Raw genomic sequence first — 115,343 nt, 5'->3', positions numbered from 1 at the left:
AAAGCAGCAAGTGCCTGATAAGCAAACAAAGGGAATAGAATCCAATTTTACTTCAGGAACAGTAATTATTACTGGTAAAGTATTAGACGATAAGTCTGAACCTATACCAGGCGCTACCGTTATGATAAAAGGAACAAGTAAAGGTACAAAGACAAACAGTGATGGGTCCTTTACATTATCAAATGTTGAAACTGGCGTTACTTTGATAATTACCTCAATAGGTTATGAGCGGAAAGAAGTAAATGTTGGGGATAAGAATAAGATATTAATTAGCCTTGCTACCGCAACCGGATTTTTAAATGAAAAGGTCATTATAGCTTATGGAACTTCTGCAAAAAAGAATTTGATTGGCAATATAACAACAGTAACTGCAAAAGAAATTGAAAATTCACCAGTAAGTAACCCATTATTGGCATTGCAGGGTAGGGTACCTGGTTTATACATAAATCAAACTACTGGTTTTGCTGGGGGCGGTGTTTCGACTATGATTCAAGGCCAAAATAGCTTAAGATATGGAAATGACCCTTTTTACGTTGTAGATGGAGTACCTTTTATATCTCAAATGATGCCAAACCAAGGAACTATATTAGGTAATTCAGGAGCTAATTTAGCTACGCCTGGTAATCCATTAAGTTTGATTAACCCATCTGATATTGAGAGTGTTACTGTATTGAAGGATGCGGATGCGACTGCTATTTACGGATCACGCGCAGCAAATGGTGCTATATTAATTACCACTAAAAAGGGAAAGGTGGGACCAATGAGAGTAGACGTAAATTATCAACAGGGATGGCAAAAATTGTCCAATAATTATAAATTACTTAATACATCTCAATACTTAGAAATGAGAAGGGAGGCTAAGATGAATGACGGTCTTGCTATTTCTGCAACTGATTATGATATAAATGGATTTTGGGATACAACACGTAGTACTAATTGGATGAAAGAACTTCTAGGTGGAACTGCTCATTATACAAATGCAAATGCTTCTATTTCAGGTGGGACTACGAATATTCAATATAATATTGGAGGGACGTATCATAAAGAGACTTCTATTTTTCCTTTAAGTTTTCCTGATGAAAAAGCAGGCGCTCATTTTAGCTTGTATAGTACCTCTCAAAATCAAAAGTTTAGAGCTCAATTCTCTTCAAGTTATTTTTTAGATAATAACAGGTTACCAGGGGTAGATTTAACATCTTATGCTACTAATCTTCCCCCAACAGCCCCCGCCCTTTTTAATAAGGATGGAAGTTTAAACTGGATGCCTAATAGTGCTGGTAATACAACTTTTTTTAATCCACTATCTTATATTTATAATACTTATAGTAATAAAAGTAATAATCTAATTTCAAATTTAAATTTAGAGTACACGATTCTGCCGGGACTAAATTTTAGGAGCAATTTTGGCTATAATTATTTAACTACGAATGAAATTACTGCAGTACCTTTAAAGTCTCGCCGTCCTGAACAAATACCTACCTCAACCAGATTGGCGATTTATGGTAATTCTAGATTAAGTTCGTGGATAATTGAGCCGCAATTAAATTATCAGTTAAAGATTAAAGAGGGGCAATTAGATGTACTATTAGGTACTTCTATTCAGCAAACACAAAGTAGAGGTTCCTCCGTTTCAGGCGAGGGTTATAATAGTGATGAAGTTCTTACCAATTTAATGTCAGCTGCCAGATTGTATCCAAACTCATCTTTTTCTAGCCAATATAAATATAATGCGGTTTTTGGGAGAATTAATTATGTTTTGAATAATAGGTATCTATTTAATGCTTCAGCTAGAAGAGATGGTAGCAGTAGATTTGGTGAAGAAAATAGATTCCATAATTTTGGTTCCATTGGAGCTGGGTGGATTTTTACTGAAGAAAGCATTTTTACAAAAAATATGCCTTTTATAAGTTATGGAAAATTAAGGGCTAATTATGGGGTTACAGGAAGCGATCAAATAAGCGATTATTTATTTTTAAGCTTATATGATCCAATAAATGGTGGAGTGACATATCGTGGTGCTACTGGTTTAGGACCAACTCGTATAACAAACCCATATTTACAGTGGGAGGAAACGAAGAAATTAAGTGTGGGCGTTGACTTAGGGTTGTTAAAAAATAGAATTATGATTGGCTTAACTCACAATAGGAATCGGTCATCAAATCAACTATTAAGCAAATCATTACCGTATACCACGGGGGTTAGAAATATTACAGTAAATCTTCCTGCAACAGTTGAAAATGCTGGTTGGGAGATTTTAATTGAAAGTAAAAATTTTACAGAAAAAAGATTTAGCTGGACTACAAGTTTGAATTTGACTGTTCCAAGAAATAGACTTGTCTCTTACCCTAATTTGGAAACTTCAGGTGATGCCGGCAGTTATTTTATTGGTAAATCTGTTACAACAAGGGCTTTGTTCCACTTTGCGGATGTAAATACAGAAACAGGCGTATATGAATTCTATGATAGTAAGGGCAATTTGACTTCGTCTCCTGATTATTCCACTGATAAAAATTTTTTGATAAATTTTGATCCAAAATATTATGGAGGATTGCAAAATACTTTTGTTATAGGGACTTTTGAAATAGGAGCCTTATTCCAATTTGTAAAGAAAACAGCTTATAACTATATTATAGGAAGTTATCCTGGAGTTTACAATATTAATCAACCACTAGCCGTCTTAGACAGGTGGAAAAAGAAGGGCGATATTGCATCACATCAGCGATTCAATTCAAATTATTCTATTTCTGGGGCTTTTGGTAGGGCTAGTTCTAGTAATTTAACCTACGCCGATGCATCCTTTATCAGATTGAAAAATGTTTATTTGTCTTGGCAAATTCCGGAAAAATGGAAGAATAAAATTGGAGTTAAAAACTTTAAACTTAGCATACAAGCCCAAAACCTTTTTACAATAACTAAGTATGTTGGTGTCGATCCAGAGACAGCCTCAACTGCCCTACCACCATTGAAAACATGGGTCTTTGGTGCACAAATCGGATTTTAGTAATTAAGCGAAGTAGATATATTTTGAAATATCAATATATAATGAATTGTTATATGACAAATCGTGGCATAATTAATCTATTTTTTGGAAGTAGTATGAAGTTTAAGAGATACTTGGGTATAATTGGAATTTTTATCATATTATTTGGATGTAATAAACTAGTTGATATAACTGGTCCAGATACATCAGCAAATACAGATAATGTATATAACAGTGATGAAACTGCTGTTGCTGTTTTAAATGGGGTATACCTCAGTCTGAGCGCAGGTACCCTATTGGACGGTAATACTATTAATAGTTTTATGTCCTTTTATCCAGGTCTTTCATCTGATGAACTAACATTATATTCAAACGATAGAGCAGATTATATAGCATATTATACCAATAATTTGACTGATGCCATTAGTCCTAATATTTGGCTAAATACATACCCCGTAATTTATACTTTAAATTCGGCTTTAGAAGGACTTAATAAATCTGAAAAACTTACTCCTGCAATTAAAAAACAATTACTTGGAGAAACACGTTTTATGAGGGCATTTTGTTATTTTTATCTAGTTAATTTGTACGGGGATGTACCTTTAATTTTAACTACAGATTATAAGGTGAATGCGTCGATTGCGAGGTCAGATAAGAATGTTGTAATGAATCAAATAATTGACGATTTGAAAGAGGCAGAATCTCTTATGACTGATAATTATTATGATATTAATGTTAAATCTATAACAACCGAGCGAACCGCACCAATTAAATGGGCAGCAACGGCATTATTAGCAAGAGCATATTTATATATGAAGGACTATGCTAACGCTGACTTGAAGGCTACTTCAATCATCAATCATTCAGAACTTTATTCATTGGAACCTTTGAAGGATGTATTTTTAGCAAATAGTTCAGAGGCCATTTTTCAATTACAGCCAGTGAACTATGGATGGAATACAGAAGATGCACGTGTTTTTATTTTACCTGCTGAAGGTCCTAGCAGTTCATATCCGGTTTATTTAAGCAATCAATTGTTATTAGCATTTGAGCCAGGGGATATGAGAAGATCTGTTTGGGTTGATAGTGTGACAGTCATGGGGACTACTTATTTTTATCCATACAAATATAAGAGTGCCAAATTGGATGATCCTGTTACTGAATATGAGATGGTCCTACGATTGGGAGAGCAGTACTTAATAAGGGCAGAAGCTAAAGCTCAGCTTGGTGATTTGTCTGCCGCAGTTGACAATATTAATGTAATGCGAAATCGTGCGGGATTGGAAAATTATAATGGCCCTCAGAGTTTAGAAGATTTGTCAAAAGCGATATTGCACGAAAGGCAAATAGAATTGTTTAGTGAATGGGGTAATAGGTGGCTGGATTTAAAGAGAACTAATTCTGTTGATTCTGTAATGAGTAAGGTGACAATCGAAAAGGGTGGTATATGGAAATCTTCATCTAACTTATATGCTATTCCACAATATGACTTGTTGTATAATTCCAACTTAGTTCAAAATGAGGGATATTAATTATTGAGACTGTAAATTTCCTGTGTTAATGGCCTATGGTGTTGAATTATCTCAATAGGCCCTAAAACCGGGGAAGGCGCTGCTGCCGCGCCATTCCCCCTTCCCCATCCCGGCAGGGTTTCAAACAATGGAGAAGGAGTTTACACAAAATATTTTACAGTCCCTAATTATAAATTTTAGAGAAGGTTATTTGAAGGAATAACCTTCTCTAAAATTTTCTTTATCTCATAAATAAAATTCTTTATTGATAAATAACTTAGATGTTATCCATCTTATTGGATGATCTATTTTTGATAGGTTAACCCATTTAACTCCCTATTTTAAAACAATTAATAATGAAATCGATACTTTTCTCTTTTGTATTAATTTTTTATTCCACCCTTTGTTTAAGTCAAAAGCCTCCTTTAGATACAAACGCAATTAAGAATTGGCCAAGTGTTAGAGGTGGAATTATAAACGCTGACGGTAAATTTGCTTCTTATATTAAGATATTCAAGAATAAAAATCAGATAACTAAACAGGTTGTTGTAATTCAGAGTATTAATAATGAATGGCGTAAAGAATTTCCAGACGGAAGTAATCTTCAGTTTGCAATGGATAATAAACATGCTATTTTAGATTTGCCAGGTGGGAATTTAGTACTGATTACTTTAGGTCAGGATTCAATGCATTATTTTCCGAATACTAATTACTGGCGTTTAATAGAAGGTGACCTTGTATATATTGACAAAAAAGATGTACTGAACTTTTATAATTTAAAAACGAATAAGATAAAACACATTTACAATGTTAAAGATTTTATATACAACGAGAAAAGTAGCATTTTAGTTATTACTAAAACATTTGATTCAGACAAACATTCCTTAGTTTGGTATAAATATAAAAATAACAAGTCTCAAATAATTTGGGAAGGAAAGGTCGGTGAAGAAATCCGGGATGTAACTTTTGACATATCAGGCCAACAAATTTGTTTCATTGAGGGGAATATGGATGATTATGTATTGTATCATTTTACAGAAAAGAATGCTAAAACGGATGTATTATTCAGAAATTCTTCGAATTCTATTGATACAACATTGATAATTTCCAATATTCAGTCATTTAGTCAGGATGGAAAGTATTTGTTTTTTACAATGAAAAAAGCAAAAAGCAAATTAATTGAATCGCATCTAGAAAAAGAAAGTGTTGTTGATGTTTGGCATTACAAAGATCAATATATCTCCTCTCAAAGAGGTTATTTTGCGGATAACGAAAAAACTTATTTGACTGTGGTTAAAATTAAAGGTAAGCAAACAATACAAATAGAACATCAAGATGATGAAATTAGGTTTAGAAATAAAGAAGTTGGACTTTTGGTGCAAAAAAATAAAGTTGATCATCGTAATAAATTGGATTCTGGGAATTTGTTATTATACACAAACTATATTATTAGCTTAAAAGATGGTATTAAAACCATGCTCGATAATAATATGGGTGAGACTATACTGTCTAATACTGGAAAATTTCTACTTTATTTCGATTCTTCATTAAATGATTATTTTACGTATGAAGTTTCTACTGGCATTTACCGGAATATAACTTCGCAAATTACAAAGGCATCAAATTGGCGCAACTTCATGACAGATTTAGATTCTAATAAAGTAAGCGAAGCTTCAACAATTATGGATAGCAGGTGGCTTAATGATGATAATTTGTTACTAATACATGATCAGAATGATATCTGGCAGGTAGACCCAAGAGCGATTTTGCCTCCCATTAACTTAACTAATAATTATGGTAAAAAGAATGGTATTAGATTTGATTTAATTTTTCCTTCCTCCGAAAAACGATTTAAAACAGGGGATAAGATAATTATTCCCGCATTTAATAGGAATAATAAGGATAATGGATTTTATAAGATAACCATTGGAAAGTCAATAGATCCAGAGGAGCTGATAATGGGGCCATATCTTTTTAATAGTTCTCTGGAACATATTTCAAATGTAGGAGAATACCCAATAAAATCTGAAAAAGCGAATGTCTGGCTGGTTTATAGAATGAAAGAAACCAATTCCCCTAATTATTATGTTACGAAGGATTTCAAAAGTTTCAATCAGTTAAGTAATGTTAATCCACAAGAGGGGTATAATTGGCTAACCTCTGAATTGTATTCTTGGAAGGACTCAATGAATAATACTATTCAAGGAGTTTTATATAAACCAGAAGATTTTGATTCGACAAAAAAATATCCTGTTATATTTCATTATTATGAAAAATGGTCAAATAATTTACACATTTTTCTTTCACCTGGATTATCAAATGGTCCTATAAATATACCATGGTTTGTAAGCCATGGCTATTTGGTATACGTTCCTGATATTCATTACCAAATCGGTCATACTGGCGAATCTGCATTAAGTGCTATTAGCTCAGCAGCTAATTATGTGTCTAAGTTGCATTTTGTTAACTCAAAAAAAATGGGGATACAAGGACACAGCTTTGGCGGATTTGAAACTAATTATATAGTCACGCATAGCAATTTATTTGCAGCGGCTTGTAGTTCATCAGGAATTTCAGATTGCATAAGTTTGTATGGTAGTATGGATGTTCGAGGTAATAGCCTTCAATATATGTTTGAAGATGGGCAATTTAGATTAGGCACGGATTTATGGAGTAAACCTAATATATACATTAATAATTCCGCTATTTTTTCGTTGAACAATGTAACTACTCCACTATTGATTATGCATACAAAACAAGATGTTCGGATATTACTATCTCAAGCCATTGAACTGTTTACTGGATTACGACACCTAAATAAAAAAGCTTGGCTGCTTATTTATAATAATGAGAATCATACGCTTTGGAATAATTCGGCGATTAAGGACTATTCAACTCGCCTGGATCAGTTTTTTGGGTATTATTTGATGGATAGACCTGCTCCTATATGGATGTTTTATGGTTCTTCAACAGATATAGAAATAAGGGATGGAGATATACTAAATAACAATCCCTAGGAATGTAAATTTTCTAAATTGTGGATTTAGATCGCCCTTTTGACTGTTGCTGTAGATTATGTTGATGCTGGTTCTTCGTATCCCTCCGGGAAGTTTAAAAATATATTGATCTAGCCGTGCTAACTTTGCATTAAGCCATTGTGTTTATCGAGTATTTTTTGGTTTGGCCAAATGTATCCACCCGAGATAGGGCCGTCTAGTTATTGTGACAATAAATTTGTAAGCAGTATAATTATATGGTCTGTGATTTCCAGTTATGCGGAAGAAGTTCGCTAATTTTGATATTTCCCTTTTTCATATTGATAATATTTGAGCAGGAAATTAGAAAACATATATCACCTCATTTTTCAGCCTCCCGGAGGGATACATCACAATCATCGTTTTTGCAAAAGAATTTTTTACACAGCAAATTATAATTATCTCATTGCCAAAGGCTGGGAGATCTTTTATTTTTCTCTTATAAAAGCTATGGACAGAGGAGCTTTTTCGTGAACATTTTGGACATTTTGATGTCTTTAGTCTGGGCTCAACATCTAGATTCACTGAATTATTTACAATACTTATGACTTTTATGATAAATCGACTATGATTTTCAAAAGAAAGAAAATTTAAATTCATTTGGGGCGTACGTTTCTCTAAATCAAAGGTATTATGATATTATTTATCACTAAAATTGACGAAGAACCGTGGAATCCTGCAAACTGAACGGGATTGATCCGTTCGAATACCAGCATGATGTGTATGACAAACTCCACGATTGTACTGCGGCTGAACTGGTACAACTATTACCTTCTAACTGGAAACCAGGCAAAGTAAAGAACGCTTGAGCTCTAACCTGCTCCGGAATAATCAAAGAACTCGATGATAAAAGAATCATCAGGGCAAATGTAGTATCTATTTAAATTATAAGAAAGACGCCCCGGATCGAATGCTTACCGTGGTGATACTACATGTTGCATTATAACTAATTTAAAACGAACGGCTTGAGTCCAATTAATTTCTGGACTCAAGCCGTTTAATTTTATTTATTCATATCTCAGTTTTCAAGAGTCGTCACTAGAATTGATCCGATCTCTTTCAAACTTATTGAAGTTTCAACAATCCATTGGATTAAGCTCCATGTTCAATTCTTGAACCAACAATAGCTTTTGCACCTTTTTCAAGTGTAAAATACCTATAGGCCGCGGTAGTTGTTGTAGTCACATTACCGTTAGTAAATGTTGCATTTGCAACAGTATTGTAGACAGTAGTAGTATAGTAAGGTAATGCTGAATAATGTTTTGCAGCTTTAAAGGCGAAGATGCTACCTACAACTCCTAACAGTGCGATAGATGATAATGCGATTTTTGCTTTTTTCATAATGATTTTGCTTTTTAGAATATCAAAAAGCTAAATTTTAACTGGTTATAATTGCCGACACTTATAGGAGGTCGGTTTCATCCTTAACTTTGCATACTTCTGCAAATGGATCCAACTTTGCAAGTAAACATGCAAAAAGAATTATCATATAATTGGTGGAGATAAAGCTTCTAATTGTTAGTAGCAAATTGAGCTTCTAGGTTAACATCGAATATCTAAATGGAGAAATGAGCATAGAACATTTAAATTATTATAGTTAATGCGTTTTTTAACGGGTTATATGTGTAAAGTTATAATAGCAAAAGGTTAAATTCTGTACTTGATAGGGTATTTATTTTGGAGTAAGAGAATTATTAAGTACTAATTGCTTCATTGAACTTGACCTAGAAAAACTGACATGTAGTTAAGCTGCGTTTGTTAAAGATACATTTGCGTTTTTATATTCAAAATCAACTGGCGATAAATAATGTAAAAACGAGTGCTTTCTACTTCTGTTATACCATGTTTCTATGTATTTGAAAATCCTGCTACGAGCTTGTTCCCTGGTATCGAATATTGTTGCAGGATAAATCATTTCCCGTTTAAGCGTTGAGAAGAAGCTTTCAGCGACACTATTGTCCCAGCAGTTACCTTTTCTGCTCAGACTACAGATCATGCCTGATTTAGCCAATCGCTCCTGATACAGGCCACTCGCATATTGAACACCACGATCTGGATGATGTATCAAACCTGCATTAGGTCTCCTGGAGTTGATTGCCATTTTTAAGGCTTTTAAAGGCAAATCAGTTTTCATGTTGGAGTTCATTGACCATCCAACTACTTTTCGCGAGAAAAGGTCTATTACAACTGCCCCAGGTACAACCATCCTTCCTTTGTTCTGATATAGCTGATATCTGATACCCACTTTTTATTGGGGCTATCTGCTGTAAAATCCCTGTTTAGTATGTTTTCCGCTACAGGAAGATCATGCCCAGAATCAATTGTTACTTTGAATTTCCTCTTTTGCACTGCCCATAATTGTTGCTGTTGCATAATCTTAACGATATGGGTACGACTACAGGGAACTGCCAATTCTTTTATCTCCTTATAAATCCTGGGACTTCCATAAGTCCTGTCCGAGCCATGATATGTTGTCCTGACCAGGGTTGTCAGACGTCGTCTATGCAATTCACGTTTCCTGTTCTTTCCTTTCTGCCAGCCATAATACGCACTGGTACTGCATTTCAGAATCTTGCATAGTATAGTGATCTTATGTTGTTTGCTCAACTGCTTAATCACTGAGTATCTTTTCCTGAGCGATTGAGAAAGATACCCGCTGCTTTTTTTAGGATTTCGACCTCTTCCTTTAAACGGGCATTGTCTTTTCTAAGTTGGGCGAGTTCTGGATCCGTAGGGTTGCCTCGCCCTGGGAGAGCTTTATCTGCCCCCTTGTCTAGCTGCTTCTTCCAAACATATAGCATATTGGGATGGATACCCAAATCCTGAGATACCTGTGTAACTCCCGATGTTTCTGCTAAACGTAGAGCTTCTGCCTTAAACTCTTTACTGTAAGTCTTTCTCTGTGCCATTTTACTAAATTAAGATTTTTACACCTTAACTTACTGTCCGCAGAAATAGGGCAGATTCATCATATTGAGTTTATAAAACCACTATGTAAAAATGAGAGAATTATTTAGTAATAAGTGAATTTTTATTAGGTTCTAATATTGCTTCATTTATTAAATAATCCATAAATATGAAAGCAAAAGATGTCATTACTAAAATTGGAAACAATTGAAATCTTAACGCAATTGGTGATGCAAATACGCTAAATGCAAAATTAAATAGCCAGAGACTTGCAACTAATAATAACGCTTTTGATAAAGATTTTTTCTTCTTCGAACCATCTAGTAATATGAAGCTAATCAAACCCAAGAAAAAAATAACATTCATCGTTCCAACTAGTATAGGATAGAAATTGAGAATATTCACTTTGAAATCTTTAAATATTGTAATTATTTTCAATGAATTGTATTCAAACCATACTTTCGCGATTGGAGAAACAATGTCTTTACCTGTACTATATTCCCCTAAAAATTCGACTGGCGGAGCATAATATTTTATTGCATTAGGAAATAAATAGTACATAGCAAAAGGTATAGGATATGCTTTGATTAGGTATGTGCCATATTCTTTAAAAAAGGGAGCTATTGTAGCCCATTGTTTATATTCAGTATATTCATCAACAATAGTCTCGTTTTTGAACATCTTCTTCATGTATTGTCTTAGCGGCGCCGTTGGTGTCCACATATATATAGTACTTACCATCATGGCTTCTTCAGGATGTTTTTTATAATCCCTTGTAGTGTCAAAATAAGTTCTTACCATATTATCAAGATCCTGAAATTTCTTCGGTGTTTTTTTGTATTCATTTTTAGGAACAAATTTGTACGCATACATTGCATTGTTCGCTATTTGCCAACCAGTAAATGGTGTAAATTGCTTCTTACCACATAAATCATAATACTTACTATTGTTGAAATTTATAAACCCGTAAATAAGAATTAAGCTTACAAATAACCCCAATATTTTAAGGGCTATTTTTTTTCTATATAATATGAAGGCAACTGCAGCTACTAAGGGATAAAATAAGGCATTGTATCGGATAGTAAATGCTAAAAATAATATTATTGAGCTTGTAAATATTACCTTGGGTGTGGGATGATAAATACTCCAAATCAAAAGGTTAAACCATATCAAGCTTAAGGATAGAAAAAGAGTGTCACTTGATATATAGTTTGCCAGGTAAAGAAATACTGGGTTAAAAAGCATAAATCCAAAAAGAGATATTTTGGTTACTTTACTTGGATTAAAAAAGTAAAATATAGAAAATACAAGACTCAGAATACTTGCTTGTAATAGTATATATTGAAATATTACTAGAATTGTATCTGAATGCGTAAATACACTAAATAGTCTGATGAATTTCGGATACCCGATTGGATAGGTGTCTATATCATTGTTATCATAAGCAGAATATAAATATGCATAGGAGTCTCCATTTATAAAACTTGCAAATGGATACCAATATTTGAAAAATATGAGTTGTATTATTATGCCTAATAATGCTGTTTGTACATAAGGCTTATTGGCCGGCTCTTTAAAAATATAATTTCTTAGAGACTGAGGCTTCTGCTCTTTTTTTTTTACTTCTGTCGGCGTTGAATTGTCATCCTTTTTTTCCTCATGATATTCTTGTTCTGTATTGATTGACCAAATATTGTCTTTAGTCGTAATTTCTGCTTCGATATTATCAACTGCTACCATAGCAGTGAGCATGGAATGGTCTGCATTATTATATTTATGCATACCATTTCTTCCTACAAGGAAAAGATTTTCGAATTGATCAGTATACGCTCTGATCTGATCAAAACTCTCATATGTGCCAAAATAGGCGGGATATGTTTTTTCAACCCGTAACACAGTGCTATCTAATACATTTTGAGAGTTGGCGAGTCCTATTTTCTCCAGTTCATGTATAGCCAAAGCGGATATTTTTTCATCTGGTAGTTGCCAAAACTCATCAGTTTCGTTACAAAAGAATTCCATTCCTACCCACACATTATTAGGATCAGCGACCATGAAAGGGCTCCAGTTATTGAATAATTGCAATCTTCCAACGGTGACTTCTCTTTCCTGGATGTATATCCAGGTGTCTTCCAATTGTAGTTGTTCCCATCTCCCATTTTTGGAATTTAGTGAGGAAAGTTCTTTTAAGAGTATTCCTACGGTTATAAAATCACGATACTGAAGTCCAGCAGCGATATCTTGAACTTTTGGTGGAATTGATCCTTGTATACCTGCAATTAACTCTTTAACGGGCATAGTACTGAAGAAATAATCACCTTCCAATACTATTTCTTCACCTGTCAATTTATTTACAGCTGTGATAGCAGCCACTTCATTGCCATGGGTATGGATTTTTTTTACTTCGTTGTGCATATAAATGATACCGCCCATTTCTTCTACCTGCCTGGCTACTTCTTCCCATAATTGACCAGGTCCTAATTTGGGATAAAGGAACTGCTCTATTAAACTGGTTTCGGTATCTTTTTGAGCAATATCATCGACGTTTTTCTTTTTTTTCTTTGTTAGTTCCTGCGCAGCGTGTTGTATTGCTTTAGTAATACTTACACCTTTAATTCTTTGTGCTCCCCATTCGGCAGATATCTTATTACAAGGTACTCCCCACACCTTTTCTGTGTAATCTCTAAAAAAAAGTTCATATAGGGTCTTTCCAAACCTATTTATCATGAAATCTTCCAGGCTATTTTCAGGTCTGCGTGGAAAAATTTGAGCTTGTATATAGGATAATAATATCGCTATTGTTCTGCCTATTCCCAGTTTTTTCAATGTTTCAATTGATAAGGTAATAGGGTAATTAAAGAACTTTCTTAAGAAGTAAATCCTGGATAGCCTTTTTCTTACCAGCATTATTTTATCATCATTATCAGATTGTGATAATTGAGAATGATGATTTAATTCCCGAGATTTGTTTTGATATTTTATTGTTAGAGAATCTGGCGTATTGGATTGTAAGGGTAATATTTTTAACCACCAATTCATTACTCTATCTGATTTAGAGAAAAAGCGATGTCCTCCAATGTCCATACGATTCCCCTTATAATTGATCGTTTTGGATATACCTCCAATATCTCCGCTTTTTTCCAGTATAATTGGTAAGACATCAGTCCTTTTTAATAACTCATAGGCCGCTGTTAATCCAGCAGGACCAGCACCAATGATAATTGCTTTTTTTTTATTTGTTTCCATTTTAGGGGCTCTAATCTGTTAGTTAATAGTATTTTGAATAATTCAAAAGGGGGTGATTTATGCTCAATAGATTACTTCATTTGAGCAAATAGTTGTAGCAACTAATAGTTCGAATTGGGTAATCATTGAGGGTATATATTTGAATTAACGAAAGGATTAACAATGCGGCCATTTATGCCGTATTTTCAAAGATAGTTTCCCATGTTTCGAAAAAAATTAGGAGATGATAATCCTACTTAGGAGATACAATAGAAAGGATATTGGAGTTCAAAAAGGATGTTCAATATTTCCTTTTCTCCTAAGTTTTTTAGTTAGGTTATTGGTTATTTTTACTGTTATAATCTTATTGAAATTAACCCGTTAACCCATGAGTGATCAAAATCCCAACGTTGCTCCAATAATTAATAATTCCTGCAAAATAGATGACTATGAAGTATTGTTAAAAGAGCATAATGTTGCGTATAATAAAGATAGTCTTTACCTGCAAGTAGGAGAGGTGGCTGAAATGCAAGGATGGATATTTTATGTTCCAGTGAGTTTAAAAGATTTTCCGGAATTGTTTATTAGGTTATTACCTTATCTGTTATCCAGGAATATTGCTTTTAAAATTCCAATTAATAGGGCTATCCATAATAGTATTAAGGAAGGAAATCTAGGTTTTGAATTTTATGGTAAGGTTATTTGCATCTACATAAATGATCAATCCTCCGTGTTGGATGTTGCAATTGACTTAATTTCTCTAACACAGGGAATTAAAGGAACTATAATGCCTGGTGCAAAACTTGGTGGAATAGTGTATACACGATATGGAAGTTTTAACGTGATTTCTACACCTAATGGAGAGTTTCTTTTTAATGAAAAAGGAGAATTGGAAATAGATGAATATGCTTTCCCTTATATAGTACCTAAATGGGTTACTTGGCCTTTTGAGCTCATTTCCTCACAATTTCCCGCCCCAGATAAAAAAGCCCTAAAAAACAAATACTACATTATAAAGTGCCTAAGAAATACCCCAAAGGGTAGAGTTATGCACGCTATTTCGAAAAAAAATATTTTCAATTTTAAGCAATGTTTAATAAAAGAAGGGAGACCAGGAATATTTACTGACGAGCATGATAGAGATATTGTAGATAGACTACTCTGGCAGAAAGAATTGCATATTCAGTTATGGGGGAAAATAGCCATTCCAAATTATATTGATTTTTTCCAGGAGGATGGGAATAGTTATTTAGTGATAGATTTTATCGATGGTATGAGGTTTGAAAATTATATTGATTCAATATTTCTTTTTAATTCATGGATAGACCTGGCAACTGATAAAAAAAAGCTGATTATAAATCACCTTATTGATATTGTAGATAATATTGATAAACTTCATCAACTTGGATATGTGCATCGGGATATTTCGGTGACCAACTTCCTTGTAAATAAAAAGGGTAAAATTTATTTGATTGATCTTGAATTGACTTACGATCTTTCAAAGCAAACCCCCAACCCACCTTTCCAGGTAGGCACACCTGGTTATATGTCTCCGGAGCAAAAAAGTGGAGAATGGGAGCCTGCTTTTAACCAGGATATATATAGCTTGGGAGCGTTAATGTTATCTGTCATTTCCCATTTTTCTCCAAGAAAATTTAGTATTCATGATAAAGATATTTTGTTTAGAAATGTTAAGTTTCTTACAGGAAGTGACCTGTTGACTAAATTAATTTGTGGTTGTTTAAGTGAAGATTTTAATAGGAGGCCTAAGATCTCAGAAATCAGAAGTGTGCTTAATGAATATCTAAAAAGCGACCTTTCTCAACAAATAATTACGCCACAGTTATCTAAGGAAGAAATTCAATTATTGATCCAAAGGTCATTGGATAGCTTTGATACTCCATTAATGGTTAATGAGGATGGTTATTGGGTATCTTTAGTTAGCAAGTTTACTGATGTCAGAAATGTTTTTATTGGGCTGGGTAAGGGAATAAGTGGAGTGATCTTTTTGTTAGCTAAAGCAAGAATTGCAGGGTTTGATGTTGATAAGCTTTTAACTGCATTTGAAAGGAATTGGATGTTTTTAAAGGACCGTTTTTTATTTGCTGGAACTAATGTGCCACCAGGTCTTTATAATGGAAGCTCTGGAGTTGCAGTAGCTATAGCAGCGGCTATAGAAAGTGGTTTGTTGGAGGAGACAGAGGAGAATAAAGAATATGTCGAAAATTGCCTTTATAATATTCCAGAAGGACTAAATATTGTAAATGGCATTGCGGGGTATGGATTTGCTATAATTTATGCAGCAAAGTATTTGAAACAAGATTTCGTAAATGAAAGGATTTCACTTGTTTTGAATCAAATATTGAATACACAGCAAAGAAATGGAAATTGGTTATTGGAATTAGATAAGGGGAAAAAGGATTTTTACCCACTTGGTTTTGAAGATGGAATAGCTGGGATTTTGTACTTTTTGTTGCAATGTTGTGAAATTATTAAAGATGATTCGATTAAAATCAAGACGGGATTGGCGATGCGGTATTTATTTCAACAATCCAGGAAAAAGTTCAATAAGTATCCTGTAGATTTTCGAGGGAGAGCCGGGTTTGCCTTTATATTTTTAAAGGGATATAGTGTTTTAGGGGATTTATCTTATTTGAATTTTGCTAAGGAGATTATGCTTTCTATTCCTAAAAGGGCAGTCTTAGATGATTTAAGTTTTTTCGAGGGAATCGTGGGAATTGGATTTTTAGGATTGGAAAGTCAGCGGATTATTCATGATGATAAATTTTTGGAAGCAATTTTATGGACTATTAATATATTTAAGCATACTTCAATTAATTCAATTGATGGTAACTATTGGGTTCAAGATCATCCGTATTTGCCTTGTGGTGATTTAATGGAGGGGAATGGTGGGATAATTCATTATCTAATTAGTTACCTGTATTTTGCAAAGTAGATAGATTGGTGAGTTGCCATAAAATTGTCTAGTATGACGATAAAGATTTTGGACTAAAAAATTTCCTATAAGCGTAATTGAAGAAGATCTGGCTCGCTAAAATTCAAATTGTCGCCATTCTAGAATAACTAGAGGTTGCAATTTAAACGTTAACCCTGGATTGATAATAATAAAAACATGAATAGCTGGAGGATAATAAAATGGCAGATGTTTGGCTGTGCGGTTAAACATATGGAACTTCTGAAAGAAGAATAGACCATTTGAAATTAAGCCCCCAAATGAAGATTATATAATTATAAGGTTCTTGGATAAGTTAAAATGCCTAGTAACCAATGAGAAGTATGTAATTGTAATCCCCGTTAGAGGTTGAGTATATGTCGGCACTCGGAATATTTAATTTATCCCGATGTGTGCATTCAACAAGGACTAAACAAGATTAAAAAAAATTATTTATATCTAATCCCGGAAAGCTGAATGAAAAGCTCCAGAATTAATTCCTGGAACTCTTCTCATCATCTAAATGTAGGAGTATTCTAGATCTAGTTGTAATTATTTACTGTGATAAAATTTGATGTTAAGGGAAAATAAATTGTTAACCTATGGCTATTGAAAATTCTCCAAATTTGCTTGATAATTCCAGTCGTACTAATTCTTCAGTGACAGAATACGAAGCATTATTAGAAAGCTTTGGAGTTAAAGAAGTCGTCAAAAAGGATTGGTATCTTCAAGTTGGACAACCCGCTATCATGCAGGGTTGGATGATTCATATATCAATTTGGGATATTCATTTTTATTCATTAGCAAGTTTACTATTCCCTTATTTACTTGATAACAGTATTACATTCCTTATTCCTTTAGACAGTCAAATTCATCAGATGTTACAGGCGGGTGCATTTGGATATAAAAATCTAGGTAAGATTATCATTATCTACCCTAGAAATAATTATGAATTGAATACCTACGTAAAAAAAATAATTGAGTTGACACGGGAATTTAAAGGACCTGCTATTCCTACTGATTTTCATTTGGGTAACCTGGTTTATACTAGGTATGGAAGTTTTTTAGTAGATACCACAAATAGTACATCTATAATTAAAGATCCCACCGGAAAGCCCTTAATTGATGAAGAAACCATTCCTCCTCAAATTTATAAATGGATATCATGGCCTTTTAATGAGATAATGCCACCAAAGCACCAAAAAACAAGCGATATTTTAAATGGAAAATATTTAATTAGAGAGGTTTTAAAGCCAGATGCAAAGGGGAGTGTAATTAAAGCGATGTACCAAAAGAAGTTTTGGGCATATCGTAATTGTATAATAAAAGAGGGGAAAAAGGGAATGGGGGTTGACAAAAATGGAAGAGATATTAAAGATAGGTTAGTATGGCAACAGTCAATTTATAATAAATTACGCAAGCTCAATATTACTCCAGCTATTATTGATTTTTTTGAAGAAAATGAGAATACTTATTTAGTATTTGAATATATAAATGGTCAGTCTTTAAATGATATTCTGGTCGATTTGTATTCTGGCAAATTATGGGACGATTTAGAAAAGGTTGACAAACTTAAGATCCTAGACATCTTAATTCAATTTGTAGGTGTTGTTTTTGAACTACATAAGCTTGGTTATGTTCATAGAGATTTGAATGCTGGGAATATCTACATAGATAAGAACAATAAGGTTTGGTTATTAGATCTAGAATTGACATATGATCTAAATCTTCAATTACCGGATCCTCCATATGAAAAAGGTACAGAAGGGTATATGTCCCCGGAGCAAAAATCAAACTTTGCTCCTACAATTGAACAAGATATTTATAGTTTAGGTGCTGTAATGCTTTTTGCAACAGTACATATTAGCCCTCATTATTTTAATACTAGCGATAACCTTTCCTTAAAAGATAATCTGTCATTCTTTAATTCGGATAAGGAAATTGTTGATTTAATTTGCGGATGCCTCGATCATGATAAGAGCAAAAGACCTGCGCTGCAAGATATTCAGAATAGTCTACGGAAATATAGAGAAGAAATTCAATTTGATCTTGCTCCATTTAATCCTAATCAACCTAATTTGAATTCGTTAGATTCCGTATTATATCAGTCTATTTGTTCATTATCCAACAAAGGAATGGTAAGCATTGAGGGATATTGGTCATCAACGGTGTCGATGGAAGAGAGTTTTATTGGAAATAGTAGGCTTGATCGTACGATTTATATCGGGTTTAGAAAAGGAATAAGCGGTGTTTTGTATCTGATAGGTAAGGCTGCTTTAATGGGAGTTGATATTGAATGTTGTAGTTCTACATGGAGAAAAAATTATAAATTATTAATTGAAAATTTAACACCGGATAATATAAAATTGCAACCAGGGTTATTTACGGGGACATTTGGAGTGGCAATGGGAATTCAATCGCTATTAGAGGCAGGGATTTTAGAAAGGGATGAAAATAATCTTGAGTTATTATTCAATTGTTTGGAAGAATTTCCGCAGTCGTTAGATTTAGCTAATGGTATTTCGGGATATGGGATATCTTTATTGAAGTGCAGGGATTTTTTGCCTGAAGAATTTGTAAAAGATCAATTGCATAGATGTGTAGAATTCTTATCTAAAAATCAATTGGATAATGGTTCGTGGAATTTTAATTCAAATAGGAAATTTAAATTGATAATTTATGGTTTCCATAACGGGATTGCAGGTATAATATGGTTCCTTTTGTCATTATCAGACCAATTGCCATTTCCGCTGGCACAAAAAGTTGGATTAAAAGGATTAGAATTTTTGCAAAAAAATGCAATACGACATAAGAGTGGCTATCTATGGCACGTTGCCAACACATCAAAAGAGATTTTTAATTTTAATAACGGAGGATATCATTTAGTTCTGCCTTTTATTAAAGCTTACAAAATCACTCAAAAAAATCTTTATCGTCAAATAGCTGAGTCTACGTTGAAATTATACCCTATTCATGTAGTTTCTGACTTCTCTTCAATAGAAAGGGGACTTGCTGGTTTGGGAGAGGTTTATTTAGAAGCATGGCTAACATTTAATAATAAAGAATGGCTTGAAAGAGCTGATTGGATTGCAGGGCATCTATTAAACACTATTTATAGAAATCAGAGTTATGCTTATTGGATTCAATTTGACCCATATAATCCACATGCCGATTTATTAACTGGGAACAGTGGAATAATTCATTTCTTATTACGAGTTAAATCGAAGAATAAAATGTCTTATTTTTTCTAAAAAAAATCAACGATAATTGAAGAAAAACCTATGGTATGATTAAGTTACTAGTGTTTTTTATTTTTATATTGTTTATATCATGTAATTCCAAAGATACCACAAAATCGGAAATGAGGGAGTTACCGTCTATTAACCTACTTCTATCAGATAGTATTAATGTATTTAATACGATAGATATTCCCAAAGGGAAACCGATCATCTTATTCTACTTTGGAGCTTATTGTGATCATTCGAGAATATTGATGAAGAGATTTTTGAAAGATATGGATTTTTATAAAAATGTAAATTTCTATTTAATCACTGATGATTCTTTTTATGATATGAGAGCCTTTTATAGAAACTTTTCTCTTGATCAATATTATAATATAAAAGTTGGGATCGATAACACAAGTGCTTTTCGAAAACATTTTAAAGCAAATGGATATCCTTATTTGGTACTGTATGATAAGAATGGTAGATTAATTGAGACTTTTTATGGTGAAGTTTATAGTCGTCAAATAAAAAAATCGTTAAATATTAATTAACTAAGAATTTCACATTAAATCCAGCCATATACCACACCTCAACCAGCCAAACATTCCTGGTGAACCCCAGCCAATTATTCCTAAGATAATTAATATCGCATTCATATTCCATTTCTAATTCAGCCAAAGGTTATGCATTCTATTTCCTGTGGAGTAATATGATAACGGAACCTTGCTGTTTTTAATAGTGTCTCCATTCGGTCATTGCCACGATGTAGTTTTTCTGCCTGTAGAAGATGTGTGATCAGTGATCAGCTCATGGCCTTCTAGTTGCTGATCCAGAGGTAATTCTAATTGAGAACGATAGCTGTTAGCCATTCCTGTCTACGACGGAGGTCAATGGGCCAGTTAAAACGGAACATGCTGGGCCAATAGAAACGGACTATTCCGGGCCAATTTGAAAACAGTTATCTCTCCGGAGGTAAGCATTCGATCTGGAGCATCTTCCTAATCTATTTATTAGATGCTACATTTGCATCGATAAATCTTACATGATTAAGTTCTTTGATTATTCTGGATTAAACTAACTAGCGGTCTTTCTTGGTTTTGTTGGCTTCCAGTTTGAAGGTAGTAAGTGTATCAGTTCACTGGCAGTACAGTCATGGAGTCGATCATATACATCAGCCAAGTATTCGAATGGATCAATCCCATTCAGCTTGCAACTTTCTACGAGTGAATAAAACAGAGCAGCCCTTTCTCCGCCATGTTCATTACTGGCAAAAAGAGAGTTCTTTCTAAATAATTTATGTAAAGCTTTACATAATTTATTTTATGTATAGCTGAAGATTATGTAAAGTATGTAACAGGTTATTTGCTTATGTGTCCAATGTAGCCACGATTCTCTGTCACATAACTTTACATAATAAACAAGGCTAAAAGTGCTTAAGCCAATCCAGAAGATTATCATTTAACAGCCAAACAGGTGCTTTTTCCGGTACCACCGATATGTAAGCCTTTTCAATAGCTTCCCGTTTCGCACGTGAATCAGCCTTGGCGTAAATCTCTGTTGTCTGGATGGACACATGGCCGAGAATATCCCTTATATATACAAGATTAACACCGGCCTGCAACAAATGCATCGCTTTTGAATGCCGCAGCACATGGCTGCTGATTTTGTCTGGCAAATGAACATCACTGATTTTTCTGGTCATATCTGCGTATTTCAGCAGGATATAGTTTACACCAGCACGGGTAAGCTTATCGCCACGGCTGTTAAAGAACAACGGATGTTCATTGTTACAGGTCTGTACAAGTTCATGCTCATTGAGGTAATGCTTTAATAGTTTTACCTGTTCGTCAAGCATTGGGACGATTCGGGTCTTATTGCCTTTACCGGTGATTCGGATAGTACTCAGTTTATCGATCCTTAGATTAGATGGCTTAAGGTCAATGATCTCCTGTACCCTTGCACCTGTGTCGTACATCAGTGAAAGCAATGCCAGGTCGCGTCTACCATTGACAGTGCGGATATCTGGTTGTTGTAAAAGCAGCTTTATCGCATCGAGCGAAAGATAGTTCATTACAACGTTAGCCTTTCGTTTCATCGGTATGTTCAGTATCTTTTGGCATTCATACAAGTACTCTGGATGCTGATATTGGATATAGCTAAAGAAAGCATGAATAGCAGCTAGCCTTGCATTTCGTGTTGCATTGCTGTTCTTGCGTTCTGCCTGGAGCCAATCGAGGAAGCCAATAACATTCACCTGGGTGATCGCTTGCAATGTAAGTCGTGACACCGTTATGCTTTGCGTTTCCATGTAAGCGATGAAAAGGACGAAAGTGTCCCGGTAAGCACAGATTGTATTTTTGCTCGCGCCGCGTTCGTGCGCCAAATACCCGATCAGAAACCCTGACAGATATTTTGAAAAATCAGTAGGTTTCATAGCCTATCGTTTGGGGAAAGACGTTAATGCATATTTTGTCTACATCTTTAAGCAAGCCAGGATATATCGCAGCAACTAGCCTGACATAGTGGTTTGTCGATTCAATAGCCTTATGTCCAAGGTAGGTGGATAATACTGGTAACGAACAATAAATGTCCATTCCCCGCTCTGCCATCATTGCCAGAGAATGCACACTAAATGAATGCCGTAAAGCGTGCGGTGTTACACCCCGTCCTCTTGGGATACCTGCGGTAGATAACAAACGACCGAACCAGCGGCTGAAGCAATCGTGTTTGACCTCCCTACCATCAGGTGCGATGAAAAAGTGATTACTTTTTATCAAACTCCCAGGTAACTGATCTCTATAGAATAGATATTGTCTTAATACAACTGCGAGAGAATCTGAGAAGGGAATAATACGCTGTTGACCATTCTTACTATCACGAACGATGATGAATTGATCATCCAGATTCACATCACTGATGGTTAGTGCTAAAGCTTCACCACCTCTAAGACCTGTAGCATACAGCAACCTTAGAAGTGCAGGCATGGTAAACATGATCTGGCGCACCCCCTTTTTTACCCGAAAGTTGTCTGCCGCATTAAAAAGTCGACGAAGCTCATCCTGCGAATAAATGTATGGTGTAAAGTCCATTTTGCTTAATGGTAAACGCATTACATAAGAAGGAATGTCCAGCTCATTGAGGAACGTTGCCAACTGGTTGAGGAGTAAAGCCCGATGGAAGTTATACGATTGTGACAGATTAACTGCAGCTTGCATCCATGCTTTTGAAAGGTCAGGAGTGATACCTAAATGGCTTTCCCCTCGTTCAATCGTAAAACGGTCAAAGATGGCAAACATAGTTTCTTCTGTTCTCTGTTTGAAACCTAACTGCCTTTTATAAAGGAGATATTGTTCAATATATGGGGCATAAATACCCGTGAAATGTCTACGCATAAAAGTACCCTCCTTTCTGACTGTAAAAGTCGTTGGGAACAGCTGGCACCTCAAGCATGCATTGCTTCATAGAGGTCAGGTCTATCCGCAAGTAATACTTTGTTGAATCGTAATCCTTCCACTAACCCCATGCTATCGTTAGTATTTCCGATGTCAGAAGTGTAATATTTTTGGATATACTAAAATATATAGAAATGGCATCCAGCAATACTACAAAAAATGTAAGGAAGCAACGTTCAGCAACTCAAATCCGGCAATTATTGCGTGATTTTGATAACAGTGAGGGATTGTCTGTCCGTGATTACTGTGAAAGAATAGGAGTGAGTGATGGAACTTTTTACTACTGGCGCAAAAAGTATGGAGAATTTGACAATTCCCCCTCACATTTTATCCCACTGGAAATAACCGGTCTGCCACCACGGGATGCATCAGTGCAAATAGAGGTGAAAATAATTAAGCTATACGGTCACTCATGTATTGAACAATTAAAAGCGATTCTATTATGAGTGCTTTGCTAGTACTAACCGATGCTCATAAATTTTACTTCTGTTGTTCAGATGTCGATATGCGCAAATCATTTGACGGTCTCTGTGGTGTTGTTGAAAAGTATATGAGCAGGCGTGTCGAGAAAAATCAGAAAGATGTATTCATCTTTTTAAATAAACATCGGACGCATCTGAAACTGTTGCTCCACGAAAATAATGGATTTACACTTTTGTATCGCAGACAGACGAACCGGTTTACATTACCGGAAATTACTGTAGAAAACGGGAGTTTAAAATTAACAGCCATTGAGGTATTATCTTTGCTTAATGGGCTTATGTTTCACCAGGAGCGGAATAACGGATGGAAGGATAATAGAGGTGTGTAACGAATTTTGATGAACCCAGTTTTAAAATATACCAGGATATTCCTTTTTCAATATCAGAAATATGTAAGGGTTTATCCCCAAATTACTACGTTCTCCTGTGGGAATTTTATGAAGCAGATCACCTTAAAATGATCTGCTTTTTTTGTTATTTGCATAGATGAAACGGACCTCATCACATCCGGCCAATGATTGTCAATTGCAGCTCAAATCCGCGCTGCAAATGATAGCTCAGCTTGAGCAAACTGTGATGAGTCAGCAGCAAGCTAATCAGGCTTTAACCGAGGAGAATATTCGGAAGGATAGAATTATTGCAGACCGTGATCAGGCAATTACTGCCTTACAGGCAGTACAAAAAATCAATCAGCAAACTATCACAGTACTGGAGGAGAAAAACCGCCAGCATATTGTTATCATTGATAAGCTGAATAATGTTGTCAGGGAACAACTTTTACGACTGCAGAAGAACAAGTCCGATCTCTTTGATTACAAAATGCTTCGCTATCAGTGGATGCAGCTTAAGAAGATGATTTATGGCAGGAAAAGTGAAAAACGTTATCCCAATGAAATGGCATTAAATACTGAGCAGAAAAATATCCAGGGTAAGCTTTTTGACGTTCCTGCTGCCAATCATGAGGATGTTGTACCTTTTACAAGTGTGAGAAAAATTAAAGAACAGCTGGTAGTGGTGTCAAAAAATATTCTCCCGTTACCACACCCTGGCCGGCATGCTTTACCTGCACACCTGATGCGGTGTGTTGTAAAGATACATCAGGATGTTCCTGCAGGAGCAGTAAAAGTAGGCACAGAGCGTACAGAAAGGCTGGCCGTTCAGATGATGAAGTTGTATGTGAACGTTGAAGAGCGTGATGTTTATATTATGAAAGCCGATGACAAAGGAAAACATAAACAGCTGATCGCACCAACAGGTGCACATCCTATCCCTAAGTGTAAAGCTGATATTACATTATTGGTCATGCTTTTAATAGAAAAGTTTATTTACCACATGCCTTTGTACCGGATACAGCAACGTTTTAAGCAATACAGTATTAACTTGAAATACAATACGATATCTAACTGGGTTAATGCTACGATAGATGTGCTGAAACCATTATGGGAGCTATTGTGGGAAGATTTAGTTAACAGCAGGTACATCCATATGGATGAGACCAGATACCGCGTGCTGGATAATACCCGGGCGAAGGGTAAAGGTTCCCATAATGGATATTTATGGGTTGGAGGCAATCCTGTCTTACAAATAGTTTGCTTTATTTATAAGAAAGGGAGGGGTAAGGGCGAGATAAGAGATATCTTATCTGGATTTAGAGGCTATCTGCATACGGATGCCTATAGCGGTTATGAAGAATATGGAAAACAACCTGGTGTCACTCACCTCCATTGTATGGACCATGCCAGAAGGTATTTTGTAGATGCTCTGAATAATGATGAACAAAGGAGCAGTTATGCACTTGATCATTTTTTTGCACCTTTATACCAGATAGAACGTGAATGTAAGGAGCGGGGTTTATCTTATGATGAAATTACTGACATGCGTCAGCAACGTGCGGTACCGGTTTTAAACGCCCTCCGGGAGTGGATAACCAAAGAAATCAGCGAAGTAATTGAAGGCAGCCCTGTTTACACCGCCATGGCTTATACGTTGAAAAGAATGAAGCAGCTGATGGAATACTGTAATGACGGCATGTTATCGATATCAAACATGTTCATAGAGGTGCGACTCGTTTGTTTCGGAACCGTATGTGAAAATACGGGAAGAAACAGAGCGACTATTGTCGCTTAACTGCAATTTTCGAATTGGTGAAATTCCAATCTCCCCGGTATCGGGATGAAGGCATAACCCACGTAGTAAGACTGACTATCAAAACTACGCAAGCATGGGTTAAAAGGTGGTAAGTGGAAGTCTCAATCTGCAATCCCATCAAGCTAAGTCAAATATGATTACGAACAGAAATCTGCTATTGAATCGTCGTTAACATGAAGGAGCGAAACGAGAATGATACGCTTTAACCAAAAGGTAACGGGTCACACAGATGATTAGGGATTCTCTACTCCCTAATAAGATACTATCTGACCCCGGCGAAGAGCAGGAATCTAAGTTTGACGTAATACGAAAATGCGGAACGAAGTAACCCGATGCCTGTTCTCAATACAATTGAGCAGGAGTCAACCGCATACAGGCATGGGGAGGGATGGTCTCAGAAGCCAAGGATCGGAGTAATTCCCGGTATATGCCTACGGAGACCCGGTAAATTAGATGATAGAGTTTTAAGTAGTAGTTAAAAAGTCATGAACCAAACTAAAAAGTTAAGGTATGAATGGGAATGGTCCACAATCGACTGGAAAACAGTAGAGCGGATCATTTTTAAGCTACAAAAGCGAATCTATCGAGCCTCACAGAAAGGGAATCAACTATTAGTAAGGAAATTGCAAAGGCTATTGAAATCTTCCTTATCGGCAAAGCAACTGGCTGTGAAGCAAGTCTCCCAAGAGAATCAGGGGAAAAAAACGGCGGGGGTTGACGGTAAAAGAGCCTTAACACCTACGCTACGTCAAACGCTGGTTCACTCCATAAAAATGGAATCTAAGACAAAGCCAATCCGCCGAATATGGATCAGTAAAGCTGGAAAATCAGACAAACGGCCTCTTGGTATTCCAACCATAAGAGAAAGAGCGAGGCAAACACTGATAAAGTTAATACTTGAGCCTGAATGGAAGCTAAATTTGAGCCTAACAGTTATGGCTTTAGACCTGGCAGGTCATGCCATGATGCTATACAAGCAATTTTCATTGGAATTAAGTCTAAGCAGGCCTATGTTTTAGATGCTGACATAAAAGGATGCTTCGACAACATTAATCACCAGAAGCTTCTAAGTAAGCTTGCAACCAGTCCTAGTCAAAGGCGCTTGATAAAATGCTGGTTAAAAGCCGGTATCATGGAAGATGGAGTCGTATATGAGAATGAGAGTGGTACCCCACAAGGATCACCCCTTTCACCGCTGCTTGCCAATATTGCATTAGATGGAATGGAGAGGGATACTAAAGCATATCTAAACAGAATGCTTTACCAATACGAGAAACAGAAAAGCAATGCAAGAGGGAAGCGACCAGGCAGCCATAAAGGTGCAATATCCATCATTAAATATGCCGATGATTTTGTGGTAATGCATGAAAGTGAGAAGGTAGTAGTAGAGGCGAAGGAATTTATATCAGAATGGTTAAAGGAAAGAGGATTGGAACTAAAACCAGAAAAAACCAGGTTATGTCATACACTTCATAAACATGAAGGAATACTGCCCGGGTTTGGATTCCTTGGTTTTCATATCCGTCAATTTAGCTGCAATGACAGAAAGAAAGGTTATAAGCTGATTATCCGACCGGCAAAAGAAGCGATAAAAAAGCATTCTGATAAGTTGAAATCCATTGTCCGAAAGCATTGGGCATTGGACCAGAAAGGTTTGATCTGGCTACTAAATCCTATTATACGAGGGTGGTGCAACTACTATCAATATGTAGTTTCAAAACTTACGTTCAACCACTTACGGAATATTACCTTCAGAAAGATATGGGGATGGGCCTGTTTTCGACACAATAGAAGAGGCAAGAAACGGATCAGGAATAAGTACTTCGTCAGAGATAGGGGAAATAATTGGCGGTTCTGTACCAATGACGGATTATTGAAGTTAGCAGAGCATACCGAATGGAAAATCACTCGTTTTACAAAAGTCAAAGGAGAGAAAAGTCCTTACGATGGGGACTATATTTACTGGGCGAGTAGAATGGGACGATATGCCGGTGGCTTTCAAAAGACTTCAGAAATACTGAAACTACAGAAAGGTAAATGTTGGAAATGTGGCTTATTCTTTAAAACGGATAGCCTTCTTACATTACACCATGCTAATGGTAATACCAAAGACTATCGACGAAATAATCTAATCCTGATCCATGATCATTGCAAAATACAAGGTGAGGTATTTATGACAGGAACTAATTTACTGAGGAGCCGGATGCCTTAAAAGAGGCAAGTCCGGTTTTGAAGCCGAGTACGGGTGGTGACACCCGTGCTTAGGTTAACCAATCTATCTGTCCAACTAAGGTGGGGTTGAAAAATTATTTATTTGCCGGATCACATGAACATGGAGAGCGGGCTGCTATTATTTACAGCCTGTTACAAACCTGTAAATTACAGGGAATAGATCCGGCAGCATACCTCCATGATGTGCTGTTGCGTATCAATGACCATAAGCAAAGCAAATTAAGGGAGTTACTGCCTCAGAACTGGAAGCCCTTATCACGAAATGAATATGCTACCACTCAGACTGCCTGAGCACTGGAGTCAGGACCAGGGTCGATAATATTAAAACCTCCATTCTCAATATGATTTTCCGGATACTCCAGAATGTCTGTCAGGAACTCAGATACTTCCTGCTCATTGGCACATCCGTGAAGCCCACGCTCGCATGATACCAGAAACGTATTATGGGCTTTAAAATGAATAATTTGTAATCCCGGAGTCAATGAGTTATAGTCTCGCAACCACATCCAGGAACCTTTATCTTCACTACTATTATAATGCTGGGCTACGAACTGGTCGATAAAAAACTGTGCCTGTTGCCGCAATGTTTTTTGCATCTTCTGCGTAGACGATTTATTGAGATTATCATCTACCACTATGAAATAAAGTCTTGTTTGTTGATCAGGGGTAATATGGACAATACCTAAATTAGGCCCGGTCTCATACATAACAGGCATCCTGTTTTTTAAATCCAATGATAGTACACAGGAAAAATAACGAGGACTATCACTGTGATACATCATGGTCTCGATACCTTCACTTAACTGAAGAAATGGATTGCTGCAAATATAATGTGGCATGAATATGATTTATCGAAAATGATTCAGTCTTCACTGAATACTGATCACACCTGCTTCGTTATATTTTACCACAAGGATAATCTCCACATATTATTAACATTGCATACGATTTTTTTTGGAAATGATTTAACTGAATCGGACATGGAGTTGCTGGAAGGTTTACGTTGAATCGGAGCTCCCATGCCCTAGCACTTCTGTAATCACAGGCAATACCGTACTTTGCTCTAAAAGTAGGCTGGCAAGGCTGTGACGAAGTGCATGCGGACCATAATGACGATGGCCGATATTGACACCTGATGCAATAAATGCACCATTCACCAGATTGGTTATACCGCAACTATGGATTCGCCCGAAGGGTGAACGGGCGAGCAAGAATACATAAGGTTCTTCAGATACTGGCCGGCCATACTTCAGGTAATCAATGATCGCTTCGCCAACTTCGGCAAGTAATGGGAGCTGAAGCTCCCTACCAGTTTTATACTGGTTAAGCACAATAATACTTTGATCCCAATGTAGGTTCTCAAATCTCATCCCGGCGATGTCGGAAGCTCTAAGGCCAAGTCTGGCAGCAAGCAGGACGATTGCATAATTGCGTTTACCGCAACCATTTGATCGATCAATTGTACCGATCATCTGCTGAATCTCATCTATTTTGAAAACAGAGGGTAGTTTAGCTTGTTTCTTGTAATTGTCCTTGGGAACAGAAAGCGAAGTATCCGTTTTAAGTATCTCTTGTTCAAAAAGGTATTTTAAAAAGGTCCTTATTGCTCTCAAGGTCATATGGGCAACGGACGGCTTACGCACATCCAGGGTTTTAATATAACCTAGAATAATGAACTTGTCTACCTGATCCATAGACATCAAACCTTTCTTTTTCAGAAAGATGAGAAATCGGCTTAAGTAGTGCTCCCGCTCATTAATCGTAGATCGTTTTAACCGAAGAGACATCAGGTGCGCAACAAACTGCTTCACAAGTTCGCCAATCGGGCCGTCCAGAAAGATCCGCTCCCTGTAACTCACGAGTGTGCCAGTATCGTAAAATTCACAGAGTACGTTGATGATCTTTACCACGTCCTTGTCGTGCTTGGAAAGGGAGGCATAATCGAAGTCACCAAACTGATTAATTAGATATTGTCTACCAATAGTAGAAGTAAATTCACTAATGCCTTGGGTTAGTAACTGACGATACATTCGTCGCCAGTAATAGCTGTACCAAATAACAGTACTCTTAGTCCTCAACAGTTTGTTAATTAACACTTCACCTGCATCAAAAATGAGCTGATCGAAGGTTGTTCGAATTTTTCTCATAACTGGTTGTTTTAATGATCGCTGCATTGCGGTCACTATAACAACAAATATGGTTATGTAAAGTGTTTTGGTTCAGAACAAATCTCTGACATGGGTTTTGCTCTGTACTTTACATAATCTTCAGCTATACATAAAATAAATTATGTAAAGCTTTACATAATTTATTTAGAAAGAACTCCCTTTTTGCAAGCAATGAACATGGCGGGGAAAGGGCTGCATTGTTTTACTCACTGGTCGAATCCTGTAAGCTGAACGGGATTGATCCATTCGAATACTTAGCTGATGTGTATGATCGACTTTACGACTGCAAAGCTGCTGAACTGATACAGTTATTGCCTTCAAACTGGGAACCAGCCAAAGAAAGGAAGGCGGCTGTTTAATTGATCCTGAATAATCAAAGAACTTATTGATGCAAATGTAACATCTGTTGAGGGAATCAGGAAGATGCTCCGGATCGAATGTTTACTTTTGAACTGCTTGAAAAATTCTTTTGAGAATTGTGGTTTTTGTTTGTCCATGGTACTGTATTCAAAGTTAAAAAATATCGGGGCCAAATCCAGCCGCTGTACCCAGCAGGTGTCGTTTCGTTCGGCTCCGCTACGCCTCACTTCACTCCACCTGCTGGTGGTATTAACTTGATACAGTTGAGAATATACTTACACAAAGAATTTTACACTACCTTTTTTATCTATATCCAAGTTTATATTTTGAGCGTGGTAACCCCAAATTATAAACTACTGGGAGAAAATTTCCTCTTTTTATTTTAAACCTGACATTTTTTCCGGAAAATAGTGTTTTAATATAATTAAAATCTACCATCCCACGTTGGCTCTCCTTTTTTCATTACAGCCATTACTTCTTCATAATATGTACTTTTATTACCTGTACTTCTAAAGTGGGAGTCTATTGCCATTTGTTCAAGCTGAATAGCATCATTAATTTTCCCAAGCTTATATAATAAATTTGCTTTAGTATCGTAGTATGCATATAAATTAGGATCATTGTTTCCTCCAATTTTTATGCTTAGATTAATCCAGTTAATCGCATGTTGAATTATTTTTTTATCATTGCAAGAAAGAAAAACATCCCAGGCAGCTTGATTCAATTTAAAAGCATCGCCCCCAAACCCTCCTCCTGGTTTTAATTGTCGTTCATTATATTTTTTTTCGTATAGTGAAACATATTTCCCCCAATTTTCTATTTTTCTATAAAAATCTATTTGAGAATCTGTTATTATTTCTTCTACTGACTGATTCCCAAATTTCTGCGCAATTATTGTCCTGATATTAGACCAGTCAGGATTTAATGAGATTGGCTGATTACCATTGTATAAAAGTGGAATAACTATATCTTTTGTGATTACAATTTTGATGACATCTTTTGCAAAGTCTTTTCTATAATATTCTAATTTTTCTGGTTGATTTAGGCAAACGATGAATAACCGATTAGATGTAGTAAACAGGTTAAAATGGTCCATCCAAAATCTTATATTTTTTTTTGCACATAGTTTATCAATAGTTAATTTATTAAGATATTCTTCGTTATAATTTTCAACTATGTCTTTTTCAGTTGCTTGGTCTCCATATAGTTTTGCCGCCTTGGCTAATTCAGGATATTCGGAGTAGTCAAGCTTTCCTAGTTTATAATCATTTAATATGGTATAATATTGTTTATCTGGATTTCTTGCGTCTTCAGCAAGACTAATCATTTTACTTTTATCCATGTACCCTAATCCCCTATGAATAATTTCACCATTTGGCGTGAAAAATAGCAAGGTTGGAAATGCGTATATATTGTATTTAAATTGAAGGTTATGTGCATCTGTATAACTTTGCTTTATTGATGGATTGTCATTTGATGTACTATCTAGCTGAAATTTTATGGATATAAAGTTCTTGTTCATTTGACTACCAACTTCCTCGGAAGAATATATATCTCTTTCCATTGCTTTACAAGGGCCGCACCAAGAAGCATAGCAATCGATAAAAACATATTTGTTTTCTGCCTTTGCTTTTTCAAATATTTGATTCAGTGAAAGATCCTGTTCAAATTTTATTCCTTTTTGTTGAGATAAAGCACTAATGCTTAAAAATACCAAAAAAGAAAAGAAAGCATGTTTTTTCTTCATGTGAATACGGTTGAATGTTTACATACTTATTGCTATGTGATATGTTTTATAACATGTTGACTCAAGTATTTACTACTCATGGGGCTGTCAGATTAATTTAAAATTTTATAATTATTTATTTAAAAAATTCATTCTCTATACTATGGAGGTTCTATTTAGCTTTGCACCCCGACAAGATGTTTCTGATTACTCCAAAGCTATTTATATCAAAGTTTAGTACAAGACTGTTGAGTTTCGAATAGAAAAAGATAAATTTTCATTTTTATCCACTTACAATGGAGAATTTCATTCATTATTTAAGAATAATCCAATTATTTATATAGAAAAGAAGTAATAAGGATGTTCTATACATTAATTATCCTCCAACGCAACAAGATTTCTAATTAAATGAGATAAAATATCAATTACTTGTCTCATCGTTAATGTTAATTCAAGGTTAAGTGTTGTTTTATGGCTATGAATTAGTTGTTAATAAGCCTTCATTTAATGTTATGTTATCTACCCTAAAGCAATATTGAAATAATTCTACTTAAATCAATATCAACCAATAATCATAATGTCCCTTTCTTAAATTTTTTTTTATGAATGATAAAGTACAATTAAAAGCAGTTACAATCTGCAAAATATTTATTTGTTTAATCGTGTCACTTATTGGATTAGGTATAAAAGCGCAGGCTTTTGTAAGAGATAATGACGCAAAGATTATCATACATGAAAAATCAGTAAGAGAGATATTGAAGATGATATCCCAAAGAACAGGAATAATGTTTACTTATAGCAATGCTCAATTTGATGACAATAGGATAATGTCAATAAATTTTTCAAATGTTTCGTTAGATTCAATTGTCAGATATGTAATTAACGGAACTGGTTGCGTTTTTACTTACAGCCATAACAAAAATATCGTAATTTTTAAAAATAGTAATTTCAAGGAAAATCAACAATTAGAGCCTATTGATTCCCTAATTACCTTAGCTGGAAGGGTTATGAATGATAAGGGTCAGCCTATTCCTGGAGCAACTATTTTAATCAAAGGAAGACGAATTGGTACTGGGTCAGATGATGATGGCAGATTTATTTTGCAAGGAGTAGTGAAAAATTCCATTATTATTATTTCAAGTGTGGGGTACGTCTCTCAAGAAATTTTGGTACGTGGATTTAAGTGGGAAAATTCAATTATTCTAAAAGACTATATACCTGTTTTAGATGAAACAATTGTAGAAGCTTATTCGGTTACATCCACCAGGAAAATAGTCGGAGGGGGAATTAGTGTAATAAGATCTGAAGATATCGAAAAAAGACCAGTTACCAATCCACTCCTATCTTTGCAGGCAGCAGTTCCGGGGATAACAATTGAACAGAGTACAGGTATTAGTAATACTGGTATTAAGGTTGAAATAAGAGGGAAGAATAGTTTAGCTATGAATAGTTCTCCTTTATATGTTATAGATGGAGTGCCTTATACATCACAACTTTTACCAAGTATAAATAATGTTCTCGGAGAATCTGGTAGCTTCCAAGGAACTTTGTTTAGTGGAAACCCAATGAGTTTCATTAACCCTTCAGATATTGAGAGTATAAGTGTTTTAAAGGATGCTGACGCAACATCTATTTATGGTTCTCGTGCAGCATCAGGAGCAATTTTAATCACTACAAAGAAAGGGAAAAATGGTGCAACAAAAATTAATATAAATTTTCAAAATGGTTGGGGGAAAGTTGGAAGGCGGCTTAATCTTTTAAATAAAGAGCAATATCTTGAAATCAGGCATGAAGGATTAAATAATGATAATGCTTCGATATCTACATATGACTATGATTTAAACGGAAATTGGGATACAACGAGATATACCGATTGGCAGAAGGTATTATTAGGAGGAACTGCAAAATATTTAGATACTCATGCTTCAATCTCCGGGGGAAATTCTAATACTCAAATTCTTGTAGGAGCTGGGTACCACGCAGAAACATCTATTTTTCCTGGAAAATATTTGAATCAAAAGGGATCTCTTCATTTTAATATTTATAATTCTACAAATAATCAACGTTTTCGATCTCAATTATCAGGAAACTACATGGTCGACAATAATAATATTCCTAGTAGTGACCTAACCAATTTAGCGGTAACTTTATCACCTATAGCACCGCCTTTGTATACATCTGATGGGGCATTGAACTGGCAACCTGATAAAGATGGTAATTCAACTTGGTCAAACCCTCTTGCATACTTATACACTAAGTCAAATATAAAGACTTATAATTTGATTAGTAACTTGTTATTAATTTATCAAATTAAGCCGAATTTTACTATTAAGAGTAATTTTGGTTATACTAACCTTAGAGTTGATGAATTTAATAGCACTCCATTAAAATTTTTTCCACCAGAATACCTATCTTTTTTGACAGGATCGGCAACATTTAGATCTGGAATTATTAATTCATGGATAATTGAACCTCAAATAAATTATGATTTAAAAATTGATAAATATTCAATAGGGATAATAGCTGGAGGATCACTACAAAATAATAACAGCCAACAACAGGTTGTATATGCAGATGGGTATACTTCAGACTTGCAGATTGAAAATATTAGCTCTGCTCCACGTCTTTCTAGTGGTTCAACTATTGCAAGTATTTATAAGTATAATGGAGTGTTTGGAAGAATTAATTATAATTTTAGTGACAGATACCTTTTTAATTTCTCTGTTCGTAGAGATGGTAGTAGCCGATTTGGAGAGATGAATTTATTTAATAATTTTTGGAGTGTTGCAGGAGCTTGGCTGTTTTCTGGTGAGAAATTCATTGCCAACTATAGTAGTGTTATTTCTTTTGGTAAACTCCGTGCGAGTTATGGCACTTCGGGAAATGATCAAATAGGTGATTATCAATTTTTGAATTTGTATTCAAGATTGAATGTACCAGTTCCCTATCAAGGAACCGTTGGTTTAGCTCCTAACGGGTTATCTAATCCTTATCTACAATGGGAAGAAACAAAGAAAATGCAATTTGGACTTGATTTAGGACTATTTAAGGATCGCATATATTTTAGCGGTAATTACTATGAAAATCGTTCTTCAAATCAATTGGTGACTTACTTACTTCCAAGCATTACAGGATTTAATGGTGTAACTAAAAATTTCCCAGCTACCATCCAGAACTTAGGTTGGGAGTTAAGTTTAAATACTCAAAATGTAATTTCTAACGAATTTAACTGGTCCACAAGTCTCAACGTAACTATCCCAAAAAATAAGCTAATATCATTTCCTAATCTTTCAAATACTTCATATGCATCTACCTATGTCATTGGCCAGCCAATTAATCTCGTTAGAGCATTTGAATTTGAAGGTGTTAATAATGAAACAGGATTGTATCAATTTAAAGATAGTCACGGAGGAAGTACTTCGTCTCCTAGTTTATTAGATGATAGATCTGCAATTATGAAAGTTGCCCCCAAATTTTATGGAGGTGTTCAGAATACCCTTAAATTTAAGCGATTTCAATTTGATATCTTATTTCAATTTGTAAATCAAAATAGTTCAAGCAATGTTCAAGGAAATAGGCCTGGAAGTTTTAGTGGAGGACAAGGAAATCAACCAACATCAGTACTTTCAAGATGGAGAAAGCCTGGTGATAACACATCTATTCAGAAGTTTAGTTCTAGTTATTCTTCCGACGTTTCTAATGCTTATTATTCTATATTAAGTAGCAATTTTGTATATGGTTTTGGAGGTAGTTATATTAGATTGAAAAATCTCTCATTATCGTGGGAGGCTCCTTCTTCTTGGTGCGTAAAATCCCATTTGCAGGGATTGAAATTATACGCTCATGCACAGAATTTATTGACAATTACTAATTATATTGGACTAGATCCTGAAACAAAAAGTTCTTCATCTTTACCTCCACTTAGAATGGTTACACTTGGTTTACAAGTTAATCTTTAATTATTCATTAATAATAATTAGGTCTATGTTTTGTTATCAAAAATTTAACGGTTTCCGAAATATAAATACACGGTTTATGGGTTTATTATTAATCTATTTTGCTTCAATTATAATAATGTGTAGTGGATGCGAGAAATTGATTGAAGTTAATGCACCGTATACGAGCATAAATGCTGAGAATGTTTATAATGATGATGCAACTGCAACATCTGTATTAACAGGAATTTATGCAAAAATTAGTAATCAAAATTGGAATTTTAATTCAAATGGTAATTTAGGTAATATCCCCCTAATCACTGGTCTTACAGGAGATGAAATCGTCCTTTTTAATAAGAATAATATATTTTTATTATCTTGTTACAATAATTCTATCCTTAGTAATAATGCTCCAACCTATTGGAGTGAATGTTATAATAATATTTTTGTTGTAAATTCTGCAATTGAAGGATTAAATAGTTCGAAGTCCTTAAACCCCAAAATTAAAAATCAGTTATTAGGAGAAGCCAAATTTATTAGAGCTTACGCTTATTTTTATCTAGTTAATTTTTACGGGGATGTTCCTTTAATTTTAAGTACAGATCCTTTAAAAAATGCGGTTTTAAAAAGAACTTTATCTGCCGATATATATGATCAAATTGAATCTGATTTAGAGGAAGCAAAAAATCTATTAAGTGAACAATTTGTAGGAGTTGATCTTTTAAGCTCTTCTAACGAAAGAATAAGACCTACAAAATGGGCTGCTTGTGCCTTATTAGCTAGAGTCTATTTGTATAGAAAAAAGTATAATCAGGCAGAAACAGAAGCCAGCAAGATAATTGAACAAAGTTTATTTGAATTGGTAGATATAAATGATGTATTCTTGAAAAATAGTAAAGAAGCTATTTGGCAGTTGCAATCCGTTCATAATATTCAGGCAAATACTGGTGAAGGACAATACTTTATTTTACCGGATACCGGTCCAAGTACAGTTATAGATTATCCGATTTATTTAAGCGAAAACATTGTTCGTAGTTTCGACGCTGAAGATTTAAGAATGAATCTTTGGGTGGATAGCATAGTTACAACTGATAAAGTATACTATTATCCTCATAAATATAAAATTGGGAGATCAAATAATGGTTTAATGAATGAGTATCCTATGATGATTAGGCTAGGTGAAATATTATTAATTAGAGCAGAGGCAAGAGCTCAGCTAAATAATATTGCAGGATCTCAAAGTGACATTAATGAAATAAGGTTTAGAGCTGGGCTTTCTAATACTAATGCGTCTAATAAGGTGGATTTGTTAAATTCTATTATTCATGAAAGACAAATGGAGCTTTTTACAGAAAATGGTCATAGATGGTTTGATTTAATTCGAAGCAATAAAATCGATTCTATTATGACTATAGAGGCAACTAAAAAAGGAGGCGTTTGGAATCATAATTACATAAATTTGCCAATTCCTAATTCAGACTTACTTGCAAATCCCAATCTTACACAAAATCCCGGGTATACTAATTAAATTTATAATGAGTTATTCAGTTGCAAGGTTTTTTTATTTATTGTCTAGTCTTACATTTCATTTTCATAGATTTTAATTAAGTGAATTTTTAATTGTATATATTTTAATAAAGAAGCCAACTAAATATTTATAAGTTGGCTTCTTTATTAAAATTACTTTTAATTAAATTCAAATTAATTAAGTGGTCGTACTCTAGCTGTGATGCAAGATGTAGTTGCTGGTGCTGAAGTTAAAGTACAGTATAAAGTTGTGATAGGTGAAATTGTAGTATAGGCTAGATTTGTGCAAAATCCGCCGAGAAAAGTTGTACACTTCAGTTGGCCATTGAATTTGTGTTGAGCCTTAAAAGCTAAGGTACCTCCAATTGTGCTTATCAAACCAATAGCTGCTAAAATTATTTTTGCTTTTTTCATAATTTATTTGCTTTTTTCAATCAAAAAGCTAAAGTTTTAGGTTATAAATATTTGTCCACATTGAATGAAAATTATAAGGCCGTAGACATTCCTTATAATATATCCGGATAATTAGTTAAATAAGAATAGAAAAAATAAAAATTATACTTATGATTTATATCATTTTTGCTTTAAACTTTTATTAGAAAAGTTGTTTGATGTATATAATTTATTGAATCGGTTTTATCAAAATTAAATCTGTTCTTTAAATAAATAAATAGTATTAACAGTAAAAAATTAGGAAGTATCTAATTACTAATCAACCCTAATTTGTTTCTTGTACTAGGCATTGTTCTTTTAAAATATTTTAAATGATTTTTTAAATAGATCTATTTTAGTTGTCTAATTATTTGCATGGTGACTTGAGCTTTTGGGCGTTTATATTATAATGATATTATAATTTACATTTATGAAGTATTGTGTTATTTATTTTACTTTATTTTTCCTGTCGAAATTTTGTTATTCTCAAAAGCCAGTAATCGATGAAGCAATTTTGGATAGCTGGACTTCAGTTGGAAGCGGAGCTATTACAAATGATGGGCTTTACTTTTCATATATTATTAATAATAAGAATAGTGAAAAATCTGTGCTAGTTGTAAAAGGTATAAAAGAGAAAAGCGAAAAAAGATTTGTGGGTGTGTCTAGTTCAAAATTTACTGAAAATAGCAAGCAGTTATTATTTACTCGACATGATAGTTTATATATTATTTCTTTGAAAAATTTTGATTCTCATGTTATTCCCCAAATAAAATATTTTAATCTTATTAATTATGATAACACTCAATGCATTTTTTATAATAATAGCCAAGATGAATTTATTATTTTTCAACCGCTAAAAAAAAATATAAAATATTGTTTTAAAGGAGTCATCAAATATTGGTTAAGTAAAGATGGTAGTCAGTTGGCGCTGTTGATAAACGAAGATAACCCAGCGTCAGATAGTAAAGAAAGATTATATATTGTCAAGACTAAAAAAAATGAATTTACCAAGGTTTGGGAAGGAGCAGGATTAAATGATGTAGTTTTTACCTCCAAGAATGATTATTTTCTATATGTTAAAGGAGAAAGAAATTGTATCTATTCTTTTGAGGAAGGAATGAAAGAGCCAGTTTTATTAATTGATGACAAATCGTTAGATATTTTTAATTTATATACTATAATTGGTATTCAGGAAAAACATAGTAGTAGCCAATATTTATTTGTTAATCTTCAAGATAAAGATACCATAAAACCATTAATAGGCTCTGTCATGTTAGATATATATAGTTATAATGACATTAAAAATCAATCAGTGCAATTAATGGAGTTGGGTCCTAAGAGATATTTAGGTGTAGTTGATGTCAAAAATAAAACGATTAAGTTATTAAATAGTAATAATGAATCGGTTAACATTAGTGGTGATAATAAATGGGTACTTACTAGGTATATACCTGGAGATATTTTTGAACATCATTGGAATATTTATTCTCAACCAATCTGCTATTTAGAAAATATTTTAACTGGAAGTAAAAAGCGGTTGAACATTTCAAGGGAAGTCGATTTTTCGCCAGGAAATAGATATTTATTCGGATTTGATAGTACTTTAAGTGATATTTACAGTTATAATTTAAATACTGAAATATTAACAAATATTACAAAAAAGTTGCCCATACCAATTATAGATAGTACATATGATTATCCTACTAATAAAAGAGGTATCTCTGTAATAGGCTGGTTTCCACAAGACTCTGCATTATTAATAAGTGATCGTTTTGATATCTGGTTATTAGATCCTGTAGGTAAATCAGATCCAATTTGTTTAACTAAGCATGTGGGACGTAATAATAACATTTTTTTTAAAGTTATTGGAATTGAAAGAGTCGGACAGTTTTTATTGGATGTAAAGCGTCCTTTAATTTTAGGCGCCTTTAATAACGAAACAAAAGAAAATGGATTTTATAGTGTTCGTATTAAAAATCTAACGTCCTTTCGTCAGTTAAGTATGGGGAAGTATACTTATGAGAGTGAAAATATTATATTGGGTAAATACATATTTGTAAAATCGAGCAATAATAAATCTTATTTAGTATTACGTGGAAGTACAACTGAATCTCCAAATTATTACTATACGAATGATTTTAATCACTTTTTAAAAGTAAGTAATATTTCACCAGAAAAAAATTGTAATTGGCTTACATCCAAATTAATTATTTGGACTAACTATGAAGGAGAAACTTTGAAGGGGGTTCTTTATTTCCCGGAGAATTTTGATTCAACAAAAACTTATCCAATTATTTTTCATTTCTATGAAAAGATGTCTGATGAATTATATAAGTTTCAGCAACCTGGATATACGCATGGACTTTTAAATATTCCGTGGTTTGTCAGTCATGGCTATTTAGTGTTTACGCCAGATATTAACTATAAAATGGGATACCCCGGGAAAAGTTCCTTAAGCTCAATAGAAAGTGCGGCCAACTATTTATCAAGGTATTCTTGGATTGATACTTCTAGAATGGGATTACAGGGCCATAGTTTTAGTGGATTTGAGACAAATTACATCATTACTCATACAAAACGTTTTTCGGCAGCTGTTGCGGGATCTGGAATGTCAGATTTTATAAGTGACTATAATTCTTTATTAGGAGGAGGAGAAAGTCGTCAGGAATTTGCTGAGGTATCACAAAATCGAATAGGAGCCACGTTATGGGAAAGGCAAGATTTATATATTGAAAATTCTCCTATACTAAAAGCAAATCAAGTATGTACTCCATTATTATTGATGAATAACAAGAAGGATGGTATAGTTCCTTTTTTTCAAGGAATGGAGATGTATTTATCTCTTCGTAGACTAAACAAGAAAGTATGGTTGTTGCAATATGACAATGAAGGACACCATGTTTTAGATGAGGAAAATTCAAAGGATTATACCCTAAGAATTAATCAGTTTTTTGATTTTTATTTAAAAGACTCTTTACCTCCTAAATGGATGAAATATGGCGTACCTGCGAAATTAAAAGGAATTGATTTGGGTGTTCAAAAATTGAAAGATTAACAATGTGTCAGTTAAAAGTAAGCATTTCAATGATGAGTTTTTCGCTGCATAAATTGAAATAGCTCCGATTTAATCTGACAGTTAGGGTTAACTTTAAGTTACCACACTTTCATTAAACCTTTAAACTGCCAGAAATGAATACAGCAGCAAAAGCGTATGCCTACTATGATGTAATATTGTTCGCGGAGATGCAAAATAAATTTGGTTCTTGTAAATACTGGGCATAACAATTCCATGTACTATCAAAATAATATATAAGCATCCTACAATAAACAGTCGGTGCAACTTTTTGAGTGTTGCATGCTGCAAGGTTCATTTAAGCCTATATAATGTGTACCTCCGAGTAGCTTAAATAAGGGTATTCCCATTATTGCTAACTTTGCCTTAAGCGGTAGTGTTGCTTTCTTGTTTTTCCCAGCGGTGAGGCAATAAAGATTTAAGTTTTGAGGTAGTCAGCTCATTGATGTTGTGACTTAACATATCCTTCAACCATTCATAGGGATTAACATTATTCAGTTTGCAGCTAACCAGTAACGAGTATAAAAGGCCTGCTCTTTTGGCTGCTTCGTGAGAGCCGCAGAACAAGTAATTTTTGCGTCCGACAGCCAGATTTTTCATACAGCGTTCAATCGGATTGTTGTCTATATGAAGATGCCCGGTAGTAGCATAGAGACTTAGTCCTTCCCAACGTTTGATACTATAAGCCATAGCTTGGGCAATTGGACTTTTGGGGCGAAGCTTTACATATTCCTGCTTCATCCATTCACCCAAAGACTTCAATATGGGCAAAGACTTCTCCGCGCGCCGTATTTTGATCTGCTCCTCATCAAGTCGTTGTTCTTTACATTCCTCTTCCACCTTGTATAATTTGGCTATTTCAGTCAGCACATGTTCAGCCCGCGCCTTATCATTTTCTTTACTATCGTAAAATTTACGGCGCGCATGAGACATGCAAAAGAATATAATCATTCCTTTGATGTTCAGCTTGTCATAGACTTCATAGCCGTCCACCTGCAGGTGTCCTTTAAAGTGTTGCAATATATTTTCGGCTGCGGGTTTATCCCTTCCGCGGTGATAGTCAAAGTAGATTAAACGTCCATCTCCGGTCAGGTATGTCCAATAGTAGCCCTGGTGTGTGTCTTTTTTCACCTGGCTGTCCAGTACCGCTATGCCGGTTTCATCTCCGTGCCAATACTGCTGCTGATACATTTCATGTAATTGAAGATGGCCTAATGGCGTTACAACGTTCGCTACCTGGCGTACCCAATCAGTAATAGTAGAATATGCAATGCTGATGTTACTTCGTTTGAAGCTGTCCAGTTGGCGATTCAGGGGCTTATGATCAATAAACTTATCGATGATGATCTGTGCCAGCAACTCAGGTGTTGCTATGCTTTTTGGCAATGCCTGTGCCGGTTGTCTGGCTGCTACTATACGGTGCTGGCCAGGTTGGCCGGGAATCGGGCATTTATAACAGGGACGAACTGTACGTTTGATAAATATCTCGCCCGGTTTCCAGCCGAGTTGCTCTTTAATGTCCTCTCCGTCCTTCTCACAATGGCTTACATCTTCATCCGGTTCGATGATCTGTTCTTCTACGCGTAAATGTTCCGGGAAAGGGTTTTGTAAGCCGTTTTCCCGGGGGGCTTGTCTGGCCTTGACGTAGCTTATTTTTTGAACATCAGACAGGTTAGTAGTAGCAAAAGCTGTTTCAAAATTCAGTCCCAACTCTTGCTGTACTTGTGCCCCGGAAGGGATGAAACGCTCAGACTTAAAACCACCTAATAACTTCGTGAGTTGGTGCAACTGGTATTGTAGCTGGGTTACCTGGTTTTGTAATTGAAGGTTGCTTTCCTGTTGAGATTTTAAAAGCGGCAGCAGTTGCTCATAGAGCACTTTGTAATCTATATTTTCCGTTGCTGCTGACATGGTGCAAAGATAATACAGTACTGTATTTTAGCATATAGCCTACAACCGAAAGTTATACAGTCTAAAAGTGAATAAACCCACCCTGAAAAATGATTTTAAAAAAGGGCACCGAAAAATGTTAATAACCCGACATGTTTTTCTTAAAATAAAAAAACGTTGCCATTTTTTATAGATGGCAACGTCAAATATATTCACACAATGATCCTGATGGATCACATCGTACCAATGTATCGCTTGCGCAGAAACGCTTTCTTCAAAGAGATACCCTGTAAGATCATACTTAACTGTTTAGCTGTAATGCTACTGTGAGTGCCTTCCATAATACCTGTCGGTAACTCAAAGGTGCCTTCCTCTAATCGCTTATAGTATAAGCTAAAACCATCCCCTTCCCATTCTAATGCCTTCAGGTGCGTTTGCCGCTTGTTCAAAAAAATAAACACATCCCCCGTCTGAATTTCCATCCCCAGTTCGTTGGTAACAAGCCCGCTCAAGCCGTCAAAACTCTTGCGAACATCTGCCCATTTGTGATACAACCAGTAATGGGTGCCGTTGTTAATCTGTAACATAAATTAACTGATTAAGGCTTTTAAAAAACTTACAGATGGCTCCCGGTAAAAACGGATTCCACGGTATTCCGCAAAGAGATCCTGGGCGGTGGACTCTTCCTGGGGCTCTGTTACTTTAAGCAATGTGAAACTACTTTGGTGCTCTATCGGCTTATCTCGCAACTGGGCGTGATACTTCTTTTGCCAGTAGTGATATGTTCCTGGCGAAAGATCATACAGCTCACAAAAATCTTTCACCGTCATCGAACTGCCTTCATGTTCGCCTATCAGTGCAAACATCTTTTGCTCCTTCGATAACCCATTTGATTGTTTCTGTTCCATTTGTTTATTTTTTTGATAAACCCGGAAAGTAAACTTTTTTAAACAGCCTAATTTTTAACTACTCGGAGGTACACTATATAATGAGTGTTTGTAACCTCCGGGAAGAACAGACATCTTTAATTAAAGTGCTGCAGGCATACGTAACGATGAACACTCATAAAAACTTATAATTATTTGGATAGTTCTTCTACCTTTATAAACTATTTAAAACACGGTCGCCATCAATCCCAGCTTCCATATATTTTCCTTTGCCATAAGGTTCCATGTAGTGTGATGAATATTTCTAATTTCAATAATCTAATGAGAAAACACATGCTCCGTTCAGAAATTCACTTGATGAACGGCATCATGGGCCGCACGCTCTTCGTCATAGCCTTGTTACAAATCTTTTGGAGAAGGAAACCTCATTATCTGTTATTTCAGAAGTTTTAGGGCATTCAAGAATGGAAAGTACAATGTGCTATTTAAGGGTAGATATGCAATCATTGAGGAAATGTGTACTGTGTAGATTCTGTTTATGTTGACCCGGGTCTCTGGGATGTTGCCCCACCTGCGTAGCAGGTAATAAAAGTAAGAGCTAAATGCTATGTAAAATACAATGATTATTTATTTCTTCGTCTTAGTGATTCTCCTTTTAATTCTACCCTGTGTGCATTTGCTGTCAATCTGTCAAGGATTGCATCGGCCAAGGTCGGATCATTAAGATACTCATGCCATTTCGCGACAGGTAGTTGTGATGTCACAATTACACTCTTCTTTCCATATCGATCCTCAAGTAGCTGAAGTAAAGTAAGACGGATCTCCTGTGCCATCGGTGCCAGTCCGAAGTCATCGAGGATAATGAGAGTCTGTCGCTCAAGATGATTCAGTAATTTGATATATGATCCATCCAGTTTAGAGAGTGTTACTTTCTCTATTAGCCGGTTCATATTCAAATATGTCGTTTTAAATCCCATCAGGCATGCGTGATGGCCAAGAGCACAGGCGAGGTGGCTCTTGCCACAGCCTGTCGCTCCTGTAATTAAGATGTTTTGCCCCTGATTTATGTAATCGCTACTGGTTAAAACAGCTAGTTGCTGTTTAGTCAGATTCCGTCCGGGGCTGCAATCTATTTGCTCTATTGTTACAGGCAGTCTTAGCTTTGCCAGTTTTAAATAGTATGCAGTCTTTTCATTGCTCCTATTCTGTTCTTCTGATTGAACCAGGTAAGCAATAAGATCATGTCCTTGTAATTGTTGATTCATAGGTAATTCCAGTTGAGCATTATAAGCCTGATACATTCCCTGCAGGCGAAGTTGTTTCATTTGCTCAAGTGTTTGTGTTGCATTCATCATTTGATACTTTTTTATTTATAGTGATCCTTCCCCCTGATATTGTCATGGGTGTCTAAAACGGAGGTCATTGGGCCACCCATAACGGAGCATACCGGGCCAGTCAAAACGGCGATATTGGGCCAAAATGAGCAAAAGTAATTTGCCTAAAACGGTTTTAATAAGCCAATCTCCAGGTTCCACTCTTTAAAACGGAGGTCATTGGGCCAAAATAAGGTTTCCTGCTTCCCTTAAACGGAGATCATTGGGCCAAATTAATCAATAACCGTAGCCCAAAACGGAGGTCATTGGGCCACTTTCCATGATTTGCTGTGTATTTCGGGGAAGCTGACCAGTGATCCGGTATCGTGACCACCTTTATAACATAATAATATTCCTGCCGGAGGCAGGCCCATCCAAAATAAGATGTCGATTATTACAAAAGTAAGAAAGTCCTACTATTTGCTTTTCAATTTTCGCATGGATTCTCCCTGAAGTTCAATTCTATGCGCTTTATGAACAAGTCTGTCAAGTATTGCGTCTGCTATAGTACTTTCACCGATAACTTCATACCATACATTTACAGGCAACTGTGATGCGATAATTGTAGAGCGACGGCCATGCCTGTCTTCAATAATTTCCATTAATGTATTTCGATTATGATTGTCTAACGGCTGCAAAGCAAAATCATCCAGGATCAGAAGATCGAACTTCTCAATTTTATTGATCTCTTTGATATAAGATCCGTCACCTTTTGACATTTTCAATCTTGAGAAGAGCTTCTGTGTGTTAAAGTACAGTACCCTGCATCCTAATTGGCAAGCCTGGTGGCCGAGTGCTGATGCGATGTAACTTTTACCCACACCAGAGGCTCCTGTTATTAGAAGGTCTTCCTTCTTTTGAATAAAGACACCTTCAGCAAGTCGTAGGAGCTGCGTTCGGTCGAGATTTCTGCTCTTATCAAAATCTATTTCTTCGATGCTTGCCTGGTAGCGGAACTTTGCACCTTTCATAGAACGATTGATCTTTCTATTTTCTCTATTTTCCCATTCTGCCTGTACAAGCAAATGGATTAGTTCATCGTGTGTAAGAGAATCAGGGCGCTTATTTGCCAATACTGCAGTATAGGCTTGTTGCATTCCATAGAGCTTCATTTGGCCCAATTGCTGTTTAATAATTTCTTGCATAAATATTTAGTTTAAAACTTATTGGAAGTGATCCTTACCTCGGATATTATTATGAAGTGGCAGTTTTCTCTGTTGTTCTTCCAGCTCTTGTTCAAATAACATTTCTAATCCTCCATCCAGGATTTTCTTTATCGTTTTATAATTATATATCTGGTAATAGCTTGCGCGTTCAACAGCCTTTATCAACCTTTCTTTACCAGTTTTCTTTGCCAACGTTAAAATACCTAAACAACTCTTATATGCCTGTTCAGGATATGCTCTCTGCTCCAGGATTTCTTCCAGATATAACCTTACCTGAGGAGCAATGCTATCGGCCCATGATAGGAACTTTTCCGGATTCCAGTCATTTACAAATTGATGAGTGGATGGTAAGTGATCTCCTGTAGTTGTATATGTGTAAGGCTGGTAACTTCTGGTGTGGTAGGCTATTCTTTCTGCTTTAAAGAATATGTGTACATGATCTTTTGAGTATATAATTTTAACCTCTTTACCAATGAAGCGATATGGTGTACTATAATAATGTTTCTCAAGCTGCACATGGCAGTTCTTCATTACTTTGGCGACTTTATACTGTTTAAACTGGTAGGTTTCTACGGGTAATGGTGACAGGCATTTCGATTCTGACAGTTCAAATTTCTTTCTTCGACTTATTCCCTCTTTTTGTAATAATTCATTGTTATGTCGCTCCAGCAGTTCATGAATAGCAGTATTTAATTCCTTCAGATCAAAGAAGTTCTTATTCCTTAATGGCGCGTAGACTCTTTTATACATGATGTTTACAGCACTTTCCACAACAGCTTTGTCCTTTGGTCGCCTGCTCCTGGTCGGATAGATTGTTGTTTGGTAATGGTTTCCAAAATCAAAAAAGCTTTCATTAATCTCAGGTTCATAATTGTCCGCTGAAGTCACGGCAGATTTCAAATTATCTGTAATTAAAGCCCGTGGTACACCTCCGAGATAACTTAATGCATTAGCTGTAGCGTGTAAAAAGTCTTCCTTTCTTTGAGTGTAAAGAGCCTCAATGTATGTTAACTGACTATAACCAAGGATCGCGATATAAACTTCCACATCTGTAACTAAACCATCTGCATAGTTTATGAGACGTAGCTTTTTACCTGCGAAGTCAATGAAAAGCTTATCACCTGGCTGATGTTCAAGATGCATAGTCGCACCCCTATGTTCTAACCATTCACGATAGTACTCGCAAAATTGTGTATATGCATAGCCATCGGGATAACGGGCCTTATACTCGCCCCATAAAATCCAGCGCGTTACTCCCGTTCGCTTCAACTCTTGTTCAATCCAGACGAACATCCCTTCAAGTTGTTCATATCTGGATTTGCTTACTACCGTGGGTTCAGCAAAAAGCCGCTCTAATTGATGGTCTTCCATTGAAGCTAATTCTTCAATGTTTAAACCCTTTAATTGAGCTAAACGAATATACTTTTTTACGGTATTACGAGAAGTAGACATAGCTCTGGCAATGGCTTCCAGCGCCATTCCATTCCTTCGATGCAAAAAGATCTGCTTTAACTTGATCATGCTGATAGTTTCTCCTGACATCTTCCGGGGATTTTATACCCCAAAACAAATAAATACATGGAAACTACGGGTGGTCAATATGCCGTAACGGCATATTGACCACTCAGCAGGATAAATTATATATGTCGTTCCGGCATGTTGACCCCTCTGGAGTAATGATAATCAATACAATAAGATAGGAGTCTAATTACGGTGCTGGTCAAGATAGCGGACTGGTGGTCAACAGGATTCGAAATTCACAATTTGCAATAGTCTTGTACCTAAAAAGCAATAGGTATATGGCGGGTCAAAGAATCAATGTCATGGAAGTACGTACATTAATTACACTGAAACAGAAGGGCTGGAGCAATCGTAAGATTGCCGACTACATTAAGGTCAACCGTAAGACTGTAGACAGTTATATGGCCCGCTTTAAAGCATTGGATTTTCCCCTGGACGCCCTGATGCAGTTAGAAGATGCTGAACTTGCAGATCTTTTTACAGAAGATAGCCAGACCGAAAAAGAGCGCTATGAGACACTGGCCGGTTACTTCAGCTACATTGAAAAAGAACTTTTGAAGCCTGGTTGTACACTTGGAGCATTACACCAGGAATACTTGTCAAAACACCCGGACGGTTACCGTTATACACAGTTTTGCTGGCACATACGGCAGTGGAATAAAAGGAGTACGCCGGGAGGAAAACTATTGCATAAAGCTGGCGACAAATTGTATGTCGACTTTTGTGGTGATAAGCTCTCCTATATTGACAAAACTACCGGGGAACTGATAGCTGTAGAAGTGTTTGTGGCAATATTGCCCTGCAGCCAATATACCTTCGTAAAAGCAGTAGCCTCACAGAAAAGAGAGGATCTGATCACTTGTTTATCTGCTTGTTTACAGTGGTTTGGAGGAGTTCCTCAGGCCATTGTATCTGATAATCTGAAAAGTGCTGTGAGCAAGGCACATAAATATGCGCCACTGATCAATAAAACATTGGCCGATTTTGCACTTTTCTATGGCTGTGCTGTAGATCCTGCCCGCCCTTATCATCCGCAAGATAAAGCGTTAGTTGAACGCGCAGTGGAGCTGGTATACCAACGTATTTACTACCCAATATCACGCCATACCTTCTTTTCTCTTGAAGAGCTTAATACTGAGATCAGCAATATGCTGATCACTTTTAATGATTACCTGTTTGCCCATGGAGGTACAACCCGCCGACAACAATTTATTGATACTGAAAAAGAGTGGTTGCAATCGCTGCCACAGGGCCGTTATCACATACGGCAATACAGAAGAGCCAAGGTGCAGAAAACAAGTTATATCTACCTGAGTGAAAGCCGGAACTACTATAGCGTACCCTATCGCTATCAAGGCCTTCACGTAGAGGTACAATATAATCAGGTATCAGTAGAAATATTCTATAACCATACCCGCATATCCAGTCATCGTCGTTGTTTTACTCCAGGCCACTATACTACTATCAGCGATCATCTGCCTTCTACTCACCAGGTATATAATGGCTGGAGTCCTAAGTTCTTTGAGGATAAAGCAGCGCAGATAGGTAATAATACACTTCTCTATATCCAAAGGTTATTAGGCCAGTATAGCTATCCGGAAATTGCTTACAAGCAATGCCAGGGAATACTGGCTTTAGGAAAGGATTATACCTCACAACGCCTTGAACAGGCCTGTCATCGGGCACTCGAATATCATAAAGCCGGCTTTCATACTGTTGAACGCATTTTAAAGGCAGGTCTGGACAAGCTGTCAGATAATCCTGCAGAGCTGCCTTCCATCCCGGAGCATGCAAATATACGCGGAGCCGCAGCTTATCGCTAAGCACTGGTATCAACTATTACTTATTAAAAAACAAATCATAATGAACGAAAACAACACCGTAGAGAAATTACGTCGAATGCATCTTAGCGCCATGGCCCGTCTTTACCATCAAAGTCTTGCTGACCAGCATTACACGCATTGTACCGCAGATGAACTGCTAACCTTGCTGGTGGATGCTGAATGGGAACATCGTCAGAAAACCCGCATAGAAAGTCTGATCAGGCAGGCTGGTTTTAAACAGATCGTATCACCACAGGATATTGACTATATGACTAACCGTAGCCTTGACAGGAATGTGATAGAACGATTACTTCATTTACAGTTCCTGGAAAAGGCTGAAAATATTATCATCACAGGCCCTACGGGCTGTGGCAAAAGCTTCCTTGCACAATCCATAGGTGTAAAAGCCTGTCAAATGCTTAACCGCACACATTATTACCCAGCTACCCGCTTCCTTGATAAAGTGAAATTAGCCAGACTGGATGGATCCTACTCTAAGATGATACGAGCGATAGGTAAGCTGCCGTTATTGATCATTGATGATTTTCTATTGACTCCTGTAGACCAGACCATACGTACTTCATTACTGGACGTAATAGAAGAACGATATGAGAAAGGGGCCACTATTATATCTACTCAGATACCAGTAGAACAGTGGCATCCACTAATCGGAGAAAGCACCATGGCTGATGCCATACTTGATAGACTCGTGTACTCCTCACATAGAATAACATTAACAGGAGAGTCTTTGAGAAAGAAAAAGAAACTTACTGCTTAACTTTTAACCAATACCCGTAATATTGCAATGGAAAGTGGCCCAATGACTCCGTTATACCTGGCCCCATATCCTCCGTTTGGGCTGGCCCAGTATCGCCGTAATAGACAATGGGTAGGTAATACAGTTACTTCTCTTGATTCCTCTGATCTATCCAGGCCCCGTTCAAGGATATTCCGGACCATAGTGTAATTAACGCGTGTGCCCAGCAATGCTCTTTTGCAAGCTCGCTCAAGGCGGTCAGCCCCATACTTTTTCTGAAGCATCAACATGCCAAAGCAGGCTTTATAGTTTTGTTCAATATAAATGCTATTTTCCAGGATATTTGCGGCTGTTTGTTGAGTTGATGGCCCAATACGAGCTGCCTGAGCTAGTAAGTCATCCCGGTTCCAGCCTTTTATCTGCTGCATCCGCTGATGATTGGGTGGCATGTGATCAGGTATAGTATTGTAAGACTTTTGCTGGTCGTTCCTAAAGTGAATAGCTATTCTTTGATATTCAAAATATGCTTCTACGGAATGTTTATCATATAACACCTTAACTTTTTTCCCCACGTATTGATAAGGTACACTGTAATAGCGATGGTCGTCAGAAAGCTGAATATGATAATTACGCTGGACAGTCAGCAGGACAACTTTTTTAACAATAAAGGGCGTGGATGGAAGTGGTTTCAAACATGCTTTCTCGTGTTGCTCATAATAGTACCACCTGCTATAAGGGGTATTTCTATAAGGTTTATTATTGAGAAGAATAAGCTGATCATACATTGCTGCATTAAGAGCTTGCAGGCTGTTGAACTCTCTGTTTCTAAGGGGGCCATAAATGTGGTTATATATTATATTTACAGCTTTTTCAACCATTGCCTTATCCCTTGGGCTATACGGCCTGGTCGCACTAAAAGTAGTTGCATAGTATTCACTTAACTGGCCACATATTTCAGTAAATACTGGTTCGTATTTGTCCGGCTTTATTACAGCAGTCTTTAAATTATCACATAAGATCGTGATCGGAACACCACCGAAGAAAAGTAACATTGCATTGATGCAGGCAATAAAATCAACTGTACGTTGAGTATGAACCGACATACAAAATATAAGACCACTAAATGGAAGGATTGCAATGAATACTTCACATTCAATTTTTTCACCCGTATCTGTATCTATATATGATTGCTTTTTGCCTGCAAAATCGATCATAATGATGTCTCCAACAATATAATCCATGTGCATGGCAACATCCAGCCTCTTAAGAAATTGATTCAGATGATGGCAATAGTGGCTATATACATATCCATCAGGATTTTGCCGTAAATATTCCTGCCAAAGTAATTGACGGGTAACACCTGTTCTTCCCAGCTCATGCTGTATATCCTTAAAATGGCTAATCAGTTGCTCTAACCGTTGTGCATCATGAGCCATGCTTTCGTTACCATAAGCTCGTTCCGCCAGTGCTACATCATTTTGATTGTTTTGAGTGCTATCATTTTCATTCGTAAGCAAGGTTAAATATTTCCGCACACTATTGCGGCTAATGCCTAACCGACGAGCCATTTCCCTTATACCTACACCATCCTGCTTAAGCTGTAAAAGTTGCTTTAATTGTTCCATTGCTATTGGCTTTTGTCCCATGCTCCCATATTTTTAAGGAGCATATAATACAAAAAGCTCTTACTATTTACTCCTGCAGGGTGGGTCAAAATGACAGAATGACATAGTGAATTTTAAAAAAATAAAATTCCAGGTGGGTCAACATCCCAGAATTCGGGCATATCAACCTATGAAATCTCAAAAAGAGGTGGGTCAACATCCCAGAATTTGATTCACCTTTTAGGTGGGTTATCATTCCAGAATGTTGGGTCAACATAATTCAGAGAAGTGGGTCAACATCCTCCAGAATCTACAGTGTACTGGAAGTTTCATTCGTTAACTTATTATTATAATAGTAGCTAAATTTAACGTTTATATGCTAGCTGTTTTGTTGAATGAAAAAATTAGTAAATTGACTACTTAAATCATTAATCAATTGTGGAATCTCTTTTGAATAAAATCTTTTTCTTACAAAACCATGATGGAAAATCTTGGTGACGATTGCCTAACTTGCTCTCTCCAATTTTTTATCATTATCTAAGTGTGAAAATCTGCTAAGATTACCATGATACTGTTCTTCATCACGCTATTGAATTTTCTTTTTAATTATCCAATCATTAATAACTTATACAGGTGGTTTATTATCAGGGTAGGAATGAGGGGTATTGTATTTATTTATTACTTCTTGAGTATTTCACATAAATCCAGCCACCGTCTCACACTTCAACCATCCAATTATTTCGCGTGAAACCCAGCCAGGTGAGCTAAAATAATTAGCAAATTATTCGTGGATTTCATTTTTCAATCCTGCCCTGGATTCACTTTATCCCCTAGCTATTTAAAGAGTTATATAGCATCTCAACGATCATCCTAAAGGCATAACAATCTTATAAAGAACTGATTTGCACGGTCAAATTTAACTAAATTAACCTTTTCTCAAAGATCCGCCTTTTAGATCGATTTTATGTGAATTTGCAGTTAGGCGATCCATAAAGGCATCTGCATGTGTAGCCTCGTCAAACAGTTCATACCATTTGTCCACTGGCAGTTGAGAGGTTACAATCACGGCTCCTCTTTTGTATCTATCGTCCAATATTTCTATAAGAGCCAGACTACTATTTAAGTCTAACGTTTTTAATCCCAGATCATCGAGTACAATTAGTGGTGTCCTTTCAATCTTCTTCAATACTTTTCGGTATGATCCATCCAGTCTGGCGGCTGCCAGTTCATCCATCAGCCTGTTAACCGGGAAAAAACTGCAAGGGTATCCATGATCGCAGGCGAGTCTACCCAGAGAGCAAGCCAAAAATGATTTTCCACAACCCGTCGACCCTGATATCAGTATGTTTTGCCCTTTTTTAATATAGCTATTGTCACATAATTTCAGGAAGGCTTCTTTACTTAACCCACGATCTATAGAGCAATTGACTTGTTCTATGACTGCATCATATCTTAAACGTGATTGCCTGAGATATCGGTCACTTCGGTTTTGAACCCGATACTCTTCCTCCGCTTCTGTCAATAATGCAAGTAGACTATGCATTTCGGGTTGTTGGTGGATCGGGGCGTCCATTATGGCTTTGTATCGACCTGCCATGCCATGTAATTTTAGTGAGATCAATTTCTCGTAAGTGTGCTGTGTATTCATGTGTTTGATTTTAAGAAGCTGTTTTAAATGTGATTTTTGATGTAGTCATTTAATAAAATGAAAAACTCCTGTATGCTTGATGGTGCGCAAGCTGCAGCGGATTCAATATGGTTAAACATTTCCTCATGCAGATCGTTATCAGTGTCAAAATTTGCCACTAATGTGACGCTTTGAGGGTTGCTACTGCTGCCTGGGATGTTAATACGAATGACTTTATTTTGTTCCATGTATTTTGTTTTTAGAGTGATAAAACGAACTATTTGTATTCCTCCGGACCTCTGAGATTTTTGTGCGAAGGCAGTTTGGATTTTACTCCCGACTCTTCTTTTTCCATGTTATTGGCTAGCATATTTTTTATTGTCCGGTACGATACAATACCTGCATTTAACGCACGAAGGCAGGCATTCTCTAACCTTTGCGGACCAATTTGCTTCTTAGACGCTAAACTCAGCAACCCCCTGCATGCATTATATGCCTGCTGTTCCTGCGGCCTGGACTTTAATAATGCCTCCATATAGGCATGTACATGAGAGCCAATTTTGCCTGCTTCCTGTAAAAAATAGGTACTGTCCCATCCTTTCTGCTTTTTAAAAGCCTGGTGATTAGATGGCATGTGTGAGGTTTCTGTAGTGTATCCCTCTGCAACAGGACTCCTGCTGTGCGTAGCAACTCTCTCCGATCCATTATAGATTTCGACAGTTGTTGTGTCATAAATAGCAGTCAGCTTAAATCCTACAAGCCGGTATGGTACACTGTAGTAATGATTATCTTCAGTTAGATGAAAGTGGTAATTGTGGGCAACAAGTTTTGTTGTCTATGCTTTATTACAAAAGGGAATTGTGGTAAGGGTGCCAGCTTAGATTTTTCGCCGTCGATAAACCGTTCATACCGTGTAAATCTCTTTTTCTGAAAAGGTTCATGATTGTGATTTTCCAGCTCACGCCAGATCGCTTCATTGAGTTCATTCAGGCTAAGAAACACCTCATTGCGCAACGGTGCAAAAATGCGTTGATAGGAAAGATGTACTCCCTGTTCAACATGCGGTTTATCTTTTGGCTTTCTCACTCTCGCTGTAAGCAGGGCAGTACCGTTATAAACTGACCATTGTTCTAATATTTCATTCAGTGTCGGTTCATAGAGGCAGGATTTTATGACCGCCTGCTTCATGTTATCGCATTTAATGTAAACACTTACACCACTAAAATATAGCAGACAATTATTCAATGCCTTCACTAACTGTGGCAATGTCGCATCTGCAAGAGCCATTACATAGGTATACCCGCTAAATGGTAAGACAGCTACAAATATCACGCACTCGATTATCTCCCCTGTTTCAGGTTCTACATAAGACATCTTATCACCAGCAAAATCAATTTGAATAATCTCTCCTGCTTTGTGTTCATGATGCATGCTAACACCTTTAAGGGCTAGCTGTTCATCCAGTAAACCACAAAACCTGGTATAACCATAGCAATCCGGATATATTTCCTGTATTCCTTCAAAAGCAACTTCCTGGTAACACCTCTCTTGCCTAATTCATTTAGAAAATATTCCTTCCGGGCCATAAAATCAGTAAGTCTCGGATCTTCTTCCGAAGCTTGCCTGGGTTGAAGAACAGCAGCTAATTCTTCATCATTCAATTCTAGTAATTCATCGTGATTTTTGCCTGTGGCCTTAATTCTTTTATCATAAACAGATACTGTTTCCCTGTTCAATTCAAGCTCAATGGCAATGTTTCGCATTGAGAATTCCCTTTGTAATAACTGAATCAGCCTTCTTACTATTAGCATGTTGATGAATTTGTTAGGCATATCACTCGTTGACAATAAATTAATAATCAACGAATTAATATATCGGATAAGTAATATTCCAATAATCAATCTTTACAGATTGTTATGCCCTCATTATCAACTCCATAAAACTTTGGCTGGATACTATATGAAAAAATTGGCTGGTTTTGCCGTGAAATATTTGGCTGGTTAACAAATGAAAACTTTGGCTGGGTTTAAAATGAAAAGGAGAATATTGCTAATTATTTTAGGAATAATTGGCTGGGTTTCACGCGGAATAATTGGCTGGTTTATGTGAATTAAGTGGCTGGATTTGGTGCGAAATACTCACTTCTGGCCCCCCCTCTTTTCTAGAATAATAGGTAGGCATTTCCTTTACCTTAATGCTGTTATCAGCAACACTCATTTCTACTTAATAGTACCAGTTGAAGAAGAACCCGATGAATTGATATTATCTTTTACTCTTTGAATGAAAGAACCAATAGTTTCTTCCTAGTAAGTATTTCAAATAATGAAGCGAAAAATAATCATTGTAAATACTTATTTCTAATATATAGTTTGGAATTCAATATCGATATGACTAATTTTCTTCGTAAAAAAGACAGCTGAATATTAACAGCTGTCTTTTTTACGAAGAAAATTAGTGGTAATGCATTTATTCATTTTTTCTCTTCAATGAAAACGATTGCTTCAAAATTATTTCTCCTTTTTCATTTTATCCAATGTAGCTAAAAAAGAAGGCTTTGTGTCTTTGTTAGCAATATTAATAGCTTTTTCTTCTATTTTGATAGCTTCATCTTTTTCTCCTAGTTTATATAGCAGATTTGCATAAGTGTCCAAATAGTATGGACTTTCTCCTTGTGTCAATGAAGATTTGCTCCAATTTAGCGCTTGAGATAATATTTTATTATCCTCAATGTTTTCAAATAATTTCCACGCGAACTCATTTAATTCATAAGTGGAGATCCTTTGTGGATATTTATTGAAATAAAGATTATAGTTATTTGCAAATGATTCCCAATTTTTACGATTAAAGTAAAACAGCGCTTTTGCTCTCAAAAATATTTCTTCACCTAATGCCCCATATTTGCCTACTACGTTTTTCTCCAAGTCATTCCAATTGGGATTAGAATTTTTATCTTTCACATATTTATCAATTTCTTCCGAATAAATAATTGACATAATCTTGTTTTCGGCTGCGTTTTGACCAAGAATTTTATCTGACATTTCTGGAGAGGTAATTAAAATTTTAAATCCTGGATCATTTGTTTTTTTTGTAAACTGTTCGATGAATTTAATATTGGTCCTATTGTAATGAGAAGAAATAGAATTATTTATATAATCATTACTAACCACTGCAGCATTGGTTTTATCATCCATACGATCGGCCATTAATGCTAGATTATAAAGAAAAGCAGAATCTTTTCGACCATTTTTATATTCTTGTAGTAATGCATTATAATGACGAATTGGATCGGCTGTATCCGTCAGTTGCGCTTTAAATACTCCTTTTACGGCTGCGTAACTTTCCGCATGTGGAACTAGTGCTGCATGAATTTTTCTTAAAGATTCTGCCGGCATTTTGATTACCTCCCTATCATAAGTCATTAATCCATTCTCCTCAGTTTCTACATCAAATGGCTCAGTATAAATGGAACCTGATAATCCTTCTTCTTCATATACTTTTAAATGCTTTATCATAAAAGCATATTTCCTGGAGAATTCACTTGCAGGAACCTGGATGTAACCCCAGCCATTAGCATCGTTCCATTGGTGGTTCGGTGTTGGTACACGTACGCCACCCCATTCTCCTAATACCCTGGCTTTACCTGGAATGTATGGGGCGATTCCTGGGCCTGGATAGTCGTGAATATCAGTTAGATCGCTACTTGCCCATTTGTGATTTAGATTTTTAGGGGAGTGATCATCATAATTTTCACCAGTATGGCCATCTACTACTCTTGATGGGTCTGCATGTTTAAGCCATTCAGTAAGGCGTTGTTGATCATACCTTGCCCAGCCTTCATTGAATAATACCCAAATCACAATACTAGGATAGTTATGCAATTGAGCTATATTTTCTTTATTTTCTTTCTCAAATTCCTCATGTGCAATAATATCACCACCTCCACAGGTGACCATATCCTGCCATACCAGGATACCCATTTTATCTGCATGGTAATACCATCTGGCCGGTTCTATTTTAATATGTTTTCGTATGGTATTGAAACCCATATTACGAATGGCCATGATATCAAATTGCAAAGCAGAGTCAGTCGGAGCTGTATATAATCCTTCAGGCCAAAATCCCTGGTCCAATACGCCTAGATGATAAGTATATTTATTATTTAAGAAAAGCCTTTCAATACCTTGATCATCTTTCCTTACTTCAATTTTTCTCATACCAAAATAACTACCGATCGTATCAATGATTTTACCATTAGAGAGTAATCTTACACTCAAATTGTATAAATATGGATCATCAGGACTCCATAACCTGGCATTGCTGACAGGAAGAAGCAGTTGTTCTCCTGGTTTTCCTTTTATAGTGCTACCATTAGAAGCAATGGCTTCGATTGTATATTTCTTATTATTGTCAGAGCTATTTACTGCTAAACGAAGAAAGCCGCTATCTACAGAAGGAGTCATGTAAATGTTAGTGATATAGGCTGTAGGTACTGTTTCCATCCATACAGTTTGCCAGATACCACTGGAAGCCGTATACATGATATTTTGAGGATTTAAGGTCTGCTTACCCCTTGGATTAGGTCCCTGGTCGGTTGGGTCATATACACTTACAATAAGTTCGTTTGTGCCTGACTTTAAAGCATCTGTAATATCGAATGAAAAGTTCTGATAACCGCCGGTGTGACTGCCTATTTTCTTTCCATTTACAAAAACGGTGGCCTGCCAGTCTACAGCTCCAAAATTCAATAATACCCGTTTGCCATTTTGGGTATTGGGTTTGGTAAATGTGCGTTTATACCAAAGACGCTGAGTAGGCAATAACGGCTTCTTTACACCAGAAAGGGCTGATTCTATTGGAAAGGGAACTAAGATTTTTCCCTCAAAAGTGTTAGGTGTAGTCTCTTGTTCTTTAGTAGTGATTGCGTATTCCCAGAGGCCATTGAGGTTTTCCCATTGATTTCTTACCATCTGGGGGCGCGGATATTCTGGAAGCACTTGCCCTGGGTGAACATCTTTTGCCCAACGGGTTTTAATGCCTACTGGCTGCATTTCCCAATCCGGTTTTGTTTGAGCAATGGAATGTGCCATAGGAACACATAAGATCGCTATTGCAAGCGTCTTTTTCAATCTTTTCATATTATAAATTGTTTGTTTGCATGAACACGCTGACCGTGAATTAAGAAAATTGCGCAAGTACCAATTTTGTAACATGAATCATGAATAATGGGATGGACCTCCAAATAAATTTCCTTCCGTCCTAAGTAGATAAACAGGCTGCATTTTTATCTTAGTAGGTATCAGCAATTAATTTCTTGCCTACAAAATTTGCTGAAATACCCCTGTTTGACCCAAAAGGACCAATGCCACATGGATACCACGAAAAAAAAAGCGATTATCATCGGTGCCGGACCGGCAGGATTGACTGCAGCATATGAGTTATTAAAGCGATCAGGTATAATCCCAATTATATTTGAAAAAAGTAAGGACATTGGAGGTATCTCAAAGACAATCAATTATAAAGGTAACCGGATGGATATTGGTGGACACCGGTTCTTCTCGAAATCCGATAGGGTAATGGATTGGTGGATGAATATTTTACCTGTTCAGGAAACGGCAGGCGCTACTTTTACAATTAATTATCAAAATAAGTCCAGGGAGGTTGATGCCAGGACCTCTACTCCACATAAAGTGGCAAAGGTGAACGATGATAAAGTAATGCTAATCAGGAAAAGACTTTCCAGGATTTATTTTTTGCGACAGTTTTTTACTTATCCTATTACTTTGTCTATTGAAACATTATGGAAATTAGGAATTGGGCGTACAATTGCCATTTTATTCTCCTATCTAAAAGCACAGTTATTCCCACGAAAGCCGGAAAATAGTTTAGAAGACTTTATGATTAATCGGTTTGGCCAGACGCTATATCATCTTTTCTTTAAAGATTATACGGAGAAGGTGTGGGGAGTGCCTTGTAATGAAATACCAGCAGAATGGGGAGCCCAACGTATAAAAGGAGTGAGTATCCGTAAAGCATTGCAACATGCTATCCAGGAGGCTACTAAGCGTAAAAACAGGCATAGTGGTGATATCGCACAGAAGGATACAGAAACCAGCCTGATAGAGCAGTTTTTATATCCTAAGTATGGGCCAGGCCAACTATGGGAAGAGGTAGCCAGGCAAGTGGAGGAAATGGGCGGAATAATTTATATGGAACACGATGTGAGGCGAGTTCATGTAAAGGATGGTAAAGTGATAGGAATTACCATTTTAGATCATCATACTGGCATGGAGGATTATATTGAAGGGGATTACTTTTTCAGCACCATGCCGGTAAGAGAACTGATTGCAGGTATTGAAGGTACAGTGCCTGAGCATGTAAGTACTATTGCTGCAGGTCTTCAATATAGGGATTTTATTACTGTGGGGATTTTACTTCGCCGGCTTTCTTATGAGGATAAGGATACGGGGGAGTGGAAGCCATTAACTTTGGAAGATACCTGGATATATATCCAGGAAAAGGAAGTAACCGTAGGAAGATTACAAATTTTCAATAACTGGAGTCCGTACCTGGTAAATGATCCAAATACCATTTGGGTGGGGATGGAATTTTTCTGTAATGAAACAGATGCTTTCTGGAATCTGCCAGATGACAAAATAAAAGAGCTGGCAATTGAGGAATTACAAAAAATAGGCCTGGCCGCAGAGGCAAATGTGTTGGATAATACAGTGCTAAGAGTAGAAAAGACATATCCAGCTTATTTTGGTGCCTATGCTCAATTTGACCAGGTAAGAGAGTATACTGATTCCTTAGAGAATTTATTCCTGGTAGGTAGAAATGGTATGCATAAGTATATTAATGCAGATCATTCTATGCTAACCGCGATGTTGGCGGTGGATAATATAATAGCAGGGGTGACGGCAAAAGATAATATCTGGGCTATTAATACTGAGCAGGAATATCATGAGGAAAAGAAGACAGCACCTGAAGCACCTGAAGCTGTTGTAGGAAATCCGCCTGCAGCGCAATTGGCAATCCCAACTTCTTTTAATGATTATTTATTCAGATGGAAGCCCAATAGCATATTATTATGGATGGCAGGATTAGCTATTTTGCTACAATTTATTGTTTTCAAAATAATGTATCCTTATGCCGGCTTTATTGATGGGGACTCGTATGTCTACCTGGAATCGGCTTATTTAAATTTGAACATAAATACCTACCCGATTGGTTATTCAAAGTTCCTTCGGATTTTTAGCACTTTTACTCACTCTGATACTGCACTTGTTTGTTTTCAATATTTATTACTTCAGGGAAGTGCATTATATCTCTTCTTTACTATTCGATATTTCTTTCAACCTGGAAAATTAGTCAATGCCCTCCTATTTATTTTTCTAATAGGAAATCCTGTATGGTTGTATTTGGGTAATTATATATCCAGTGATGCTTTATTTATTTCGCTTAGTTTATATTGGTTTACATCTTTGTTATGGATTATCCAACGACCTAATAGGAACTTGATAGTGCTGCATACCTTATTGTTATTGTTGGCTTTTACTGTAAGGTATAATGCATTGTTTTACCCTTTCATTTCAACACTTGCATTTATCATTTCCAGGCAAAGTCTTAAAATGAAGTTGATAGGTATAGTTGCCAGTTTTTTGGTAATAGCAGGATTTATTTATCATACAGGCAACCAATATGGTCGTCTGACCGGAATCCGCCAGTTTTCTCCATTTAGTGGATGGCAAATGGCTAACAATGCATTGTATGCATACAGGTATGTAAAAGATAAGTCAAGTAAGCCTTTACCTGAACGTTTTAAGGCCCTGGATGAAATGGTGAGGAACTACTTTAATGTGGACGCAAAAAGCAATCCCTGGGAACAGGTACAGGCGAATACATGGTACATGTGGGATGCCAGGTCTCCTTTACGGAAATACATGCGGGAACAATTTAAAAATGATACCAGTACTAATAACCTGAAACGTTGGGCTACAGTAGCACCATTGTATGCAGATTATGGAGAATACCTGATTAAGCAATATCCCAAGGAGTTCGTTACTTATTTTATTGCGCCTAATGCGATTAAATATTATGTGCCCCCGGTAGAATTCTTAGATAGTTATAATGGAGGAGTAGATAGTGTTGCGCCAATAGCACAAATGTGGTTTGGGTATAATAGTTTAAAGGTGCGTACAATTTTTAAAGATTTAAAAGTAAAGGCGCTCGATTTCTTCCCTGTTACAGCAGCAATTTTGAATGTAGTGTTTGTGCTAGGGGTAATTGGATTTATTGTATTGGGAGGAACTAAAAGAAATCCGTTATTAGCGATTGGTATTCTTTTAGTAGCTGGGCTATGGTTTATAAATTTTAGTTTTAGTATTTTTGCAGCAGCCATCGCATTGCGATTCCAGTTGTTCCCCATTGTAATATATTCCACATTTAGTCTTTTGTTATTAGAATATTTAGTGAAATCGGCAAATGCTAAATAATGAACCCCCTTTATTCACCCCTAATGTTAACCAAGTAATGATTTTTGATAAACACGTTTTACCACAAGCATTCAAATTATGGATATGGCAGGATAGAGAAAATCGTGTAATGATCATCTTATCTATAATAGTGAGTTTATTGTTGTTTGAGGTTTTTAGGAATATTTATCCTTTCCCCAATTTTCTGCCGGATTCTTACTCATATTTAGAAGCCGCGTACCAAAATTTAAATGTAAACATATGGCCGGTTGGGTACTCCAAATTTTTGCGGTTCTTGAGTGTGTTTAATCATTCCGGGCAAGGTTTGTTTTTTGTACAATACTTATTATTACAAGGAAGTATCCTGTTTTTTGTGCTGACGATCAGGTATTTGATTGATCCGGGAAAGTGGACAATTAGAATTTTATACGGTTTGTTATTGATCAATCCTTTATGGTTGTATGTTTGCCATTTTGTATCAAGCGATGCCGTTTTTGCTACTTTTAGTTTGCTGTGGCTAACGACCTTATTATGGATAATGTATGCGCCTGGAAAGGATCTGTTGTTAGTCCACGGCCTTATTTTATTTTTTGTATTTTCTGTGCGATACAATGCCCTCTATTATCCCCTGTTTAGTTTATTGGTAATTATTTTCGGGAATAAGGTCAATTTGAAAACAAAATTGACATGGATTGGGTTGGGGATATTACCTGTACTTCTTTTTATTGGATATACAACTTATACTTTTAAGATCAAGACGAATAACCTAACGTTTTCTCCATTCGGAGGGTGGCAGATAGGCAGTAATGCATTATATATGTATTCTCATGTATCCCCAAAGGTAAAGGAAAAGGTGCCTCCTGGATTCAGGAACCTGCATGCTATTGTTACCCACCATATTGATTCTCTTTCCCATGTTAAAATACAGAACAGGCCGGATAATAACCTGGGGTTTTATTATTTATGGGGAGATGGGGCACCGTTAAAAAAGCAATTAATTAAAAGGTGGGAAAAGGATAGCACCACTCCTTATCTAAAGCGATGGGTAAGCATGTCGCCGTTATATGGTGCTTATGGTAGTTGGTTGATCAGGCAGTACCCAGTGGAATATGCTCGTTATTATATATGGCCCAACTTAATTAGCTATTATGCCCCTCCTCCTGAGTTTTTAGGAATGTATAATATGGGGAAGGATTCTGTTGATGCAGGTGCGTTGATCTGGTTTAAATATAAAACCAGCAAAGTCCATGGGCCCACAAAGGATAAGAAAATAGTGGTGACGGCTGCCTTTCCAATTATTTTAGCCTTGCTAAATGTATTATTTATAACGGGGTTTATTGGATTTGCTTTTATAGGCGGGTTTAAGAAAATGACGGGATTCCAAAAAAAGGTGCTGTATGTTTTGTTGTTGGTGTGGTTCGCTAATTTAGGCTTCAGTGTTCTCGCATCTCCTATTGTGCTTCGTTACCAGGTCTTCCCATTTATATTTACCCTGACTTTTGCCTGCATTTTAATGGGATATGTTATTCGTGAGAGCTTTGTGCCTTCTCCAAAGGAAGAAAAACCAGACATTTCTCCCCGGATAGCATCTGCCTTATAAAATAAAGGCTTGTGCTCCCACTCTTTTCTTTTGGGAAAAGAGTGGGAATTTACACATAAACCTAAGGGGAAACATAGAATGGGAAATTTGTCTTTTAATGATGACAGGGAAGAAAACGCTTAATCAGTGATATTAAATTTGCAATAGGGAGTGAATAGTAACATTCAGCATGTGATATTTTTAATTTAAGGGTTCATTTCGATTCTTCCGGTTGCATATTGCTTGTGTTATTATTGCAGCGCATGTAAAGAAAAAGAATTGATTTAATAATAGATACCTCAACACGACCGGTGCTGCCAGCACCATAAAGGCAAAATTTAATGCCAGGAAGAATATGATTAGTGGGAGAACTTTAGAAAACGCCGGGTCCTGTTTAATTAAGTCTTTTCTAGCATAATAGAATATTACCAATAAGATGAATATTATACCTGAAATAAAGAATAATATGTCAAAATTGTTAAATGCATGTTCGGGTTTGATATTGGGGTATTGTATATAATCATTCAGGTAACCAAACCATACTTTTGCTTCTCCGTTAATTACATTCGTCTCAACATTATATTTATTCAGGCATTCAACGTTTGGACAAAGGAATTGACAAATATTAGGTATTAGGTAATAGTTGAGATAAATTCCTGGATAATTTTTTATAAGATATACTGCATAAGATTTATATAGATCATCTACGTTCGCTTTTCCTATGCCTATATATTTATACGGTGACATGCTATGTAAGTCGGATGGATTGTGGTCAACTGCATATTGAGCTAATGGAGAGAAGCTATAATTTAATATAAAAATCCCCGCCATCATAGGGGTATTGAAAATTTTTGTCTTCCCTTTTAATGTGAGCGGGAATTTATTGACGTAATTATTTAGTGGTTTAAATCCAGGAGGGTAATTGACTTCCTTTTTAATGGGTGCAAGTGTATATGCTAAGAGCATATTATTAGCCAGCTGCCATCCACTCGTAATATTATATTTCCTAAAACCTATTGCTTTTTCGGTTTGGTAGGAAATGAATTGAATGTAGGTAAAGACAGCCAAAATAATTATTGGAATGCCAATTAGTTTTTGTTTGATGGGTGTTTTGAAAAATATTATGGATCCTATGCTAAATATTGGATATAACATTGCCTGGTTTCTAACAGATAAGCATAGTATGATAATAATAGTGTGTGCTATTAGTAAATTTAAGTCTACCTTAAATAGTAGTCTTGTTAATTGGGCAAACCATATAAAGGTTAAACCCAGGAAAAGAATATCGCTTGCAATAAAATTGGTAAGATATAAATGTACAGGATTAATAAATAATAGTACATAGATGAATCCCTTAACGAATTTGCTTAGCGACAGGAATTTTTGTAAAGTAAAGTAGAAATAAAGTGCTCCTGCTCCATATGCATAATATTGCATCATTAATAGAAATAGGTCATTGTGGGTAATTAACCCACAGATACGAATGAACCAAGAATAGCCTGGAGGCCAGACGCAGTTACCCCCATTTGAAATAGCGTTGTTTAAATAAAAATAGGAGTCAAAAAGGAAAGAGGGATATGGATAAATAAATTTTAAAATGAATACTTCCAGTGTCAATATGAAAAATGAAATCAGCACAAAATAGGTTCGATCCCCAAAATTGGCATTTCGTTGAATCATGATTTATATAAGTTTTATAAGGATAATAATAATGTGATTTGGTGAAATTAAACGTCCCGGCTAGACAGCCAGGACGGTAGTTTTCCTCAATATACCATTAAATGTTCTTGTAGTATTTTCAAATGAAAACAAATAGAATTCATTCTGTTCTCTTTGTAGAGCAAAGATAAATGCAGTCTGCCTTCATCGTGTTAGGCTTATTTGGAAATAGTTTGGAGAGGAAGCAATTCCAAACTTAGGCCAGGTTCTTTTTTCTCAATTCCCGCGGGCTGTAACTGAATCTTTTTTTTACTGCATATGAGAAACTAGAATAATCTGTATAACCAAATTCATCAGCCAGGTCTTGCAAAGGAATATCGCTCTCTGTCAATTTGCGATAGATGATACGCATGCGCGCATTCTGGAAGAAGTCGTACACCGTTACTCCATGTCTTGTCTTGAAGATGTCTTCCAGTTTCTTCTCATTGGTACCTGCAAATTTCGCTAATTGTCGTAAAGTTGGAGGAGATGGCATATTTAAATGCTTTAACAAATGGACTTCTGTCCGTTCTCCTCTTTCATGATCTGCGGCGCTAAGGCCACTGGCATCGGTAAGGTAACGTGATAGCATATCTAAGGATTCAATGATCAATTCACCAGTTTTTTGTTCCCTGTATTTTTCACCGGCAGCACTCAGCAGTTTTCGCTCTGTGATGTCTTGTACAATTCCTCTAAGCCGCTCATGTGCCACCATATTGTGCTCTAATAGGGTCACTGCATCGCCGATGTTTATTTTTTCAAGGAATAATTTCACTACAGGGAAACTGTCTGCAAATTCTTGTAGTGCAGTGATGGGGATGTGTATATTAATGGCAGTGTAAACACCTGCGCTTTTAAATCGAATAATATGTTTCAACCGCCGCGACACAACAATGTTTAACTGGTGCTCGCTGGTAATACTCTCTTTGTTATCTATCATATAACACATAGAGCCTTTAATGGTATAATGCATCAATAGATCGTTCACATTGGCTGTTATCTTAAAGTCAGCTGGTTTGGTTAATATAAAGTGACTAATCCATGCAGTAAAACCATTATGGGCAATTTGTTGGTAAAGTAGATCACCAAAATTTTCACTATGTGCATAAAAAGATTTAGCTCCTTCTAAGCGGTAGCTCGCAAAGTTGTCTGGCAGGCCTGGGGAAAACAAAATGGGCTGCCCTATGAGGGTTGTAATGGACAATGGTAGGGTCATTATTAGCAATTTAGGAAGATATACTGCTATGAAATTGCCTGTCGAAAATTTCGCTAGAGATTGTGCGTAATTCCTATAGATGTGTTTAAATTAATTTATTTATGCCAGGTATAAAATAGGAGAAGGCGTAGTTCCTGGAATACTCACATTTAATATTGTTTATGTTTTCAATAATAAAGTAGTATTCGAAGGAGGGGCAAGAGCCTACCTTCAATTTATGAATAGTCGTTTTGTTGTACTTATAAGTATAACAGCAGCCCTTGGCGGTCTACTGTTTGGTTTTGATACAGCTATTATTTCAGGTGCTATCCCATATATCCAGGATTACTTTAAGCTGAATGCCGTTACATTAGGATGGGCTGTGAGCTCCGGGTTGGTGGGATGTGCGATAGGATCTTTATCTGCCGGATATTTGGCAGATCAATATGGAAGGCGGATGGCACTCATTGTATGTGCTTTGTTATTTGCTTTATCAGGTGCAGGGGCCGCGCTTTCTCACAAGCTTTTTAGTTTTATTCTATTCAGGATTATAGGCGGATTAGGGGTAGGAGCAGCTGCAATGGTTTCGCCCATGTATATTGCAGAAATCGCTCCTGCAGATAAGCGAGGCAAGTTGGTGGCATTGTATCAGCTGGCTATTGTAACAGGGATTTTACTGGCTTATTTTACAAATTATGCATTGAATAATATAGGTGAGAATAACTGGCGCTGGATGTTCGGATCGCAGGTGGTACCCTCATTTATATTTTTGTGTTTATTGTTACTCGTGCCAGAAACTCCAAGGTGGTTGGTTGGAAAAGAGCGGATGTCCCAGGCCATGCAGATTCTTCAAAAGATTACCTATACAGATCAATTACAACAGGAGCTACAACAGATAAAAGAAAGTTTCCGAGAAAATGAAAAGAGCTCTTTTGTTCGTTTGTTTGAGAAAAGATATGTGAAGGTGATGATAGCGGGCATTTTGCTTGCCGTATTTCAACAGGTAACGGGTATTAATGCGATCTTATATTATGCCCCCGTTATTTTCAATCAAACAGGGTTAGGTAATAATGATTCATTATTATATACAATTATTATTGGGATTGTAAATGTTTTGTCTACATTTATTGCCATTGGATTGGTTGATAAGGTAGGACGTAAACGTTTCTTATTGAATGGAAGTATCTTAATGGGGCTTTCTTTAATTGTAGTATCCATATGTTTTTACTTCCAGTTTTATAAGTATTATCTTATCCTGGTTTCTGTATTGGTATATGTTGCAAGCTTTGGTTGCACTTTAGGAGCGGTGACCTGGGTGTATCTTTCAGAGATCTTCCCCAATAATATCCGGGCGTTGGCGATGTCCATATCCACCTTCGCACTTTGGTTATCTGACTTTTTGATTAGTTATAGTTTTCCCGTAATGACGGCATATTTCAGTACCTCGCTTACCCTGGGTATTTATGCATTGTGCTGTGTTATAGCATTTGTATTTGTGATTACAAGTATCCCTGAAACGAAAGGGAAATCATTAGAAGAAATTGAAACTTTATTTATATGAGTACCTTGACATATATACAAGCTTACCAGGAAACAGGTTTTCTTGTTGTGCCAGATTTATTTAGCGCTGATGAAATCGCTGCACTCAGAGAAGAAACTGCAAATATTTTCAGTGGTAAAAGGGGGCAGGTAGAAGGAATGATTGAAATGGATAGTGATATAAGCGACCAGGAGGTATTGAAGAAGTATGTAGCGATCCACTTTCCCCATAAGATTTCGCCTGTAATTCATAAAGCACTCTTTCATAGGGGAGTAGTGGATGTATTAACGCAAATAATAGGTCCTGATGTAAAATGTATGCAGTCTATGCTTTTTGTGAAGGGACCAGGTAAGGCAGGCCAGTCATGGCACCAGGATGAGTTTTATATTCCTACCAGGGATAGGTCCCTGACAGGAGTTTGGATTGCCATAGACGATGCGACTGTTGAAAATGGTTGTCTATGGATTATTCCAGGAAAACCAAAGTATATGATGAGGCGGGTGGAGAATAATAGCTCTGAATATGCAGATGTGGATACCATTGATGTGACGCCTTTTGCAAAAGATGCCATACCTGTAGAAGTAAAATCAGGTTCCGTGGTATTTTTCCATGGTTATACCTTGCATAGCTCTCGTAGGAACAAGACGAAGGATTGTTTTAGAACCGCCCTGGTGAATCATTACATGAGCGCTGATTCTATGTTACCCTGGGACCAGGATGGTCACTTACCGGCTACTGAAGATTTAAGGGATATTGTTTTAGTGGCAGGGAAAGATCCTTATGCATATAAAGGAACCGTGGATATGAACCGGCCTTATTTAAGACCGGAAAAACTCATCATCAAAACTACCATATCGTGAAATTGCAATTTTTTTGTCCGCGGTGGGGGAGTGAACACTTCACCTGGGAGGCTTTTATGAACAATGTAAAGGCAGCGGGTTATGATGGTATTGAGTATGCTATTACAGCAAACACTCCTGACCAGGTATTGGATGAAGTATGGGAGTTGGCAGAAAGGTATGCCTTAAAAATGCTCCCACAACATTTTGATACCAGTACTCCAGATTTTAATGCGCATTATGATCAATATGGAACCTGGCTGGAGAGAATACGGCAATATCCTTCTGTTAAAATAAACTCCCAGACAGGTAGGGACATTTTTTCTATGGAGGAGAATAATGCGCTTATTAAGTTAGCCGGTGATGATGTGGTGCACGAGATGCATCGTGGCAAATTCAGTTTTGCGGCTCATATAACTAAAAATTACCTGTTAGCTAACCCTGATTTAAGGCTCACATTTGACATTTCTCATTGGGTGGCTGTAGCAGAATCCTACCTGGAAGACCAGGAGGAAACAGTGCAATTGGCTATTAACAGGGCAGCACATATTCATGCAAGAGTAGGATTCCCGGAAGGACCACAGATTCCGGATCCCCGCCAGGAAAAGTGGCAACAGGCAGTCCAGGTACATCTAGCCTGGTGGAAGCAAATAGCAGGAAAACATAGTGATCAATCCACATTAACTATCACACCTGAATTCGGCCCATATCCTTATATGGTCTTTGACTATAGTCAGTGGGATATCAATGTCTATATGATGAATATGTTAAAGAAAGTGCTAGCGCCTACCCATTCTTTCTTCCAACAATAATAACTGAGAGGCCTAGCTGGTTAAATGTAAGACGATCCGCAATTTTAAAGATCGGCACCAATTTGTTATAGACCGTAAGTTGGCCGGCGGGTAAGGTTTTCTTTCGCAAGATAGTTCCTGAAACAAACCAACCTAAAATGCCTGCCAGGTTAAAGTACCAGGTTTTGAGGATTTCTAATCCCTGGGATCTGAATAGTTTTGTGACGGTCTTTTTGGTATAACGCCTGAAGTGCTCCAGTTCCTTATCAAATCCATTGTATAATAATTGCCAGGCGGGAACCAGGATAATAAGATGCCCCCCTGGGGCTAACATTTTTTTACAGTTAGCGATAGCTAAATGGTCATCCTCAATATGCTCTACTACATTCAGTGCGAAAATGCTGTCAAACTGCCCAATTAATGAGCTATACCGGGATTCAAAATCTTTATCAGCAAGATCGATTTGGAAGATGCCTTCAATAAGTGGTTCATTCAAAAATTTCTGATCTAACAGGCTGCAATAGTGATCGCTGTAGTCGCTCACGCAAAGAGGAATGCCATGGTTAATAAAGCAGGCAGTGATATTTCCAATGCCGCTACCTATTTCCAGGATACGGCCCTTTACATGGGGTTGAATGGTTTCAAACATCCAATCGTTTAACCGGTCAGCAATGCTGAGATGTTCCAACGTAGACTTTCCTACTTCATCAATTGTAGATCTTGCCATGTTTATGCCTGTTTAGGGATAGCTTGGTTTTTGATTGATTTGCTCACTATGCCGTATTTAAGGATACAGTAAATAGTTCTGACACCGTCTTTCCAGTTAATCTTTTTACCCTCCTGGTAGGTTCGGCCATAATAAGAGATACCTACCTCGTAAATCCGGATCCTGGGCACTTTGGAAATTTTTAGTGTTACTTCCGGCTCAAAACCAAAACGTTTTTCTTGTAGTGGGATTTGTTGTATAATATTTGTCCGGAATACTTTGTATCCTGTTTCCATATCTGTTAAATTCAGGTTGGAAAACATATTTGAAAGGAATGTAAGCACCTTATTCCCGATGGTATGCCAGAAGAATAGAATACGATGAGGACTGCCACCCATAAAGCGGGAGCCATATACAACATCTGCAAAACCATGTACAATAGGTTTGAGCAAAGTATTGTATTCATAGGGGTCGTATTCCAGGTCCGCATCCTGGATTAAAAGAAATTCTCCAGTGGCATGCATGATACCAGTATGAATAGCAGCGCCTTTTCCACTATTGACAGGTTGGGCGAAGTATTTAATAATTGTGTCATTACATGCAGACATATATGATTGTATCACTTTCTCAGTGCTGTCAATAGAACAGTCATTAATGATAATGATTTCTTTTTCAATGTCATGAATGAGTCTTACATTCCTGATCTTATCCAAAATCTGGGGAATAGTATTTTCTTCATTGTATGCAGGTATAATAACAGACAGCCTTTTAATCTCTTTTTTGGTATTTGTTTGTAAAGTAGTGCCGTCATCAATACTTTTTAGAAGGTCTTGCATACGGATGTCTTTTAAAAGGGGCAATGAATGGGTTACAAATTTTATCCAGGTTAACTCGTCAATGGTTCCTGCCGGCGAATGGATTAGGAAATACAAATAAAATAACTATCCCTGAAATATGATGGCGGTGTCAAATAAATTGAATATCCGGGATCTGAAGGAATTTTTTTATCTTAGGAAAGTGTTTGATAGCCCAACAGTTCATCCCAAATTTCCCAAACATGCCAACATTTGTTCAATCCCCCACACCTGACTTTATATCCTATGTGTTGAAAGATCCAGTGAATAGATTGTATGCATGGATAGCTATTGCAATATGTATAGTGAGTTGGTTCTTATTTAAATATTTTTATCCTAATCCTAATATTATTTTTGATTCCTATTATTATATTATGGGTGCAACGTCTAATGAAGACGTGAGTGCCTGGCCGATAGGGTATTCAAAGTTTATCAAGTTGATTGGGATGTTTACACATGCAGTAAATGCCTTGTTGATATTACAGTTTGTTATACTAGAGGTATGCTTTTTATTTTTCTTCTTTTCAGTGCGTTATTTTTTCTATTTGAGCAGGTTATCTTCCAATATATTGTTTGTCTTGATTTTTTTAAATCCTATTTATCTGTATACCTGCAATTTGGTGCTTTCTGATGCATTGTTTTTAGGACTTAGCCTGGTATGGATAATTAATTTGTTTTGGATTATTTTCCGGCCGCAGGTATGGATGGTGATTACACAGGCGCTTTTATTGTTTGTTACATTCAGTATGCGCCATAGTGCGATGTATTATCCAATAATAGGTTGTGTAGCATTATTTTTTAGCCAGTTAAGGCTAGGTGTTAAGATATTTGGAATTTGTTTTCAGTTCTTATTGGTGGGTGGGTTTATTCTTTATACTACACATTTAAATGAGCGTATTTATGGTGTGAGGCAGTTTTCTCCATTTGAAAGTTGGAAGGTGGCGAGTAATGCTTTGTATGTATATGAACATGTACCTGAAAATGAAAAAAAGGCTGTTCCTGTAAAATTTAAGGAACTGGATAAAGAAGTGAGGCAGTTTTATAAAACCAAAAAGTATCAAATTTCGTTATTTACTCCAGATCCTTCGTGGGGCAGCTATTATATGTTTATGTTTAATTCTCCTTTGATCTCTTACCAGGAGAAGAAGTTAGGGATGGATTCAATATTTTATGTTCTTAGTATAAAAAACTTTTCGAAAATGGCTCCTTTGTATGATGAATACGGCAAGTTCATCCTAAAAAGTTACCCGTTTACATATGCTAAGAATTTTGTAGTACCGAACATATGGATATACATGTTACCATATCCAGAAGTTTATTATGACGATTATAATCCTTTTACCTTTTTACCCGATACTTTGGGTGGGATAGCAAAGAATTGGTTTGGAAAGATTTCTCTGACAGCTCCCAGGAAAAATGTAGTATTTCGGACGACGCTTTTTACATTTTACCCGGTAATCAATATGTTGATTCATTTTATTTTCATTATTACAGGTATCGGTTTTTATGTATTGAAAGGATATAGGCGCATGAAGGCGCCTTATTTTAAGGGGATTCTGATGATAAGTATATTGTGGTTGTTGAATTTTGGGTTTATTATTATTGCGTCAGCTAGTTTATTGAGATACCAGCTTTTTATAACTGTGGTTGAATTGGTATTTATGCTTTTCTTTATTGATTTTCTTTATGTAAAAGACAATCAGAAGCATCCTTTGGAAAAGTAGCATTGAGAAAAGAATTATACGTTATTGTATTTCACATACACCTATTAATTCTGTAAAATGGGAATATTTAATGTTTACCTCTTTTTTGTTGTAATTACCATTGCAGCCATTACTCTTTTTTTATTTAATAAAATAATCAAAGTAAAATTACCAGATAGAAGTTATAACTCCATTGATGGTTTAAGGGGGTATTTGGCCTTAGGGGTCGTATTTCATCATTTTATGATCTGGTATGTGTTCCTTATAACGGCAAAATGGACGTATCCACCTTCGAGATTTTATAACCATTTAGGACCTACTAGCGTGAGTCTATTCTTTATGATAACGGCATTCTTGTTTTTTACCAAAATAAGAACCAGCAAGGGGGAAATAGACTGGCTAAAATTGTATATAGGCCGGGTTTTAAGAATTTATCCGTTGTATGTATGTGTGGCTGTTACGATCATGGTAATAGTGATGATAGAAACTGGGTGGAAATTGAATGAGCCTTTTGGTATTTTGTTAATAAGGTTTGTTGAATTGTTCTTTTTTGGACAACAAGATATTAATGGGTATCCATTGACAAGGTTTATTGTTGCCAGGGTTATTTGGAGTTTAGCATTTGAGTGGGTGTTCTACCTTAGTTTACCTGTTTGGGCGTTGCTTATCTTTAGAAAGAAGGTTAGTTATTTTGTTCTTTTTTTATGCATCCTGGGGCTTTTGGTCTTTTTGTTTGTTATTTATACACATTATCCAGCTGGAATTCTTCGAAGGATGTGCCCGTTTTTGGGTGGAATAGCTGCCTCTTATATTAGCCAGCGAGAATCCGTGATAAAAGTTGCAAAAACTAAATATGTGTCGGTTTTAATACTTGTTCTGTTCTTTATTGCAATTTATTTTTTTGACAATGCTTATTCCATAATACCATTTCTTTGTATTGCATTATCTTTTATTGCGATAGCAGCAGGTAATGATTTATTTGGTATATTAAGTATAAAACCGTCACTTTTACTGGGGCAGATTTCTTATAGCATATATCTAATTCATGGTATATTTTTATTTATCGGGTTATGGTGTTTACCATCATTAAGAGAGATTGCCATGGCAAGTGCTTCAAACTATTGGATTTTTATAACGTGTACGACCATTTTGATAGTGCTGGCAAGTTCCCTGACCTATAAATTCATAGAAGCGCCTTTTATATCAGCAACGCCCGCTGTTTTTCGGAAAGTAAATAGCTTTTTGAAGGCTAAGCTGGCTTATTGAATAGCCATTTTCCAGGTACCTTTTATAATCCATTGCAGGCATGGATCAATCCATTGTTGTTCCGCTGTGTGATTGTTGATGCCGAAGCCATGCCCTCCTTTAGTGTACAGGAATATATTTGACGGTACTTTAGCCTGTTCGAGTGCGGCATAAAATAATAAAGAGTTTTGCACTTTGACAATATCATCGTCAATAGCACTGGTAATGTAAGTGGGAGGTGTGTTGGCATCTACATGTAGCTCGTTGCTATATTTTGCAACCAGTTCAGGGGTTATATCTGGACCTATCAAATTTTGCCTGGATAGTTGGTGGGTTAAACTGTCAGCAAAGGAAATAACAGGGTATACAAGTACCATAAAATCAGGTCTCAGGTTGGTATGTTTTGGATTGTTTATGTAAATATCACCAGGATGGGTACAGATGGATGATACCAGGTGTCCACCTGCGGAAAATCCCATGATACCGATGCGATTTTTATCCAGCTGATATTTTTCAGCATTTTCTCTTACGAATTGTAGTGCCTTTTGAACATCCTGGAAAGGACCGGTTGTTTTATTTTCCATTAGATCACTCCTGGGAACGCGATAATGTAGTACAAAGGCGGTAATCCCGTTTTCAGATAGTTTTTTGGCAGCGGGAATGCCTTCCTGTACATCTGCTACGTTCCGGTAGGATCCGCCAGAACAAATGAGTACAGCTATGCCGTTGTTCTTACCTGCATCCGGGCGAAATACGGTCAAGGTGGGCATGATGGTCCGGGCTTTGATGATGGTGGTATCATTACCGGTAAGCCAGCTTTTGCCATGAAGGGTGTCATTTAAAATGTTGGTGAGGATAGCACCGGGGACTATGCCATTTTCATATAGTGGGAACTGCGTTTGGGCTTTGATATTTAATGGAGAATAGCACAAGCAGAATATTATTAAATATTTAATGTTTTTCATGTTTTTATTTAATATGCTATATGCAATAATACGGAATACTTTTTTCGGTGGGTCTAATTATTTAATGCTTTCTCCTAAGTAAGTACATGCGGCTTGCTTATAATTTTAATAAGGTCGCGAAATGTACTCACTTATGAGAAAGTTTATTTTTCCATTGTTGTTAATTTTATGCATAGGGTGTTATGAAGGGCAGCCTCCAATTCCGGATATATCAATACCGGCTCCTAAGGGGACAATGTATTATGATACGTTGTATCTGCCTGGGGAGAATAAACGGGTGAGTATTTGTAAAACAGTAATAGAAAAGGTTATAACCGGTTATACTAAGTGTTGAGCTATTACACGGACTACCAATCCTACCCCTATTTTTTCAGCAAAGGAGTAAACCCATTTACCAGCATTTTTTAAATGCTCGACAATATTTTTACTTTCTTTGGCTGTTTGTTCAGCATCAGTCACTTCCCGTCTGGAAAAGTAAACCCAATTCTGTTATTAGCAGACTATCAAAATTCATTTTTACTTCTTCTCTCTTAAAAGTAAATTTTAGTGTTAAGATTCATTATTACCTTCTGTTAATACCTATTTAGTATTTAAATACCCAAAGTATTCAGTTTTATAAATCAATATTTCAAGGAACTATCATGATAAACGCTATCTCTTTTTCCTGAAATAACGGTCATAGTGCTTCTCAAACAAATCACTTATTTCACCATTTTGGCCGGCGATGTAATATGCTGCATGCACCGTTTTTATCATTAGTTCAGATTCTTCCTTTGATAGAATTAAATACGGAAGGCCTGTTTCCCGTAAAAAATCTAAGTATTTAAAATTTACAGTATTATAATCCCAATCGAAATCATAAATCTCCTCCTCGTTTTTGTCTCTAATAATTATCTTGTTACCATCTATTAACGTTTCTTTATTTTCAGCCGCTTTTTGCATTATTGAACCAACCTCAATAAATAATTCTGCTAATTCCCCTGATCTTGGTAATACAAGTGTTGTTCCTTCTGATGCCTTTTTGCCATGCAGTGAAATATCACAATCATCTAAAAATGTAGGAGGGAAAACACCTGCATACGTTCCGTCTAAGTTAAAAAGTGTAAGAATTTCTTTCTCTCCCTTAATCAATTCTTTAAAATTGTCAATAGATACCCCATCAGCTAAATTTATTGAAAATTGTTGCCCTGTTTCTTTGTGAGTGAGAATATATTCCATGATTTTATTTTATAAAATATTAAAAAAGTTGCAATAACAGCAACTGTTATTAACCAAAATTTAGTTAATACTCATATCGTAATACGCCACATTTGGTACCCAGAAGGTCAAAAAAACGCATCTTAATATGTTTTCTACTTATGCAACTATACCCAGAATTTCCATTTTGCATTAATATTTTTAATTCGCCACCCGGTATTGTTACTCCTATTTTTTGCCCCGACCTCCTAAGAAATAATCCCTGTTACAATTTTACATTTGATTGCATATGTGTTTCCATTTTGTAACCCACGACTTCAAAAATTAATTATATGAAATACTTTAGCCTGTTGTTGTTGACAGCCCTACTAGCAGGATGCTATGCTCGTGTACCTGAAAAAACAGGATTAGAAGGTAAGCCTATTCCTCATTACACTGTTTTGCTATCTGATAGTGTTACTTATTATAATACAGAGCATATAAAAAGTGGTAGACCTGCGGTGTTTGTTTATTTTGGAACTTATTGTGTGTTCTCCAAGGCACAAGCGAGGGAAATTGCTGATTATATGGATAAGATGAAGAATATCGATTTCTATTTTGTGACGACATCTGAGTTTGGGGATATGAAGAAGTTTTATAAAGAGTATAAATTGGATAAATTTAAGAATGTGATAATGGGAAAGGATTATTCGAATTTTTTCGCTGATTATTATGAAACGGCGGGTGTGCCATTTATTGCTATTTATGGGAAGGATGGTAAGATGATAGCTGCATTTGACGGAAAGGTAAGTCCAAGGCAGATAAGGAATTGTGCATTGGGTTGATATGTTATTTATGTAATAATATTATATGAAGCAGGCTCATAAGGCCTGCTTTTTTTTTGAAATGGTTGTTAATCAATTGTTAACATGAGTCTAGCGATGTTATAATAATATCATGACAGTAATAATGTAAAAAAGTTTCGATTCTACTTATGGACAATCAATTACAATCAGTTTCAAAAATATTTACTGAAAAGATTTATAGAATACCGGATTATCAGAGGGGATATGCGTGGACCAAAAAGCAATTAAAGGAATTTTGGAGTGATGTGAGATTGTTAGAGGATGGGAAAAACCATTATGTAGGTGTATTGACGCTGGAGAAAGTTCCCAAAGATACATTTACTAAGTGGCAGGATGATGAATGGGTTATTACTTCTAAAAGTTTTGAACCATTTTATGTAGTGGATGGTCAGCAGCGATTATCTACTATTATCATTTTGATTCAGGCAATTACGGAAGTAGTTGATGAAAATCAAACTTTGAACTATTCAACCCTTAATGAAATTAGGAAACGCTATATTTTTGATTCTAAGGATAAAGGAATCTCCAGGTCTTACATTTTCGGGTATGAAAAGGATAATCCAAGTTATGAGTTTTTAAAGACCAGGGTATTTAATGAACAGTCAACGGATGGATATACCAAAGAAGAGACTATTTATACCAATAATTTATTTTTCGCAAAAGATTTTTTCATTGAGAATTTGAAGGAATTAAGTTTTGAAGAGATAGAGGTAATTTTTAAAAAGGTAACTCAAAATCTCTTGTTTAATATTTATAGTATCACCTCTGATATTGATGTGTTCATTGCCTTTGAGACGATGAACAATAGAGGAAAACCATTGTCAAATTTGGAACTACTAAAAAATAGACTTATTTATTTGTCTACCAAGTTTAATGCTGAAGAGTATGAAAAAATAGAGTTAAGAAAAAGAATTAATACTACCTGGAAAGCAGTATATCATTATCTGGGAAAAAATAAGGATAATATTTTACATGACGATTTATTCCTGATGAATCATTTTATGATTTTTATCGGGGGAGAATTAGACCTGGATGAATATCTGGGAGGGGGAAGGCGATCACGATGGTTTTTTAGAGAATATTATGCAAAGTTTTTATTAGAGAATAAGTTTAGCCTAAAGATTCTATATGATAAAAAATTAACAATTCAGGATATTGATAATTATATAGCCAGCTTGAAGAAAAGTGTGGAAATCTGGTTTAGTATTCATAACCCAATGTTGTCATCTGATTATGATGATGAAGAGAAATTATTACTGGAGAGGTTATATAGAATGGGACTTGATCAGTTTGAGCCACTACTTTTGTCATATTATTTAAAAAAGTCAACAAGAAATATTAGAGTTAAATTCTTAAAAACCCTTGAAAAATTTGGGTTCTGTAATTTATGGCGGTTAGGTGCTTATTATCTCGATCCTCATTTTTCAGATAGAAAGGCAATTGAATTAGCTAGAGGAATCATTTCTGTATCAGAATTGGAGAGATTTTTTAGTGATGCAATAGTTGCAATTCAAAATTCTGATTTTTGGGAAGAGGCAACAAAAAAAATCAAGAATGATGGTTTTTATTCCTGGAATGGAATACGATATTTTTTATTTGAGTATGATTTTCATCTGAAAGAGATCTCAAAAACGAAGCGATTAAAAATAAATTGGGAGCAATTCTCAGCTGAAAAGGAGGATTATATTACGGTAGAACATATATACCCGCAAAAGGCTACGGATCCTTGTTGGAAAAATGAGTTTAACATTTATTCGGTTAGAGAAAGGGCTGCACTTGTTAATTCTTTAGGTAACTTATTACCACTTTCGAAGCCTAAAAATTCAAGTTTACAGAATGGATGTTTTAGCAAAAAAGTGGATAATGATATAAATAAGGTAGGTTATCGTTATGGTTCCTATTCAGAGAATGAGGTGAGTAAGTTGCCGGCGTGGACCCCTAAAGATATTTTAGAAAGGGGATTGAGATTGCTAGATTTTATGGAGGCAAGGTGGGGAATAATAATAGGAGACGAATAAGCAAAGATCAGGATGCTTGGATTAGAGTTCTTGAGTAAAAAATTAAGTGCAAAAAGCGTAAAATCATCATAATATTTGAATAGTATTTCAAGTAAAAGGGCAGGCCTGGATAAGCCCGCCCTTTTTAGAATTGATAACTCAGTTCCATTTATGATGGTTTGGAAACTTCGTTTGATATAGGTTGGCTTTTCCCTGCTGGATAATTTTTGATAAACCAGGTAAAGCTCAGCATAAAGTAAGGTTGAAGCACTGTCTGCCTGGTATCCTCCACATAATTATCAGCAATATTCCTTGAAATACTCTTGTTTTGGTGCAAAAGATCATATCCGGAAAATTTAATCATCCCTTGTTGCTGATGAAATAGTGTTTTCGCAATATAGCCATTCAGTAAGGCTATCGTCGTATTATACCCAGCTGCTCTTCCGGTATTAACAGTATATCGTAGATCATTACCTATTATAATTCCTGCCGGTAAATTTAAATTGTAGTTGATGGATAAATAGTAGGTAAAGTAATTTGTATTGTTATTTGAAAGAGCATCGTATTTATTACCAGTATAACTAAGCCTGGCCAAAGTATTAATGTCGAAAATTGTTTTGTAGCGATAGTTGATATTTAATTCTTCATTGACGTTGTAATTATGAACAAATGAACGGGTCTCTTTTGCATTGATATATGTCAAGGTTATATCCCTATTATATCCAATATCAGTGGATAAGTTGATCCTGGTAGAAATGGGTTTTAACAAAAAGCTGTTAGCGAAGTAACCTTTTAGGTTAAAGGCTCCATCTTCATTGATAGGTCTGGAATACTGACGGCCAGTGCTGTCATAACGAGTTGAATTAATCACCTTATGCTGAGTAACCTCTCCTGTTATAAATGTAAAGAACCCTGATAAGGTCTGCAGATTAAATGCGTTATATCCAACCATTACATTATGCTTGTACGATGGTTTGAGGTCTGGATTCCCTTCCTGTATTAATAAGGAATTCGCCAGGTTAGGTAAAGGTTGTAACTGCTGGGCAGTAGGCAAGATAGTGCTACCATTATACCCAAATTGAATAGCCTTTTCCTTAGAGATAGATATTCTAAGTTTGGCGGAAGGGAAAAAATTAATATAGCTTTTATTAAAAGATGGTGCAATCGTGTTTTCAGTGTTTAATGTAATAAACTGGGTGCTTATGCCTAATAAATAATCATATTTCTGTTTATTAGTGCGAACCTGTATTCCAGCGTTTTGGGCCAACGATTTGTTGCTGGAAATATTGCTAAGGCTGTCATTGATGTTATCATACTTACCTGAGACCGAGTCCTGATCGTATGTTTTATTTGTTAGGTTATTCACATTTTTATTGAGTGAATAAGATAATTCCATTACCCGATCTTTTGTAAATGGTGTTGTATAGCTAAGTCGTAATGCCGAATTGTTAGCAGTATTATCATTTTGAGAAAGTCTATTATAGCCAGTGGAATAGGCCGGCGATAAATGTGTATCTTTTGTTTGGTAGGTGTTTTTGCCATTGTCTTTGCTGGTATTGAAATTCACATCTGCACTAAAGGTTTGGCCTGGCTTTTTGAACTTTTTCCTATATAAACCATGAAGGCCCATGTTAGGGGTGGTTTGTTGAGTTGTATTGTGTGCGATGCCAATTATGCTGGTATCTTTATTTTGATTAAAAGATTGGTAATTATTGTCCAGGATTGTATTGTTAGTTTTGTAGGTTAATTGTGGGGCGATCAACAGTGATTGAGAGGTATTTATTTTATACATGACCCTCATTCTAAGATCGTGTTCGGTAGTACGTGAGCTATTCAACGATTGTTGGTTATACAACCAGGAAGTATCTGGTAAGAAAATTTGTCTTGCACTAATGGTATTATTCTGAGAATGGTTTCGGTTTGCTGAATAGCTACCATCAACCTGGAGATTTTTTCGTTTTTCCACATTATAATTAACAGCCCCGGACCATATATCCGATGTTCCATTACCTGGTACCATGCCTGGAGAGGTGCTACCAGGATTAAAAAATCGGTCATTCAGGTTATTGGCATTCGCGATTACTGAAATACGATCTTTCTCACTAAAGCTATTGATGCTGAGGTTTCCAGCGTACCTGTCATTGGTACCATATCCGACAGCTGCAGCACCAGTCATCCCTCTGCGTTTATTCTTTTTAAGGGTAATATTGATTATTTTTTCATTATTCCCGTCATCAAATCCGGAAAACTGGGCCTGATCAGATCTTCCCTCAATGAGTTGAATTTTATCGATTATTTCTGCTGGTAAATTTTTAGTCGTAAGGGCTACATTATCTCCAAAGAATGGTTTACCGTCTACAAGAATCCTTTTTACAGCAGTTCCTTGGGCAGTTATTTTACCACTGGGATCGACCGAAATGCCCGGAACTTGCTTCAGCAATTCTTCTACTACTGCATTGGGCATGGTCTTAATACTACTTGCGTTGAACTCGAGTGTATCCTTTTTAATCACGACAGGGGGAATGGATTGTTTGATCTCAATTCCATTTAAAGTAATGGATTTATTTTTCAACAAGATCTTGCCAAGATCAGTATAAGATTTTGAGATACTGATTTTCCGATTATAAGATGCATAACTCATAATGGAAATATATAGCTGATAGATACCGGTAGGAACCTGTTGAATAATAAATTTGCCTTTTTGATCGGAAAATGAAGTAGCAATTGCCTTATTCTCTTTCAAAACAGAGATAGTAACGTCTCTTACTGGCTGGCCAGTAGCAGAGTCCGTTACTATGCCTCTGATTTCGTTTGTTTGGGCAACAGACAGGAAGGGGGGAAAAACTAGTATACATACAAATATCTGAATCCTCCTACTTAGGATTTTCATTGGGACCTGTTTTTTCTAAATTGCAAAGTGGAGGGTTTTGTAATATAAAAAAGTGACAAATTTTGTCTTGATAAGAAGTGAAATAGATGTGATTACTTTGGTCGGTAGTAAATTTTGCCGGATCTCTAAAGAAAAATGATTCCTGTACTACCAATATGATCTTATGGTATTATTACTTTGATAAGATATAACATCCATTGAATTAAGCCCAACGTATGAAATGTATACCACTATTCATTATCCTCCTTGGTGGAATGCTTTCATTAAAAGCACAATCAGGTTCAATCATTAGAGGCAAAGTGAAGGATTCATCTGGCAGCCCTGTTATTGGCGCCAATATATTCGTGTACAATTCAAAAGATTCTGCACACTGCGTAAGTGATGTTGATGGCCTCTTTAGTACAAAGATATCTCCTCATTCAGGAACCAAAATCAGAACTACCTACCTGGGATATGACACCAGTGTCCTGGATTTTGATATTAATAAATTGACACCGTACGAGGTGATATTAAACCCAAGTGCTAAGAGTTTAAAAGAATTTGTTGTGAAAGGTACGGCCGCACCTATGAAATTGAAATTTGATACAGTCGAGTTCAATGTGGATCAATATATCAATGATAAGTATGAGATGGTACAGGATCTTTTTACAAAGTTTCCTGGATTGGATGTGGAACCGGACGGCAGTATTTCTATCAATGGCAAGAAAGTGACGAAAATTAAGATCAATGGACAGGAATATATGATCAGTAATATCAAATCATTGACCAGCATTATTCCTGCAAATATGATCAGCAAGATTCAATTTGTAGATGACTATGATGAATTAGGTAGATTGACCGGAAGAAGGAATGGTGTTCCTAATATTACGATTAATCTTGTCACCCCTAAAGATATATCTACCATTTATAACCTTAGAATTGATGGCGGATTAGGTAATGAGAATAAGTACCTGATAGCAGCAAATGGTGGATTCCATAACCCCAAAGATCAGCTCTTTTTTATGGTAAATAATAACAATAAGGATGCAGCTGGTGGGAATGGGACTATTACCAATGGCGAGGCAGGTTATCACTATAATTTTAATAAACAGTTATCGCTGAATGTGTCAGGCAGGATGAACAATCAAAGTGCTGTTTTCCAATCATTTTCACAGTCAACTGATATTACTGATAATGGTACGCTCAATAGTGTGAATAATGGTACTAATTATAGTGCGAATAAGATGAAAGAGTTGAACCTGAAATCAGCGTATAAAATAACTGACAATGATTTGGTGCTCGTTCAATTTTCTGCTGGCAATACAAATACTGTTAGTCAAAATAATTCGACTACGAACCAGACTGGGTTTCAGAAAAAGGATATTGATAATGTCATTAGCCAGGAAGGAAAGAGTAATAATTGGAGTGGAAGTGTTTTAGCATCTCATACCTTTAATAAACCAGGAAGGATTTTGTCGCTCCAATTGTCACTAAATAATAATGATAGTAAATATCAAACTGATGAGGCAGATAAAATTCGCTATTATAATGATACATCCTATTTAGATTCAATCATATTCCAACAAATTCATAAAGATGAGCTAGGGAATAATAGTTCATTGGCGATTTCCTATGTGGAACCGGTAAAAGAAAATGCAAGTTTCGAATTGAAATATATTTATCAAAACCGAATAACTAAAAATTCCCTATTGACAAGCTGGGGAGATGAAAATGGGAAATTGTTGCCAGTAGATTCTCTTAGTAGTCAATACAAATATGCAGTTTATCAACACCAGGTAGAAGGTAACTACCAATTAGCAAAAGGCAATGCTGAATATACCCTAGGGGTAGCTATTTCTCCTAACCAGTTAAAAACAACTACCACTAGTTCCGGGACCACAATTTTCCCGGTTTTAAAGTTTCGTTATAAGTGGCCTTCCCTGTTGTTCAGTATAAATTATCAAGGACAAACAAGGTTTCCAACTTATCAACAAATAGCACCTGTTACAGATCTTAGTAATATCCAATACCCTATAGTGGGCAACCCTGATTTAAAAATAGGACAATCTCATTCGGTGATAGCTGAATTTACCCGCTCCGGGAAAAATAGTTTCTGGGGCAGGGGGATGTATACTAAGAATATTCATGATATAGCGGTGAATACTATTTTAATAGAGGATGTATTAGGGACTGTAAAACAGGAAACCCACTATTTAAATACAAATGGTAATTTTTCAGGAGAGGCAAAACTGGGTTGGAGCAGGCAATTTGGTAAAGTAAAAAATAGTATCCGGGTGGAAATGGGAACGAAGTATAGCCATAATATTTTATTTGCTAATAATGTTCAAAAGTATAATGATAGCTGGAATGTGTCTGTAAAAATGAACCCTCAATTTCGTGTTGGCTGGGTGACCTTTATGCCCAATTTCGGCTATCAATTTAATAGAAGTAAATATAATATTACGGAAGAGACTGTAATTGATTTTCATACTTTCAATATGGGAGGTTACTTGTTTATCAAATTCCCGGAAGGATTTTCATTGGAGGCATCGGGTAATAAGCAATTAAATTGGGGGTATGCTTCCGGAGCAATTGCTAATCCATTATTTATGGATATGAATATTGGGAAGAAATTTTTCGGAGATAAGATTACTATATTATTGGAATGTAATAATGTATTTAACCAGCAAAATAGTTCTTCTTATAATGTTTCTGCAAATAGCGTATCCATTGGCTCTTCTTCGGTAGTAAATAGATTCTTTATGTTACATGCCATTTATAGGTTTAGCAAAGCAAAGTAAGTAGACAGTCAGTGAATCCGGGAGTCTATATTACAATGACAATATTTATATGTAAGACGAATTGATCTCCCAGACTCACTTTCTGCCTGAGGTTAACGGTTATGAAAAAAGCATAATTTGACCTGGTTGGGCCATTGTTGAATGTGGGAAAACTGGAAATGGATGGGTGGTAAAAGTACTAGCTTTCGTCTTTGGGTGAAGGTAAGCTGATTTTTTAAGTAGAAAATTAGGAGGTCGGGAAGAAAGTTAGGATGTGCTAAAACAGGAAAACAGTAACACTCTACAAAGAGAGATGTTACTGTTCCTTATTTACGTTGAGTTGTGGGAGAGGGGATGCTGGTATGCATAAATGGTTGAAAGGCACGTTTGAATATCTTCGTTAAAATCTATTTGCTATTATGATTGCACTAATCACCAAATGGTAATATCAGCTCTTTATTATTTTTTATGTTAGCTTTTCGAGACTTTGGCAATTAATATAGTATGTGGTGTTAGCTAAGGTAGTAATTGGGAACAATTGCTTAAATTTATTTCATTAACCTCGGGTTAACAATTTTCCTTTTATACTATCCTAACTTAGCCAGCCGAAAAAGTGAAATTCATCATTAATTAATTCAAGATCCCAAACTGATACACAGTTTATGAGAAGCTTACTTTCAATTGTTTTATTTAGTTCGCTGTTTGCATACCAGGCAAATGCACAGGATACGTGGAAGATGCAGCCGGTCAACATTCAAACCCGGTGGGCTAAAGAGGTTTCACCCACAAATGCATTAAAGGAATATCCTCGTCCCCAGATGGTCAGGGACCAATGGGAAAACCTGAATGGCCTTTGGAATTATGCCATTACAGACAAGAATGCGAATGTCCCCGCGAGTTGGGATGGTAAGATATTAGTCCCTTATCCATTAGAATCTGCTTTGTCAGGCGTGAAGAAGGCATTGCAACCAGATCAGCTACTGTGGTATAAGAGATCGATTGCAAAGCCGGAAGGAGAGAAGGTGCTGCTGCATTTTGGAGCAGTAGACTTTCAGGCTACCGTGTATGTAAATGGAAAGGAAGTAGGAACACATAGTGGCGGTTATGAGGCGTTTACCCTGGATATTACCAGTGCGCTGAAAACGGGTGAGAATGAACTGGTCGTAAAAGTATATGATCCAACAGAGCAGGGCATAGGACCTCATGGCAAGCAGGTCCTGCAACTAGCAAATATATATTACACCGCATCCTCCGGTATCTGGCAGACGGTATGGTTAGAGGCTGTACCTAAGACAAGTATTGAAGGATTAGTTTTGACGCCGGATATTGATAAAGGCGTATTACAGGTGAAAGTAAATGCACCAGCAGGTAGTTCAGTAGAAGTAGTGGCAATGGACGGTGATAAAATGGTGAGTAAAGTAAAAGGGCAGGCAGGTAACCTGTTAACCTTACCTGTAAAGGATGCTAAACTCTGGTCCCCGGCATCACCATTTTTGTATGACCTTGCTGTAAAGCTGGTGAAAGGTGGTAAGACAATAGATGAAGTGAAGAGCTACTTTGGTATGCGGAAGATATCTATTGCAAAAGATGAGAAAGGTATAGACCGGATATTCTTAAATAATCATCCTTACTTTAACCTGGCTACCCTGGATCAGGGATTCTGGCCTGATGGGTTGTATACGGCCCCTACTGATGATGCACTCAAATTTGATATTGAAGCGATCAAGGCGATGGGCTTCAATACTATCCGCAAACATATTAAAATCGAACCTGCCAGGTGGTATTATTACACTGATAAGCTTGGTATGTTGGTATGGCAGGATTTTGTGAATCCCAACCAGGGATTACCAGAAGGTGCTAAACCTCAGTTTGAAAAGGAGACCAAGGAAATCCTGGATCAGCTACATAACTATCCTAGTATCGTGACCTGGGTACTTTTTAATGAACAATGGGGAAGTTATGACCAGGAACGGTTGACAAAATGGGTGAAACAAGCCGACCCAAGCCGTATTGTGAATGGGCATACTGGTGAGTATATCTTTATTAATGGCAGTGAAACCAAAACAGGGAAAGATGATTGGGTAGCGAGCGATATCACAGATGTGCATTCTTATCCTAATCCAATGAATTCACCGGAACAGACAGGCAAGGCAAGAGTGGTAGGCGAATTTGGTGGTATTGGTGTATTTATTCCTGATCACCAATGGAATCCGATGAATGCATGGGGATATATACAGGAGAAACCAGCTGCGTTGCAAAGTAAATTTACTATCATGGCACAGCATCTGCATTTGTTAGAAGAAGAAGGGTTGAGTGCTTCTGTGTATACGCAGCCATTTGATGTGGAAGGAGAGCAGAATGGGTTGATCACTTATGACAGAGAAGTTGTAAAAATACCTTTTGAAGCTTTGCGGAAAATTCATGCACCATTGAATCCTGATATGGGTGCTATCCCCCAGGTGGTAGCAAAGAATGCAGATCTGACAGATCCTGCTATGGTGTATAGCGAAATGTTGGATGCTTATATACATGGTAAAAGAGATAAAGAGTTTTTGTTGAAAATGACGATGGCGGCTAACCAGGTGGGAGATGCACCTGGTGCTGAAATGGCGGGCGCTGCTTATATTGCTACATTGAAAGAACCATTGAGTGATGAGGATATAAGGGTTGTAGGGCAGTTTGCAAAGAGCTCAAAAGATGCAGGATTTGCTTTTATGACAAAAAATCCGGAGGCGTTTAAGAAGGTGTTGGGAGAACGTCAGTATCATGTGAATATGATGAACATGATTTATAAAGGGACGATGGAGCCTATGATGAAAGCGCATAAGGATTGGAGTGAGATTGAGAGTGCGATGAAACGGTATGGTGCACCAGGTGATGAGATGTATTTGAGAGCAAAGACAGTGGCATCTTTGAATTCAAAAGATTGGGCGACTTATGTGCCGGCGGCGACAGATTATTTGAGTAAGTATGGGAGTTATATAAGGGCAGAGGAGAAGAGTATGTTTCAGAATGCGCTGGATCAGGCGAAGAAGAATTAAGGAGATTGTTAGTTGTAGATTGATTAATAATGGCAGGCTCATTTTGTGAGCCTGCTTTTTTTTGAAAAGAGACTGTAAAATTTACTGTGTTAATGGCCTATGGTGGTGAATGATCTCAATAGGCCCCAAAACCGGGGAAGGCGCTGCTGCCGAGCCATTCCCCCTTCCCCATCCCGGCAGGGTTTCAAACAATGGAGAAGGAGTTTACACACAATATTTTACACTCCCATTAATGTGACAATCATCCAGGTCAGGTAGATTATATTATAATTTCCATTGGTTGATGTGAGAATACAGACTTGTTGGTATTTTCTATTTATAATAATATAACTATCTTTGAAGCTAGATGGTATTTAGGAAACTGTTACGCCCCATGGGTTATATTTATGTTCGATATTGTCATAAGTTCCACCTAGCAATGGTAAATTAAGTTACCATCTTAAAATTTTTAAGAAGAATGCATACCCCATCATGTGAAGTAGTTTGACCACAAAGAAGTATTTCTTGAAGTATTAGGTTATTATTCACCTATTCATAACAGGTGAATAATATATTACGCGTTAATGAATTCAGATCTTTTAGATGAATATTAACTGATAATAAACCTCAAAATGGAAAAAACACCCAACACATTATTTCAACAGAGCTCAATTGCGAGCGAATCATCTCATCTATCTATTTCAAGTGTAGTAAATTCCAGGCAAGAAGAATTGGAGTTTCTAAAGACTATTACTCATTCTATAGCAGAGATTCAGTTATTAGCCGGAAAAACTTTCTCTTCACTGGCCAGCAAGTTGCCAGAAGTAAATGGAAGCATTGCGCAGTCGATTGTTTCTGCGGCAAGCACCCACGCTACATTGGGTGGGAATCTAGCCACAACTGCTGAAAGTATAGCCCAGGCAGTTGTATCTGCAGCAAGCACGCATGCTACATTAGGCGGGAACCTTGCTACGGCAGCGGCCTCAATAGCAGAGACTGGTCTTGTAAGTAAAGAATATATCGGCTACTTCAGAACCTTAATTTTAACAATGCTGGGTGAATTGCCACGTAATGGGCACCTTGTATCAGATTTTGATGAAATGTTTGACATTAATTTCCAAAAGGAAATTACGCAAGTAGAGTTTCAAATGCTGCTACAATTGATTAACCAGGTGAAGGAAGATTGGACGAGTGATGATTTTTTGACAGAATCCCCTGAAGTGATAGAGAGAATTCGCATTCGATTGTTAGAAATTGCAACTATTCTTGATATAACTGAGAAGCTGCCATCATCTTTTACAAATAATGACCTGGAAATAGCTCCTCATATAGGCTTATTGAATGACTTTGTAGGTCAACTGCTGGGAGCTATGAAAGTTTCCATTTCAACATATCAAAGTGGTGTCGAAAATAATGCTAGCATATCAGAAGCCGCAAAGAAAATAGTAAAGAACCATAGGCGTGATGATTTGCCATTGGGGTACAAAATGCTTAGAACCGCTTTGCTCGAAAATACAGCCCAAGCTCGTATACACGGATTAAAAACGATCGCTGCTCCTTATGGGTTGGATAACCATCCTTACTTGACAACCCACGATATTGTAGAAGAATATCATGGCCGGGACTCAATGGAAGAATTAACCACTTTTGTTTACAGTGGTCATACATCCATTGAAACTTTGGAATGTTATCGAAAGGATATCATAGAAGAACTCACTTCGTTTTATGGAAGTATGGAGCAGGTTGCTTAATGCCTGAACATTATTGTAATTTATTGTTAATATTCCCATTTCAGCTCTTCCTTAAAGTAACCTTACTATAAGGAAGAGTTTTGTGCATTGTTTCCCTTTGAAAGAGGCCCAAAACTATGTGATCATATAGCATGAGAAAATCTATTGTTTTTATTAGTTCTACCGTGTATGACCTCAAGGAAGAAAGAAAGATGCTCTTCCAATTTTTAGAGAATGGAGGTTATATACCCATTGCAAGCGAATATCCTACTTTTGACATTGGCGACGGACGGCGTCATTCATACCAAGTATGTTTAGATAATGTAGAAAGTGCTGATATTATTATAGGGATTTTAGGTTATAGATGTGGAGGACTGGTGAGTTATGATGGTAAACAAATTTCAATCACACTTGCAGAAATTATCCATGGTATAAAAAATAATAAAGTGGTATATGTGTTTTGTGCGCAAAGTGTTAGTGATGAGAGGATAAAGTTTATAAAAGACGCAAAACAATATCCTTCCAGGGAGGAGGCATTTCGCCAAATGAAACCGAATCTTAAATCAGACGCCTATGCTGTATTTGAAAATATTGAAACCATTACAAAATTGTCTGGCAACAACTGGATTAATTTTTATGATGGCAGCCTGGATCTGTTAACCAGGGTACAGAGCCGATTGGCGGGTTATAATTTGGACAAGTTACAAAAGCTAAGTGTCAATTATACCGGAGTAGTAGATATGTTAAAACGAGGAGCAGATTTTCAGTTGGAATATTATAATGATTCATTTGACGAAAATCGGGAGAATTCTAAACAAATATTGACAGCTTTGAAGCCTTTTATCAATCAAAGCGCAAATGGGTATCTTGAAATAGCAAATGCTTCTATCCTGGACAATATTCGAAGATACTATGCCATAAATACAAATTACGCAAATAGAACAGGAATGGTATCAGCAGAGCGCTGTATAGGAGGGGGAGGCAAGCTTTTTTATGGATTTGACACGCAAATGGAACAAAATTCAACCTCGATATGGACAGCAGATACCAGTTTTCGTCAATATTTGAGTTTTACAAGTCAGTGTGCCAGAAAGGAAAAGGATAAGCATTTTAGAATCTTCATATTTGAGAACCAGCAATTCATTAGTAAAAACTTAAGGTCAATATATGAGAGTGTGAATTTGCATGTGGCAAATGGTATTACTCCAATTATAACTACCTATGCTAGTATTCCGTATGATATTCCATTTACTTTGATGAACTGCAATGCGCTTTATAGTGAAAGAGTGCTTGTCGTTATGTTACCTGTTGGGCTCACAATGTTGTTTACCAAAAAGAATAATCGGGCAAGATTAAACCTGTATGATGAATCTTTCCGTCATATACTTAATTGTACGATAAAGTCGCAGGGAGCAATATCATTTAATGCTCAAATACCTTATGCTGAATTTGCAGGAAGAATTCAAAATACAGCTTTTTAGGACAGATGTCGGGTAAAAATACAAACTACTTGGTATTTTTAGAATGGAAAAATTTGTTGAACTTCACTTGTTGGGATGATAAAATAAAAGTAGCTGGATTGCAATTGACCGTTCAAGGTAACATGGAATTTTTAAAAATAGATGGCCCCATATTTGAGAATTTCGATTACACGTGAATATCCAGATATCTAAATGAGCAAACGATATTATCAACTGAAATAATTTATTAAATTTTTATAAGGGCTTTATAATTTCACAATAGCGAGGAAACACATTAAAGAATACAGAATCCCCGTATAACCAGGATGTATCCCCAAAACATATGATATTATCCCCAAAGTGAATTGTTCTGCCTATTCTCTTTAATTATTTAAGATTTCTCACATGACACATGAAGTACCTGTGTCGGCATCTGATATGCCGGTGCTATTAACTGTTCTCGTATCTACTGGTGGAGACGCAACCACTACTGTTAGATTGGTATTACCTGATAGTTCAAAATTGTTGGCCACCTCACCAGAACCCGACGGTATCATTACTGATAAGGAAATTGGTACTGGTAATTCATTGCTTAATCAAACTTTGAAAATTAAAACAATCGTAGAATTAGATTTAATTCCAGATGGACTTAGACAAAGTATGATCGATAACCTTGTTGTGAAATACACATTTACGCAGGGTGATAATACTACGTCATTTGAATATGAAGATGCTGAAAAGCGGGTTTCTTCTGATAAGAAACTAGTGATTGTAATCAAAAATGTTAAACTGGTTTAAAGATAATTGAGCTATGAAGATAAAATTTATTTTATACATCCTTTTACTGGTAATAGTTGTTCGTACGAATGCACAGGAAAATTCCATCGAACTGCAGGATTTGAAAATGCCTGTGTCTCCCGGTTTTTCCCTGCTGGATATTTCTCCAACAAATATAGAACGCCCCTCCAACCCCAAATCCCTCGGATTGAATATACTGAATGCAATTGGACAGGGGAGTTCTCTTCCGAAAGATTTCGCATTAGAAGCTTCCCCCTATTGGTTATTGAAACATTACAATGAAAACATCTATAAATTCCTGGGTGTATCGAGAAAATCTACTGGTTCTGATTTGTCAACCGGTTTTTTCAGAAAGATGACAGTGTCTGTAGCTACCTATTTTAATGACTCATCAAAAAATTATTTGCCTAATACAAACTATACCGCTATAGGTGTGAGGACTAACTTATTGACATATTGGGGCAATAAAAGAGGAGATCAGATAAGAGGCGAGTTAAATAAAAGAGCGGCCGACCGAAAAAAAGCAGAAGAATTGTTCCCGGATTTAGATGATCCTAACGAAATACAAGTAAAAATTGATAGTATAAGGAAGGCTAGGTCTGCGAATGAAGCAGTGGCAATTTCTGAATTGAAACCCGTCATCTCTGTAGATGCCGCCTATGCTTATTCTGATATGTTCCAGGATAATAATTACGACAATCAGCGGTTTAATAGGAGTGCATTTTGGGTGAACGGTACCTTGAATATCGGCGTTGGAAAAGAGGACAATGATTATCTATTCGCCATTGCTAACCTTCGGGTTACCCAGGATAATTTATTGACTGATACTGCAATGAATAAGTTTAAAAGAGATGGGGCCACTGACTATGGGATGAGGATTGGCTATGAGCACGGCGATTTTAGCCTCTCATTCGAACATATATCCAGGCATTATAGAGATAATAAAGATCTGAATTCGGAACGTAATGTAGGTGTCCTGCAATATAAGGTGAATGAAAGTTTATACTTATATGGATCCTTTGGGAAAAACTTTGGAGAGGTGAATAACCTCTTTACATTGATTGGCCTGAACTGGAGCTGGGGGAAACAATCTCTTAATGCTGATAATTAAGAAAAATTTGATCATACATAATGGTGCACTATTCATATTTAACTCCTGAAATTTAATACAATGCCAAACAACCTATCTGCCGGAAATAACGGGAAATTGTATGCATTAATAGTCGGTATTACAGATTATGCCAGTCATATTCCACTGGATGGGAATAGAGTTGCATTTCCTAAACTAAGCGGGTGTATAAGTGACGCGGAAAAAATGATGCGCTACCTGGAGAAGGACAATTATTATGAAGTGGATATTAAATTCCTGGCTAACCAGGCGGCTTCTAAGCAAGGGATTGTTGATGCATTCCAGGAGCATTTTTCGCAGGCGACAGAAAGGGATGTGGTGCTGTTTTATTTTTCAGGACATGGTGCACAGGAGTATGTTGATAATTTAGTTTTTCCTTCAGAGACTGATGGGAAATCTGAATCAATTGCTTGTTATTATGATGAATCTACCAAGGATAACTTCCTGCTATCAGATAAGGAAATTCGTTGGTTGATTAATGAAGTAGGCGTGAAAAGCCCACACATTGTAACCATTTTCGATTGTTGTCACTCTTCTGGAGTTACGCGTGCCAGTATGGTAGCGGAAGCATTTGGACATGCTGTTACTAAAGGAGGATTGTATGTTTTCAAACAACGTCCATGGAATAATTATTTATTCAGGCATTTCAGTGAAGCAGAATTCCTGGAATATGGGGAATCCAAATTATTACCAGAGACGGCACATATTGAAATGTGTGCTTGTGAATCCAATGAACCTGCATTAGAAGTAAACGGTGAAGGAGTTTTTACACAGGCGTTGTTAAAAGTGTTGGATAGCTCCAATGGACAGTTATCTTACCAAACTATTTATGACAGGGTGAGGCAATTGCTGAGAGGTATATATGAACAAAAACCCTTTGTGACTAGCGTAAGTGGGGCTCAGAATTCAATGCAGACAGGGTTTTTAAGGAAACCTGTTTTTACAGGTGGAGAGTCTGGAGAAGTGATGTATAATACCCAATTAGGGTGGGTGTTGAATGTAGGAGCGATTCATGGTTTGTCTGCGGCAGATTCTGATATTCAGCTTGTTCTATATGATGAAGCTAATCCTGGGCAGAAATATAATGCGAAAGTGGCCCTGGTCAATACTGATTCATCTATCCTTTCAATAGGAGATTCAATATTGGATACTGATAAAGTCTATAAAGCGGAGCTGAAGGGATTATTATCCGTTAAGTTATCAGTACATGTAGCACCAAATGCTGCCTTATTGCAGGATCAGCAGGTATTGATGAATAAGTTTATAACAGATGCAGTTGATTTTGTAAGTTTTGTAGATGATGAAAATGCCAGTGACTATGTGATAAGGTTTAATAATGATTATTATTATATAACTAAGCCCCATGATCCTTACAGGCCTTTGGGACAGTTTATACACATTGGTCCGGGAGATAAATGGGCAGATGATATCATTCGTCAATTTAAACATATTTCCTGCTGGCATTTTATTAAAGCAATAAAAAACCAACACCAGGCTACGCTATTACCGGAGAATGTGTTGAGCATCGGAGGCGTCGTGGGATTAACGGAAAATGAGCTTACTGCTTTCAAAAGCCAGGATAAAATAACCGTTAAATTGACCAATCAGGATGGTAAGTGGAGTAACAAGATGAAAATCGAACTACACAATACATCGGAGGCAGATCTCTATGTAAGTGTTGTATACCTGGCATCTGATTTTATGTCCTTTACTGGATTTTTACCTATAGCTGTATACCATTTGGAGCCTGATGAAAGGGTTAGATTAGGGATTGGTGGCAAGAAAGAATTAGAAGTCGCGATGCCGGAAATGATGAGATGGTATAATGTGGAAAAACTGGAGGATCATTTGAAGTTCATCGTGAGTACAGATCAATTTGATGTAAGTCGTTTCTCATTGAATAGTTTACCAGAGCCGCCTGCACCTATGGCGCAGGATGTGTTGCTGGATCCCAAAATGAGAAGTGTTACTAAGCAGGCTGCTATACAATTTAGATCCGCATTTGAAGTGACTGTACCACAACCTGCTGTAAAAGGATGGAGGGTGTATGATGTGGATGTGGATATTGTAAATCCTCTATTCAATACAATTAACCAGGAAAACCTGGAACGTATGCTTGCTGATGATGTGACCGGGGAGTTTGCAGTAGGACTATACTATAACATCGGGTTTGATGAGAACGGTGCAACTTCCTATACGCTAAAGCCAGAAATAACTATCACCGCACAGGAAAAAGCTGTAAGGGGATTAATTAACGATATTGGATTGGATCTTGCTAACTGGTATGCAAGGAGAAAGCGAAATAGATATTTTCAAAGTGTCACTAAAAGAGATCCCAATAGATTGAGGATTGTGTCTGAAGGAGATTCCTGGTTCCAGCATCCATTGGTTAGGGATATCATTGATCATTTGTCCAAAGTATATGCTATTTATTGCACGGCTGCTGCAGGTGATACACTCAGTAATTATTTAAGCCAGGATAAAAAGCAGGGTGAATACTTTTTAGACGCGTTAGTAGAACATTCTCCTGGTTACTTCCTGATTAGTGGGGGTGGAAATGACATTTTAGGTTCGCAGTTCAGACAATTTCTGATAGATATAGTAAATGATGAAACCAAAGCAGATAAACGCCCTGGGAAATATCTCAAGGATTCTTTCCAGAATAAGCTGGATGGATTGATGGAGATATATAAAGCCCTGTTTATGCTTTTGAAAACCACCCAACCGGCGCTACAAGTGATTGTTCATGGTTATGATTACCCGATTAAATTAAACGATCCCAAGCATGGCTGGTTAGGCCGTTATATGATCGAGAAAGGGATAGCAGACCCGGAAGATAGAAGATTGACGATACGGTATATAATGGATGAGTTCAACAGGAAGTTAATAGATGTGTGTAAAGAGTTTAAAAATGTGCATTATCTCGATGTTAGAAATATTGTATTGTACAATGAAGCTGATAAAATAGATCAGTGGTATGATGAGATTCACCCCAATGGAGAAGGATTTCAACAGATTGCAATGCGGTTTATACAGTTGATTAGTAAGCTGGAAGAAGAAAAAAAGGTGGTTAAGGCAGAACTTGTTCAATAATTATTTAAAACCTATACTATGGCTGTAAGGGTAGTTTTAGCCTTTGCAAATGATGTAGATGAATCTTTAAAATGTCTGCAGGAAGAAAGTGAAACTGTCTATCCACTTCTGAAAAGGATGGATAGACAGTTTGTGACACCCTTCCTGCTTAAGCAGGTGTCTGCGAAAGATTTGAGGACGGAGTTTGCCGATGATAGCCCATTAAATGTTTTTCACTTTTCAGGGCATGCCGGTAGTTTGGATTTATTGTTAGCAGATGGGCAGGTGGTGAATGGAGAAGGGGTGGCTAAGATGCTGTCGAAGGTAAGCGGATTGGAACTTGTATTTTTAAATGGGTGTGCAACTTATGGATTGGTAGATGCCTTTCATAAGGCAGGAGCTAAAATAGTGATAGCTAGTAAACGAAAGGTTTTTGATAAAGAGGCAGCAGAGTTTTCTGTCGCCTTTTATTTGCGTTTGAGTCAGTTGGCAGAAGTAGGACAGGCATTTGATGAGGCACAGGCATGGTTGCAGACGAATAAAATGAAGATTGCAGATGTAGACCGCAGTGTTTTAGTGACAGTTGAAGAGGAAGAGGATGATTTTCCATTTCAGATTTTTTATAAACCTATTGTAAAAGCCGGAAATATTATAGATAAGGATTTAGGTTCCTATAGGCCATATGATAAATGGAAGTTTCAATATCAGTTAGCAGCTACAGTACCGTATTCTCCTTACTTGAAGATATTAGAAACGATAGGTAATAAGGGGAATGATATAGCAAAATATATTTCCAGTAAAACTCCACATGCGAAAGCAGAAGTTTCTGATTTTGGACTGCTGCAAAGAAATTATAATGAATTTAAGAAAAAGCCAAGAACAATATTTCATGCAAAGGAATTGCATGAAAGAATAGGCAATTTGGTACCCCGTCCACTTGCCACTATCATGGCTAGCATGAGAGCTAATGCCATTTCCATACAAGCTGGGAATATGGAAACTTATGAAGATTACTGGGAAGACTTGCTAGACTTTTATGAGTTATTAGTAAAGTTTACTTGTTATGTAATGGTCTCAGATCTCTTTGAAATAAAGTACAGGGAAGGTCGCAAATTTGTAATTAATTCGAAAGTCAGAAATCAGTTGCGACAGCTACTTTCTTTATCCAGGGATGATATTCAGAGTTTTAGCTATAGTAGTTTGATTCGAGAAACGGCGGAATTGATACGAGCTAATGGGCATTCGACCTTTGTGGAAGAATATATGACAGAGAGTTTTCAAATTGATACTGATGATCTAAACCTGGCGCATAATATTATTCGACTGGAAAAGATCCGCTATCAGGAAGGAATAGCTAGTATACCAGACCATTGCAGGATAGTAGAAAACGAATTGTGCAATATCCTCGATGAAGTTTGTTTTATTCTTAGATATAATTTATTGGTAGTAAGGAATATTGAGGCTACCCGATTTCGTTTCAATCCCAAACAGGTATTTATACATAGTATACTTGAGTTGAGACACCGGCAGGTGAGATGCGGCAAAGAATGGGATGAGAAGAATGACTACTCTCAAAATTACAGTGTGATACTGGCTAAGGGGTTGAGTTCCGTAATGAATTATTTGAGCTTATCCCCATTTATTATTGATAAGTGTTTAATAACAGGTGATGAAATTTCTCAGTTGTATTATTATTCACACTCAGAAGAGAATAAAATAATCTATAAGGGAGAAGATAAAAAAGATGGTGAAATTATCATTGAATTTATTGTAGTGGATGAGCCCGACTATGTATCGGGATCTGGGAAAATAATGAAAAAAACTGCCATTCCATATATTGAAAAAATTAAGGATAACCTGGGTGGGGACAGTTTTGATAAAGAAAAAGCTGTAAACCGATTGAAGGTTATATATAGGCAATTCAAGCATTTAAGGACTGCTGTAAAATGATATAAAATATGAACCCTTTCATTTCCGGAAATAATGAATCTAATGGGGATATTGAGCAGCAACCGATTAATCCTTTCAGGTTTCTTCGCTCCTTTAAAAGAGAAGAAATCAATGAATTCTCAGGAAGAAACGAGGATGTTCTAAATCTATATAGTCTAGTCAGGGGGAGAAGCATCCAATTGATTTTTGGAGAATCTGGCGTCGGTAAAACAAGCCTTGTGCTTTGTGGCTTGGCGAATCATTTTAAAAAATCTGATTGGTATGATGTGCTGATCCTCAGGAAGAAAAATATAATGGCGTCGATCAGACAGGAGCTAACCTACCGGCTTTTGAAGAATGATGTGGTTGATCCAGAAGATATGATGAATACTGAGATGCTTGGGGAATTAAAGGAAGGTGCATTAATCGAATTACTATATAAAAAATACTATAAACCTGTTTACCTGATCTTCGATCAGATAGAAGAATTGTTTTTATTTGGAGAGAATGATGAAAAGGTAGCTTTTTTTACACTAATGAAGGAGGTGCTTTCATTAAGGAGTAAATATTGTAAAGTCATTTTGATTATCAGGCAGGAATTTCATGCGAAATTAAAAGAATTTGAGAATAAGGTAGTGCCCGTTTTCAGTGCAGGATATGAAGTGAAGCGGGTAGATCAGGGGAAAGCACATAAAATTATTGCCGAGGGATTAGAGAAGCAGCGTGAGCATGTCAGGTGTTATCCGGATTTGGATACGATTGCCGCGGAAATAGGAAAGGTCGTAAAAGGAGACGGTGGAATTAATTTATTGCAGTTGCAGGTGTTTATGTTTTATCTCTGGAATAGGGCGATGAAGGGACAGCCCAAAGGAGAGAAGGTAGCTGTGTTTACTGAACACCTGGTGCGGGAAGTGGGCGCTTTGGAAGATCCGCTCAGAGAATATGTAAGGGAAACGGTGGAAGAGATAGCAGAAGGAAAAGAGGGGTTCGTGTGGGAGTATCTCTGTCAGTTTGTATCGGAGGAAACAACGAAGATGCCAGTGAATGTCAGTAATATGAAAGGATCAGGTAACTGGTTGGATGTATTGGTGAAGAAGCAGATCGTTAGGAAAATGGACGAGGTAGGGAATTATGAATTGTCGCATGATAAGCTGGCCCCAATTATTTGGGCGTTTCGACCTAAGCAGGAACGTCCCCGATTAATGACGCCCACAATAATTGGTAATCCATATAAAGGATTAGATTCCTATGATGATATAGACCAGGATATCATTCGATTTTTCGGACGGACGGCTATGGTCAATGATTTGATCAGCCGTATCATGGATAAAAAATCAGTAGCTATAGTTGGTGCTTCCGGGACAGGAAAATCGTCTATTATCAAGGCGGGGATATTACCTAAATTAAAAGAGGCGGGATACAGGGTAATAACCGGAAAGCCAGATGAGAACCCTGCTATATTTAAAAGGAGAGCGTTGAAATTTCTGCAAAATAACCCTGATTGTAGGAAGGTGGTGATTTATGTGGATCAGTTTGAAGAGTTGAGCACGAAATGTAAGTCTCCAAACCTAAGAGAAGACTTTATTAAGTTCCTGGAGGAGAAGATAAATGACGACATTATTGATATTAGGGTCATATTGAGTATACGGTCAGACTATGAATATGAGTTTGACAGGAGAATGAAGAATTGGAGGACGAGTAAAGTAGTATTGCCTAAAATAGGGAGGGAAGAAATCCGGGAGATTATTACGGAGCCGGTTTATCAGGCTGGTCTGGAATATAAGCCGACTTCACTGGTCAATATAATTCTGGATGAAGGAGAGCGATTGGGTAACTTTTTACCGTTGTTATCTTATGCATTGAGCGAGATGTATGAGGAATATGTGAATTCAAAAAGAGGCGATGGTTTCCTGACAGAGGATGATTATAATAAAATAGGTGGGGTGGCGGATGGCTTGAGGTCGAGGGCAGAGGAAATTTTTAAAGAGGCTGGTAAAGAGACGAGAAGGACAATTAAGAATGTTATGTTAAGGATGGTATCCCGTGGGCTGGGAGAGAAAGCAGGACGAAAGGTAGCTGATAAAGAACTAATCTTTGAGCAAGATGAAGAAAATAACCGTGTAAAAGATGTGTTGGATAAGTTTCTGAAAAAGCGGTTGTTGAAAATGAGTGTAAACGATCATGGATTTATCTGGTATGAGCCTGCACATGATTCTTTGATAAAGGCGTGGGATAAGATTGATGAGTGGATAGAGGAGCACGGGGAGGATTTATATTTTTTACATGATAGTTTGTTAAATGCAATATTGCGGTATAAGGAAGATGAGACTACCTGGGATGGTAGTCGCCATTTGGAGAAAGCAAAAACAATTCTGGAGTCGGCGGATAATTGGTTTAACAAAGAGGAAAGTGAGTTTATAAGGGCATCATTGGTTCATAGAAAGGAGAGAAAGGATAGGAAGAAGAAGTATGAGGAAGAAAGGGAAAGATTAGTGATGGAAAGGCAGCAACATTTGGAAAAATTGAATGATGCTTATAAGAATAGGGATGAGAAGAATAGACGATCAAAAAAGATATTGATAGCAGGGCTTGGTGTAATAACTATATCAACTATTACTTTAGCTCTATTGTCTTATCGACTCTACCAGACGAATAAGCTAATTTCTGGGTTCGAAATAGCGAAAATTAACATGGATAAAGCAATTGCTGACAGCACCAAGTTGCTTGCAATCGAACGAATGAAGGTGGCGGAAGATGTTAGCACAGAACTTAGATCAGCAAATTTGACAAAAGATAGTGCATTAAGATCTGTCGTAGAGTTGAATAAATCTTTATCAGTTAAGAACAAGCAACTTTTTCAGAGTTTATTAGACATTAGACGTTCAGATAGCATAGCACAAGTAGAGAAAAAGGGTAGAGCAACTGCTTCTTTATCAGGACGGCGATTGGAGTTGGCCAGGAGTTACGAGTCTTCCAATCCGGCATTGGCATATCGGATATTGCAGCGGGCAGAGCGACTAGATCCGACTAATGAAGACATTCGTGGTTATTATAATTCTTTTGGGAATAAATTGGGGTATTATGAAAAAATAGATATTGATTCAGCTCAAAATGCTACTTTTTCTGCGGATGGATCATATTTCAAGACAGTAAGGGATAAACAATTTGTAAATATTTACGACACGGCAGGATTTAAAATAGGAGATTTTTATGAACGAGGGGAGATTTTAAATACAGCGTTCTCTCCTGCCGGATTGCAAATTTTATCTGTTACAAGGTCCAGGCTTAAAATCTATGATATAAATGGAAATGACTTAAACTGGAAACAGCCTATACCTACTCCTATACTGCAAGCTTTTTATGATGAAGAAGGAACTTCAATAATAGCAATTACTCCCAAATCAATTTTCGTACTTCCAGCACCAGGCAGTACAAAATCTATTTTTCAATATAATATTAACAGTGATAATATAATTGATGTATATGCAGGAAGTGGGGTGATTCAAGTAAAAACAGTGGATGGTGTAGAGGTATATTATTATGGTCGATCAGATAGGATGTTCTTTTTTGATAGAAAAGATGGAGAGCCTAATATTTTGCCTAATGGAGGTGGGGTAATTATTTACAAAGGCGGTTTCCTGAAATATTTTGCATTTCCTTTTACAAGGGGGCTGAAATTTATAAGGTTGGAAAATATGGGGCTATACAATGGTATTGATATGTCCTATACAACGATTTCTGGTATCACAAGTCCTCCTAATGGGGATAAATTGTTTTTTACTATTAAAGCTGATCCTACTCAATTGCAACAATCTGGTAAAGGAAATGTTCCTTTGCCAGCTTCTGATCTTCGACCTAGAATATTTGAAATGAATAAATTTGATGCGACTGCAAAGGAAATCGGATTTAGAAAAGTTACCAATGATTTGAGTAAAGCTTTGAGTTCTCCTGATGGTAAACTTTTATTGACAGGTGAATCTGGGTTTTTAGGGGTATATAATGTAGACCCTTTCAAACAGGCTTATACTTTTGGAGCAAATAATTTTACTAATGGGTTTGATGTATACAATTATTCTTCTTGGGTATTTCATCCTGAGAATGCTAATATCATATTAACCTGTCAGGAAAATTTACTGGGTACGTCGGGGAGAACAAAGATGTGGATTTTGGGTTGGCCAAAGGAATTGGATAGTCAGAAAAGGTTGGCTAATTATAGTGAGGAGTATTTGGAGAGTTTGGAGCTGAGGTGATATGTTGCTTTTAGAGAATATGTGCAATATAATGCGTGTTAGTCAATGTAAAGTTTATGTTGGCCTAATACTACAAGCAATATTAACGAATACGGCAGGCTTATTTATATATGCAAGGATAATAATTTAAAATGATGAGGTTCGAAGTCGTTATTGGTCTTTTACTCTTAAATCTTATTATCAGTGTGTAAATAAAGTATATAATGCAAAGGGTCGGGGATTATTTCCAACCTTTTTGGGATCATTTGGAAGTATAATGTTTTGATATCCAATTTTTCGATTGGAATAGGGGCGCGATATTTTGAATGATTTTCACCGCTCCAAGTGAAATTGTTTAAAATCCTCTCCCATAAAATCAAATTTCTTCTCTATCAAGGCCGCCAATCTCGCGTTTGCAGTAGCAAAAAATATTTGTTTCCCTTCCTTTAAAATAAAGAATCGGAGAAAATCAAGTAGTGACAGTATATTGAAATCATCCGTAAATGCTGCTGGATCATCAAATAGTAATATTTTCGGCCCCTGTTTCAACTGACGATTCAACGCAATGAATAGCGATATTGCAAGAGCGGATCGCTGCCCGGTACTTATTTGATTAACACCATGTAAACTTCCATCTGCTTTGGTTAATGAAATTCCTGTTTTGGAGAACGATACAGAGATAAATTCCTGTGGTGAATGAATAGTATTATATATATCATTAATGAGCTGTTGATTTGCTGAAAAGAAATCTTGTAATGCGTTTTTTCCCCTGTCTTCTACCATTTTAGCCAGAACAGTTATTGCATTTTCCAGGCGATCAAGTGTACGATTGTTTAATTCTAAGAATTTACTCGCATTGTCAATTATTTTGAGTTCTGCCGTAAGTTGCGCCTCTTCCTTCTGTACTTTTCTTAAAAATTCGATGTCGCTTTGAAATACTTTTACAGCCTCTGCAAATGTTGAAATAGTTGTTTCGTCTGATAATTTGACTAACTCACGAAGTGAAAGGAACGAGTTTTCTAATTTTTCAATTTCTAATCTGTTTGTATCTAATTGAGTCCTCAGGGCTGCAATTATAAGCGGAGGAACTATTAAACTTGAAAATCTTGATTGAATTTCTTGATCAAGCTTCAATAAGCTAGCATTGATGTCAAATAATTCTTTCTTTGCTGTCAATATAGTATCGCGAAGCTGCTGTTCATAGCTTATGATTTCCTCCTTACTATTAATAGAAAGCTCTAATTGAACATCTGGCCACTGAGATATTTTTGAATTGATTATATAGAATTCCTCTTCTGATAAGCCCGCCAGATTTGCCCATTCTGCGACCTTATTAAGGCGCTCCTGTTTTTCTCTTAAATTATCACGGCTGTTCAAAATAGATAATAGATCATTAACGATTTCATACATAACTAATGAGTCAATTTCTAATCGGGAATGAAAGGAAAATGCTGTTCTCAATTGTTCTAGGTCAGAAATTTCATTCAAAATTATTGTTGAATTTGAATTCAGCTCTGCTCTTTTATTCCTTAATATTTCAATTTTGGCGTCTGACTCTTCGATGTTGATAATTTCCCTGTTTATTCTTTCGGAAAGTTCTTCAGAAACGTAATTAGCTTCACAAAGAGGGCAAATATCCATCTTTCCAAATATTTCGAGCATTTGTTTTCCAGCTATCTTAATTTGTGTTAACAATTGGCCTAGGGTTACTCCTTTTATTTGATTTGTTTCAATTTGGAGGTCGATATCCTGTATAGCTTTGCTTAATATCTGTTGCTTTGTCAACAGCTCTTCATTTAACGAATGAAAGGTCTTTGTTATCTTATATTTTTCGAGATCCACATTGATTAAAAGAGTGTCTACGTATTCAGCGGACTTAAAGCTTAGATCTAATTCCGATTTACGATGGGAATAACCATTCAGTTCTAATGCTAAATCATTTCCGACATAATGATGTGCACGAGCTAATGCTTCTAAACGAGAATTGGATTCAGATATCAAAATTTCAATGACAGTCTTCCTTTGTGAAAACTGAAAGATGTCCTCTTGAAATTTTCCAAATTGAAATAGATCTGTTGCTAATTCAGATTTTATTTTTTCGAGGTTTGCAAATGAATTTATCTTAAAATTGTTTTCAATAAATGGGGATAAAAATATTTGGATACGATTTGTAAAGGCTTCTAAAGCCCCAAGTCCATCTTCTGAGAATGTTAGAACATTTATTGGATCAAGGGCTAAATAGTCTTGATATACTAAGTCTGCAAGTGCTTTAATGTCATTTGACTTTTCCAGGTGTTTTATTTTCTCTTGGCTTTCCTTCTTCGCTGTTTCCTGTGACCTTAACTCTTTTTTTAGAGCATTGTACTCAGGACGTAATGCAATTAGAAATTTTTCAGCTCGATCAATAAGGTGAGAGAATTCAGCACCTAATACGAGATTAGATAGAGCCTCATTTGTTTTACTTTCTGAATCTCCATCTGTGAATTCTCTAGCCGCGTCAGCATTGTAATAGTTAAAGCGATTAAAAGAAAGGTAAAGGTCGTTCCCTCTTGGAATACTATTTCCATACCATTGTTTGTCTCTATCCCTATATATAGAGGAGTTTGAAGGATTAAATAAAAAACGGGTCTCACTGTCATTCACAAACATTGTAAGACTTGTATCTATTATTTCCTTTTTAGGCTCTCGCAACGATTTACCACAAATCGATAATTCTATTGCTTCCAATAATGAAGTTTTTCCAGCCCCATTTTTGCCCGTAATTAAATTCATGGTTCCAAATTGGAACTCCCTTCTATCTGGATATTTTCTATAATCTTCGTTAAGGACAATACGATTAATTTTATTTAAAAACTCAATGTGTTGTGTAGTCGTCTCCGCCGGATTATTTTGTAATTGAATAGATTGCTGTTCGATAAAACGTCTTGTAGCGGATGCGATGGATGCATTTTGATAAACTTCTGATAGTCCAACGGAATCCAGTTCTGTTTTCCATTCAGAAAGAATATCCGGTGCTATGGAGTCGCTTCCTGCATCTAATTTGAAGAAATTTTCAAATTGTTTGGGTTGTAGGAGATATTTTCGTGCGTAAATATCGTCGTTTTCAATTCGCAATTTGTCAGTTTCATTAAAACTATCTCGAATTACAAACAGATAGTAATTCCATTGAATCCCTCCAGGCGTTTGGTAGTATTCTTCCGCTATCAGTTCTTCCTGATACTCTTTAAGATTTTCAAATATCTTTTCATTTCCTAAATCCAAATAGCAAACTGCAGCTTTGTTTTGTCCCAGTGACATCCAATCACCTCTATAAATATCATCGCGAATCGGTTTGAGATTTTTCCAAACGGTATTTGTAAAAGTAATTATATCTTGCTTTACCATAATGTTAATGTGATTTAAGAACAGAAGTGGCATCATAAGTTTGTACTTCCCCTATCTTCCCGGCATATTGATCATATTTTGGTATAATATCGTTACCTCGCTTATAGAAAACGACAACCTGCTCACGACATTTATTTGTTTTATCAAACAAATCTTGCGTAAGCAAAAATGCTTGATTGATTATTTTTTCGGAGGCTTGTCCTACATAACAGACTGTTATTGGAACTCTTGTGCCGGATTCATCTACAACATTAAACATATAGTTGTCGCCGCTTGCATTTTCTCCATACCCTATTCGTAATTTTTTTCCTTGTAGGTATGCGATGCTTGGAGGAAATAGGCTTGCATCAGATAGAATATTGTCTAATTCTTGTAAGGTTGCTATGTAATTTTCACGTACTAATTCATTTGGCCTATCACGATCTTCTGTGAAAGTCAGCCTGTTATTAGCATCCGATTCAATTGGTGCTAAAAACGGAGTCAAATTGTCCGCTTCATACCAATTGCCGGAATGACTTTTTTTTGCTGTTCCGGTAGATAATGCAACAATTATCTCTTTTTGAAGGATGCATGTATCTTTATTTGTTAGAAAGAGTGATGTGCATCCGGTTTGTTCTAAATAATCGAGATGATAATCTGAAATGCGCTCGTCATCCTCGATTAATTGATTTGCTGTATTAAAAAAAAATGTTTGAAAATTATTAGGTCCATCCCTTAGATGCTGTACTCCCAGATTCTCGGTTATATGCACTGGGGTGATTTGGAAGTGAAAGCAATGTGGTTGACCATTTAAAATATATAGGTGTTTATCTATTTTTTGGAAAAAATAGTAGACACCCTTTTTGTGGTTAGACTTTATTCTCCTATAAATCCCCTCAAAATCAATACTTTTAAGTACAATAGAGCTACGAGAACTCTTGTGGGCAAGTAGGGGGTTATTTTTAGAAATTGTAGAATCTTTGTGCCAATTAAGTGTTATTATTTCTTTTCTCTGGGACTCGAGTACTATTTTCCGGAAATGGCAAAATTCGGAATGAGTTGGTTCAGGATTCATTTGCGGATTAAATATCAAATATGTAGCATCTTCCCACAAAATATTTGTACGTGTATTCGCGTCTAAAGTATGGGGAAAGTTCATTGCCTCGGAGCAAATTAAGGATATAAAATGAACTGAAGTTTGTCCATTTCTAAGAATGTATACTGAATTTCCTTCAATTAGATTGTCTCGTTCTACTGGAACTGCTCTAGGACCCATATGAGCAGTTTTAAACTGAATTAACACAATTAATTTCTGCCGCCCATCATGAACTCCTCTGAAAAGGTATACTAGTGGGTCAACATAAGATTTTCCTTGGTTAAATATTTCTTGTTCAAAATGAATATGGATTTCATCACTCTCTGTTTCCTGTTGAAAAGCTAATATTTCTTCGGGAGTAATTGATTCACAACCGATTGCCCATAATTTTTCCCGAGCAGGCCACTTGTTTTTGTCACTTAAGTTTGCTACGATAACCCTCCAGGAACAGCAATACTCTGGAGCTAGGAAAAAGTCAGTATTAGTTTGAATAGCTTTTTCGAAAATCGCATGTAACCTGCTATCAACATTATCTCTATTGCCAATAAAGCTATTGTCGGCTTTAAGGTGGCCTTCGTGTTGATAGAGTAAGACATTGTAAGGGTTAGACCTTTTTTCAAGCGCTCTTAGATGCGTTGTTATTCCAAGATTTTCTAAAAATACAAATTGCATAATGTTTTTCTCGATTATAAAACATTCATAGATTCTTTCTAGATGTGAAAGCGAGGTAATTTAATATCAGTAATTTAACGAACTAATTCACCCTATTACAAATTACATTAATGCCAAACGGATGATATGATGTGACTTGCAAAGGTTTTGACTCAAGTTAAAGTAATGAAATTTGTTAACATAATCAAGGACTCAGAACCATGTTTTAATAAATTGTATCGGGTATCTCCGTGTAGGTAAGAGCTCAGGGAAATTTGAAACTAAAAAGATCTGAGTTAATATGACTGTTCATAAATATTGATTATGAAGTATTAATACCATTCAGATATTCAATTAATGGTAAAAAGGTATTTCCACTGTTGGTAAGAAGCTCCTCAATAAAGTTTCAAATGCCGGATTCAAACATATCATAAACCCTAAGAATATACTCCCTCTCAAAATGAAGAATGCGACGTTGTTAGATTCTGCTTCTTTGCTTTCATTTCTTGGACCAAGTATGAAAAGCGAGAAAACCCTCGTGACATAAAACCAAATAATAAACCAGGTAATACCCAAACCAGTAAATATGGAACAAACCTTTAAAACAGGAAAAAGGTTGTCAGGCTTAATTGTAATCTGGTCGTATGCTTCGTAAAATATATTGGCAGATTTACTGGTTATAATCGCTACCACAATAAATAGGATAGAAATCCATAAACCCACAGCTAGTTTTAAAGTCCCCTCACTATTATACTTTGATTTTACTTTTCGGGTGAGCAATTGAATAACGATCAAGTTTGTAGCCAGTATGATAGTAATGAATAAGCTTAAGGTCAATATTTTTGAAGTAATCATTTTATTTTGATTTTAAAGATATTCTCCAGTAATTAAAATTTGAGATTTCATTTGGAAGTAAACCAGGACGTGTATTAGGGGCGGTGGTTTCCCAAAGAGAATAGCGTGTCGATTGGTAAGTATAAGATTTGCCTGAAAAGGGCAGGTCAATACCAAGTAAGGAATGACCATAGTATTCGCTGCTTAATAAAGCTACGTCATAATTATAATGTGTTAATACGGTATATAATAATAGCGTCCTTGAGTCGCAATCTCCTTTTAGTTTAGCCAGGAATTCTACCGGTGTGTTTATACCAAAAGTTTCATAACCTTCGCACAATGCGTCAGGAGACAAAAGATATTTTTTTATAAATTTGTCAGCATACAAGTGTGGATCACAATCGTATGGCAAAATTAGCGCATACGGGATGGATTGGACGAAGGATACGATCACTTCGGCAAATTTCACATTGTCTAAATTATTAGTTGTTTTAATGGAGTCTAGGAGTTTATATAGACCATCCAACTGGTTTTTATCGTTTTCTTTTAATAAATAGATAATTTCATCATAGTTATTTGCATTTGTTCTTGTTTGGCCCAAATTATTTTTAAACACATGGGCATTTAGATATGAGCTATTTTTTACGTAAAAGGATCCATCATAAGACACATCGTCATAATCTTTCCAATGCCAATGATGTATTATCAAAGTATCCATTGTAGGATGTTTATCTAATGTATCTGTAATTGGATTATACTGTGGAACCAAATCCTGTGGATGATAGGGCGTTGTCTGCCTGGGTATATATACAGTTGATCTTTTATGAGATGCAGTAAACATAAAAAACAAGAAGGATAAGAATAGTAATCCACCAATGATTCTCATAATCCAAATTAATACCCTGGTATTGATAAGATTAAATAGCAGTACTATTACGAAGAAGGGTAATATTATCGCCAGATTAGGTAAAATGGTAAGGATGTATATCAGGATAATGATAAAGGAGATGAGTCCCATCGTGAAAGATAAGATGCCTGCAAAACATCCATTGTTCTTATTATCTTCATAAACCCAGTCACTCCAGTATTTCCCCTGGTAGTCATCTTCCAGGTATTCTGTTCGTTTATAATTCCCATTCAATTCTATTAAACCTGTTGCAATGGGAGTTGTATTTTTATTCTGAGAAATTTTGCTCTCATGTATGGGAGCAGGTTGATTTATATATTCTCTTTCTTCATATTCTTCCAATATAAAATCCAATATATACCCTGTGACAAAAGCCTCTATGGTGCCAAAAACTTCATTATTTTCCTCTTGATGCAATTTTCTGTTGAAGGTAATGTCCCTCAATTGTGGATTGTGTAGTTCCACAGCATAATCCTTGGTTTCATTATTGATGGAAATGCTACAGGGAATACTGGCAGGTAACCGATTTCTTGGAAACTGATCGTCATTTTTGAAAATGAATGGACCTTGTATGTTGGTATGTATACCCGTGCAATTATTGCAAATACATAAAATAGGAGGGATTACTTTGACATAAGCTTCGTAAATACTGAAGGTGAAATATTTGCTATACTCTGCCTCTTCGTTATTCAGCAGAGTAGGGTCCCCCCAATATTTCCCAGTCATCTTCCCGTGAATATATGTTTTACGTGGAAGGTACCTTGCCTTTTTTATAAGTTTGTATTCTCTGTTCAGTTCATCCCGGTAGATGATATCTTTTTCTTCTTCTATTACCACAACTGTATTTGGTGGCGGAGGTGGCAAAGGTTGCTCAGCTTTCTTTTTATTAGAAAGTAGAAAAATGTATATCAGGAAACTAAGAATCGCTATTATAATTATTGTACTCAATTATTTTTTGGATAAATGATTTTTAATAATTGTTCTTCAGATGCAAGTGGGCGTTCCGTACGACGCTTCGTTCTAAATGGTGCATCGGACCAATATTCATATTTTTCTATAACCTCAGGTATCAATATTTCTTCCAACTCCTTTCTTAACTCATTGTACTTTTTCGGACGGATCTTTTCCAGTTTGTCCAGCAGCGGAATTAAATTGCGCCAAACATGCTGGTTGTATGTGTTGATTTTTTCAGAAAATATGGCCGTATAAAGGATTTTGAATTCCTTATATTGATTAATAACAAGTTCATTTTCAATTTCTTTCTTTATTTCATAAAACCCTCCTTTATTTCTGATGGAAAATTTCCAATAAACAGGTAATAAGAAAATTCCACATCCTATAAATGTAATTAACCAAGGTAGTATGTTATTCGCAAGCAATAATTGTATCTTTTTGGTATAGAAATTACTTTTTAATAGTAGGGCATTTAATTGGTAATAATTTTCTGTTTTTTGATTAATATCCTTTAATAGTTGTGACTGATACTTTTTAACTTCTTCATTATTAGTAACCAAAGATTGAATCTGTATCCTTGAAGTATTGTCACTTGTAATCTCTGCTTCAAGCAATTCTCCCAGCGTTGTACGAATACTGTCACACATGGATGATTTACTGTTGAAAAAGAACGAGTGACTATATTTATTCAGTGTGTCGATAAGCTTGATAGCTGTGTTAAGAAAACGGGCATCCTCTGTTACCTTATTATTGAGCAAGAATGTATTGTTGGCTATAGTGATGGAATCATCCAGATGCTTACTATTTAAACTTACATGTTGTGAAAATAATTTTTGAAGTTGTATTTCATCAATGATGAGAATGCTATCAGCAGCAATAACCATATTCGCTTTATAAGCAGCGGTATGTTTATTCAGATTAGCCATGGCTGCTGGAGCAAACGGAGACATTGGGTGATAGAATATTATTACATTGAGGGGTTGAACGATGATAATGGCCAGGAGTGATATAAAACTCATCCTGAAACCTAATGCTGTTTTTTGTGAAGTTGTAGATACTGCTTTTTTATGTCCTTTCTTTTTATGTGTAATAGGTAAAAGAGTAGGTGATACCGTGTACAATAGGAAAAGGTACATGTTGGTAATAAGTAAGGCCCAGAAGATCCCGACTGGAATGCTTACCCATTTCATTCCACCTTCCAGCAATTCAAAAATAAAAGATGCTGCGCTGGCAAAGCAACCACAGAAGATCATCAGTACAAAAATTCCTATTCCACAGAATTTAAGCTGTATGATCCATTCACAACGTTTAATGATATTGGCGTCCTCCCCTGAAAATGTACAGAAGAATTGTCTAAGCATGTGCAGTACCTTGCTCATGTTGATTTATACTTTGAATGTAAGCGTCCAGATCCTGGTCAATTTTGGCTTTTTCCCTCGCTTTGTACTGTTCTATTGCATATTCGGTTAGCTCTTTTTGGATTTCGGTTACTTTTATCTTTTCATAGACTAATCTTTCTGCTTCGTGATTGATGATGAGATGGCGCTCTAAGCCTTCTTTGTCCTTATAATAGTCGTAGCGTACTTCTATTCCTCGTTCTGCTTTGATTAACTCATCCCGGTTTTCTGCCAGGTAGTCGTAAGGGCTTTTGATGAGCATGAGTTTGAAAAATACTGGCGTTAATTCTATGGCGAGGAACAATAAAGTGATAAAAAGTGTAATCCAAAATCCAGCAATCTCATGGGTCAGTTTAATACGTTCAAGCAGACCATCTAAGCCGTTTGCTATCTTTTCATTATTATTTCTTTCCTTTTCTTTTTCGGCTCTTAGTTGCTCCTGCTTTTGTTTTAGAAGAGTCAGTTGTATCTGATTACTTTTGTCGAATTGATCTAATTCAAGATTCAGGGCATCCATTTGACTTTTGAGGGCTTTTGATAGAGGTCCGTTACCTGCACCTGCAGCACCAGTTCTACCCTGTAACTGATCTATATATTCATTTTCGGCATTTTTAATACGGTTGGTCAGATCATTTCTTGCGATAAGCATTTTGCCCATATCTGCTTCCAGCAGTTTTTCTCTTTCTTCATATGTTTTATCTACTTTCTTTTGATATTCAGCTTGTTGTTCCAACTGCTTTTCTCGCAATTTGATATCAATTTCAGTTTTGAACATTCTGATCTCTACTGGTTTAGAGATGGTGAGGGCAATGATCGCGCCCATGATAATTCTGGGAATAGCTCCTTTGAATTCATCCCAGGTGATAGCTTCAGTACCGTCGCCTTTCCCTGTACTGGTAACGATAAACCGATCTATGTTAAAGATCATAAGTCCCCATGCAAATCCGAATATGAGTGATAGCATGATAATCGTCCAGTTCACAGTATCATGTTCAATAGCCGAGCCTCTGGGTTCAAAGATGGTATAAAAGGCATATCCTCCTGCAAGGCCTGCCATGGCGCCAGTGGCAAATACAATGCCCCCCAAACAAGCGTATTTGACCTGGTCACTGTAGGTGGCACTTTCCAGTAAATATCTATCTCCTCCTGCTGCCTTCCAAAGGAGGCGCATGAGAAGGTTAGACTTTGGTGTTTCGTAAAAATTTCTTTTCATAAAAAATTGGATGAATTAAATGTAGAATGCTGAATATTTAGATTCGATTTACGAACCTTGATATTTGGTATGAATACTTGAATATCAGGTGATGAAATACTTATTTTTCCTATGAATTTTATACCTGTGGTAAGATTGAGAATGGTAGTTTTGAAAGAATCATTTCGAAGATGGAATTCTTTGGTTAGCGGGATATTGATATTTTTTTTTCTGAAAAACCCATGAATTGTTAAGCGGATCGTGTCTATTTGTATGTTTTGGGTATCAAAGACGGTTATTGGGCTTGTGGATTTAACCCTTAATGAGTGGAACGAATACCAAAGGGCGTTGTTGAATTTGTGGTGTAAAATGAAATAGCTATTATCAAACTGGTGTTTTATACCATACTTTAAAGTTACTATTTCGAGCCGTTTTTTAGGGGTAAAAAGAACTTTGACGAATCTACCTGTCACAATAAAAGCAAATTTAATTTTGCTTTTTATAGCTGGAACATAGTCTGAGAATAAAAGAATATTCATGTTGTTTCATAAGTTTTTACACGAGATAGTTTAACTATTATGCATATGCATAGATAGCCCAGTGCTCTCTTGTATAGAATAAATGTCTCCTGGCTTTAGAATAACTGATATGGGGAATTTGTGGTTACCAGGATGATGTATACACTGCACTCATGAACAATACAATAATCTCAGGAACAAACATCGAGGTTCTAATCTTCGAAGCTAATGTAATAAAAATAGTTAAATGCTATATGATTTTAAATAGGGGATTTTTCCCCTTCTTTATTTATGCATTTTTTAAGATCTTTATATCATAAAATTCGTAAAGAAGTTTTTTTTATTCGAATTTGATATCATTAGATTAAATTTATTATTTTGCTAATGTTACCTTTTGCAGCTTACTGCAATAAATTTAATTGATATCGTTTTCCTGGCATTGTTGTAGCGAAGTTGAAATTTTACCCATTCTTTCTATAGAGACCTATTTATCACTAAAAACTACCCCTATGAACACGGAAAAATTCGGTTTTCAAGCGCTTTTTAAAAAGACCCTCGCAGTAATGACAACTGCTATCAGTACGTTGACAGCTACCGGAAATGCGGTTCCCGTAAAGTCCTTAGTTGTTGATAATGATAAGGATATAAATTATGGTAACCTTCATAGGAATGTCTTAAAACCCAAATTGACATTGAAGTTAAATGTGAATAACCCTGAGAATAGCTTGGTACTAATGCATACATCACATAGTTCTCATAGTTCGCATAGCTCTCACTCGTCGCATTCATCTCATTCGTCGCACTATTCGTCATCTTATAGTACTGGTGGCTATACGACCTCGGGTTCGTCATATTCAACGCCGTCATCTTCGTCAACTTTACCATCATCTACTTCTACCTCTTCTTATTCTTCGGGCACTTCAGCCTCTTCATCTAAATCTTCTGCTAAAAGTGTTCAACCACTACTTGCCACTAGTTATAATATAGATTTTTGTATTCCTTCATTAAAAGCAGGTGAAGCATTTAAATTATATAGTGAAGGACAGGATGTGGAAGCGTTACAGAAAATGTTGTCTTTGCATATAAAAGGGTTTTCTGTAACTGGGTATTACGGTAATCAGACCGTGAAGGCCGTTAAGGAGTTCCAGGAAAGAAATGGGATGGAAGGAAACGGTATAATGGATAGTACGACTTTAGAACTCTTAAGAAAGCAATGTTATGGTCTATCAGTTAGCAAATAATATATTGACAATTATAATAGATGCTGCAATTTATAGTGAACCGGTTTTACTAAAATGTTTTTATTGGTATGCAGGTACTTTTGAAGTAGACATAGCTATGGGGACTATCTCCTCTTATTCCATTTCCTTGAAACTAAAGGATGCCAATGATACCTTCGATTGGGAACATACTATACAAAAGATAAAGCAGGATCTTATAGATTTTAAGCTGAGACAGATAGTGACTGATGAAACCACTACTATAAGAGAACTGATAATAGCAAAAGCATTTGCTCACTATGAGGAAGAAGATACGCCATTAACTGAAATAGGTGATCCATTGGGGTTTGATCCGAAAATAATTTGAGTATGGATGTAAAAGTCGGTGTGGATAGGAAGACAAGGAAGTTTAAGGAGCGTGAATACTATCGTGGGGAAGATGTAAAGTATCACTTGCTACCATTTAGATTCCATAGAGTACCAGATGGAAGAGAGATCATTGTGAATGAAATAGGAGATTTCCTGGTAGTTCCTAAAGGAACAATTGAACGT

Annotated in this window: 79 protein-coding genes and 1 pseudogene (2 of these 80 cut by a window edge); 42 read left to right on the top strand and 38 right to left on the bottom strand. The window is 36.4% G+C overall.

Features of this window, described 5'->3' with window-relative positions:
- The 3 genes from SIO70_RS00625 to SIO70_RS00615 form a co-directional block, all read left to right on the top strand.
- Positions 1–3,001, top strand: the 3' portion of a protein-coding gene (locus SIO70_RS00625; protein ID WP_320578474.1) for a SusC/RagA family TonB-linked outer membrane protein. It extends 326 nt beyond the left edge of the window; 3,001 of the gene's 3,327 nt are visible here — the last part of the coding sequence; the start codon falls outside the window, past its left edge; it ends in the stop codon at positions 2,999–3,001.
- Between the two features lie 53 nt (positions 3,002–3,054).
- Entirely contained in the window at positions 3,055–4,512 is a 1,458-nt protein-coding gene (locus tag SIO70_RS00620; RefSeq protein WP_320578472.1) for a RagB/SusD family nutrient uptake outer membrane protein, read from the top strand.
- A gap of 335 nt (positions 4,513–4,847) precedes the next feature.
- Positions 4,848–7,508 (top strand): alpha/beta hydrolase family protein, encoded by a 2,661-nt coding sequence (locus SIO70_RS00615; RefSeq protein ID WP_320578470.1) that lies wholly within the window; start codon positions 4,848–4,850, stop codon positions 7,506–7,508.
- Positions 7,509–7,829: 321 nt separating this feature from the next.
- On the opposite strand, the gene SIO70_RS33305 is transcribed toward SIO70_RS00615, so the two are convergent.
- A complete protein-coding gene (locus SIO70_RS33305) occupies positions 7,830–8,126 on the bottom strand; it encodes a transposase family protein (RefSeq protein WP_414017897.1) in 297 nt (98 codons plus the stop codon).
- 68 nt (positions 8,127–8,194) lie between these two features.
- Between SIO70_RS33305 and SIO70_RS00610 the strand changes: the two genes are divergently transcribed.
- Positions 8,195–8,335 carry a transposase domain-containing protein gene (locus SIO70_RS00610; RefSeq protein ID WP_320578468.1) on the top strand — a complete coding sequence of 47 codons (141 nt, stop codon included), beginning with the start codon at positions 8,195–8,197 and terminating at the stop codon, positions 8,333–8,335.
- Between the two features lie 283 nt (positions 8,336–8,618).
- Here SIO70_RS00610 and SIO70_RS00605 read toward each other — a convergent pair whose 3' ends face one another.
- The 5 genes from SIO70_RS00605 to SIO70_RS00585 form a co-directional block, all read right to left on the bottom strand.
- Positions 8,619–8,867 carry a hypothetical protein gene (locus SIO70_RS00605; protein WP_320578467.1) on the bottom strand — a complete coding sequence of 83 codons (249 nt, stop codon included), beginning with the start codon at positions 8,865–8,867 and terminating at the stop codon, positions 8,619–8,621.
- 403 nt (positions 8,868–9,270) lie between these two features.
- Entirely contained in the window at positions 9,271–9,660 is a 390-nt protein-coding gene (locus SIO70_RS00600) for an IS3 family transposase (protein WP_320578465.1), read from the bottom strand.
- Between the two features lie 47 nt (positions 9,661–9,707).
- Positions 9,708–10,145 (bottom strand): IS3 family transposase, encoded by a 438-nt coding sequence (locus SIO70_RS00595; RefSeq protein ID WP_320578463.1) that lies wholly within the window; start codon positions 10,143–10,145, stop codon positions 9,708–9,710.
- The gene (locus SIO70_RS00590) at positions 10,142–10,435 is read right to left on the bottom strand and encodes a transposase (protein WP_320578461.1); all 294 of its coding nucleotides are present in this window, start codon (positions 10,433–10,435) and stop codon (positions 10,142–10,144) included. The genes SIO70_RS00595 and SIO70_RS00590 overlap by 4 nt, the downstream gene beginning before the upstream one ends.
- 100 nt (positions 10,436–10,535) lie before the next feature.
- A complete protein-coding gene (locus SIO70_RS00585; protein WP_320578459.1) occupies positions 10,536–13,679 on the bottom strand; it encodes an FAD-dependent oxidoreductase in 3,144 nt (1,047 codons plus the stop codon).
- A gap of 367 nt (positions 13,680–14,046) precedes the next feature.
- Here SIO70_RS00585 and SIO70_RS00580 point away from each other — a divergent pair, with 367 nt between their 5' ends.
- The 3 genes from SIO70_RS00580 (at position 14,047) to SIO70_RS00570 (ending at position 20,386) form a co-directional block, all read left to right on the top strand.
- Positions 14,047–16,614: a lanthionine synthetase LanC family protein gene (locus SIO70_RS00580; protein WP_320578458.1), complete on the top strand. Its 2,568-nt coding sequence runs from the start codon at positions 14,047–14,049 to the stop codon at positions 16,612–16,614.
- 599 nt (positions 16,615–17,213) lie between these two features.
- Entirely contained in the window at positions 17,214–19,862 is a 2,649-nt protein-coding gene (locus SIO70_RS00575) for a protein kinase domain-containing protein (RefSeq protein WP_320578456.1), read from the top strand.
- Positions 19,863–19,897: 35 nt separating this feature from the next.
- On the top strand, positions 19,898–20,386 hold the full coding sequence (locus tag SIO70_RS00570) for a TlpA family protein disulfide reductase (protein ID WP_320578454.1): 489 nt from the start codon (positions 19,898–19,900) through the stop codon (positions 20,384–20,386).
- Positions 20,387–20,909: 523 nt separating this feature from the next.
- On the opposite strand, the gene SIO70_RS33300 is transcribed toward SIO70_RS00570, so the two are convergent.
- The 3 genes from SIO70_RS33300 to SIO70_RS00555 form a co-directional block, all read right to left on the bottom strand.
- On the bottom strand, positions 20,910–21,014 hold the full coding sequence (locus SIO70_RS33300) for a hypothetical protein (RefSeq protein ID WP_414017896.1): 105 nt from the start codon (positions 21,012–21,014) through the stop codon (positions 20,910–20,912).
- Between the two features lie 244 nt (positions 21,015–21,258).
- Positions 21,259–22,269, bottom strand: coding sequence for a site-specific integrase (locus SIO70_RS00560; RefSeq protein WP_320578452.1), 1,011 nt, complete (start codon positions 22,267–22,269; stop codon positions 21,259–21,261).
- Positions 22,256–23,227 (bottom strand): tyrosine-type recombinase/integrase, encoded by a 972-nt coding sequence (locus SIO70_RS00555; protein ID WP_320578450.1) that lies wholly within the window; start codon positions 23,225–23,227, stop codon positions 22,256–22,258. Before SIO70_RS00555 ends, SIO70_RS00560 begins: the two co-directional genes overlap by 14 nt.
- A gap of 194 nt (positions 23,228–23,421) precedes the next feature.
- Here SIO70_RS00555 and tnpA (SIO70_RS00550) point away from each other — a divergent pair, with 194 nt between their 5' ends.
- The 6 genes from tnpA (SIO70_RS00550) to SIO70_RS00530 all read left to right on the top strand — a co-directional run bounded on the left by tnpA (SIO70_RS00550) (position 23,422) and on the right by SIO70_RS00530 (position 28,440).
- Positions 23,422–23,733, top strand: a complete 312-nt coding sequence (tnpA, locus tag SIO70_RS00550) for an IS66 family insertion sequence element accessory protein TnpA (protein ID WP_320578448.1) — start codon at positions 23,422–23,424, stop codon at positions 23,731–23,733.
- Complete coding sequence (gene tnpB / locus SIO70_RS00545) at positions 23,730–24,098, top strand: IS66 family insertion sequence element accessory protein TnpB (protein WP_320578446.1); 369 nt, start codon at positions 23,730–23,732, stop codon at positions 24,096–24,098. The genes tnpA (SIO70_RS00550) and tnpB (SIO70_RS00545) overlap by 4 nt, the downstream gene beginning before the upstream one ends.
- A 157-nt stretch (positions 24,099–24,255) precedes the next feature.
- Positions 24,256–25,896 (top strand): IS66 family transposase, encoded by a 1,641-nt coding sequence (gene tnpC / locus SIO70_RS00540; RefSeq protein ID WP_320578445.1) that lies wholly within the window; start codon positions 24,256–24,258, stop codon positions 25,894–25,896.
- 506 nt (positions 25,897–26,402) lie between these two features.
- Complete coding sequence (locus tag SIO70_RS33295; RefSeq protein ID WP_414017895.1) at positions 26,403–26,936, top strand: reverse transcriptase N-terminal domain-containing protein; 534 nt, start codon at positions 26,403–26,405, stop codon at positions 26,934–26,936.
- Positions 26,825–28,129, top strand: a complete 1,305-nt coding sequence (locus tag SIO70_RS00535; RefSeq protein WP_320578443.1) for a reverse transcriptase domain-containing protein — start codon at positions 26,825–26,827, stop codon at positions 28,127–28,129. The genes SIO70_RS33295 and SIO70_RS00535 overlap by 112 nt, the downstream gene beginning before the upstream one ends.
- Before the next feature lie 86 nt (positions 28,130–28,215).
- Positions 28,216–28,440 (top strand): transposase domain-containing protein, encoded by a 225-nt coding sequence (locus SIO70_RS00530; protein WP_414017894.1) that lies wholly within the window; start codon positions 28,216–28,218, stop codon positions 28,438–28,440.
- Here SIO70_RS00530 and SIO70_RS00525 read toward each other — a convergent pair.
- Positions 28,428–28,988, bottom strand: a complete 561-nt coding sequence (locus SIO70_RS00525; RefSeq protein ID WP_320578441.1) for a hypothetical protein — start codon at positions 28,986–28,988, stop codon at positions 28,428–28,430. The two genes, SIO70_RS00530 and SIO70_RS00525, sit on opposite strands and share 13 nt — an antisense overlap.
- Positions 28,989–29,147: 159 nt before the next feature.
- The gene (locus SIO70_RS00520) at positions 29,148–30,296 is read right to left on the bottom strand and encodes a site-specific integrase (RefSeq protein ID WP_320578439.1); all 1,149 of its coding nucleotides are present in this window, start codon (positions 30,294–30,296) and stop codon (positions 29,148–29,150) included.
- A 218-nt stretch (positions 30,297–30,514) separates the two neighbouring features.
- Here SIO70_RS00520 and SIO70_RS33290 point away from each other — a divergent pair, with 218 nt between their 5' ends.
- Positions 30,515–30,676: a transposase domain-containing protein gene (locus tag SIO70_RS33290; protein ID WP_414017893.1), complete on the top strand. Its 162-nt coding sequence runs from the start codon at positions 30,515–30,517 to the stop codon at positions 30,674–30,676.
- 425 nt (positions 30,677–31,101) lie between these two features.
- Here the strand turns inward: SIO70_RS33290 and SIO70_RS00510 are convergent, their stop codons facing one another.
- Entirely contained in the window at positions 31,102–32,424 is a 1,323-nt protein-coding gene (locus SIO70_RS00510; protein ID WP_320578437.1) for a thioredoxin family protein, read from the bottom strand.
- Between the two features lie 581 nt (positions 32,425–33,005).
- Here SIO70_RS00510 and SIO70_RS00505 point away from each other — a divergent pair.
- The 3 genes from SIO70_RS00505 to SIO70_RS00495 all read left to right on the top strand — a co-directional run bounded on the left by SIO70_RS00505 (position 33,006) and on the right by SIO70_RS00495 (position 41,352).
- The gene (locus tag SIO70_RS00505) at positions 33,006–36,362 is read left to right on the top strand and encodes a SusC/RagA family TonB-linked outer membrane protein (RefSeq protein WP_320578435.1); all 3,357 of its coding nucleotides are present in this window, start codon (positions 33,006–33,008) and stop codon (positions 36,360–36,362) included.
- A 76-nt stretch (positions 36,363–36,438) separates the two neighbouring features.
- Positions 36,439–37,866, top strand: a complete 1,428-nt coding sequence (locus tag SIO70_RS00500) for a RagB/SusD family nutrient uptake outer membrane protein (RefSeq protein ID WP_320578433.1) — start codon at positions 36,439–36,441, stop codon at positions 37,864–37,866.
- Between the two features lie 861 nt (positions 37,867–38,727).
- Positions 38,728–41,352 carry an alpha/beta hydrolase family protein gene (locus SIO70_RS00495; RefSeq protein WP_320578432.1) on the top strand — a complete coding sequence of 875 codons (2,625 nt, stop codon included), beginning with the start codon at positions 38,728–38,730 and terminating at the stop codon, positions 41,350–41,352.
- 384 nt (positions 41,353–41,736) lie between these two features.
- On the opposite strand, the gene tnpC (SIO70_RS00490) is transcribed toward SIO70_RS00495, so the two are convergent.
- From tnpC (SIO70_RS00490) to tnpA (SIO70_RS00480), 3 genes are all read right to left on the bottom strand, one after another.
- Positions 41,737–43,281: an IS66 family transposase gene (gene tnpC, locus SIO70_RS00490; protein WP_320578430.1), complete on the bottom strand. Its 1,545-nt coding sequence runs from the start codon at positions 43,279–43,281 to the stop codon at positions 41,737–41,739.
- Positions 43,282–43,493: 212 nt separating this feature from the next.
- Complete coding sequence (tnpB, locus tag SIO70_RS00485) at positions 43,494–43,847, bottom strand: IS66 family insertion sequence element accessory protein TnpB (RefSeq protein ID WP_320578429.1); 354 nt, start codon at positions 43,845–43,847, stop codon at positions 43,494–43,496.
- A gap of 3 nt (positions 43,848–43,850) precedes the next feature.
- Positions 43,851–44,168 (bottom strand): IS66 family insertion sequence element accessory protein TnpA, encoded by a 318-nt coding sequence (gene tnpA, locus SIO70_RS00480; RefSeq protein WP_320578427.1) that lies wholly within the window; start codon positions 44,166–44,168, stop codon positions 43,851–43,853.
- Positions 44,169–44,557: 389 nt separating this feature from the next.
- Here tnpA (SIO70_RS00480) and SIO70_RS33285 point away from each other — a divergent pair, with 389 nt between their 5' ends.
- The gene (locus tag SIO70_RS33285) at positions 44,558–44,692 is read left to right on the top strand and encodes a hypothetical protein (RefSeq protein WP_414017892.1); all 135 of its coding nucleotides are present in this window, start codon (positions 44,558–44,560) and stop codon (positions 44,690–44,692) included.
- Between the two features lie 78 nt (positions 44,693–44,770).
- Here the strand turns inward: SIO70_RS33285 and istB (SIO70_RS00475) are convergent, their stop codons facing one another.
- The 3 genes from istB (SIO70_RS00475) to istA (SIO70_RS00465) all read right to left on the bottom strand — a co-directional run bounded on the left by istB (SIO70_RS00475) (position 44,771) and on the right by istA (SIO70_RS00465) (position 48,228).
- Positions 44,771–45,502 (bottom strand): IS21-like element helper ATPase IstB, encoded by a 732-nt coding sequence (istB, locus tag SIO70_RS00475; RefSeq protein WP_320578425.1) that lies wholly within the window; start codon positions 45,500–45,502, stop codon positions 44,771–44,773.
- Positions 45,503–45,936: 434 nt separating this feature from the next.
- Positions 45,937–46,665 carry an IS21-like element helper ATPase IstB gene (gene istB, locus SIO70_RS00470; protein ID WP_320578423.1) on the bottom strand — a complete coding sequence of 243 codons (729 nt, stop codon included), beginning with the start codon at positions 46,663–46,665 and terminating at the stop codon, positions 45,937–45,939.
- 18 nt (positions 46,666–46,683) lie between these two features.
- Positions 46,684–48,228: an IS21 family transposase gene (istA, locus tag SIO70_RS00465; RefSeq protein WP_320578420.1), complete on the bottom strand. Its 1,545-nt coding sequence runs from the start codon at positions 48,226–48,228 to the stop codon at positions 46,684–46,686.
- Between the two features lie 257 nt (positions 48,229–48,485).
- Between istA (SIO70_RS00465) and istA (SIO70_RS00460) the strand changes: the two genes are divergently transcribed.
- Positions 48,486–50,030: an IS21 family transposase gene (istA, locus tag SIO70_RS00460; RefSeq protein ID WP_320578418.1), complete on the top strand. Its 1,545-nt coding sequence runs from the start codon at positions 48,486–48,488 to the stop codon at positions 50,028–50,030.
- 40 nt (positions 50,031–50,070) lie between these two features.
- Positions 50,071–50,808 carry an IS21-like element helper ATPase IstB gene (gene istB / locus SIO70_RS00455; RefSeq protein WP_320578417.1) on the top strand — a complete coding sequence of 246 codons (738 nt, stop codon included), beginning with the start codon at positions 50,071–50,073 and terminating at the stop codon, positions 50,806–50,808.
- On the opposite strand, the gene istA (SIO70_RS00450) is transcribed toward istB (SIO70_RS00455), so the two are convergent.
- From istA (SIO70_RS00450) to SIO70_RS00420, 7 genes are all read right to left on the bottom strand, one after another.
- Entirely contained in the window at positions 50,805–52,433 is a 1,629-nt protein-coding gene (gene istA, locus SIO70_RS00450; protein ID WP_320578415.1) for an IS21 family transposase, read from the bottom strand. The two genes, istB (SIO70_RS00455) and istA (SIO70_RS00450), sit on opposite strands and share 4 nt — an antisense overlap.
- 883 nt (positions 52,434–53,316) lie before the next feature.
- Positions 53,317–54,039: an IS21-like element helper ATPase IstB gene (istB, locus tag SIO70_RS00445; RefSeq protein WP_320578413.1), complete on the bottom strand. Its 723-nt coding sequence runs from the start codon at positions 54,037–54,039 to the stop codon at positions 53,317–53,319.
- A 23-nt stretch (positions 54,040–54,062) separates the two neighbouring features.
- Positions 54,063–54,266, bottom strand: a complete 204-nt coding sequence (locus SIO70_RS00440; protein ID WP_320574694.1) for a hypothetical protein — start codon at positions 54,264–54,266, stop codon at positions 54,063–54,065.
- A gap of 29 nt (positions 54,267–54,295) precedes the next feature.
- Entirely contained in the window at positions 54,296–54,652 is a 357-nt protein-coding gene (locus tag SIO70_RS00435) for a hypothetical protein (RefSeq protein WP_320578411.1), read from the bottom strand.
- Positions 54,653–54,813: 161 nt separating this feature from the next.
- Positions 54,814–55,449, bottom strand: a complete 636-nt coding sequence (locus SIO70_RS00430) for a hypothetical protein (protein WP_320578409.1) — start codon at positions 55,447–55,449, stop codon at positions 54,814–54,816.
- A gap of 17 nt (positions 55,450–55,466) precedes the next feature.
- Positions 55,467–55,829 carry a hypothetical protein gene (locus SIO70_RS00425; protein WP_320578407.1) on the bottom strand — a complete coding sequence of 121 codons (363 nt, stop codon included), beginning with the start codon at positions 55,827–55,829 and terminating at the stop codon, positions 55,467–55,469.
- Positions 55,830–56,525: 696 nt separating this feature from the next.
- Positions 56,526–59,153, bottom strand: coding sequence for a glycoside hydrolase family 2 protein (locus tag SIO70_RS00420; protein ID WP_320578405.1), 2,628 nt, complete (start codon positions 59,151–59,153; stop codon positions 56,526–56,528).
- 231 nt (positions 59,154–59,384) lie between these two features.
- Here SIO70_RS00420 and SIO70_RS00415 point away from each other — a divergent pair, with 231 nt between their 5' ends.
- Both SIO70_RS00415 and SIO70_RS00410 read left to right on the top strand, forming a co-directional pair.
- A complete protein-coding gene (locus SIO70_RS00415; protein ID WP_320578404.1) occupies positions 59,385–62,510 on the top strand; it encodes an NAD(P)/FAD-dependent oxidoreductase in 3,126 nt (1,041 codons plus the stop codon).
- Positions 62,511–63,159: 649 nt separating this feature from the next.
- Positions 63,160–64,089, top strand: coding sequence for a hypothetical protein (locus SIO70_RS00410; RefSeq protein WP_320578402.1), 930 nt, complete (start codon positions 63,160–63,162; stop codon positions 64,087–64,089).
- Between the two features lie 180 nt (positions 64,090–64,269).
- On the opposite strand, the gene SIO70_RS00405 is transcribed toward SIO70_RS00410, so the two are convergent.
- Positions 64,270–65,748 (bottom strand): hypothetical protein, encoded by a 1,479-nt coding sequence (locus SIO70_RS00405; protein ID WP_320578400.1) that lies wholly within the window; start codon positions 65,746–65,748, stop codon positions 64,270–64,272.
- 235 nt (positions 65,749–65,983) lie between these two features.
- Positions 65,984–66,982: an AraC family transcriptional regulator gene (locus SIO70_RS00400; RefSeq protein WP_320578398.1), complete on the bottom strand. Its 999-nt coding sequence runs from the start codon at positions 66,980–66,982 to the stop codon at positions 65,984–65,986.
- A gap of 217 nt (positions 66,983–67,199) precedes the next feature.
- Between SIO70_RS00400 and SIO70_RS00395 the strand changes: the two genes are divergently transcribed.
- From SIO70_RS00395 to SIO70_RS00385, 3 genes are read left to right on the top strand one after another with little or no spacing between them, the layout of a single operon-like run.
- Complete coding sequence (locus SIO70_RS00395) at positions 67,200–68,522, top strand: sugar porter family MFS transporter (protein WP_320578396.1); 1,323 nt, start codon at positions 67,200–67,202, stop codon at positions 68,520–68,522.
- A complete protein-coding gene (locus SIO70_RS00390) occupies positions 68,519–69,361 on the top strand; it encodes a phytanoyl-CoA dioxygenase family protein (protein WP_320578394.1) in 843 nt (280 codons plus the stop codon). Before SIO70_RS00395 ends, SIO70_RS00390 begins: the two co-directional genes overlap by 4 nt.
- The gene (locus SIO70_RS00385) at positions 69,358–70,152 is read left to right on the top strand and encodes a sugar phosphate isomerase/epimerase (protein ID WP_320578392.1); all 795 of its coding nucleotides are present in this window, start codon (positions 69,358–69,360) and stop codon (positions 70,150–70,152) included. The genes SIO70_RS00390 and SIO70_RS00385 overlap by 4 nt, the downstream gene beginning before the upstream one ends.
- On the opposite strand, the gene SIO70_RS00380 is transcribed toward SIO70_RS00385, so the two are convergent.
- The gene (locus SIO70_RS00380) at positions 70,127–70,858 is read right to left on the bottom strand and encodes a class I SAM-dependent methyltransferase (protein WP_320578390.1); all 732 of its coding nucleotides are present in this window, start codon (positions 70,856–70,858) and stop codon (positions 70,127–70,129) included. The two genes, SIO70_RS00385 and SIO70_RS00380, sit on opposite strands and share 26 nt — an antisense overlap.
- A 2-nt stretch (positions 70,859–70,860) precedes the next feature.
- Positions 70,861–71,673, bottom strand: coding sequence for a glycosyltransferase family 2 protein (locus SIO70_RS00375; RefSeq protein ID WP_320578389.1), 813 nt, complete (start codon positions 71,671–71,673; stop codon positions 70,861–70,863).
- A 221-nt stretch (positions 71,674–71,894) separates the two neighbouring features.
- On the opposite strand from SIO70_RS00375, the gene SIO70_RS00370 reads away from it, so the two are divergent.
- Together SIO70_RS00370 and SIO70_RS00365 are read left to right on the top strand one after the other, a co-directional pair.
- Positions 71,895–73,415 (top strand): hypothetical protein, encoded by a 1,521-nt coding sequence (locus SIO70_RS00370; RefSeq protein WP_320578387.1) that lies wholly within the window; start codon positions 71,895–71,897, stop codon positions 73,413–73,415.
- Between the two features lie 57 nt (positions 73,416–73,472).
- The gene (locus SIO70_RS00365; RefSeq protein WP_320578385.1) at positions 73,473–74,660 is read left to right on the top strand and encodes an acyltransferase; all 1,188 of its coding nucleotides are present in this window, start codon (positions 73,473–73,475) and stop codon (positions 74,658–74,660) included.
- Here SIO70_RS00365 and SIO70_RS00360 read toward each other — a convergent pair.
- Complete coding sequence (locus tag SIO70_RS00360) at positions 74,654–75,604, bottom strand: alpha/beta hydrolase (RefSeq protein ID WP_320578383.1); 951 nt, start codon at positions 75,602–75,604, stop codon at positions 74,654–74,656. The two genes, SIO70_RS00365 and SIO70_RS00360, sit on opposite strands and share 7 nt — an antisense overlap.
- Before the next feature lie 651 nt (positions 75,605–76,255).
- Positions 76,256–76,822 carry a hypothetical protein gene (locus tag SIO70_RS00355; protein ID WP_320578381.1) on the bottom strand — a complete coding sequence of 189 codons (567 nt, stop codon included), beginning with the start codon at positions 76,820–76,822 and terminating at the stop codon, positions 76,256–76,258.
- A 311-nt stretch (positions 76,823–77,133) separates the two neighbouring features.
- Here SIO70_RS00355 and SIO70_RS00350 point away from each other — a divergent pair, with 311 nt between their 5' ends.
- Positions 77,134–77,625, top strand: coding sequence for a TlpA family protein disulfide reductase (locus SIO70_RS00350; RefSeq protein ID WP_083730375.1), 492 nt, complete (start codon positions 77,134–77,136; stop codon positions 77,623–77,625).
- A 149-nt stretch (positions 77,626–77,774) separates the two neighbouring features.
- Positions 77,775–79,664, top strand: a complete 1,890-nt coding sequence (locus SIO70_RS00345; protein WP_320578378.1) for a DUF262 domain-containing HNH endonuclease family protein — start codon at positions 77,775–77,777, stop codon at positions 79,662–79,664.
- Between the two features lie 148 nt (positions 79,665–79,812).
- Here the strand turns inward: SIO70_RS00345 and SIO70_RS00340 are convergent, their stop codons facing one another.
- Positions 79,813–82,533: an outer membrane beta-barrel protein gene (locus SIO70_RS00340; protein ID WP_320578376.1), complete on the bottom strand. Its 2,721-nt coding sequence runs from the start codon at positions 82,531–82,533 to the stop codon at positions 79,813–79,815.
- 215 nt (positions 82,534–82,748) lie between these two features.
- Between SIO70_RS00340 and SIO70_RS33280 the strand changes: the two are divergent.
- The 10 genes and pseudogenes from SIO70_RS33280 to SIO70_RS00295 all read left to right on the top strand — a co-directional run.
- Positions 82,749–83,021 (top strand): annotated as a pseudogene (locus SIO70_RS33280) (carboxypeptidase-like regulatory domain-containing protein); the annotation flags it as partial.
- A gap of 15 nt (positions 83,022–83,036) precedes the next feature.
- Positions 83,037–85,313 carry an outer membrane beta-barrel protein gene (locus SIO70_RS00335; RefSeq protein WP_320578373.1) on the top strand — a complete coding sequence of 759 codons (2,277 nt, stop codon included), beginning with the start codon at positions 83,037–83,039 and terminating at the stop codon, positions 85,311–85,313.
- Positions 85,314–85,954: 641 nt separating this feature from the next.
- The gene (locus SIO70_RS00330; RefSeq protein ID WP_320578371.1) at positions 85,955–88,333 is read left to right on the top strand and encodes a glycoside hydrolase family 2 protein; all 2,379 of its coding nucleotides are present in this window, start codon (positions 85,955–85,957) and stop codon (positions 88,331–88,333) included.
- Positions 88,334–88,944: 611 nt separating this feature from the next.
- Positions 88,945–90,063, top strand: a complete 1,119-nt coding sequence (locus SIO70_RS00325) for a hypothetical protein (RefSeq protein WP_320578369.1) — start codon at positions 88,945–88,947, stop codon at positions 90,061–90,063.
- 131 nt (positions 90,064–90,194) lie between these two features.
- Positions 90,195–91,523 carry a DUF4062 domain-containing protein gene (locus SIO70_RS00320; protein WP_320578367.1) on the top strand — a complete coding sequence of 443 codons (1,329 nt, stop codon included), beginning with the start codon at positions 90,195–90,197 and terminating at the stop codon, positions 91,521–91,523.
- 384 nt (positions 91,524–91,907) lie between these two features.
- On the top strand, positions 91,908–92,300 hold the full coding sequence (locus SIO70_RS00315; protein ID WP_320578365.1) for a hypothetical protein: 393 nt from the start codon (positions 91,908–91,910) through the stop codon (positions 92,298–92,300).
- A gap of 13 nt (positions 92,301–92,313) precedes the next feature.
- On the top strand, positions 92,314–93,411 hold the full coding sequence (locus SIO70_RS00310; protein WP_320578363.1) for a hypothetical protein: 1,098 nt from the start codon (positions 92,314–92,316) through the stop codon (positions 93,409–93,411).
- A 60-nt stretch (positions 93,412–93,471) separates the two neighbouring features.
- Entirely contained in the window at positions 93,472–96,522 is a 3,051-nt protein-coding gene (locus SIO70_RS00305) for a caspase family protein (protein WP_320578361.1), read from the top strand.
- Positions 96,523–96,540: 18 nt separating this feature from the next.
- Entirely contained in the window at positions 96,541–98,451 is a 1,911-nt protein-coding gene (locus tag SIO70_RS00300; protein WP_320578359.1) for a CHAT domain-containing protein, read from the top strand.
- A gap of 8 nt (positions 98,452–98,459) precedes the next feature.
- Positions 98,460–102,680: a hypothetical protein gene (locus SIO70_RS00295; RefSeq protein WP_320578357.1), complete on the top strand. Its 4,221-nt coding sequence runs from the start codon at positions 98,460–98,462 to the stop codon at positions 102,678–102,680.
- Positions 102,681–102,992: 312 nt separating this feature from the next.
- On the opposite strand, the gene SIO70_RS00290 is transcribed toward SIO70_RS00295, so the two are convergent.
- The 6 genes from SIO70_RS00290 to SIO70_RS00265 all read right to left on the bottom strand — a co-directional run bounded on the left by SIO70_RS00290 (position 102,993) and on the right by SIO70_RS00265 (position 113,074).
- Positions 102,993–106,043, bottom strand: coding sequence for an AAA family ATPase (locus SIO70_RS00290; protein ID WP_320578355.1), 3,051 nt, complete (start codon positions 106,041–106,043; stop codon positions 102,993–102,995).
- A gap of 4 nt (positions 106,044–106,047) precedes the next feature.
- Complete coding sequence (locus SIO70_RS00285) at positions 106,048–107,790, bottom strand: hypothetical protein (protein WP_320578353.1); 1,743 nt, start codon at positions 107,788–107,790, stop codon at positions 106,048–106,050.
- A gap of 333 nt (positions 107,791–108,123) precedes the next feature.
- Positions 108,124–108,624 (bottom strand): hypothetical protein, encoded by a 501-nt coding sequence (locus SIO70_RS00280; RefSeq protein WP_320578352.1) that lies wholly within the window; start codon positions 108,622–108,624, stop codon positions 108,124–108,126.
- Between the two features lies 1 nt (position 108,625).
- Complete coding sequence (locus tag SIO70_RS00275) at positions 108,626–110,458, bottom strand: hypothetical protein (RefSeq protein WP_320578350.1); 1,833 nt, start codon at positions 110,456–110,458, stop codon at positions 108,626–108,628.
- Positions 110,455–111,843, bottom strand: coding sequence for a DUF4407 domain-containing protein (locus tag SIO70_RS00270; RefSeq protein ID WP_320578348.1), 1,389 nt, complete (start codon positions 111,841–111,843; stop codon positions 110,455–110,457). Before SIO70_RS00270 ends, SIO70_RS00275 begins: the two co-directional genes overlap by 4 nt.
- Positions 111,818–113,074 (bottom strand): DUF4407 domain-containing protein, encoded by a 1,257-nt coding sequence (locus SIO70_RS00265; protein ID WP_320578346.1) that lies wholly within the window; start codon positions 113,072–113,074, stop codon positions 111,818–111,820. The genes SIO70_RS00270 and SIO70_RS00265 overlap by 26 nt, the downstream gene beginning before the upstream one ends.
- A gap of 1,006 nt (positions 113,075–114,080) precedes the next feature.
- Between SIO70_RS00265 and SIO70_RS00260 the strand changes: the two genes are divergently transcribed.
- The 3 genes in view from SIO70_RS00260 to hxsB are tightly spaced (at most 2 nt apart) and all read left to right on the top strand, a layout consistent with a single transcriptional unit that may run on beyond the window.
- Positions 114,081–114,812, top strand: coding sequence for a peptidoglycan-binding domain-containing protein (locus SIO70_RS00260; protein WP_320578344.1), 732 nt, complete (start codon positions 114,081–114,083; stop codon positions 114,810–114,812).
- Positions 114,790–115,158, top strand: a complete 369-nt coding sequence (gene hxsD, locus SIO70_RS00255; RefSeq protein ID WP_320578343.1) for a His-Xaa-Ser system protein HxsD — start codon at positions 114,790–114,792, stop codon at positions 115,156–115,158. The genes SIO70_RS00260 and hxsD overlap by 23 nt, the downstream gene beginning before the upstream one ends.
- Before the next feature lie 2 nt (positions 115,159–115,160).
- Positions 115,161–115,343, top strand: partial view of a His-Xaa-Ser system radical SAM maturase HxsB gene (gene hxsB / locus SIO70_RS00250; protein ID WP_320578341.1) — the 5' portion only. The gene runs 1,305 nt beyond the window's last position; the window shows 183 of its 1,488 coding nt (coding positions 1–183); the start codon lies at positions 115,161–115,163; its stop codon lies beyond the right edge, outside the window.

It is taken from the genome of Chitinophaga sancti (assembly GCF_034087045.1).
GTDB classification, from domain to species: domain Bacteria; phylum Bacteroidota; class Bacteroidia; order Chitinophagales; family Chitinophagaceae; genus Chitinophaga; species Chitinophaga sancti_B.
Note: the sequence above shows the minus strand (reverse complement) of the source record. Positions and strands in the feature narration are given on the sequence as shown.

Excerpts from the sequence above, each read along its gene's own strand:
- SIO70_RS00520 (WP_320578439.1), bottom strand. The coding sequence starts at position 30,296 with ATGAGAAAAATTCGAACAACCTTCGATCAGCTCATTTTTGATGCAGGT.
- SIO70_RS00525 (WP_320578441.1), bottom strand. The coding sequence starts at position 28,988 with ATGCCACATTATATTTGCAGCAATCCATTTCTTCAGTTAAGTGAAGGT.
- SIO70_RS00320 (WP_320578367.1), top strand. The coding sequence starts at position 90,195 with ATGAGAAAATCTATTGTTTTTATTAGTTCTACCGTGTATGACCTCAAG.
- SIO70_RS33305 (WP_414017897.1), bottom strand. The coding sequence starts at position 8,126 with ATGAATTTAAATTTTCTTTCTTTTGAAAATCATAGTCGATTTATCATA.
- SIO70_RS00615 (WP_320578470.1), top strand. The coding sequence starts at position 4,848 with ATGAAATCGATACTTTTCTCTTTTGTATTAATTTTTTATTCCACCCTT.
- SIO70_RS00390 (WP_320578394.1), top strand. The coding sequence starts at position 68,519 with ATGAGTACCTTGACATATATACAAGCTTACCAGGAAACAGGTTTTCTT.
- istB (WP_320578425.1), bottom strand. The coding sequence starts at position 45,502 with ATGATGAATGCAACACAAACACTTGAGCAAATGAAACAACTTCGCCTG.
- tnpB (WP_320578429.1), bottom strand. The coding sequence starts at position 43,847 with ATGTTACAGATTAACAACGGCACCCATTACTGGTTGTATCACAAATGG.
- SIO70_RS00375 (WP_320578389.1), bottom strand. The coding sequence starts at position 71,673 with ATGCAAGACCTTCTAAAAAGTATTGATGACGGCACTACTTTACAAACA.
- SIO70_RS00415 (WP_320578404.1), top strand. The coding sequence starts at position 59,385 with ATGGATACCACGAAAAAAAAAGCGATTATCATCGGTGCCGGACCGGCA.
- SIO70_RS00580 (WP_320578458.1), top strand. The coding sequence starts at position 14,047 with ATGAGTGATCAAAATCCCAACGTTGCTCCAATAATTAATAATTCCTGC.
- SIO70_RS00315 (WP_320578365.1), top strand. The coding sequence starts at position 91,908 with ATGACACATGAAGTACCTGTGTCGGCATCTGATATGCCGGTGCTATTA.
- SIO70_RS00305 (WP_320578361.1), top strand. The coding sequence starts at position 93,472 with ATGCCAAACAACCTATCTGCCGGAAATAACGGGAAATTGTATGCATTA.
- SIO70_RS00560 (WP_320578452.1), bottom strand. The coding sequence starts at position 22,269 with ATGAAACCTACTGATTTTTCAAAATATCTGTCAGGGTTTCTGATCGGG.
- SIO70_RS00365 (WP_320578385.1), top strand. The coding sequence starts at position 73,473 with ATGGGAATATTTAATGTTTACCTCTTTTTTGTTGTAATTACCATTGCA.
- SIO70_RS00495 (WP_320578432.1), top strand. The coding sequence starts at position 38,728 with ATGAAGTATTGTGTTATTTATTTTACTTTATTTTTCCTGTCGAAATTT.
- hxsD (WP_320578343.1), top strand. The coding sequence starts at position 114,790 with ATGGTCTATCAGTTAGCAAATAATATATTGACAATTATAATAGATGCT.
- SIO70_RS00435 (WP_320578411.1), bottom strand. The coding sequence starts at position 54,652 with ATGCCATCTAATCACCAGGCTTTTAAAAAGCAGAAAGGATGGGACAGT.
- tnpA (WP_320578427.1), bottom strand. The coding sequence starts at position 44,168 with ATGGAACAGAAACAATCAAATGGGTTATCGAAGGAGCAAAAGATGTTT.
- SIO70_RS00370 (WP_320578387.1), top strand. The coding sequence starts at position 71,895 with ATGCCAACATTTGTTCAATCCCCCACACCTGACTTTATATCCTATGTG.
- SIO70_RS00395 (WP_320578396.1), top strand. The coding sequence starts at position 67,200 with ATGAATAGTCGTTTTGTTGTACTTATAAGTATAACAGCAGCCCTTGGC.
- SIO70_RS00400 (WP_320578398.1), bottom strand. The coding sequence starts at position 66,982 with ATGACCCTACCATTGTCCATTACAACCCTCATAGGGCAGCCCATTTTG.
- SIO70_RS00360 (WP_320578383.1), bottom strand. The coding sequence starts at position 75,604 with ATGAAAAACATTAAATATTTAATAATATTCTGCTTGTGCTATTCTCCA.
- SIO70_RS00350 (WP_083730375.1), top strand. The coding sequence starts at position 77,134 with ATGAAATACTTTAGCCTGTTGTTGTTGACAGCCCTACTAGCAGGATGC.
- SIO70_RS00440 (WP_320574694.1), bottom strand. The coding sequence starts at position 54,266 with ATGGAACAAAATAAAGTCATTCGTATTAACATCCCAGGCAGCAGTAGC.
- tnpC (WP_320578430.1), bottom strand. The coding sequence starts at position 43,281 with ATGTCAGCAGCAACGGAAAATATAGATTACAAAGTGCTCTATGAGCAA.
- istB (WP_320578423.1), bottom strand. The coding sequence starts at position 46,665 with ATGCAAGAAATTATTAAACAGCAATTGGGCCAAATGAAGCTCTATGGA.
- tnpC (WP_320578445.1), top strand. The coding sequence starts at position 24,256 with ATGAAACGGACCTCATCACATCCGGCCAATGATTGTCAATTGCAGCTC.
- SIO70_RS00340 (WP_320578376.1), bottom strand. The coding sequence starts at position 82,533 with ATGAAAATCCTAAGTAGGAGGATTCAGATATTTGTATGTATACTAGTT.
- SIO70_RS00345 (WP_320578378.1), top strand. The coding sequence starts at position 77,775 with ATGGACAATCAATTACAATCAGTTTCAAAAATATTTACTGAAAAGATT.
- SIO70_RS00600 (WP_320578465.1), bottom strand. The coding sequence starts at position 9,660 with ATGAAAACTGATTTGCCTTTAAAAGCCTTAAAAATGGCAATCAACTCC.
- SIO70_RS00265 (WP_320578346.1), bottom strand. The coding sequence starts at position 113,074 with ATGAAAAGAAATTTTTACGAAACACCAAAGTCTAACCTTCTCATGCGC.
- istA (WP_320578418.1), top strand. The coding sequence starts at position 48,486 with ATGGCGGGTCAAAGAATCAATGTCATGGAAGTACGTACATTAATTACA.
- SIO70_RS00505 (WP_320578435.1), top strand. The coding sequence starts at position 33,006 with ATGAATGATAAAGTACAATTAAAAGCAGTTACAATCTGCAAAATATTT.
- SIO70_RS00325 (WP_320578369.1), top strand. The coding sequence starts at position 88,945 with ATGGAAAAAACACCCAACACATTATTTCAACAGAGCTCAATTGCGAGC.
- SIO70_RS00420 (WP_320578405.1), bottom strand. The coding sequence starts at position 59,153 with ATGAAAAGATTGAAAAAGACGCTTGCAATAGCGATCTTATGTGTTCCT.
- SIO70_RS00285 (WP_320578353.1), bottom strand. The coding sequence starts at position 107,790 with ATGCAATTTGTATTTTTAGAAAATCTTGGAATAACAACGCATCTAAGA.
- SIO70_RS00330 (WP_320578371.1), top strand. The coding sequence starts at position 85,955 with ATGAGAAGCTTACTTTCAATTGTTTTATTTAGTTCGCTGTTTGCATAC.
- SIO70_RS00500 (WP_320578433.1), top strand. The coding sequence starts at position 36,439 with ATGGGTTTATTATTAATCTATTTTGCTTCAATTATAATAATGTGTAGT.
- SIO70_RS00295 (WP_320578357.1), top strand. The coding sequence starts at position 98,460 with ATGAACCCTTTCATTTCCGGAAATAATGAATCTAATGGGGATATTGAG.
- SIO70_RS00380 (WP_320578390.1), bottom strand. The coding sequence starts at position 70,858 with ATGGCAAGATCTACAATTGATGAAGTAGGAAAGTCTACGTTGGAACAT.
- SIO70_RS00510 (WP_320578437.1), bottom strand. The coding sequence starts at position 32,424 with ATGAAGAAAAAACATGCTTTCTTTTCTTTTTTGGTATTTTTAAGCATT.
- istB (WP_320578417.1), top strand. The coding sequence starts at position 50,071 with ATGAACGAAAACAACACCGTAGAGAAATTACGTCGAATGCATCTTAGC.
- SIO70_RS00570 (WP_320578454.1), top strand. The coding sequence starts at position 19,898 with ATGATTAAGTTACTAGTGTTTTTTATTTTTATATTGTTTATATCATGT.
- SIO70_RS00280 (WP_320578352.1), bottom strand. The coding sequence starts at position 108,624 with ATGATTACTTCAAAAATATTGACCTTAAGCTTATTCATTACTATCATA.
- SIO70_RS00585 (WP_320578459.1), bottom strand. The coding sequence starts at position 13,679 with ATGGAAACAAATAAAAAAAAAGCAATTATCATTGGTGCTGGTCCTGCT.
- SIO70_RS00260 (WP_320578344.1), top strand. The coding sequence starts at position 114,081 with ATGAACACGGAAAAATTCGGTTTTCAAGCGCTTTTTAAAAAGACCCTC.
- SIO70_RS33295 (WP_414017895.1), top strand. The coding sequence starts at position 26,403 with ATGAACCAAACTAAAAAGTTAAGGTATGAATGGGAATGGTCCACAATC.
- SIO70_RS00300 (WP_320578359.1), top strand. The coding sequence starts at position 96,541 with ATGGCTGTAAGGGTAGTTTTAGCCTTTGCAAATGATGTAGATGAATCT.
- SIO70_RS00620 (WP_320578472.1), top strand. The coding sequence starts at position 3,055 with ATGACAAATCGTGGCATAATTAATCTATTTTTTGGAAGTAGTATGAAG.
- SIO70_RS00555 (WP_320578450.1), bottom strand. The coding sequence starts at position 23,227 with ATGCGTAGACATTTCACGGGTATTTATGCCCCATATATTGAACAATAT.
- SIO70_RS00405 (WP_320578400.1), bottom strand. The coding sequence starts at position 65,748 with ATGATTCAACGAAATGCCAATTTTGGGGATCGAACCTATTTTGTGCTG.
- SIO70_RS00605 (WP_320578467.1), bottom strand. The coding sequence starts at position 8,867 with ATGAAAAAAGCAAAAATCGCATTATCATCTATCGCACTGTTAGGAGTT.
- istB (WP_320578413.1), bottom strand. The coding sequence starts at position 54,039 with ATGAATACACAGCACACTTACGAGAAATTGATCTCACTAAAATTACAT.
- SIO70_RS00575 (WP_320578456.1), top strand. The coding sequence starts at position 17,214 with ATGGCTATTGAAAATTCTCCAAATTTGCTTGATAATTCCAGTCGTACT.
- istA (WP_320578415.1), bottom strand. The coding sequence starts at position 52,433 with ATGGGACAAAAGCCAATAGCAATGGAACAATTAAAGCAACTTTTACAG.
- tnpA (WP_320578448.1), top strand. The coding sequence starts at position 23,422 with ATGGCATCCAGCAATACTACAAAAAATGTAAGGAAGCAACGTTCAGCA.
- SIO70_RS00430 (WP_320578409.1), bottom strand. The coding sequence starts at position 55,449 with ATGCATCATGAACACAAAGCAGGAGAGATTATTCAAATTGATTTTGCT.
- SIO70_RS00310 (WP_320578363.1), top strand. The coding sequence starts at position 92,314 with ATGAAGATAAAATTTATTTTATACATCCTTTTACTGGTAATAGTTGTT.
- SIO70_RS00535 (WP_320578443.1), top strand. The coding sequence starts at position 26,825 with ATGGAAGCTAAATTTGAGCCTAACAGTTATGGCTTTAGACCTGGCAGG.
- SIO70_RS00590 (WP_320578461.1), bottom strand. The coding sequence starts at position 10,435 with ATGGCACAGAGAAAGACTTACAGTAAAGAGTTTAAGGCAGAAGCTCTA.
- SIO70_RS00355 (WP_320578381.1), bottom strand. The coding sequence starts at position 76,822 with ATGGAATATATTCTCACTCACAAAGAAACAGGGCAACAATTTTCAATA.
- istA (WP_320578420.1), bottom strand. The coding sequence starts at position 48,228 with ATGTCAGGAGAAACTATCAGCATGATCAAGTTAAAGCAGATCTTTTTG.
- tnpB (WP_320578446.1), top strand. The coding sequence starts at position 23,730 with ATGAGTGCTTTGCTAGTACTAACCGATGCTCATAAATTTTACTTCTGT.
- SIO70_RS00290 (WP_320578355.1), bottom strand. The coding sequence starts at position 106,043 with ATGGTAAAGCAAGATATAATTACTTTTACAAATACCGTTTGGAAAAAT.
- SIO70_RS00425 (WP_320578407.1), bottom strand. The coding sequence starts at position 55,829 with ATGCTAATAGTAAGAAGGCTGATTCAGTTATTACAAAGGGAATTCTCA.
- SIO70_RS00270 (WP_320578348.1), bottom strand. The coding sequence starts at position 111,843 with ATGAGCAAGGTACTGCACATGCTTAGACAATTCTTCTGTACATTTTCA.